At 63.2% G+C, this 113,168-nt stretch carries 102 protein-coding genes, 3 tRNA genes, 1 rRNA gene, 1 pseudogene and 1 riboswitch (1 of these 108 running past the window's edge); of the genes and pseudogenes, 39 read left to right on the forward strand and 68 right to left on the reverse strand.

All coding sequences use genetic code 11. The features are described from left to right. Positions 1-2: 2 nt before the first annotated feature. A 5S ribosomal RNA gene (gene rrf / locus GM676_RS16895) occupies positions 3-115 on the forward strand. Positions 116-162: 47 nt separating this feature from the next. Here rrf and GM676_RS16900 read toward each other — a convergent pair. Beyond that, entirely contained in the window at positions 163-1,425 is a 1,263-nt protein-coding gene (locus GM676_RS16900; RefSeq protein ID WP_155464899.1) for a GMC family oxidoreductase N-terminal domain-containing protein, read from the reverse strand. Between the two features lie 116 nt (positions 1,426-1,541). Between GM676_RS16900 and GM676_RS16905 the strand changes: the two genes are divergently transcribed. Continuing rightward, positions 1,542-2,477, forward strand: a complete 936-nt coding sequence (locus GM676_RS16905) for an exopolyphosphatase (RefSeq protein ID WP_155464900.1) — start codon at positions 1,542-1,544, stop codon at positions 2,475-2,477. 57 nt (positions 2,478-2,534) lie between these two features. On the opposite strand, the gene GM676_RS16910 is transcribed toward GM676_RS16905, so the two are convergent. Together GM676_RS16910 and GM676_RS16915 are read right to left on the reverse strand one after the other, a co-directional pair. Then, entirely contained in the window at positions 2,535-3,791 is a 1,257-nt protein-coding gene (locus GM676_RS16910; protein WP_155464901.1) for a nitronate monooxygenase, read from the reverse strand. Positions 3,792-3,930: 139 nt separating this feature from the next. Continuing rightward, entirely contained in the window at positions 3,931-4,416 is a 486-nt protein-coding gene (locus GM676_RS16915; protein WP_155464902.1) for a YajQ family cyclic di-GMP-binding protein, read from the reverse strand. A 142-nt stretch (positions 4,417-4,558) separates the two neighbouring features. On the opposite strand from GM676_RS16915, the gene murB reads away from it, so the two are divergent. Continuing rightward, on the forward strand, positions 4,559-5,569 hold the full coding sequence (gene murB / locus GM676_RS16920; protein ID WP_155464903.1) for a UDP-N-acetylmuramate dehydrogenase: 1,011 nt from the start codon (positions 4,559-4,561) through the stop codon (positions 5,567-5,569). Here the strand turns inward: murB and GM676_RS16925 are convergent. From GM676_RS16925 to argF, 12 genes are all read right to left on the reverse strand, one after another. Then, the gene (locus tag GM676_RS16925; protein WP_155464904.1) at positions 5,562-6,500 is read right to left on the reverse strand and encodes a sensor domain-containing diguanylate cyclase; all 939 of its coding nucleotides are present in this window, start codon (positions 6,498-6,500) and stop codon (positions 5,562-5,564) included. The two genes, murB and GM676_RS16925, sit on opposite strands and share 8 nt — an antisense overlap. 37 nt (positions 6,501-6,537) lie before the next feature. After that, positions 6,538-6,852 carry a pyrimidine/purine nucleoside phosphorylase gene (gene ppnP / locus GM676_RS16930; RefSeq protein WP_155464905.1) on the reverse strand — a complete coding sequence of 105 codons (315 nt, stop codon included), beginning with the start codon at positions 6,850-6,852 and terminating at the stop codon, positions 6,538-6,540. Positions 6,853-6,865: 13 nt separating this feature from the next. Continuing rightward, entirely contained in the window at positions 6,866-7,912 is a 1,047-nt protein-coding gene (locus GM676_RS16935) for a diguanylate cyclase (RefSeq protein WP_155464906.1), read from the reverse strand. A gap of 17 nt (positions 7,913-7,929) precedes the next feature. Beyond that, complete coding sequence (gene cheB / locus GM676_RS16940; protein ID WP_155464907.1) at positions 7,930-8,970, reverse strand: chemotaxis-specific protein-glutamate methyltransferase CheB; 1,041 nt, start codon at positions 8,968-8,970, stop codon at positions 7,930-7,932. After that, positions 8,967-11,240, reverse strand: a complete 2,274-nt coding sequence (locus GM676_RS16945) for a hybrid sensor histidine kinase/response regulator (RefSeq protein ID WP_155464908.1) — start codon at positions 11,238-11,240, stop codon at positions 8,967-8,969. Before GM676_RS16945 ends, cheB begins: the two co-directional genes overlap by 4 nt. Then, the gene (locus tag GM676_RS16950; protein WP_155464909.1) at positions 11,237-11,902 is read right to left on the reverse strand and encodes a chemotaxis protein CheW; all 666 of its coding nucleotides are present in this window, start codon (positions 11,900-11,902) and stop codon (positions 11,237-11,239) included. The genes GM676_RS16945 and GM676_RS16950 overlap by 4 nt, the downstream gene beginning before the upstream one ends. Beyond that, positions 11,899-13,167, reverse strand: a complete 1,269-nt coding sequence (locus tag GM676_RS16955) for a CheR family methyltransferase (RefSeq protein WP_155464910.1) — start codon at positions 13,165-13,167, stop codon at positions 11,899-11,901. Before GM676_RS16955 ends, GM676_RS16950 begins: the two co-directional genes overlap by 4 nt. Beyond that, positions 13,164-13,622, reverse strand: coding sequence for a chemotaxis protein CheW (locus GM676_RS16960; protein WP_155464911.1), 459 nt, complete (start codon positions 13,620-13,622; stop codon positions 13,164-13,166). The genes GM676_RS16955 and GM676_RS16960 overlap by 4 nt, the downstream gene beginning before the upstream one ends. Positions 13,623-13,634: 12 nt before the next feature. Next, positions 13,635-15,452 (reverse strand): methyl-accepting chemotaxis protein, encoded by a 1,818-nt coding sequence (locus tag GM676_RS16965; RefSeq protein WP_155464912.1) that lies wholly within the window; start codon positions 15,450-15,452, stop codon positions 13,635-13,637. 69 nt (positions 15,453-15,521) lie between these two features. Then, a complete protein-coding gene (locus GM676_RS16970) occupies positions 15,522-17,333 on the reverse strand; it encodes a methyl-accepting chemotaxis protein (protein ID WP_155464913.1) in 1,812 nt (603 codons plus the stop codon). A gap of 91 nt (positions 17,334-17,424) precedes the next feature. Further along, on the reverse strand, positions 17,425-18,657 hold the full coding sequence (locus tag GM676_RS16975) for an argininosuccinate synthase (RefSeq protein WP_155464915.1): 1,233 nt from the start codon (positions 18,655-18,657) through the stop codon (positions 17,425-17,427). A 42-nt stretch (positions 18,658-18,699) separates the two neighbouring features. Further along, positions 18,700-19,617 (reverse strand): ornithine carbamoyltransferase, encoded by a 918-nt coding sequence (gene argF / locus GM676_RS16980; RefSeq protein WP_155464917.1) that lies wholly within the window; start codon positions 19,615-19,617, stop codon positions 18,700-18,702. Between the two features lie 132 nt (positions 19,618-19,749). Between argF and GM676_RS32615 the strand changes: the two genes are divergently transcribed. From GM676_RS32615 to GM676_RS16995, 3 genes are read left to right on the forward strand one after another with little or no spacing between them, the layout of a single operon-like run. Continuing rightward, the gene (locus GM676_RS32615; RefSeq protein WP_170304311.1) at positions 19,750-20,415 is read left to right on the forward strand and encodes a GntR family transcriptional regulator; all 666 of its coding nucleotides are present in this window, start codon (positions 19,750-19,752) and stop codon (positions 20,413-20,415) included. Between the two features lie 4 nt (positions 20,416-20,419). Beyond that, positions 20,420-20,947 carry an isochorismatase family protein gene (locus GM676_RS16990; RefSeq protein WP_170304312.1) on the forward strand — a complete coding sequence of 176 codons (528 nt, stop codon included), beginning with the start codon at positions 20,420-20,422 and terminating at the stop codon, positions 20,945-20,947. A 4-nt stretch (positions 20,948-20,951) separates the two neighbouring features. After that, on the forward strand, positions 20,952-22,094 hold the full coding sequence (locus GM676_RS16995) for a trans-sulfuration enzyme family protein (RefSeq protein ID WP_155464923.1): 1,143 nt from the start codon (positions 20,952-20,954) through the stop codon (positions 22,092-22,094). Here GM676_RS16995 and GM676_RS17000 read toward each other — a convergent pair whose 3' ends face one another. Genes GM676_RS17000 through GM676_RS17010 form a run of 3 tightly spaced genes read right to left on the reverse strand, consistent with a single transcriptional unit; the run spans position 22,095 to position 27,149 of the window. Next, positions 22,095-24,926: a sensor histidine kinase gene (locus GM676_RS17000; RefSeq protein WP_155464925.1), complete on the reverse strand. Its 2,832-nt coding sequence runs from the start codon at positions 24,924-24,926 to the stop codon at positions 22,095-22,097. It abuts the gene before it with no gap. Positions 24,927-24,978: 52 nt separating this feature from the next. Next, on the reverse strand, positions 24,979-25,881 hold the full coding sequence (gene rsgA / locus GM676_RS17005) for a ribosome small subunit-dependent GTPase A (RefSeq protein ID WP_155464927.1): 903 nt from the start codon (positions 25,879-25,881) through the stop codon (positions 24,979-24,981). Next, positions 25,878-27,149: a M48 family metallopeptidase gene (locus tag GM676_RS17010; protein WP_155464929.1), complete on the reverse strand. Its 1,272-nt coding sequence runs from the start codon at positions 27,147-27,149 to the stop codon at positions 25,878-25,880. Before GM676_RS17010 ends, rsgA begins: the two co-directional genes overlap by 4 nt. Before the next feature lie 53 nt (positions 27,150-27,202). Here GM676_RS17010 and orn point away from each other — a divergent pair, with 53 nt between their 5' ends. Together orn and GM676_RS17020 are read left to right on the forward strand one after the other, a co-directional pair. Then, positions 27,203-27,799: an oligoribonuclease gene (gene orn, locus GM676_RS17015; protein WP_211923246.1), complete on the forward strand. Its 597-nt coding sequence runs from the start codon at positions 27,203-27,205 to the stop codon at positions 27,797-27,799. Continuing rightward, positions 27,799-28,788: a DUF1176 domain-containing protein gene (locus GM676_RS17020; protein WP_155464931.1), complete on the forward strand. Its 990-nt coding sequence runs from the start codon at positions 27,799-27,801 to the stop codon at positions 28,786-28,788. Before orn ends, GM676_RS17020 begins: the two co-directional genes overlap by 1 nt. Before the next feature lie 45 nt (positions 28,789-28,833). On the opposite strand, the gene GM676_RS17025 is transcribed toward GM676_RS17020, so the two are convergent. Next, a complete protein-coding gene (locus GM676_RS17025; protein ID WP_155464933.1) occupies positions 28,834-29,724 on the reverse strand; it encodes a cupin-like domain-containing protein in 891 nt (296 codons plus the stop codon). Between the two features lie 81 nt (positions 29,725-29,805). Between GM676_RS17025 and GM676_RS17030 the strand changes: the two genes are divergently transcribed. Further along, the gene (locus tag GM676_RS17030; protein WP_155464935.1) at positions 29,806-31,617 is read left to right on the forward strand and encodes a DUF885 domain-containing protein; all 1,812 of its coding nucleotides are present in this window, start codon (positions 29,806-29,808) and stop codon (positions 31,615-31,617) included. 6 nt (positions 31,618-31,623) lie between these two features. On the opposite strand, the gene GM676_RS17035 is transcribed toward GM676_RS17030, so the two are convergent. Together GM676_RS17035 and GM676_RS17040 are read right to left on the reverse strand one after the other, a co-directional pair. Then, the gene (locus tag GM676_RS17035; protein WP_155464937.1) at positions 31,624-32,952 is read right to left on the reverse strand and encodes an Nramp family divalent metal transporter; all 1,329 of its coding nucleotides are present in this window, start codon (positions 32,950-32,952) and stop codon (positions 31,624-31,626) included. A 57-nt stretch (positions 32,953-33,009) separates the two neighbouring features. After that, positions 33,010-33,705: a UPF0149 family protein gene (locus GM676_RS17040; protein ID WP_155464939.1), complete on the reverse strand. Its 696-nt coding sequence runs from the start codon at positions 33,703-33,705 to the stop codon at positions 33,010-33,012. 55 nt (positions 33,706-33,760) lie between these two features. On the opposite strand from GM676_RS17040, the gene GM676_RS17045 reads away from it, so the two are divergent. Continuing rightward, positions 33,761-34,750: a serine/threonine protein kinase gene (locus tag GM676_RS17045; protein WP_155464941.1), complete on the forward strand. Its 990-nt coding sequence runs from the start codon at positions 33,761-33,763 to the stop codon at positions 34,748-34,750. Positions 34,751-34,773: 23 nt separating this feature from the next. Here the strand turns inward: GM676_RS17045 and GM676_RS17050 are convergent, their stop codons facing one another. Beyond that, positions 34,774-35,385, reverse strand: a complete 612-nt coding sequence (locus GM676_RS17050; protein WP_155464943.1) for a TetR/AcrR family transcriptional regulator — start codon at positions 35,383-35,385, stop codon at positions 34,774-34,776. A gap of 176 nt (positions 35,386-35,561) precedes the next feature. Here GM676_RS17050 and GM676_RS17055 point away from each other — a divergent pair, with 176 nt between their 5' ends. After that, positions 35,562-37,832, forward strand: coding sequence for a coiled-coil domain-containing protein (locus tag GM676_RS17055; RefSeq protein ID WP_229262735.1), 2,271 nt, complete (start codon positions 35,562-35,564; stop codon positions 37,830-37,832). 22 nt (positions 37,833-37,854) lie between these two features. Here the strand turns inward: GM676_RS17055 and GM676_RS17060 are convergent, their stop codons facing one another. The 3 genes from GM676_RS17060 to GM676_RS17070 are packed head-to-tail and all read right to left on the reverse strand — an operon-like array spanning position 37,855 to position 40,332. Beyond that, the gene (locus tag GM676_RS17060; RefSeq protein WP_229262736.1) at positions 37,855-38,808 is read right to left on the reverse strand and encodes a hypothetical protein; all 954 of its coding nucleotides are present in this window, start codon (positions 38,806-38,808) and stop codon (positions 37,855-37,857) included. A 57-nt stretch (positions 38,809-38,865) separates the two neighbouring features. Next, positions 38,866-39,237, reverse strand: a complete 372-nt coding sequence (locus GM676_RS17065; protein WP_155464945.1) for a DUF8785 domain-containing protein — start codon at positions 39,235-39,237, stop codon at positions 38,866-38,868. A 36-nt stretch (positions 39,238-39,273) separates the two neighbouring features. Further along, entirely contained in the window at positions 39,274-40,332 is a 1,059-nt protein-coding gene (locus GM676_RS17070) for a DUF475 domain-containing protein (RefSeq protein WP_155464947.1), read from the reverse strand. A gap of 109 nt (positions 40,333-40,441) precedes the next feature. On the opposite strand from GM676_RS17070, the gene GM676_RS17075 reads away from it, so the two are divergent. From GM676_RS17075 to GM676_RS17100, 6 genes are all read left to right on the forward strand, one after another. After that, positions 40,442-40,864, forward strand: a complete 423-nt coding sequence (locus GM676_RS17075; RefSeq protein ID WP_155464949.1) for a divergent PAP2 family protein — start codon at positions 40,442-40,444, stop codon at positions 40,862-40,864. Positions 40,865-41,061: 197 nt separating this feature from the next. Next, positions 41,062-42,231: an efflux RND transporter periplasmic adaptor subunit gene (locus GM676_RS17080; RefSeq protein WP_155464951.1), complete on the forward strand. Its 1,170-nt coding sequence runs from the start codon at positions 41,062-41,064 to the stop codon at positions 42,229-42,231. 14 nt (positions 42,232-42,245) lie between these two features. Next, positions 42,246-45,476, forward strand: a complete 3,231-nt coding sequence (locus GM676_RS17085; RefSeq protein ID WP_155464953.1) for an efflux RND transporter permease subunit — start codon at positions 42,246-42,248, stop codon at positions 45,474-45,476. Between the two features lie 163 nt (positions 45,477-45,639). Then, complete coding sequence (locus tag GM676_RS17090; protein ID WP_155464955.1) at positions 45,640-47,061, forward strand: OmpP1/FadL family transporter; 1,422 nt, start codon at positions 45,640-45,642, stop codon at positions 47,059-47,061. A 90-nt stretch (positions 47,062-47,151) separates the two neighbouring features. Further along, entirely contained in the window at positions 47,152-47,757 is a 606-nt protein-coding gene (locus GM676_RS17095) for a TetR/AcrR family transcriptional regulator (RefSeq protein ID WP_155465022.1), read from the forward strand. A gap of 115 nt (positions 47,758-47,872) precedes the next feature. Continuing rightward, positions 47,873-48,877 carry an NADP-dependent oxidoreductase gene (locus GM676_RS17100; RefSeq protein WP_155464957.1) on the forward strand — a complete coding sequence of 335 codons (1,005 nt, stop codon included), beginning with the start codon at positions 47,873-47,875 and terminating at the stop codon, positions 48,875-48,877. Here the strand turns inward: GM676_RS17100 and GM676_RS17105 are convergent. Next, positions 48,874-50,274, reverse strand: a complete 1,401-nt coding sequence (locus GM676_RS17105; RefSeq protein WP_155464959.1) for an L-cystine transporter — start codon at positions 50,272-50,274, stop codon at positions 48,874-48,876. The two genes, GM676_RS17100 and GM676_RS17105, sit on opposite strands and share 4 nt — an antisense overlap. Before the next feature lie 193 nt (positions 50,275-50,467). Between GM676_RS17105 and GM676_RS17110 the strand changes: the two genes are divergently transcribed. Together GM676_RS17110 and GM676_RS17115 are read left to right on the forward strand one after the other, a co-directional pair. Next, complete coding sequence (locus GM676_RS17110) at positions 50,468-52,171, forward strand: methyl-accepting chemotaxis protein (RefSeq protein WP_443093168.1); 1,704 nt, start codon at positions 50,468-50,470, stop codon at positions 52,169-52,171. Between the two features lie 46 nt (positions 52,172-52,217). After that, positions 52,218-52,724: a hypothetical protein gene (locus GM676_RS17115; RefSeq protein ID WP_155464961.1), complete on the forward strand. Its 507-nt coding sequence runs from the start codon at positions 52,218-52,220 to the stop codon at positions 52,722-52,724. Here the strand turns inward: GM676_RS17115 and GM676_RS17120 are convergent, their stop codons facing one another. The 7 genes from GM676_RS17120 to GM676_RS17150 form a co-directional block, all read right to left on the reverse strand. Next, positions 52,725-54,038: a sensor histidine kinase gene (locus tag GM676_RS17120; protein WP_155464963.1), complete on the reverse strand. Its 1,314-nt coding sequence runs from the start codon at positions 54,036-54,038 to the stop codon at positions 52,725-52,727. Next, positions 54,035-55,582: a sigma-54-dependent transcriptional regulator gene (locus GM676_RS17125; RefSeq protein ID WP_155464964.1), complete on the reverse strand. Its 1,548-nt coding sequence runs from the start codon at positions 55,580-55,582 to the stop codon at positions 54,035-54,037. The genes GM676_RS17120 and GM676_RS17125 overlap by 4 nt, the downstream gene beginning before the upstream one ends. A 3-nt stretch (positions 55,583-55,585) precedes the next feature. Beyond that, positions 55,586-56,782 carry an ABC transporter permease gene (locus tag GM676_RS17130; RefSeq protein ID WP_155464965.1) on the reverse strand — a complete coding sequence of 399 codons (1,197 nt, stop codon included), beginning with the start codon at positions 56,780-56,782 and terminating at the stop codon, positions 55,586-55,588. Beyond that, on the reverse strand, positions 56,782-58,020 hold the full coding sequence (locus tag GM676_RS17135) for an ABC transporter permease (RefSeq protein ID WP_155464966.1): 1,239 nt from the start codon (positions 58,018-58,020) through the stop codon (positions 56,782-56,784). Before GM676_RS17135 ends, GM676_RS17130 begins: the two co-directional genes overlap by 1 nt. Before the next feature lie 9 nt (positions 58,021-58,029). Further along, complete coding sequence (locus GM676_RS17140; protein WP_155464967.1) at positions 58,030-58,692, reverse strand: ABC transporter ATP-binding protein; 663 nt, start codon at positions 58,690-58,692, stop codon at positions 58,030-58,032. A 13-nt stretch (positions 58,693-58,705) separates the two neighbouring features. After that, positions 58,706-59,953 carry an efflux RND transporter periplasmic adaptor subunit gene (locus tag GM676_RS17145; protein ID WP_155464968.1) on the reverse strand — a complete coding sequence of 416 codons (1,248 nt, stop codon included), beginning with the start codon at positions 59,951-59,953 and terminating at the stop codon, positions 58,706-58,708. Between the two features lie 192 nt (positions 59,954-60,145). Beyond that, on the reverse strand, positions 60,146-60,382 hold the full coding sequence (locus tag GM676_RS17150) for a hypothetical protein (protein WP_211923247.1): 237 nt from the start codon (positions 60,380-60,382) through the stop codon (positions 60,146-60,148). Positions 60,383-60,441: 59 nt separating this feature from the next. Here GM676_RS17150 and GM676_RS17155 point away from each other — a divergent pair, with 59 nt between their 5' ends. Next, positions 60,442-61,230 carry a transporter gene (locus GM676_RS17155; RefSeq protein WP_155464969.1) on the forward strand — a complete coding sequence of 263 codons (789 nt, stop codon included), beginning with the start codon at positions 60,442-60,444 and terminating at the stop codon, positions 61,228-61,230. Positions 61,231-61,242: 12 nt separating this feature from the next. Next, complete coding sequence (locus tag GM676_RS32790; RefSeq protein ID WP_155464970.1) at positions 61,243-62,781, forward strand: methyl-accepting chemotaxis protein; 1,539 nt, start codon at positions 61,243-61,245, stop codon at positions 62,779-62,781. Between the two features lie 2 nt (positions 62,782-62,783). Here GM676_RS32790 and GM676_RS33065 read toward each other — a convergent pair. Continuing rightward, positions 62,784-64,337, reverse strand: a pseudogene (locus GM676_RS33065) (methyl-accepting chemotaxis protein); the annotation flags it as partial. A gap of 173 nt (positions 64,338-64,510) precedes the next feature. Between GM676_RS33065 and GM676_RS17170 the strand changes: the two are divergent. Beyond that, positions 64,511-65,686, forward strand: coding sequence for a DUF418 domain-containing protein (locus GM676_RS17170; protein WP_155464971.1), 1,176 nt, complete (start codon positions 64,511-64,513; stop codon positions 65,684-65,686). Positions 65,687-65,703: 17 nt separating this feature from the next. On the opposite strand, the gene GM676_RS17175 is transcribed toward GM676_RS17170, so the two are convergent. Next, positions 65,704-66,309 carry an IMPACT family protein gene (locus GM676_RS17175; RefSeq protein ID WP_155464972.1) on the reverse strand — a complete coding sequence of 202 codons (606 nt, stop codon included), beginning with the start codon at positions 66,307-66,309 and terminating at the stop codon, positions 65,704-65,706. Between the two features lie 43 nt (positions 66,310-66,352). Here GM676_RS17175 and GM676_RS17180 point away from each other — a divergent pair, with 43 nt between their 5' ends. Both GM676_RS17180 and GM676_RS17185 read left to right on the forward strand, forming a co-directional pair. Beyond that, the gene (locus GM676_RS17180; protein ID WP_155464973.1) at positions 66,353-68,338 is read left to right on the forward strand and encodes a helicase-related protein; all 1,986 of its coding nucleotides are present in this window, start codon (positions 66,353-66,355) and stop codon (positions 68,336-68,338) included. A 5-nt stretch (positions 68,339-68,343) separates the two neighbouring features. Beyond that, entirely contained in the window at positions 68,344-68,619 is a 276-nt protein-coding gene (locus GM676_RS17185; RefSeq protein WP_155464974.1) for a hypothetical protein, read from the forward strand. Between the two features lie 38 nt (positions 68,620-68,657). Here GM676_RS17185 and GM676_RS17190 read toward each other — a convergent pair. After that, positions 68,658-68,733: transfer RNA gene (locus GM676_RS17190), tRNA-Lys, on the reverse strand. Positions 68,734-68,848: 115 nt separating this feature from the next. Here GM676_RS17190 and GM676_RS17195 point away from each other — a divergent pair. Continuing rightward, positions 68,849-69,994: an acyltransferase family protein gene (locus GM676_RS17195; protein WP_229262738.1), complete on the forward strand. Its 1,146-nt coding sequence runs from the start codon at positions 68,849-68,851 to the stop codon at positions 69,992-69,994. A gap of 191 nt (positions 69,995-70,185) precedes the next feature. Further along, positions 70,186-72,951 (forward strand): TonB-dependent receptor, encoded by a 2,766-nt coding sequence (locus GM676_RS17200; RefSeq protein WP_229262739.1) that lies wholly within the window; start codon positions 70,186-70,188, stop codon positions 72,949-72,951. Here the strand turns inward: GM676_RS17200 and GM676_RS32625 are convergent. Then, a complete protein-coding gene (locus GM676_RS32625) occupies positions 72,948-75,050 on the reverse strand; it encodes a TonB-dependent receptor plug domain-containing protein (RefSeq protein WP_155464976.1) in 2,103 nt (700 codons plus the stop codon). The genes GM676_RS17200 and GM676_RS32625 overlap by 4 nt on opposite strands. A gap of 137 nt (positions 75,051-75,187) precedes the next feature. On the opposite strand from GM676_RS32625, the gene chrA reads away from it, so the two are divergent. After that, the gene (chrA, locus tag GM676_RS17210) at positions 75,188-76,525 is read left to right on the forward strand and encodes a chromate efflux transporter (RefSeq protein WP_155464977.1); all 1,338 of its coding nucleotides are present in this window, start codon (positions 75,188-75,190) and stop codon (positions 76,523-76,525) included. Here the strand turns inward: chrA and GM676_RS17215 are convergent. From GM676_RS17215 to GM676_RS17285, 15 genes are all read right to left on the reverse strand, one after another. Then, entirely contained in the window at positions 76,522-76,779 is a 258-nt protein-coding gene (locus GM676_RS17215) for a hypothetical protein (protein WP_155464978.1), read from the reverse strand. The genes chrA and GM676_RS17215 overlap by 4 nt on opposite strands. Positions 76,780-76,857: 78 nt before the next feature. Next, a complete protein-coding gene (locus GM676_RS17220) occupies positions 76,858-77,028 on the reverse strand; it encodes a hypothetical protein (protein ID WP_155464979.1) in 171 nt (56 codons plus the stop codon). Continuing rightward, entirely contained in the window at positions 77,025-77,519 is a 495-nt protein-coding gene (locus GM676_RS17225) for a hypothetical protein (RefSeq protein ID WP_155464980.1), read from the reverse strand. The genes GM676_RS17220 and GM676_RS17225 overlap by 4 nt, the downstream gene beginning before the upstream one ends. A 130-nt stretch (positions 77,520-77,649) precedes the next feature. After that, positions 77,650-78,690, reverse strand: coding sequence for a DUF6492 family protein (locus GM676_RS17230; RefSeq protein ID WP_155464981.1), 1,041 nt, complete (start codon positions 78,688-78,690; stop codon positions 77,650-77,652). Continuing rightward, on the reverse strand, positions 78,687-79,124 hold the full coding sequence (locus GM676_RS17235) for a hypothetical protein (protein ID WP_155464982.1): 438 nt from the start codon (positions 79,122-79,124) through the stop codon (positions 78,687-78,689). The genes GM676_RS17230 and GM676_RS17235 overlap by 4 nt, the downstream gene beginning before the upstream one ends. Before the next feature lie 27 nt (positions 79,125-79,151). Further along, on the reverse strand, positions 79,152-80,264 hold the full coding sequence (locus GM676_RS17240) for a glycosyltransferase family 2 protein (protein ID WP_155464983.1): 1,113 nt from the start codon (positions 80,262-80,264) through the stop codon (positions 79,152-79,154). Further along, a complete protein-coding gene (locus GM676_RS17245) occupies positions 80,261-82,195 on the reverse strand; it encodes a glycosyltransferase family 2 protein (protein WP_155464984.1) in 1,935 nt (644 codons plus the stop codon). Before GM676_RS17245 ends, GM676_RS17240 begins: the two co-directional genes overlap by 4 nt. Continuing rightward, complete coding sequence (locus GM676_RS17250; RefSeq protein ID WP_155464985.1) at positions 82,189-83,349, reverse strand: glycosyltransferase family 4 protein; 1,161 nt, start codon at positions 83,347-83,349, stop codon at positions 82,189-82,191. Before GM676_RS17250 ends, GM676_RS17245 begins: the two co-directional genes overlap by 7 nt. A gap of 3 nt (positions 83,350-83,352) precedes the next feature. Then, positions 83,353-85,149 carry a hypothetical protein gene (locus GM676_RS17255; RefSeq protein ID WP_155464986.1) on the reverse strand — a complete coding sequence of 599 codons (1,797 nt, stop codon included), beginning with the start codon at positions 85,147-85,149 and terminating at the stop codon, positions 83,353-83,355. Between the two features lie 25 nt (positions 85,150-85,174). Continuing rightward, entirely contained in the window at positions 85,175-87,322 is a 2,148-nt protein-coding gene (locus tag GM676_RS17260; RefSeq protein WP_155464987.1) for a peptidase domain-containing ABC transporter, read from the reverse strand. Positions 87,323-87,336: 14 nt separating this feature from the next. Continuing rightward, entirely contained in the window at positions 87,337-88,605 is a 1,269-nt protein-coding gene (locus GM676_RS17265; RefSeq protein ID WP_155464988.1) for an HlyD family secretion protein, read from the reverse strand. A gap of 51 nt (positions 88,606-88,656) precedes the next feature. Next, positions 88,657-89,004, reverse strand: coding sequence for a DUF6404 family protein (locus tag GM676_RS17270; protein WP_155464989.1), 348 nt, complete (start codon positions 89,002-89,004; stop codon positions 88,657-88,659). 77 nt (positions 89,005-89,081) lie between these two features. Continuing rightward, on the reverse strand, positions 89,082-89,279 hold the full coding sequence (locus GM676_RS17275) for a hypothetical protein (RefSeq protein ID WP_155464990.1): 198 nt from the start codon (positions 89,277-89,279) through the stop codon (positions 89,082-89,084). A gap of 97 nt (positions 89,280-89,376) precedes the next feature. Next, positions 89,377-90,231, reverse strand: a complete 855-nt coding sequence (locus tag GM676_RS17280; RefSeq protein ID WP_155464991.1) for a hypothetical protein — start codon at positions 90,229-90,231, stop codon at positions 89,377-89,379. Positions 90,232-90,247: 16 nt separating this feature from the next. Further along, the gene (locus tag GM676_RS17285; RefSeq protein ID WP_155464992.1) at positions 90,248-91,219 is read right to left on the reverse strand and encodes a UDP-glucuronic acid decarboxylase family protein; all 972 of its coding nucleotides are present in this window, start codon (positions 91,217-91,219) and stop codon (positions 90,248-90,250) included. A gap of 793 nt (positions 91,220-92,012) precedes the next feature. Between GM676_RS17285 and GM676_RS17290 the strand changes: the two genes are divergently transcribed. After that, complete coding sequence (locus tag GM676_RS17290) at positions 92,013-92,600, forward strand: serine O-acetyltransferase (RefSeq protein WP_211923248.1); 588 nt, start codon at positions 92,013-92,015, stop codon at positions 92,598-92,600. 43 nt (positions 92,601-92,643) lie between these two features. Here GM676_RS17290 and GM676_RS17295 read toward each other — a convergent pair whose 3' ends face one another. The 6 genes from GM676_RS17295 to GM676_RS17320 form a co-directional block, all read right to left on the reverse strand. Then, the gene (locus GM676_RS17295) at positions 92,644-93,177 is read right to left on the reverse strand and encodes a PEP-CTERM sorting domain-containing protein (RefSeq protein WP_229262740.1); all 534 of its coding nucleotides are present in this window, start codon (positions 93,175-93,177) and stop codon (positions 92,644-92,646) included. A 139-nt stretch (positions 93,178-93,316) separates the two neighbouring features. Then, positions 93,317-93,847, reverse strand: coding sequence for a hypothetical protein (locus GM676_RS17300; protein ID WP_211923249.1), 531 nt, complete (start codon positions 93,845-93,847; stop codon positions 93,317-93,319). A gap of 7 nt (positions 93,848-93,854) precedes the next feature. Then, the gene (locus tag GM676_RS17305) at positions 93,855-94,562 is read right to left on the reverse strand and encodes a hypothetical protein (RefSeq protein ID WP_155464994.1); all 708 of its coding nucleotides are present in this window, start codon (positions 94,560-94,562) and stop codon (positions 93,855-93,857) included. A gap of 194 nt (positions 94,563-94,756) precedes the next feature. Beyond that, positions 94,757-95,335 carry a hypothetical protein gene (locus GM676_RS17310; RefSeq protein WP_155464995.1) on the reverse strand — a complete coding sequence of 193 codons (579 nt, stop codon included), beginning with the start codon at positions 95,333-95,335 and terminating at the stop codon, positions 94,757-94,759. Between the two features lie 7 nt (positions 95,336-95,342). Beyond that, positions 95,343-96,233 (reverse strand): glycine zipper family protein, encoded by an 891-nt coding sequence (locus tag GM676_RS17315; protein WP_170304313.1) that lies wholly within the window; start codon positions 96,231-96,233, stop codon positions 95,343-95,345. After that, a complete protein-coding gene (locus GM676_RS17320; protein ID WP_155464997.1) occupies positions 96,230-96,820 on the reverse strand; it encodes a PAAR domain-containing protein in 591 nt (196 codons plus the stop codon). Before GM676_RS17320 ends, GM676_RS17315 begins: the two co-directional genes overlap by 4 nt. A gap of 302 nt (positions 96,821-97,122) precedes the next feature. Between GM676_RS17320 and GM676_RS17325 the strand changes: the two genes are divergently transcribed. Next, on the forward strand, positions 97,123-98,202 hold the full coding sequence (locus GM676_RS17325) for a hypothetical protein (RefSeq protein WP_155464998.1): 1,080 nt from the start codon (positions 97,123-97,125) through the stop codon (positions 98,200-98,202). Positions 98,203-98,399: 197 nt separating this feature from the next. On the opposite strand, the gene GM676_RS17330 is transcribed toward GM676_RS17325, so the two are convergent. The 10 genes from GM676_RS17330 to GM676_RS17375 all read right to left on the reverse strand — a co-directional run bounded on the left by GM676_RS17330 (position 98,400) and on the right by GM676_RS17375 (position 104,714). After that, a tRNA-Lys gene (locus GM676_RS17330) sits at positions 98,400-98,475 on the reverse strand. A 29-nt stretch (positions 98,476-98,504) separates the two neighbouring features. Continuing rightward, positions 98,505-98,580 (reverse strand) — tRNA-Lys (locus GM676_RS17335). 57 nt (positions 98,581-98,637) lie between these two features. Then, on the reverse strand, positions 98,638-99,393 hold the full coding sequence (ybgF, locus tag GM676_RS17340; RefSeq protein WP_155464999.1) for a tol-pal system protein YbgF: 756 nt from the start codon (positions 99,391-99,393) through the stop codon (positions 98,638-98,640). Positions 99,394-99,500: 107 nt separating this feature from the next. Next, positions 99,501-100,031, reverse strand: a complete 531-nt coding sequence (pal, locus tag GM676_RS17345) for a peptidoglycan-associated lipoprotein Pal (protein ID WP_155465000.1) — start codon at positions 100,029-100,031, stop codon at positions 99,501-99,503. A gap of 27 nt (positions 100,032-100,058) precedes the next feature. Further along, positions 100,059-101,333, reverse strand: a complete 1,275-nt coding sequence (tolB, locus tag GM676_RS17350; protein ID WP_155465001.1) for a Tol-Pal system beta propeller repeat protein TolB — start codon at positions 101,331-101,333, stop codon at positions 100,059-100,061. A 1-nt stretch (position 101,334) separates the two neighbouring features. After that, positions 101,335-102,246 carry a cell envelope integrity protein TolA gene (gene tolA, locus GM676_RS17355; RefSeq protein WP_155465002.1) on the reverse strand — a complete coding sequence of 304 codons (912 nt, stop codon included), beginning with the start codon at positions 102,244-102,246 and terminating at the stop codon, positions 101,335-101,337. A 9-nt stretch (positions 102,247-102,255) separates the two neighbouring features. Further along, the gene (locus GM676_RS17360; protein WP_155465003.1) at positions 102,256-102,693 is read right to left on the reverse strand and encodes an ExbD/TolR family protein; all 438 of its coding nucleotides are present in this window, start codon (positions 102,691-102,693) and stop codon (positions 102,256-102,258) included. 5 nt (positions 102,694-102,698) lie between these two features. Further along, positions 102,699-103,391, reverse strand: coding sequence for a protein TolQ (tolQ, locus tag GM676_RS17365; protein WP_155465004.1), 693 nt, complete (start codon positions 103,389-103,391; stop codon positions 102,699-102,701). Between the two features lie 6 nt (positions 103,392-103,397). Next, entirely contained in the window at positions 103,398-103,811 is a 414-nt protein-coding gene (ybgC, locus tag GM676_RS17370) for a tol-pal system-associated acyl-CoA thioesterase (RefSeq protein WP_155465005.1), read from the reverse strand. Positions 103,812-103,967: 156 nt separating this feature from the next. Next, the gene (locus tag GM676_RS17375; RefSeq protein ID WP_155465006.1) at positions 103,968-104,714 is read right to left on the reverse strand and encodes an SDR family NAD(P)-dependent oxidoreductase; all 747 of its coding nucleotides are present in this window, start codon (positions 104,712-104,714) and stop codon (positions 103,968-103,970) included. Positions 104,715-104,843: 129 nt separating this feature from the next. Continuing rightward, positions 104,844-104,955, forward strand: a riboswitch (ZMP/ZTP riboswitch). 94 nt (positions 104,956-105,049) lie between these two features. Between GM676_RS17375 and glyA the strand changes: the two genes are divergently transcribed. The 10 genes from glyA to GM676_RS17425 all read left to right on the forward strand — a co-directional run. Next, positions 105,050-106,297, forward strand: a complete 1,248-nt coding sequence (glyA, locus tag GM676_RS17380; RefSeq protein WP_155465007.1) for a serine hydroxymethyltransferase — start codon at positions 105,050-105,052, stop codon at positions 106,295-106,297. A 53-nt stretch (positions 106,298-106,350) separates the two neighbouring features. Continuing rightward, positions 106,351-106,824 (forward strand): transcriptional regulator NrdR, encoded by a 474-nt coding sequence (nrdR, locus tag GM676_RS17385; protein ID WP_155465008.1) that lies wholly within the window; start codon positions 106,351-106,353, stop codon positions 106,822-106,824. Between the two features lie 82 nt (positions 106,825-106,906). Further along, positions 106,907-107,443, forward strand: coding sequence for a type IV pilus modification protein PilV (gene pilV, locus GM676_RS17390; protein ID WP_155465009.1), 537 nt, complete (start codon positions 106,907-106,909; stop codon positions 107,441-107,443). Continuing rightward, positions 107,440-108,303 carry a PilW family protein gene (locus GM676_RS17395; protein WP_155465010.1) on the forward strand — a complete coding sequence of 288 codons (864 nt, stop codon included), beginning with the start codon at positions 107,440-107,442 and terminating at the stop codon, positions 108,301-108,303. The genes pilV and GM676_RS17395 overlap by 4 nt, the downstream gene beginning before the upstream one ends. Positions 108,304-108,324: 21 nt before the next feature. Next, entirely contained in the window at positions 108,325-108,837 is a 513-nt protein-coding gene (locus tag GM676_RS17400; protein ID WP_155465011.1) for a pilus assembly PilX family protein, read from the forward strand. A 170-nt stretch (positions 108,838-109,007) separates the two neighbouring features. Next, positions 109,008-110,993: a pilus assembly protein gene (locus GM676_RS17405; RefSeq protein ID WP_155465012.1), complete on the forward strand. Its 1,986-nt coding sequence runs from the start codon at positions 109,008-109,010 to the stop codon at positions 110,991-110,993. Beyond that, the gene (locus tag GM676_RS17410; RefSeq protein ID WP_155465013.1) at positions 110,990-111,436 is read left to right on the forward strand and encodes a type IV pilin protein; all 447 of its coding nucleotides are present in this window, start codon (positions 110,990-110,992) and stop codon (positions 111,434-111,436) included. Before GM676_RS17405 ends, GM676_RS17410 begins: the two co-directional genes overlap by 4 nt. Beyond that, complete coding sequence (locus GM676_RS17415) at positions 111,433-111,981, forward strand: GspH/FimT family protein (protein WP_155465014.1); 549 nt, start codon at positions 111,433-111,435, stop codon at positions 111,979-111,981. Before GM676_RS17410 ends, GM676_RS17415 begins: the two co-directional genes overlap by 4 nt. Positions 111,982-112,052: 71 nt before the next feature. Continuing rightward, the gene (ribD, locus tag GM676_RS17420) at positions 112,053-113,120 is read left to right on the forward strand and encodes a bifunctional diaminohydroxyphosphoribosylaminopyrimidine deaminase/5-amino-6-(5-phosphoribosylamino)uracil reductase RibD (RefSeq protein ID WP_155465026.1); all 1,068 of its coding nucleotides are present in this window, start codon (positions 112,053-112,055) and stop codon (positions 113,118-113,120) included. 8 nt (positions 113,121-113,128) lie between these two features. Then, a protein-coding gene (locus GM676_RS17425) for a riboflavin synthase (protein ID WP_155465015.1) crosses the window boundary here: on the forward strand, positions 113,129-113,168 show its beginning. 596 nt of this gene lie beyond the right edge of the window; only the first 40 of its 636 coding nucleotides appear in the window; it begins with the start codon at positions 113,129-113,131; the stop codon falls past the right edge of the window.

Consider the following 113,168-nt stretch of genomic DNA (forward strand, 5'->3'; position numbering starts at 1 on the left):
AGCTTGATGACCATAGTAAGTCGGTCCCACCCCTTCCCATCCCGAACAGGACCGTGAAACGACTCTACGCCGATGATAGTGCTGCAACCAGTGTGAAAGTAGGTTATCGTCAAGCTAGTTATAAGCCAGGAAGGCCCGCTCTGTGAGCGGGCCTTTTTGCGTTTACAGCCAGGCTCCGAGGCGCTTGCCCAGACACAGCAAGGTCAAAGTCGGCGGCAATCCCCATGGTTGCGGGATCACCGAGGCATCGCAGACGTAGAGGTTGGCGGTGGCTGTCTGAAGATTGCTGTCCACGCCTTCGCCGATGCGCACGCTGCCGCCAGGATGGGCGGCGAAATGCCAGCTCTTGAAGATCTTGCGTGCGCCGGCCGCGCGCAATATGCCGCGCGCCATATCCACACCAGTGGCCAGTTTGTTGCGGTCCGAAGCCGTCAATGTCTTGTCCACCCAAAGCGGGCCGATGCCGCCGCCGATTTCATCGCGCACTTTGACCATGATGCTCAGCGTGCCCGCATGCGCGGCCAGCCGGTCCAGCCGCCCGACCTGCGCGGCAAACGCCTGATACATCGGTTTGGGCAAGGTCATGTCCGCCAGCGCGATACCTTCCTGATGCAGATACAGCCCGGCCGCCATCGGCACTTCGGCGCCGCCCTCGATGTCATCCACATGGCCCATGACGGCGATGACGGGATCGCTGAAAAAGCTGCTGCTGGCCGGATGCAAGCCGGACGCATGCAGCAGGCGCGGGCTTGCTATGCCGCCTGCCGCCAGGATGACGTTGTGCGCCATGGCCTGCTGCCGCCGTCCCCCGTGCTGATAGCGCACGCCGGTGGCGCGGCCGTTTTCCACCATGACGCTATCCACCCGGGCCTGGTCGATCAGGGTTGAGCCCAGCTGGATTGCTTCGTCGACGAAGTCGCGCGCCGTCCACTTGGCCCCAAATGGGCAGCCATAGACACACCGCCAGCAGCCGCTGCGGCAGATCGATGGCCGTATCAGTTTGTCCAGTTTGCGCCAATCGAGTTGCTGGGCGAGGGCGCCCTGGCGGATACGGGCCGCCAGCGGGCCGATCAACTCATCAGGTAGCTGGCTGATCGGCAGCTCGGCGCGCAACGCTGTCAGCGCAGGGCCGAGATCGATGCCGTGGGCGCTGAACATTGCCGGCGGCGCGGCGGCGGTGGCGAAATTGATGGCGGAGGTGCCGCCCACCGTCATGCCGCTGACCAGCAGCGAAGCGTCACGGTGCAGGAAGCTGCTTTTTCCCGGTATGGCGGCGATGCCGGCCATTTGCCGGAGCGTGCCTTGCAGCGGCGCCGCGCTGCCGCGTTCCAGCAGCAAAACGCGCAAGCGCCGCCGCGCCAGTTCGCGGGCCACACTGGCGCCGCCCGGCCCGCTACCGACAATGATGGCGTCATAAATCGTCATGCTTCGATTTTACGGCGTAACTATGTGACGTAATGCAACGACAGGTCACTATTTGTGGGCAGCCATGCCATTGAGTTGTATTATTTGCTGATGTTCAACCCAACTGAGGTAGATCCATGGCAGAGGCAAAAAAATATCGCTTGGTAACCCGTAGCGATTTTGATGGTTTGGTTTGCGCAGTACTGTTAAAACACCTGGATTTGATCGACGAAATCCTGTTTGTGCATCCCAAGGATATGCAGGATGGGAAGATCACGATTACCGATCGCGACATCACGACCAATCTGCCGTACGTGGCCGGCGCGCATCTGGCTTTCGACCACCATCTGTCTGAAACCATCCGCAATACCGGCGAGCGCAGCAACCACGTCATCCATCCCGAGGCGCCATCGGCCGCGCGCGTGGTGTACGACTATTACGGCGGCCTGAAAGCCTTCCCGGCTTCGTGGAACGACATGATGGCGGCGGTCGACAAGGGCGACGCCGCGCGCTTCAATGAGCAGGAAGTGCTGAATCCGGAAGGCTGGGATTTGCTGAACTTCCTGATGGATGCGCGTACCGGCCTGGGCCGCTTCCGCGAGTTCCGCATCTCGAATTACAACCTGATGATGGACCTGATCGACTACTGCAAGAACCACACGATCGCCGAGATCATGGAGCTGCCGGACGTGAAAGAGCGTAAGGAGCTGTACTTCGAGCACGCCGAGAAGTGCAAGGACCAGATCCGCCGCTGTGCCACCATACACAAAAATCTGGTGGTGCTGGACTTGCGCAATGAAGAGATCATCTACGCCGGCAACCGCTTCATCATCTATGCGATCTTCCCGCAGACGAATATCTCGATCCACGTGCTGTGGGGACTGAAGAATCAGAACACGGTGTTCGCCACTGGCAAGTCGATTCTGAACCGCACCTCGAAAACCAATATCGGCGCGCTGATGCTGGAATACGGTGGCGGCGGTCACGAGAACGCCGGCACCTGTCAGGTCGAAAATGAAATGGCGGAGGATGTGCTGGGAGCGTTGATCCACCGGATCAACAAGGACGGCTGATAAAAAGCGCGTGTGCCGCGGCGCTCAAGATCGCCGCACGGCCACGCGCTTTTTTAATTAGAACTCTTTTTCAGGAAGAGCTATGGTGTTATCGGTGCTGAACTGGTAGTCCTTGAACACATGCTCCGCCGTCAGCAGCTGGTACTCGCCGTCCGGCTTCTTGAACGAGGTGTCCTTGAGCTTGTAGGTGTAGTGACCGCAGGTCCAGCAGTTGAAGTTGCGCATGTGGGTGCACAGGCAGGTCTTGTCCATCACCACCACGGCTTTGGCTTCCGGATTGGCCATCACTTCGCGGTTGTACGAATTGATGTAGGCGCAGTTGCCGCTGGCATCCAGCAGGTAGCCATACGATTCGCAGCCCGGACGGATGCCGGAACCGATCGCCGGCGTGTTCTTCAGCATGCGCATCGGATAGCCGGTCGGCGACACGCCATTGACGATGATGTCCTCCTCCGAGGCCTTGAAGTATTCCTGCTTGACCTTGTCCGGCAGGCCGCATTCCTTGGTGACGGTGAAGCGGGTGGCCACTTGCACGCCTGCGGCGCCGGCTTCCAGGAAGCTCACCGCGTCCGAGCCGGTGAAGATGCCGCCGGCCGCGATCAGCGGAATGTCCAGGTTCTCTTCCTTGAAGTAGGCCAGCAGCTCCTTGGTGATGGTCATCAGGTCGTAGTCTTTCCAGTCCTCCAGGCCGAAGCCGAGGTGGCCGCCGGCCAGCGGGCCTTCGACGATGACGTAATCCGGCAGGCGGTTCAGCTTGGCGTTCTTGCGCAGGAAGATTTGCAGCGCGCGTACCGATGACACAATGATGCCCAGCTTGGCTTCGCGGAAGCGCGGGTGATCGGCCATCAGCGCGAACGAGCCGAAGTGCAGGCCGGCCGACAGGGTGATGCCGTCGATGCCGGCGTCCAGCGCCGCGTTCAGGCGGGTGCGCAGGGTTTCGCGCGGGCCGTTCATGGTCAGCTTTTCCATGCAGTTGACGAAGATCAGGCCGGGGCCTTGTTTTGCCTTCATGGTGGCGCCGATGTGCAGGCGCTGCGCCTCCGCCAGGCGCTCCAGGTCGAACTGGACAATCGACTTGTCCATGTTGTTGATGTTGTGCTTGTAGAGCTTGGTCTTGTCCTTGACGAAGCTGGTATCGAACTTGCGGTCCGACACGTCTTCCACCATGGCGTCGGAAATATGGCCGATGCCACCGAGGCGGGCTGCTTCCAGCGCCAGTTCCGAGGTCGAGATATCGACCCCCATTCCGCCGATCATGATGGGCACGTATTCGTTATTGCCAAATCGCAGACGGAAATCATCAACACGTTTCATTGCTATCCTTAGACTACCGAAGTTAATTGCGGTCGCGCGGTAGTACGCATGATCGGGGTTCCCGATTCATTCTACTCCATGTGTACTACAGCTTTGTGACGGCGCGCCGGCGTCCGGCCGGCACGCGAACGGACGAGGTTCAGTCGCGGAAGTTATTGAATTCCAGCGGCAGGTCGGTGGCTTCCTTGCGCAGCAGGGCCATGGCGGCCTGCAAGTCGTCGCGCTTGGCGCCGGTCACGCGCACCGATTCGCCCTGGATCGCGGCTTGCACCTTCATCTTGCTGTCCTTGATGATGCGGACGATCTTCTTGGCGTCGTCGGACTCGATGCCGTTCTTGACCTTGATGACCTGGCGTACCTTGTCACCGCCGATCTTCTTGATGTCGCCATCCTCCAGGAAACGCACGTCGACCTTGCGCTTGCCCAGCTTGCCGATCAGGACGTCGCGCACCTGTTGCAGCTGGAAGTCGGAGTCGGCGGTCACGGTCAGTTCGCGCTCTTTTTGTTCGACGGCGGCGCCGGTGCCCTTGAAGTCAAAGCGCGTGCCAATCTCCTTCTGGGATTGCTCAACGGCATTCTTTACTTCGATCATATCGGCTTCCAAAACTACATCAAACGAGGGCATAACTATTTCCTTTATTTTGCTACATGATTGCTACATCAAAGACTGCCATTTTAACGGACAACCCGCCTTTCGACGCCATATCGGCGCTGGTTTTTTGCTTGTTTCGCTCTATAATCGACTAAATTTATTGGTTATTTCCCTCATGTCCGCACCGTCTTCCGTTCAATATCAGTTTCCGCTGCAATCCCTGAATACTTTTGGCATCGCCGCCAGCGCGCGCGCCTATTTGCGCGTCACCAAAAAAGAGCAGCTGCTCGGCGTTTATGCTGATGGCGCCTGGGCTGCTTTGCCGAAGCTGGTGTTGGGCGGCGGCAGCAATGTGCTGTTGACCGGCGATTTCGACGGCCTGGTTTTGCACATCGCGCTGGAGGGGAAAGCGGTGGTCGGCGGCGATGAACGGCACCATTTTGTCACCGCGTCGGCCGGCGAAAACTGGCACGCGTTTGTGCAGTGGACCGTCGACCAGGGCCTCGGCGGCCTGGAAAACCTGTCGCTGATTCCGGGCACGGTGGGGGCGGCGCCTATCCAGAATATCGGCGCCTATGGCCTCGAAATCAAAGACGTATTCCACAGCGTGACGGTGTTCGATCCGGCCAGCGGCGAAACGCGCGTGATGGATGGCGCGGCGTGCCGTTTCGGCTATCGCGACAGCGTGTTCAAACACGAAGGCAAGCATCTCATCATTCTCGATGTGACCTTCGCGCTGCCCAGGCAATGGACGCCCAACCTGCGCTACGCCGAACTGGCGGCGGAACCGGACCTAACCTCGCCGCGCAAGATCGCCGACGCGGTGATCGCCATCCGCCGCCGCAAGCTGCCCGATCCCGCTGTGATCGGCAACGCCGGCAGCTTCTTCAAGAACCCCGTGGTGCCGGGCGCGCAATGCATGGCGCTGCTGGCGCGCTTCCCGGATATGGTGCACCACGCGCAGCCCGACGGCAGCGAGAAGCTGGCCGCCGGCTGGCTGATCGATCAATGCGGATGGAAGGGCAGGAGCCTCGGTGCGGCCGGCGTCTATCCGAAACAGGCGCTGGTGCTGGTGAATAACGGCGGCGCCACCGGTGCCGACGTGGTGGCGCTGGCCAAGGCCATACAGGCCGACGTGCGGGCGCGCTACGGCGTGCTGCTGGAGCCGGAGCCGGTGTTCATCTAGGGCGCGCCGCCTGCACCAGCTCAATCGCACTGCGGGCGTCTTCCGGATACAGCGAACTGCCGGTACGGCAGGCGGCGCGCAGCGCGGCGTCGCTGATGCCGGGCAGCGCCTCGCCCGTCACCGATAAGCTGATGCGGTGCAGCTGGCTGGTGACGATGGACCGGCGCGAGGCCATGTTAAGGATCACGCCAAATTCATCGTGGCCGATGCGTGCCACCAGATCGCCGGGGCGGCATTCGCGTTCGATGCGGCGCGAGATATCGGTCAGCGCTTCCGGCAGCTTGTCGATGCCTTCGACCCGCACCACCGCCACGCCAAGATTGCCATGGCCGGCCTGCGACGCCGCCGCCAGCTTGGCTTGCAGCTGTTCATAGAAGAAGGAGCGGTTGGCGGTGCCGCTGGCTTCATCCAGCGTCATGCGCTGCTTGAGCACATTCGGGCCTTCCTGCGTGGCGCGCTGCATCAGCATGGCCGTCATATCGGCCAGCAGCTGCGCGATCTCGGCTTCGTACTGGTTGAACTGGCGCGGCTCTTTCCACACCAGCTTCATGACGGCGATGGCTTGGTCGGCCGCGAGCAGCGGCACGATCACCATCGCGCGCAGGCCGACCTTGCGGCAGGCCTCGCGGTTGACGCGGTCGTCGGTTTCGCTGTCGGTGCACAGCGCGGCGGTGCGGCTGGTCAGCACACGGCCCGACAGGCTGTTCGCCACCTTCATGCGCAAGCCCAGTTGCGCTTCCGCCAGCCCGCTGGCCGAGCGGTAGACGATGGCGTCGTCCTCCAGCAGCTCGACCACGGCGCCGTCGGCGCCGGTCAGCTCGACCGCCTTGGCGGATGCGGTGTCCATCACCGCGCTCAGGTCATTCCCGAGACCGACCAGTTGGACTTGCGCCTCAATGATGGCCAGCAGTTTGTGTGCAGGTATATTCATCGTCGTAAAAAAAGCAGACCTTGGTCTGCTTTTCAGTTTAGCCGAAGTGGCAAACGTATTCGAGGGTTTCCACCGTTTCGATATCGAATTTGCTGTTGCCGGCCACTTTGAACTCGGTGCCGGCGCCGTAGGTCTGCCATTCGCTGGCGCCGTCCAGGCGCACCTTGCACACGCCGCCGACGATTTCCATGATTTCCGGCGCGCCGGTGTTGAAGGTCAGGCTGGAAGGGAAGATGACGCCCACGCTTTTCTTGCTGCCGTCGGCCAGGACGACGGTGTGCGAGACGCATTTGCCGTCGAAGTAGATATTGGCTTTCTTGACGACGCTGACTTGATCGATTTGTGCACTCATGCTGCTGTTTTCCTTAGTTCGAGGGGGTAAGACCGGGCAACTGGTCCGCGCTGATGACGCGGTTGCGGCCACCGTGCTTGGCGGCGTACAGGGCCCGGTCGGCTTGCCGGATCAGCTCATCGACGCTGCTCGCCGGCGACGGCACCACACTGGCCACGCCGATCGACATGGTCACGCATGAGAATTCCGTGGTCGCCTGCGGATTTTCAATCGCGAGCTGCTCCAGGTGGCGGCGGCATGACTCGGCCACGATCAGCGCCCCAGTCAATTCAGTCTCCGGCAGGATAATCGCGAATTCCTCGCCGCCGTAGCGCGCGGCCAGGTCGGCCGGGCGCTTCAGGTGTTCGGTTAACACCGCGGCCACTTTTTTCAGGCATAGATCGCCCGCCAGGTGGCCGAAGCTGTCGTTATACAGTTTGAAGAAGTCGACGTCGCACATCATCAGCGTCAGCGGCTTCTTGTCGCGCTGGCCGCGCTGCCATTCGATGCGCATGGTGTCGTCGAAGCGGCGGCGGTTGGCAATGCCGGTCAGGCCGTCCAGCGCCGCCAGCTTTTGCAGTTCGATGTTGGCATCGGCCAGCTGCTTCTGGCTCTCGCGCAGGAAGCGGAAGGCCTGGTCGCGTTGCAGGCGGCTGATGTGGGCGCCCGAGTGGTAGCGCACGCGCGCGAGCAGTTCCAGCTTGTCCGGCAGCTTGACCATGTAGTCGTTGGCGCCCATGGCAAAGCTGTGCGCCTTGAGCTTGGGATCTTCCTTGGCCGACAGCACGATCACCGGCACGTGGCGCAGGCCTTCCTCGCCGCGGTATTGGGTGATCTGGCCGAAGCCGTCGATGGTTGGCATCACCAGGTCTTGCAGGATCACGGTGGGCTGCAATTGCAGCGCCGTCTCCAGCGACTTGGTGGCGTCGGTCACGTAGTGGAATTCGATGTCCGGCTGGTCGCTCAGCATGCGCCGCACGGCTTCAACGATGATCAACTGGTCGTCTACCAGCAGTACGCGTACTTTGAAGGTGGTCAGGACCGGCTCTTGATCTGCTGCGATTACTTGTGCTTCCGACATCAGGATTCTCTTTAGTTTTATTTGCCACCCAGGGTGCTGCGCAAGACCGGCCCGATCTTCGCCAGCGGTAAAATCATCTGCGCCGCGTCCAGTTCGGCCGCCGCGCGCGGCATGCCGTACACCGCGCTGCTGGCCTGGTCCTGGGCGATGGTGGTCTGGCCGGCGCGGCGCATGGCCAGCAAGCCCTCGGCGCCGTCGCGGCCCATGCCGGTCAATAGTACACCAACCGCCTCGCCCTTCCAGTGTTGGGCCACGCAGTGAAAGAATACGTCGACCGAGGGGCGGTAGGCGTAGTCCTTGGGATTGGCATCGTAACGCAAGCGATGGTTTTGATCCAGCGTCAGGTGGTCGTTGCTCTTGGCGATCAGGACCACGCCGGCCGCCAGCTCGTCGCCTTCCTCGGCCGAGCGCACCGGCATGTCCAGCTGCTCGCCCAGCCAACGGGCGAAGTTGTCGGCGAAGTGCTGGTCGATGTGCTGCACCACCACGATGGCGCAGCCGCGCGGCGGCTTCCAGCCGGCCAGCATCTTGGACACCGCCACCGGGCCGCCGGTGGAGGCGCCGATCGCCAGCAGGGAAGTGACCTTTTCGGTATCGTGCGCATCGGCGCCGCCGTTGCCATTGCCGTTGGCGGCGCTCTTGGGCAGCATGGCCTGGTTGCCACCGCTGTGGCGTATCAGCTTGTCCATGGTGCGGATCTTGGCCAGCAGCTCGGCGTCGCCGCCCGGCTGGCCTTGCAGCACCGGCGTCGCCGTCACGTCCAGGGCGCCGGCGCCCAGCGCGCGGAACACCTGGTTGACGTTGTCCTGCGGGCGCCCGGTCACGATCAGGATGGCGCACGGGCTTTGCTCCATGATCTGGCGCGTGGCTTCCACGCCGTCCAGCTCCGGCATGTTAAGGTCCATCAGCACCAGGTCGGGGCGGTGTTCCACGCACATGCGCACCGCCTCGGCGCCGGTGCGGGCGATCCACAGCACCTGATGCTCGGCGGTGCTGGCGACCACGCGCCGCAGCGCTTCGGCCGCCATGGCGACATCGTTGGCGATGGCGATCTTCATCTGCGGGCGTCCCCAATCAAATCGCTGACGGCGTCGAGCAGCGTCTCGTCGTGGAAGCTGCCCTTGGTCAGATAGTAGTCGGCGCCTGCCGAAAGGCCGCGTGCGCGGTCTTCGGGGCGGTCTTTGTAAGAGACTATCATGACTGGCAGCTTGTGCAGATGTATATCTTTTTTAATCAATGTGACCAATTCGATACCATCCATGCGCGGCATGTCGACGTCGGTGATCACCAGGTCGTAGTCGCCGCTGCGCACCACGTTCCAGCCGTCGATGCCGTCGATGGCGATATCGACCAGGAAGCCGCGGCTGAGCAGCAGCTTGCGCTCCATCTCGCGCACGGTGAGCGAATCGTCGACCACCAGAATACGCTTGGTCTTGCGGCGCTCGGCGGCGTCCGACTTGGCCAGTTGATGCAGGCCGCCTTCGTGCAGCAGTTTGTCGATCGACAGCAGCAGATCCGGCACGTCGAGAATCAGCACCGGCTCGCCGTCGTCCAGCAGGGCGGCGGCCGAGATGTCGCGCATCTTGCCGAAGATCGGATCGATGGCTTGCACCGCCAGGCTTTGCTCGCCGCGGATGGCTTCCACCACCAGCGCGTAGCGGCGCGCGCCGGCGCCGATCACCACCACCGGCAGTTCGGCGCTGCCGGCGTCGGTGTCGCCCAGCTCCAGCGCTTGCGAGGCCGAGACCAGGCCGAGATGTTCGCCGCCCAGATCGAAGAACTGCTTGTTCTCCAGCGTGTGGATGGCGTTTTGCGCCACTTTGAGCACGCGTTCCACCTGCACGATGGGCACGGCGTAGGCCTCGCCCTTCACGTCCACCACCAGCGCCCGCACGATGGATTGCGTCAGCGGCAGGGTGATGCAGGTGCGGAAGCCGACGCCGTATTCGGACTCGATGCGCACGGTGCCGTTTTGCGAGCGTATGGTTTCGTGCACGATGTCCAGGCCGACGCCGCGGCCGGAAATTTCGGTGATGTTGTCCTTCAGGCTGAAGGCCGGCAGGAACAGGAATTCCATCAGCTCCGCCTGCGACATGGAAGCCGCCATCTGGGCCGGCGCCATTTTGCGGTCGATCACGCGGGTGCGGATTTTTTCGATGTCGACGCCTTTGCCGTCGTCGCTGATTTCGATGCTCAGCATGCCGGCGCGGTGCTTGGCCTCCAGCACGATGGTGCCGGTGCCCGGCTTGCCGGCGGCGATGCGTTCGGCCGCGCTGTCCATGCCGTGGTCGATGGCGTTGCGCAGCATGTGATTGAGCGGGCTTTCGATCCTGGCCAGGATGTCGCGGTCGACCAGCGTGTCTTCGCCGATGATGTGCAGCCTTACATCCTTGCCAAGGTTGCGCGCGAGGTCGCGCACCATGCGCGGGAAGTGCTGCACGCCGTCGCGGAAGGGCCGCATGCGCATGGTCAGCACTTCGTCCACCATCGATTGCGAAACGCCCAGCAGGCGGCGCTCGTAGGCTTCGATGTCGGCGATGTGCTCCAGCACGAACTGCTTGAGCGGATGGGTCTTTTGCAGCGCCAGCAGGGATTTTTCCTTCAGGCTGGCGTCGCTGCTGTTGGAGATGGCTTCGTGCAGTTGCTCGATCACGGAGAACAGGCTGCTCTGGTTGCGCTTGAAGCGCTGCATGTTCTGGATGAACGGGTGCATCTGGTGCGCGTTGATGCGCGATTCGCTGGCCAGCGACAGCAGCTTGTCGAAGTTTTGCGCGTGCTTCATGGGCGCCGGAGCGCGGCGCTCGTGCGCGTCCTCCACGGCCGGGGCGGGCGCAGCCGGTGCGGCTGGCGGCGCGGCCGTGGTCAGCGGGGCTGGCGCGGGCGGGGGCGGTGGCAGACCCACCGGTTCTGGCAGGAAGGCGATGGTGGTGATGGCGTTCAGCGTTTTTTTGATTGGTTCGCTGTTTTCGGCCAGCCAAGCGTCGACGCCGTTGTCCTGCAAGCGCGACGCCTGCAAGATCAGGTCGACGCCGGCCAGCAGCACGTCGACGCGGTTCGGCGTCAATGCCAGCTTGCCGTTTTGCGCGGCGATGAAGGCATCCTCCATGCCGTGCGCCAGTTGCACCACCACTTCCAGCCCGACGATGGCGGCCGCGCCCTTGATCGAGTGGGCCGCGCGCATCATCGACTCGACCGCGCTGGCGTCGTCCTTCAGGCGCTCCATGGCCAGCAGGCCGTCGGTCAGGATTTGCGTCTGGCTGTCTGCCTCCATGCGGAACAGGTCCAGCATGGAGAACTGGCTCAGGTCTCCGTTGTTATCGACGCTCATCGTAGGGTTCTCGCGAGTTGATAGCCGATCAGCGCTTCATCCAGCACGCCGATACGCATGTCCTGATGCGTGATCACGCCGCTGAGGAAGCGGGACAAGCCCTTGTTGATGGTGGCGGCCGGCGCCTGCACGCTGGCGCCGGCATAGCGCAGGATGCCATGCAGGTCCGCCACCGGCAGCGCGTAGGCCTGGTCTTCCCATTGCGTCAGCAGCAGGCGCGCGAAGGTGTGGCTGTGGGTGGCGGCTTCGCCTTCGCTTTCGTCGATGCCCAGCAGGTCGGCCAGCGACATGCATGGATACAGCGTGCCGCTCACATTGACGATGCCGCTCAGGCCACGCCCGCTGCGGTGCGGCAGGCGGTGCGGCCTGGCACTGGGGGCGACGGAGACAAACATGCGGGTCGGCAGCGACAGCCATTCGCGGCCGATGCGGAACACCAGGCAGGAGAGGTCCTGCTGCTGGCCTTCGCCGGCGTCGCGGCGGAAGTGGGCGGCCCATTCCTTCTTGTAGTCGTCGCTGACCGGACGTTGCAGGTTTTGCTGGGCGGCGGCGGCGTAGACTTCGCAGTTGCGGCAGTGGACGTGCTGTTGCAGCTTGTCGCAGCTTTGGTCGCCGTTCACGCCGATGCGGTTCCAGCAGGCTTCGATGATGGTTGTGCTCATGGCTTGGCGTCCAAGGATGCCTGCTGGCGTTTGTAGATGCGGGCGGCGCGCGCCTTGAGCGCGGCGGCGCCGGCGGCGTCGTTATTGGCCTCGGCCAGCAGCGCCAGATGGCACAGCGCTTCGTAGTGGTCGGGCTGGAGGTAGATGCAGCGCTTCCAGTAGTCCGCGGCCATCTGCGGCTTGTTGGTCAATTCGTTCAGCAGGCCGAGGATGAAGTAGGCTTCGGCCGATTCAGGATGCTGGGCGAGGTGGTCGCGGCACGCGCGCTCGGCGGCTTTGACATCTCCAAGATCGGCAAGACGGCGCGCCTCGGCCAGCAGATCAACGACCGGCGCGGCAGCGGGCGGCGTGGCGGCGGCAGGGCGGCTACGGCTGGACGGGACGGCCGGCGGCAGCGAGGGCGGCGAGGCGATGGTGCGGGCGGCGCGCGGCGGCGCCGGCTTGGCCTTGTCCGCGCCGCGCGGTGTGTGCAGCGGCTTGCGCGCCGGTGTTGCCACCTCCTTCCGCAAGCCGAACGCCTGGTTGTACGGCAGCGGAGAAAAGCCGTGCTGGCAGAACGACGGCACTTCCGCATAGCCGGCAAACAGCTGGCCGTCATCCATCAGCAGCGCCGCCAGCTTGGCGATGGCGGCCTTGGTGGTCGGCTTGTCGAAGTAGATCAGCAGATTGCGGCAGAACACCACATCGTAATAGGCGCTGCGCGTGCTCAGATCGAACTCCAGCAGGTTGCCCTGCTTGAAGCGCACCTGCTTGCGTATGGCGTCGTTGATGCGGTAGTCGCCGTCGCCGTCGCTGGTGAAATGCTGGTCGCGGAACGACAGATCCTGCGCGCGGAAGGCATTGCGGCCATAGATGCCGCTCTTGGCGCGCTCTACGCAGGCCGGGCTGATGTCATAGGCGTCGATCATGAAATTCCGCGGCGGGATGCCGGCATCGGCCAGCACCATGGCGATGGTGTAAGGCTCCTCGCCGCCGGCACAGGGAATCGACAGGATGCGCACCAGCCGGTCGCGGTCGGCCTTCAGCCGCGCGCGCACAAATTCGGTCATGGCGGCGAAGGCCTGCGCATCGCGGTAGAACCACGATTCCGGCACCACCACCAGCTCCACCAGCGCGGTCAACTCTTCCGGCGTCATGTGCTCAAGGTAGGCGTCATGATCGGTGACGGCGGTTTGCTCCATGCGGTTCTTGATCGCGCGCTCCACCACCGACTTGGACAGACTCAAGCCGGTCGCCGCGCGCAGCATGGATTGGGCCGGCGTCATGCTGCGCTATTCGCCGGTTGAAACAGCAGGGCACGCAGTTCGGCCGGCAGCAATTGCGTCAGTTCCACCAGTTGCAGCATGCCATGGCCGTCGCTGACCACCTGGCCGAGGAAGGGCGCGGCCTGCACCCCGCTGTCGAGCAGCAGCTCCTCGCGCACTTCCTGCACGCCCTGCACGCGCTCCGCGCGCAGGCCCAGTTGATGATGCGTGCCTTCCGGCGCCACGTAATCGGCCACGATGATGCGCGTGTCGAAATGGTCCTCGCCGCTGGGCAGGCCGGCGGCCCGGCACAAGTCGATCACCGGCACCGAGGCGCCGTGCAGGTCCAGCAGACCGGCCACCATGTCCGGCGCCAGCGGCAACTGCTTGAGCTCCACCAGCGGCAGCACGCGCACCACATCGCGCAGGCGCAAGCCGTAACGATCGGCGCCGATGTGGAAGACGAGAAGCTTCATCGCGCGTTCCGCCTACACCGTCACGGCGAAGTTGGCGACGCTGGTCTGCAAGTCGCCGGCCGCGTATTGCAGCTGGTGCACCGCCTCGCTGGTGGCCTTGAGCGATTCCACCGTCTGCTGGGTGGCGTCGTTCAGCTGCATCATGGTGGCGGTGATCTGCTCCGCGCCGACGGCCTGCGACTGCATCCCTTGCAGCACCACGTCGAACTGCGGCGCCAGTTTCTGCACCTGGTCCATCACGCCGGACAGCTGGTCGGTCACGGCGCGTACCTCGCCCACGCTGCGGCGGATCTCCTCCGAGAATTTGTCCATGCCCATTACGCTGGCGGAAACGGCCGACTGCATCTCTTTCAGCATCTGTTCGATATCCCAGGTGGAGACCGAGGTCTGGTCGGCCAGGCGGCGGATTTCGGTGGCGACCACCGAGAAGCCGCGTCCCGCCTCGCCGGCCTTCTCGGCCTCGATGGCGGCATTCAGCGACAGGATGTTGGTCTGGTCGGCCACCTTGGTGATGGTGGTCAGCACACTGTTGATGTTGGAGGCTTTTTCCGACAGCGCCGCCAGTTTGGCGTTGATCGAATCGGTGGCGGACACCATGTTCTGCATGGTGCTGTCCATGCGCTTCAGATTGTTCTGCGCGGTGGCGGTGGCGCTGGTGGTGTAATCCGCCACGGCGGTGGCTTCTTCCATGGTCTTCAGCAGCTGCGAGGTATTGGAGGAGATTTCCTTGGTGGTGCTGAGGATCTCGACGCTGGTCTGGGCCTGCTCGATGCCGGTGGCTTCCTGCTGCTTGGCCGAGGCGGCGATCTCGGTGGCCGAGGTGGTGACCTGGATGCCGGCCTTCTGCACATTGTTCAGCAGCGCGCGCAGGTTTTCAAACATGCGGTCCAGGCCCTTGGCCAGCTTGCCGATGGCGTCTTCGCCCTGCACTTCGATCTTGCCGGTCAGGTCGCCGTCGGCGGCCTTGGACACCACGCCCAGCAGGGAGTCGACCTTGGACCTGAGCAGATTGGAGGCAGCCAGCTGATTGGCCTGATTGTCCTGGATGGCTTGCGCCATGCGGTTGAATTCTGTGCTGACCTGGCCCAGCTCATCGGCCGACAGCACGTGCGCGCGCGCCGCCTGGTCGCCGCCGGCGATACGGCCGACCGCCTGGGTCAGGTTGTTCAGGGGCGCCAGCAGCGAACGCGCCAGCAGCCATGCGACACCCATCGAAAGCACCACGCAGGCCAGGCCGCCGCCGGTCAGCACCATGCGCATGGTTTCCTGCGACTGTTCGGAAGCGGCGGAGCGCAGGGCCAGCAGGCGCTTTTCCTCGTCCGCCGCCTCGTTCATGAATTTGTAGATCTCGCCGATGTTGGAGGTGGCGGCGCCCGACAACTGTGGCGTGCGGCCCATGGCGTCGGCGGCGCCGGCCTTGTCGCCCATGTCCTGGCGTAGCTTGAGCTGGGAGTCGATCACCTCCTTGATCCACACATGGATCATCTGCTCCAGCTTCTTGAAGCGCGCCACTTGTGCCGGATTGTCGGCGGTGAGCTTTTGCAGCGCGCCGATGGAGGCCGGCAGGTCCGTCATTTCCTTGCGGGCGCGCTCAAGGCGCTGCGCGGTGCCGGTCAGGTAGTAGCCGCGCGCTTCCACCTGGACTTGCAGCAGGTCGTTGCGCAGCACGTCGATGGCCTGGATCACATCCATCGTGTGCCGGTCCCACGCGTTGGCTTCCGACAGGATGTTGAAGCGGTTGTAAGCGATCGACAGCAGCACCAGGATGATGGCGAGGATGGCGCTGAAACCCAGATACAGCTTCTTCTTGATACTCAGGTCTTTAAACATTTTTTCTCCAGGACTGGCGGGGACCGGCTTGCAAGCGGCATTGTCCCATACCGGCCATCTTTATGGTATTCAGGCCGCAACCGAAAAGGTGGCGACACTGCTTTGCAGTCCGCCGGCCGCGTACTGCAACTGGTGGACCGCCTCGCTGGTCGACTTCAGCGACTCCACGGTTTGCTGGGTGGCGTCGTTCAACTGCATCATGGTTTCGTTGATCTGGGCGGCGCCCACGGCCTGCGACTGCATCCCTTGCAGGACCTGATCGAATTGCGGCGCCAGTTTCTGCACCTGATCCATCACGCCGGACAGTTGATTGGTCACGGCGCGCACTTCGCCGACGCTGCGGCGGATCTCTTCCGAGAACTTGTCCATGCCCATCACGCTGGCGGAGACGGCGGACTGCATCTCCTTGAGCATCTGCTCGATGTCCCAGGTGGAGACCGAGGTCTGGTCGGCCAGGCGGCGGATTTCGGTGGCGACCACCGAGAAGCCGCGTCCCGCCTCGCCGGCCTTCTCGGCCTCGATGGCAGCGTTCAGCGACAGGATGTTGGTCTGGTCGGCCACCTTGGTGATGGTGATCAGGACGCTGTTGATGTTGGAGGCTTTTTCCGACAGCGCCGCCAGCTTGGCGTTGATCGAGTCGGTGGCGCTGACCATGGTCTGCATGGTGCCGTCCATGCGTTTCAGGTTGCCCTGGGCGTCGGCGGTGGCGTGGGTGGTGTAGTCGGCCACCGAGGTGGCTTCCTCCATGGTCTTGACCAGATGCGAGATATTGGCCGAGATTTCCTTGGTGGTGGCCAGGATCTCGACGCTGGTCTGGGCCTGCTCGACGCCGGTGGCCTCCTGCTGCTTGGCCGAGGCGGCGATCTCGGTGGCCGAGGTGGTGACCTGGATGCCGGCCTTCTGCACGTCGTTGAGCAGGGTGCGCAGATTGTCGAACATGCGGTCCAGCCCATCGGCCAGGCGGCCGATGGCGTCCTCGCCGCGCACCTCGATCTTGCCGGTCAAATCGCCGGCGGCGGCCTTGGACACCACGCCAAGCAGGGAGTCGACCTTGGACTTGAGCAGATTGGTGGCTGCCTGCTCCTTTTCCTGGCTGTCCTGTATCGCCTGCGCCATCTGGTTGAAGGCGCCGGACACCTGGCCCAGTTCATCGCGCGAGCTGACTTCCACGCGCGCGTCCTGTTCGCCGCGCGCGATGCGGTCCACCACGGCGCTCAGGCGCACCAGCGGCGCGGCCAGCGCGGTGGACAGCAAGCCGCCAATGGTCAGCGCCAGCACCACGCAAATGGCGCCGCCAAGCGCCAGTACCACCTGCATGGACTGCGTCAACGCGGAGGAGGTCTGGATCCGGGCCGCCAGCAGGCGGTCCTCCTCGGCCATCGCGTCCTCAATCAGCTTGCGTATCTCGCCCATCATGCTGCTGCCGGCCTGCACCTCGCTGAGGGCTGCCGACGAGATAGCGGCGCCGCTGCGCGTCTGCGCGCGCCGCTGTTCCATCTGCTGATGGACCACGGTGTTGAGCCATTGGTTGATCATGGGCGCCAGCCTTTTGAGGCGAGCCTGCTGCGACGGGTTGTCGGCGGTGAGGCGGGTGATTTCTTCCAGATGATGCAGGGCGGCGGTTTCACCTTCGGCGATCGGCCGGGCGATGCCCTCGTCGCCGGTCAGCAGGTAGCCGCGAATGCTGCTCTGGATTTGCAGCAGGGCGATCTCGATCTGGTTCGCCTCCAGCAGCACGCGCAGGGTATGCTGGTCCCACTTGCTGGCGGTGGAAAGGCTGCTGAAGTTGCTGTAGGCGGAGGCCAGCAGGACGACGATGATGGCCACAATGGCGCCGAATCCGCCGGCGAGTTTTTTCTTGATACTGAGATCTTTCAGCATGGTTGCTCCACTCTCGATCAGACGTAGGGCCAATGTATCAAAAAAATGGCCGCTCAGCGAGCGGCCATTTTTGCCTGTGGGGCGCGAAAGCTTACTGGCCGCGCTTCAGGCGCGCGTTGGCGGCGATGCGCATGCGCAGGGCGTTCAGTTTGATGAAGCCGCCGGCGTCGGCCTGGTTGTAGGCGCCGCCGTCCTCGTCGAAGGTGGCGATGTTCATATCAAACAGGGAGTCGGTCTTGGAATCGCGCGACACCACGATCACATTGCCCTTGTACAGCTTGACGCGCACCCAGCCGTTCACGGTTTGCTGGGTGTGGTCGATCAGGGTTTGCAGCGCGACGCGTTCCGGCGCCCACCAGTAGCCGTTGTAGATCAGCGAGGCGTAGCGCGGCATCAGGTCATCCTTCAGGTGCGCCACTTCGCGGTCCAGGGTGATCGACTCGATGGCGCGGTGGCCCTTCAGCATGATGGTGCCGCCCGGGGTTTCGTAGCAGCCGCGCGACTTCATGCCGACGTAGCGGTTTTCCACCAGGTCCAGACGGCCGATGCCATGCTTGCCGCCCAGGCGATTCAGTTCGGTCAGCACGGTGGCTGGCGACATGCGCACGCCGTTGATGGCGACGATGTCGCCTTTCTCGTATTCCAGATCGACGTATTCGGCCTGGTCCGGCGCCTTTTCCGGGCTGACGGTCCAGCGCCACATCGATTCCTCGGCTTCGGCGCTTGGGTTTTCCAGGTGGCGGCCTTCGAACGAGATGTGCAGCAGGTTGGCGTCCATCGAGTAGGGCGCGCCGCCGTTCTTGTGTTTCATGTCGATGGCGATGCCGGCGTCTTCGGCGTATTTCAGCAGCTTCTCGCGCGACAGCAGATCCCATTCACGCCATGGGGCGATCACTTTCACGCCCGGTTTCAGCGCGTAGGCGCCCAGTTCGAAGCGCACCTGGTCGTTGCCCTTGCCGGTGGCGCCGTGCGAGATGGCGTCGGCGCCGGTTTGGTTGGCGATCTCGATCAGGCGCTTGGCGATCAGCGGACGCGCGATCGAGGTGCCCAGCAGGTATTCGCCTTCGTACACGGTGTTGGCGCGGAACATCGGGAATACGAAGTCGCGCACGAATTCCTCGCGCACGTCGTCGATGTAGATGTTCTCAGGCTTGATGCCGAATTTCAGCGCCTTGGCGCGTGCCGGTTCCAGCTCTTCGCCCTGGCCCAGGTCGGCGGTGAAGGTGACGATTTCGCACTGGTAGTTATCTTGCAGCCATTTCAGGATGACGGAGGTATCGAGGCCGCCCGAGTAGGCGAGGACTACTTTTTTAATATCGCTCATGATGATTCTCTTTAGGTGATTACTTGGTTTCGATGCGCGGGTTCAGATTCGACCCAGCAGCAGGTACTCGATCAGTGCTTTTTGAATGTGCAGGCGGTTTTCCGCCTCGTCCCACACCACCGATTGCGGGCCGTCGATGACGTCGGCCGAGACTTCCTCGCCCCGGTGGGCCGGCAGGCAGTGCATGAACAGCGCGTCCGGCGCGGCGCGCGCCATCTTGGCGCTGTCGACGATCCAGCCGTCGAAGGCTTTCAGGCGGGCGGCGTTTTCCTCTTCGTAGCCCATGCTGGTCCAGACGTCGGTGTTGACCAGGTGCGCGCCCTCGCAGGCGTCGGCCGGGTTGGCGAACAAGGTGAAACGGTCGGTGGAGACCAGCGACATGTCCATCTCGTAGCCGTGCGGCGTCGAGACGTTGACGTGGAAGCCGAATACCTCCGCCGCTTGCAGCCAGGAGTACAGCATGTTGTTGGCGTCGCCCACCCAGGCCACGGTCTTGCCGGTGATCGAGCCGCGGTGCTCGATGTAGGTGAAGATGTCGGCGAATACCTGGCAGGGGTGATGTTCGTTGGTCAGGCCGTTAATCACCGGCACGCGCGAATTGGCGGCGAAACGCTCGATGATGTCCTGGCCGAAGGTGCGCACCATGATGATGTCGCACATGCGCGACATGACCTGGCCGGCGTCTTCCACCGGCTCGCCGCGGCCCAGTTGGGAATCGCGGGTGTTGAGGTAAATGGCGGCGCCGCCCAGCTGGTGCATGCCGGCCTCGAACGAGAGGCGGGTGCGGGTCGAGTTCTTGTCGAACACCATGACCAGCGTGCGGTCGATCATCGGGTGGTAGATCTCGTAATTCTTGAACTTGCGCTTGATGATGCGCGCGCGTTCGATCACGTACTCATACTCGTCCAGCGTGAGGTCGGAAAATTGCAGGTAATGCTTGATCGGTTTTTGGATAGGCATAATGACAACTGACAGATGGCTGTAGCTCAGCCGAACAATTATAAAGGTAATTCGGCGGGCGGGGCTAATTACCACAGATTATGCTCGTCGGGGCGGCGCTCGTGCGCGATATGTAGTATATTACACATTACCATGCCGATTCCCGCCCATACTCCCGCCATCGCCCGTCCTCTGGCCCGCACCGAGGTCTACCGCACCCTGAAACAATGGATCGTCGATCTGACCCTGCAACCGGAGGAAACCATCCGCGACCTCGATCTGGCCGAGCGCCTTGGCGTGTCGCGCACGCCGGTGCGCGAAGCCCTGCGCCAGCTGGAGGACGAGGGGCTGGTGGTGACCAGCTTCCACAAGTGGACCAAGGTGGCGCCGGCCGAGCCGGCCGAGGCCATGCAGCTGTATCCGGTGGTGGCGGCGCTGGAGGGCATGGCGGTCCGGCTGGCCCTGGCGCATCTCACCGCCGGGGATCTGGCCGCGCTCGATCACAGCAACCGCGCGCTGGAACAGGCCATCCAGCAGGGCGACAGCGCCGCCGCCACCCGGCTGGACATGCAATTCCACGGCTTGCTGGTCGAGCGCAGCGGCAATGCCGAGATCGCCCGCCTGCTGGCCACGCTGCGGCCGCGCATCCAGCGCATCGAGCTGGCGTATTTTGGCGACCAGCCGATGGCGCTGGAATCGGTGCGCGATCACCAGGCCGTGCTGGCGGCGCTGCGCGACGGCGACGCCGATGCCGCCTGCGCCGCCGTTCAACGCAACTGGGAGTGGCAGCATACGCCGCTGCCGTCCATCAAGGAGTAGCACCATGAGCACCGCACTGATCGTCATCGATTTCCAGAACGCCGTTTTCATCGCGCCGGCGGCGCATCGGGCCGGGCTGGTGCTGGAGCGCATACGCGGGCTGATCGCGGCGGCGCGCGCCGCCAAGGTGCCGGTGGTCTACGTGCAGCACGCGGAACCGGATTGCGAATGGGAGGAGGGCAGCGACAGCTGGCGCTTCCCGCCAGCGATCGCGCCGCAGCCGGGCGACTTCGTCAGCGCCAAGCGCCAGTGCGACGCCTTCTTCGGCACCGGGCTGCGGGCCTGGCTGAATCAGCGGGCGATCACCCATGTGGTGATCTGCGGCTATGCCACCGAGTTCTGCATCGACACCAATGTGCGCCACGCCGCCAGCAGCGGCCTGGCCGTGACGGTGGCGGCCGATGCGCACACCACGCGCGACCGCCCGCACCTGGAGGCGGTGCGCATCATCGAGCACCATCAGGCCATCTGGCGCGGTTTCGGCGGCATCCAGCTGATCGACAGCGACGCCGTGCGCTTCGTGGAGGCGTGAGGCCATGGCCAAGCTCGTCACCGAACTGCTGCAACCGCCTGAGCACATCCCGCCCGGCTTCGCGTCGCTGAGCCAGGGCGTGTTTCACGCCTCCACCATCCTGTTTCCCGACGTCGCCTCGTTCCTGCGACGTCAGGAGCAGGCCGGGGTCGGCTACAGTTACGGCCAGAACGGCACGCCGACCCAGTACGCGCTGGCGGAAAAGCTGGCGCAGCTCGAAGGCGGCGGCCATACCATGCTGGTGCCCAGCGGGCTGGCGGCGATCACGCTGGTCAGCAGCCACGTGCTGTCGGCCGGCGACCATGTGCTGCTGCCGGCCGCCGTCTACGGGCCGACGCTGAGTGTGACGCGCGAACTGTTCGGCAAATGGGGCGTGCGTTGCAGCGTGTACCAGCACAGCGGCGCCGATATCGGTCAGTTGTTCGAACCGCGCACGCGGCTGGTGTGGGTGGAGAGCCCGGCCTCCAATTTGCTGGAAATGCAGGATGTGCCGGCGATTGTGGCGGCGGCGCATGCGCATGGCGCGCTGGTGGCGATGGACAACACCTGGGCCACGCCGCTGGGCTTCCGGCCGCTGGCGCATGGCGTCGACTTCTCGATACAGGCCCTGACCAAGTACGTGGGCGGCCATTCGGATCTGCTGATGGGCGCCGTGACGGTGGCCGATCCGCGGCGCTATCAGGAACTGCGCCAGACCGGCGAATTGCTGGGCTATTACGTGCCGCCCGACGAGTGCTTCCTTGCGCTGCGCGGCTTGCAGACCCTGGGCCTGCGGCTGGAGCGCCACTTCGCCTCGGCGCTGGCGATGGCGCGGATGCTGGAGCGGCAGGCGGCGGTGGCCACTGTGCACTATCCGCCGCTGCCGTCCGATCCGGGCCATGCGCTGTGGCGGCGCGATTTCAAACTGGGCAGCGGGCTGCTGTCGTTCACGCTGCGCCAGCCGGGATTGCCGGCGGTGGAGGCCTTTGTGGCAGCCCTGCGCTTTTTCAGGCTGGGCAACAGCTGGGGCGCGGTCCACAGCCTGGTGGCGGTGGCGCCGCTACAGAAGCCACGTGAAGGCTGGCTGATCCGCCTGCACATCGGCCTGGAAGATGTCGATGACTTGCTGGAGGATGTGCGGCAGGCGCTGGCCGCCGTGTCGCCGTGATCAGTGGTAGATCTGGCTGGCGGCCGGCTGCTGGTGCTCCGGCGCGGTCAGCGGCAGGTCCAGCGTGAAGGTGGTGCCCTCGCGCGAGCTGTGCACGGAAATCAGCCCGCCCATCAGCGACGTGACGATGTTGTAGCTGATCGACAGGCCCAGCCCGCTGCCGCCCTGTCCCAGCTTGGTGGTGAAGAAGGGATCGAAGATGCGCGACATGTGCTCGGGCGCGATGCCGCTGCCGTTGTCGCGGAAGGTCACCAGCACCCGGCCCTCGACCGGCGTGTGCGCGCGCAGCCACATGCCGCCGCTGCCGGCGCGGGTGAAGGCGTGCAGCAGGGCGTTGTTGATGAAGTTGGCGATCACCTGGCCGTAGGGGCCGGGATAGCTGTCCAGCACGATGGTGTCCGGGACGTCGGTGTCGATGCGGTGGCTGGAGGCGCGGATGCGGTTCATCATGGTGGCGATCACTTCCTGCGACACCTGCGCCAGGTTGAACTGGCGGCGCTGCTCGGTGGTGCGGTCGACCGCTACCTGCTTGAAACTGTTGACCAGGTTGGCGGCGCTGGTCAGGCCGCGCATCACCAGCTCGTGCGCCTTGCGCGCGTCCTCCAGATAGGTGGCCAGCGATGAGCGTTTCAGGCCGCTGCCGTTCATCTGCGCTTCCAGTTCCTCGGTCTTTTGCGCCAGCGTGCTGGCGATCAGCAGGCTGTTGCCGATCGGCGTATTCAGCTCGTGCGCCACGCCGGCCATCAGCGCGCCCAGCGCGGCCAGCTTTTCCTGCGACACCAGCTGGGTCTGCGCATCTTTCAATTGCCGGTACGCCTCGGCGTTGTCGAGCGCGATGGCGCCGTAGGCGCACAAGGTGCGGAAGATCAGGCGCTCGCGCGCGCCGTAGGCGTTGGCCTGCTTGCTTTGCACCGTCATCACGCCCAGCGCGCGCTCGCCCACCAGCAGCGGCACGTACAGCGCGCTGGTCATCAGCTCGGTGCCGGGGGCGAGGAAGATGTCGTCCGGGCCGGCGTCGGCCACGTAGATTTCGGTGCGCTCGCGCAGGCTGCGGGCGGCGTTGGCGCGCGGGTTGTCGATCTCGATGGTGTTGCCGGCCAGCGGCTGGCCATTCTCGATGCCGAACACGCGGCGGATGGTGTCGTGGCCCGGGTCGCACAGATAAATCGCCAGCGAATGGGCCGGCAGCAGCGCCTGCACGTGGCGGTGCAGCGCCTTGAACACGGCGCCGGCGTCGAGGTGGGTGGTGATCTCCTGGCCGATGACCGACAGGCGTTCCAGCGTGGCGGTGGTCTGTTGCAGCAACTGCACGCGGCGCACCTCGGCGGCCGCTAGCTCGCGGTGATGCAAACCTTCGGCACGCGCATGCTCGGTCTGGTGCTGCACCTGCATGGCGATGGCGCGATTGGTGGCGTCCTGGCTATGGGTCTTTTCGCGCGCGGCGGCGGCCAGCTGGGCCGACAGGTAAGCCTTGCGGTAATCGCCGATCTGCGCGTATTCGCGCGCCAGCGCGTCGTGCAGGTCGCCGGGCAGGGTGTAGCCGTTGATGTGGCCGGCCACCGCCAGCGCCTGGTGCAGGAAGTGCAGGGTGGCGTTGGGCTCGGTCATGCCGGCCGGCGCCGGCAGCCGGTGGCGCAGATGGATCACCGACATCACGCGCAGCGCCGCCACGTGGTTGTACAGATTGGCCTGTTCCTGCGCCAGCGCGGCGGCCTGTTCCGCCATCGCCAGCGCTTCCTGCGGACGGTCGAGGAAGCACAGCGCGTGCGCCTGCCCGCGCCGGGCGATGCTCAGGAAGTCGGCGTGCCGCAGGGCCGTGCCGCGCGCCTGCAATTTGCGGAAGGCGTCCAGCGCGGCGGTGTAGTCGGCCTTGTCCAGCCACAGGTCGCCCAGGTAGTGCAGGGCGGTGGCGTAGCTGCGCGCGCCGGACAGCGGTGCCAGGATGTGCAGCGCTTCTTGCAGCAGCTCCTCGGTGGCGTCCAGCCGGCCCAGCCGGCGCATGGTGTCGGCGGTGTGCATCAGGCAGACGCCGATGCTGCGCGGCCAGCCGGCGCGGCGCGCCAGCCCGAGCGCGCTTTCCATCCATTCCAGCGCCGCGTGGTGGTCGTTGAGGATGGTGAAGTCGAGGCCGATGTTGACGGCGGCGGTGATCGCCATGCGCAACTGGCCGGTTTCCAGCGCCGCCTCGTAGCAGCGCAGGTAGTGGCCGGCGGCGGCGCCGAAATCGCTGGCCTGGCTGGCGGCCAGGCCGTAGTAGTCGTAGATCCAGCTGGCCACGGCCGGCAGCGCCTCCTCCTGCGGCGTGAAGCGCTGGCTCCAGCGCCGCTGTGCGCTGGGCAGGTCGTGCAGCACGCTCCAGCGGGCGTTGACGGCGTCGGCGATGGCGCAGCGCTGGGCGTCGCCGGCTTCGCGCGCGGCGCCGGCCATGTGTTCGAGTTCGGCTTCGGCGCGCGGGTGGTCGCCGCTGTCGATGGCGATCCAGGCGCGCAGCCAGTGGGCGTCGGCGCGGCCGAGCGGCTGGCCGATGGCGGCGAAGCGGGCGCAGGCCTCGGCCGCCTGTTCCTCCGCGTCCTCCAGCCGGCCGGACAGCCAGGTGGCCTCGGCGCGCACCAGCAGGAAGCGGGTGGCGATGGCCTGGGCGTCCGCCGCGGGCAGGCCGGCGGCCGGCAGCAGGGTCAGGCCTTCGGCGGCCAGTTCCAGGGCGCGCGGCGTGTCGCGCTGGCGCAGGTGCCAGCACAGCGGCAGCAGCACCGGGAGGCGCGCGGGACCGTGCAGGGGCGGCAGGGCGGCCTCCCAGTCGGCTATCGCGTCTTCCAGCGCAAACATGTCCATGACACCCCCAAGGCTAATTGCCTCAAAGCATTATAGACACAAAACCTTGTTTTTAATACAGGGTCTGTGAGGATTCATGCAAGAGCTGGCCGTACAGGGTATGCCGCATCCTGGCGATCTTGCCCTCTTCGACGGCGGCCAGCACCGCGCACTGGGGTTCGATCAGGTGGCGGCAATTGTAGAACTTGCAGTGCCCGAGGTATGGCGCAAATTCTACGAAAGCGCGCTCCAGCATGCCCTCGCTCAGATGGTAGAGGCCGAACTCCTGGAAGCCGGGCGAATCGATGATGGCCGAATCCGGCCCCAGCTCGGGCAGGGTGTACAGGCGGGTGAAGGTGGTGGTGTGCTTGCCGGTGTCCAGCGCGGCCGAGATTTCGCGGGTGGCGATGTCGGCTTCCGGGATCAAGAGGTTGATCAGCGAGGACTTGCCCATGCCGGACTGGCCGATCAGGATCGACGACTGGCCGGCCAGCAGCGGTTTCAGCAGGGCCAGGGTTTGCTCCGGCCGGCCCTTGGCCGACACCTCGTGCACCGGGTAGCCCAGCGCGGCGTAGGGCGCCACGCGGGCGCGGGTGCGTTCCAGCGCCTCCACCACGTCGGTCTTGTTGAGGATCAGGTGGGCCTTGATGCCGGCCGCCTCGGCCGCCACCAGCGCGCGCGAGACCAGGTCGTCGGTGAAGCCGGGCTCGGTGGCCACCACGATGAACAGCTGGGTCAGATTGGCGGCCAGCAGCTTCGACTTGTACTGGTCCGAGCGGTACAGCAGGGTCTTGCGCTCTTCGATCTGGTCGATCACGCCCTGGTCGGGCGAGGTCAGGGTGATGTGGACGATGTCGCCCACGGCCACATTGGTCTTCTTGCCGCGCGTGACGCATTGCAGCTTGAGGCCGTCCGACTCCGCCAGGTAGTGGCGGCCGTGGGCGGCGATGATGGTGGCGGTGCGCTGATCACTCATGCTTGCGCCGCCAGTTTCAGTTGACGGATGCGCACGCTGGCCGGCGGGTGCGAGTCGTAGAAGGCCGAGTGCAGCGGATCGGGCGTCAGGGTCGAGGCATTGTCCTCGTACATTTTCACCAGCGCCGAGACCAGGTCGCGGGCGTCGGTGTGCCGGGCGGCGAAGGCGTCCGCCTCGAACTCGTGCTTGCGCGAACCGATCGAGGTCAGCGGGTTGAACAGGAAGGTGAACACCGGCAGCACCAGCATGAACAGCAGCAGCACCATGGCGTCGTTGCTTTGCCCCGGCAGGGCCAGCGGGTTGACGCCCAGGCCGTCGTAGAACCACGGCTGGTTTTTCAGGTAGCCAAGCAGGGCCAGGAAGCCCAGCGACAGCGCGAAGATCGCGGCCAGGCGCTTGACGATGTGCTTGAGCTTGAAGTGGCCCAGCTCGTGCGCCAGCACCGCCTCGATCTCCTGCGGCTGCAAGCGCGCCAGCAGGGTGTCGAAGAAGACGATGCGCTTGCTGGCGCCGAAGCCGGAGAAGTAGGCGTTGCCGTGGGCGCTGCGCTTGGAGCCGTCCATCACGAACAGGCCGCGCGAGGCAAAGCCGACGCGGGCGATCAGCGCTTCGATGCGCGCCTTGAGCGATGCGTCCGCCAGCGGCGTGAACTTGTTGAACAGCGGCAGGATCAGGTTGGGCGCCAGCACCATCATCAGCAGTTGGAAGCCGGTCCACACCACCCAGGTGTACAGCCACCACAGGTCGCCGGCCTTGGCCATCAGGGTCAGCACCACCCACAGCAGCGGCAGGCCGAGCGCGATGCCGACGCCGGTCCACATGATCAGATCCTTGAAGAACAGGCCCTTGCCCATCTTGTTGAAGCCGAAGCGCTGCTCCAGCCCGAACTGGCGGTAGTAGTCGAACGGCAGGCTGACGGCGCCGGCGATCACGCTGTAGGCGCCGACCAGGGCGATCTGGTACCACATGCCGGGGCCGGTGACGGCGAACACTTGCAGCGACAGCCATTGCAGGCCGCCCAGCAGGGTAAAGCCGACCAGCACCAGGGTGTCGACCATCAGCGTCAGCAGGCCATACCTGGTGCGGGCGATGGTGTAGTCGGCCGCCTTCTGGTGGGCGGCCAGGGGGATTTTCTCAGCGAATTCGGCCGGCACGGCGCTGCGGTGCGCCAGCACGTGACGGATGTGGCGCGAGGCCAGCCAGAAGCGGACCAGCAGGGTCAAAATGATGAAAGATACGAACAAAATCGAAAACGCAAGTGAATACATTCTGTGCCTGTGAGAAAATGGCGGATTCGGATTAATTTAGCCAAGAGAGAATTATGTCACAAGCTACTGATTTGCCAGAAGATTCCGCTGCCGCGCCAGTGACGCCGCGTCAGAACGAGTTCAACCTGGTGTGGGTCGATATGGAAATGACCGGCCTGGAACCGGACACCGACCGCATTATCGAAGTTGCCATGGTGATCACGGACATGCACCTGAACGTGCTGGCCGAAGGCCCGGTGATGGCCATCCACCAGTCGGACGAAACGCTGGACAAGATGGACGCCTGGAACAAGGGCACCCACGGCCGCTCGGGCCTGACCGAGCGCGTGAAGGCGTCGACCATTTCGGAAGCCGAGGCGGAAGAGGAGCTGATCAAGTTCATGAAGCTGTGGGTACCGAAGGGCAAGGCGCCGATGTGCGGCAACACCATCGGCCAGGACCGCCGCTTCATGGTGCGCTACATGCCGAAGCTGGAAGCCTACTTCCACTACCGGAATATCGACGTCTCCACGCTGAAAGAGCTGGGCAAGCGCTGGAAGCCGGAAATGGTGAGCGGCTTCAAGAAAGCGCAAAAGCACACCGCGCTGGCCGACATCGTCGAATCGATCGAAGAACTGAAGTACTACCGCGAGCATTTCATCAAACTGTGATGAAGGCGCTGCTGCTGGCGCTGGGCGCCTTGACTTCGTTCAGCGCCACGGCGCAGCAGTTTTCCTTTAAAGACTGGGTGGTCGCCTGCGACAATACCCGCCATTGCGAGGCGGTCGGCTATCAAGCGGAGGGCTTCGAGCAGCCGGTCACCTTGTGGCTGGCGCGCGATGCCGGCGGCAACGCCGCCGTCAGCGCGCGCATGGACGCACAATTCGAACAGGACGACACCGGCCCGTACACCATCCGCGCCGGCGCTACCGTGGTGAGTGGCATCCCGGTGGGCGGCGTGCTCAGCGCCGCGCACATCGCACGCCTGCTGCCAGCCCTGAAAGAAGCGGATGTCGCCCTTGTCGCGGATGGGCGGCATGAATGGGAGCTCTCGCTGGCTGGCCTGAAGGCCGCGCTGCTGAAGATGGATGACCTGCAAGGCCGCGTCGGTACGGTGACCGCCTTGTCGCGCCCGGGCGCCAAGCCTGCCAGCGCGGTGCCGGCCGCGTTGTCCGCGCCTGTGCTGCGCGCCCAGGCCGTTCCTTCGCCGCGCGAGAGCGACGCCAAACTGCTGCCCGCCATCCTCAAAACCTTGCGCGACGCCGATTGCGATGCCGATGCGCCGCGTGCGGAGTATGGCCGTAACAGCGAAATCGCCCGCCTGTCCGCCACCGAAGTGCTGGTATTCCTGGAGTGCACACGCGGCGCCTATCAGGCAGCCTATGGCATCTGGCGTGTCAACGACAAGCCGCCACACAAGGCGGTGCGCATTCTGCTGCCGAATGTGGAAGGCAAGACCGACGACATGCTGATCGAACCCTATTTCGACAAGGGCGTGCTGGGCTCATTTGCCAAGGGACGCGGGCTGGCCGACTGCGGCAGCGCCGACCAGTGGCTGTGGACCGCGGAAGGTTTCCGGCTGAAAGAATCCTCCATCGGCCCGATGTGCCGGGGCATGCCCGGCGGCGGCTTGATGCTGCGCCTGTGGACCACCCGGTGAATGGCGCTTTGGCGCACAGCCGCGCAGGCTGACGCCGACGCTTGATCAAGTGGCGGATTTCGTGGCGGACGCCAGCGTCAGCGGCACGCCGCGCGCCCAGCGGTTGGAGGACAGCGAGAACGTCAGCGCGCGCACTTGGTGATACCAGCCGGCCGGCACGTACAGCATGTCGCCGGGATGGACGATTATCTCGGTCAGGCTGGCCCGGCGCGCCAGCGGGTAGGCCTCGTAGTCCGGCGCTTCCGGATCGAAGGGCGAGCCAAACAGCATGGCGCTGGCTTCCTTCACATACAGGAACTCATCGTGATGTGGCGGCGCCAGGAAAATGCGTTTGGTGCCCCAGATCTGGGCGAAGATATTGTCGTCGTAATCGCAATGCAGCGGCGTGACTGTGCCGGCCGGGCCGATCCAGAAACGCGCCGGTCCCATTTTTTCGAACCAGGCTGGCCAGTGGCACATGCTGTTCAACTCGCGCAGCTCGAGGTTCCCCAGGTAGGGCGGCAATCCCTCGGTGCTGTCGGCCAGGTCCAGATACTCCCGCATGGTCATATCCTGCATGACGCGGTCGGCCGCGAAGGCGGTGCCGATGTAGTCGCCCACGCGGGCGCGCACGTGCAGTTGCGCGTAGCGTTCGCGCAGGATGTCCGGCGTGTGCTGGGTCAACGGCCAGCGGCCCACGACGCCATCGACCAGAAACGGCACGCCCTGCATGGCGCGGGCGCGGAAGCTGGCGGCGTCGCGCAGCTTCACGCGCGGCACGTCGGTGATGGCGGACAGCGGCCGCGACGCCTGCTTGATCGCCTCGCGCATTTCGTGGATGGAGCTGACGCCGCGTATCTGAGCGTCGCGCTGTTCCAGTGCCTGCTTTTTGGCGGCCATTTCCTCCGGCGAGAGGATGATGCGCGGCGGCAGCCGCTTGGAGACTTCGTTCGACATAAACAATTCCTTGAAGGGCGCTTATTTTACGCGATCGCCGAAATCGGCTATGTTACGTATTTTTCAATAGCGGAGCGGCGCATGATGCGTGTGGCGAAATGGCTGGGGATAGCGGTGTTGACGGTGGTTCCGCTGATTGCCGCGTTGGTGCTGCATACAATCTACTTCAAGCCGTTGACGCTGGACTGGTTTTACACGCGGGTGTTTGCCACCTTCGCGCTGGATAACCCGGAGCTGCTGACCAGCATGCGCATGGTGCCGCCGTGGCTGGATTTCTTCGGCGGCAAGCTGGCCGACGCCTCGCCGGAACATGAGCGCCGCCTGGCCCGGACGGTGCGTGAAGACCTCGCGATTCTGGACCGCTACGACCGCGCTGCGTTGAATGCGGAAGAGAAGCGCTCCTACGACACCATGCACTTCTTCCTGCAAAGCCTGGCCGATGGCGAGCCGTATCTGCAGCACGATTTTCCGGTGAATCAGCACGCCGGCATTCAGAGCGCGCTGCCGGAATTCATGCAGCAGATGCACGCGGTGGAGAACCTCAAGGATGCGGAGAATTACATCAAGCGCCTGCAGCGTTTTCCGGTGAAGTTCGATCAGGTGATCGCGTCGCTGCGCCAGCGCGAGGCCAAGGGCGTGATTCCGCCGCGCTTCACGGTGGAGAAGGTGCTGACGCAGATGCAGGCCTACATCGCCAGGCCGGCCGCGCAGCATGAGCTGGTGACGTCGTTCAAGGAAAAGCTGGATCGGATTCCGGCCGCCGGGATGGATGCCAACACGCGTGCGCGATTGCTGGCCGCGGCCACCGGCGCGGTGCAGGACAGCGTATATCCTGCCTATCGCAATCTGATCGCCTATTTCATCGCGCTGCAGCCGAAGGCGGTAGCCAACCACGGCGCCTGGAGCCTGCCGAACGGGGCGGCTTACTACGCCTGGTGCGTGCGCAAGCACACCACCACCGATATGACACCGCGGCAGGTGCATGATCTTGGCCTGTCCGAAGTGGCGCGCGTGGAAAAGGATATGGACGGCATCCTGCGCCAGCAAGGTTTGTCGGAAGGCACGGTGGGTGCGCGCCTGCTGCAACTGGCGCACCGGCCGGAGCAGATGTTTGCGGATACGCCGGAGGGCAGGCAAGCCATTCTGGCGCGCTATCAGGCGATACTGGATGAAGTGAACCACGGCCTGGGCGGCAGTTTTGATCTGCGTCCCCGGTCGGGCGTGAAAGTGGAGCCGGTGCCGGCATCGTCGGAAGCCACGGCGCCCGGCGCGTACTACAAGATCGGTTCGTTCGACGGCAGCCGTCCGGGCGTGTTCTACGCCAACCTGCGCAATCCGGCGGAAGTGACGCGCTTTATGATGCGCACCACGGCGTATCACGAAGGCATACCGGGGCATCATTTCCAGATGTCGATCGCGCAGCACCTGAGCGGCGTGCCGTTCTTCCGCCGCATCCTGCCGTTCACCGCCTACAACGAAGGCTGGGCGCTGTATGCGGAGCGGCTGGCGTATGAACTGGGCTTTGAAAAAGACCCGCTCGATAATCTGGGGCGCCTGAGCGGCGAGATGATGCGCGCAGCGCGGCTGGTGGTGGACACCGGCATCCACGCTCAACGCTGGACGCGCGAGCAAGCCATCGGCTATATGATCGACCACGCAGGCATGACGGAAGAAGAGGCTACCGCCGAAGTGGAGCGCTATTTCGTCAATCCTGGCCAGGCCCTGGCTTACCAGATCGGCATGCTGAAAATCCTGGCGCTGCGCGAGCGCGCCAGGCAGCAGGCAGGCACGAAGTTCGAGCTTAAACAATTCCACAACCAGATCCTCTCCCATGGCGCGTTGCCGCTGCCGGTGCTGGAGTGGACCATCAACGACTGGGTCGCGGGCAAATAGAACGGTTCAGGCAAACGCTTGCAGCACCAGCCACGCATTGGCGCTGGAGATCACCACGAACAGGAGCCACGACAGCAGCGTGGTCCACCAGGCGTTGACGAAACCGCCCATGATGCGGCGTCGCGAGGTCAGGCTGATCAGCGGATACATGGCAAACGGCAGCTGCATGCTCAGCACCACCTGGCTCAGCACCAGCAGCTTGCCGACCGCGTGTTCGCCCAAGGTCAGCACGCCGATCATGGCCGGCACCAGCGCCAGTCCGCGCGTGATGGCGCGCCGCTGCCAGCACGGGATCTTCATTTTCAGGAAGCCTTCCATGATCACCTGGCCGGCGATGGTGCCGGTGAAGGTGGAGCTTTGGCCCGAGGCCAGCAGGGCCAGTCCGAACAGGATGGCGGCCAGCGCGGTGCCGGCCACCGGTTCCAGCAGGCGGTAAGCTTCGTCGATGTCCAGCACGCGTTGGTTGCCGGGCTGGTGAAACGCGGCGGCGGCCAGCACCAGAATCGAACCGTTGATCAGCAGGGCCAGCAGCAGGGAGACCACGGTGTCGATGCGCGACAGGCTGATGGCCTGGCCCTTGGCGTGCTCATTGTTCGCCACCACGCGCGTCTGCACCACCGAGGAGTGCAGGTAGAGGTTGTGCGGCATCACGGTGGCGCCAAGGATGCCGATCGCCAGGTACAGCGGCTCGCGCGAGGACAGGGCGCTGATCGACGGCACCAGTCCGGCCGCCACCGCCTGCCAGTCCGGTTTCACGAAGATCAGTTCGGTGAACAGGCAGATCGCCACCGTCAGGATCAGGCCCAGCACGATGGCTTCCACCTGGCGGAAGCCTTTGCCTTTCAGGCCCAGCACGATCATGGTGTCGAGCGCGGTCAGCGCCACCCCCACCGGCAGCGACACGCCCAGCAGCAGCTTGAAGGCCAGCGCGCAGCCCAGCACCTCGGCCAGGTCGCAGGCGATGATGGAAATCTCGGCGAAGCCCCACAGCGTCTTGCCGACAGCGGGCGGATACTGCTCGCGGCAATGCACGGCCAGGTCCTTGCCGGTGACTATGCCCAGCCGCATGCTCAGGCATTGCAGCACGATGGCCGCCAGACTGGACAGCACCACCACGAACAGCAGCTGATAGCCGAACTGCGAGCCGCCCTGAATCGCCGTGGCCCAGTTGCCCGGGTCCATGTAGCCGACCGAGACCAGCAGGCCGGGGCCGGCAAAACGCAGGATTTTTTTCCAGAACGGATCGCCCTCCGGCACGGTGACGGTGCCGGCGACTTCGGAGGGACAGAACGGCGCGGTGGCCGTGGTGGGCAGCTTGAAGGGGAGGGCGAACATAGGCATCCTGCAAAAAGATGCCTGAATTCTACTGTAGAAGAAAGACGGCGACCTCTGTCATTCCGCCGATTCGGCGCCGTGGCACTTCTTGTACTTCTTGCCGCTGCCGCAAGGGCAGTCGTCGTTGCGGCCGACTTTCGGCTCGTCGCGCTTCACGGTTTCGACGCCGGCCTTGCGGCGCGGCAGCCAGAACTTGTAGATGTTCGGCAGGTTGGCTTCCAGTTCCAGCGCCAGCTTGTGGGCCTTGACCGGGTCTTCCACCAGCGGCAGTTCTTCCTCCTCGATCTCGTCGGCGCCCAGCAGGTAGATCGGGCGCATCAGGTCGGATTGCTCGGAATCCCAGATCGGGTCCCACGAGCCCGGACGCAGCTCCATGCCTTCCCAGAAGCCCCAGCACCAGGCTTCGGCGTTGATCAGGGTCTGGCCTTCGTGCTCGTGCTCGACGAACAGCGGCTCGAACTCCTTCGGCGCCACTTCAAACGTCACCAGCACTTCGTTCATGAAGCGCATGATCAGGTGGACGATGCGCTGTTCTTCCTTCTCATGCTTGAACTGGGGGATGTCGGTGTCTTCCTTGCCCCAGACTTTCTTCAGCCATTCGGCCGGCATGATGGTTTCCGGGCCGATGGCGATGGCGGTCAGGTAGCCATGGAGCATGTCCATGGTCATGGCATCTTCGGGTGTGCGGTCGGACAGCAGGAAATTGTCCAGTTCGTCGAATTCTTTGTCGCTCAGTGGCTGGTCGAGTTGCATAACTTGCTCTTTTTCTTTGGTTGAAGGCGACAGTATACACGCCGCGCCCCTTACAATGGCGGCTATGACCGCACCTCACCCTTATTCCGCCCTGAGCCCGGACTGCGTGCTCGACGCCCTCGACAGCATCGGCTTGCGCGGCGATGGCCGCCTGCTGGCGCTGAACAGCTATGAAAACCGTGTCTACCAGGTCGGCATCGAAGACGACCAGCCGCTGGTGGTGAAATTTTATCGTCCCGGCCGCTGGAGCGACGCCGCCATCCTGGAAGAACACGCTTTCACGCAGGAACTGGCTGCGGCTGAAATCCCGGTGGTGCCGGCGCTGGCGCCGCATGGCGCCACGTTGCATCATTACCAAGGCTTCCGCTTTGCCGTGTTCACCCGCCACAGCGGGCGCGCGCCGGAGCTGGGCGATCCCTTGGTGCTGGAGTGGACCGGACGCTACATCGGCCGCATCCACGCGGTGGGGGCGGCGCGGGCGTTCGAGCACCGTCCGGCACTCGATATCGACACCTTCGGCACCGAGCCATGCGCATTCTTGCAGGCCAATGGCTTCATCCCGCCGGACTTGCAGGCCTCGTATGCCGCCATCGTCCAGCAGGCGCTGGACGGCGTGCGCCGCTGCTACGACCGCGCCGGCGCACTGCCGCAGCTGCGCCTGCACGGCGACTGCCACGGCGGCAACGTGCTGTGGACCGATGCAGGTCCGCACTTTGTCGACTTCGACGATGCGCGCATGGGGCCGGCGATCCAGGATTTGTGGATGATGTTGTCCGGCGAGCGGGCCGAGCAGGTGCGCCAGATGAGCGATATCCTGGCCGGCTACGAAGACTTCTGCGAATTCAATCCGCGCCAGATGCATCTGGTGGAAGCGCTGCGCACCCTGCGCCTGATCCACTACTCGGCCTGGCTGGCGCGCCGCTGGGACGACCCGGCGTTCCCGGCCGCCTTCCCCTGGTTCAACACCCAACGCTACTGGCAAGACCGCGTGCTGGAACTGCGCGAACAGGTGGCGCTGATGGACGAGCCGCCGCTGCCGGTGTAGGCGTCAGGCGGCGTGAAGATAGTTTAGGGCGACAAGCTGCGCAGCACCAGGCTGGACAATTGCGTCGGGCCGTCTTCCGTGTAGTCCAGGCTGTATTGCAGCAACAGGGGATTCAGGTAGGGGCGCATCGCCAGGTAAATCGCCGTGGCGGTTTCGTCCAGCGGCGTCTTGCGCTCGAAGTCGCCGCTCTGGCGGCCTGCCTGCAAGACTTCCCGCAGCAGTTTGCCTATCCTTTCCTCATAGGCCAGCACCGACGGCCAGTGTTCGGTGGCGGCCGAGGCGGCAATCTCGTACAGCTTGCGGTCATGGAACAGCAGGCGCAGGGTGGCCTCGGTGTAGGCCTTGAACATGCGCCGCAGCTTCTCCGGCGGCAAATCGGTCTCCGCCACGGCGGCGCTGACCTCGGTTTCGATCTGGCGCAGGCAGGTGGCGCAGATCGCCTCGCCAATGGCCTGCTTGGATTCAAAGAATTTATAGATGTAAGCCTTGGAAAAACCGATCGACTTGGCCAGGTCGGAGACCGTGGTCTTGGCGTAGCCGTAGTGCCTGAAGTGCTCGGTTGCCGCGGCAAGGATCTGGTCGCGGACCTCGTGGTCCGCCGGCCCGCGCGCCGAAGTGGGGTAGGTGCTATTCATAGGCGACAGCATACGCGAAAACGCGTGACCTGGCAGGCTGTGACTATTTTGTAATTTGGTCATCAACTCCGCCGTTTGTGAGAATTGGCGGGTTTTTCCGCCTCTTCTTGCGGTTCGGCTTGCCTGACCGCCACCGGATAATGAGAGCTCGGAAATCCTCTTTAGCGAGAACTCTCATGAACGACAACGATCTGCTCCCCATCCCCATGGTCTCGCTGCACGAGGCGGAGGAGCCTGCCGTCATGCCGCGCGCCGCGATGGAAATGAAAGCCATCCAGGAAGCCATCGCGCGGGTGGAAGCCGAAGCCAAGGCCGCCTGCGCCGCCGAAAGCCGCGCCCATGCCGAAGCCCGCGCCCGCGCGCTGGCCGAGGACCGCGCCGCCATGGACGCCGCCGCCGCCGCCGTGGCGCTGCAAAACGCCCAGGCGTCGGAAGAGGCGATCAAGGCCAATAAGGAGCGCCTGGAGTCGCTGCGCGCCGCCGCCCAGGCCAGCGTGGCCCGATTGGACGCGGTCAAGCAGGAAACCGCCGAACTGCGCGCCCGCGCCGAGGCCGACAACCAGATCCGCAAGGCCGCCGAGGAGCGCGCCAGGGCCGAAGAGGAAAACCGCAAGCGCGCCCACGAACACATTGCCACCGAGGCGGAACTGGCCGAGCAAGCCTCGCGCGCCGCCGCCGAACTGCAAGCGCAAACCGAACAAGCCCGCCTGCAAGCCGCCGAGCGCGTGGCCGCCGTGCAGGCCGCCAAGGAGGAGGTGGTTGGCATCGCCTCGGCCGACGCCCGCGTCGCCACCCTGGCCCGTGAGCGGGAACGCCACGCCGCCGCCGCCCGCCTGACCGCGCAGCAGCTGGCCGAAGCGGAGGCGGAGGCGCTGGAACTGACCAAGCAGCGCGAACGCGCCGACCAGATCGCGCTGGAATCGGCCTTCAACCGCTCCGCCGCCGAAGTGCGCGCGCTGGAGGAGGCGCGTGCGCTGGCCCATCTGGAGCAGGAGCGCGAGCAGATCGCCCAGGCCAAGGCCGAATCCGAGCGCAGCGCCGCGCAATCGCTGCGCCTGCGCCTGCAAACCGAGAAAGAAATCCGCGACGCCGCGATCCACCGCGAGCGCATGGAAGCGGTGGCCGCCGCCAGCGCGCAAGCGCGCCGCGAAGCGGACGCCCGCATCATCGCCGCCACCGAGGCGCGCATCGAAGTCGACAATCAGCTGCGCGCCGTGGCGCTGGCCCGGGTGCAGGCGGAAGAGGAAGCCGAGATGGCGACCCTGGCCAAGGTGGAGGCGGAAGCCGAAGCCATGGAACAGGCCAGGCTGCGCCAGGCCGCCGATGAAGCCGCCGCCGAGGCGGCCCGCGCCGACAGCCTGGAACAGCAGCGCGCCGCCGAACTGGCCAAGGAGCGCGAGGCGATGTCGCGCGCCGCCGCCGAACTGGCCGCCAGCCAGAACGCCGCCGAACAGGCGGAAATCGCCACCCTGGCCCAGCACGTGGAAGCGCAGAGCGCCGCCCATGCCGTGGCCGCACAGCGCGCCGGGCAGGCCGCCGCGTTGCTGGCGGCCGAGCAGGAGCGAGCCGCCGCCGAGCAGCAGGCCATCGTCGCGTTGAAAGACAAGCTGGATGCCGAACAGCGCGCCACCGAAGCGGCGCAGCAGCGCGTCGCCGCCGAGCGCGCGCAGACCGAAGCCCTGCGCCAGCAGCGCGAAGCCGATCAGCGCCTGGCCGACGCGGCCAATCAGGAAGCCGAAGCGGCGCGCGTGATGGCGGCCCAGGTATCGGCCGAGGCCGAGCAGAAAGCGATTGCCGCGCAAGCGCTGGCGGCGCAAGCCAGCCTGGCGGTGGAACTGGGCGTGGTGCATGCCGAGCGCGCCCGCGTGGAACAGGAGAAGGCCGCCAAGGCGGAAGAATTGCTGCAAGCCGAGCGCGAATTCGTCGAGGCCGAGCGCAAGTCGCTGGCGCTGATCGACCAGAAGCTGACCCAGCAGCGCATCGCCACCGCATCGGAAGTGCGGGCATCGCAGGCGATCGCCGGCCGTCTGGAAGCGGAGAAGGCGGTGGCGGCCAGCGCCCGCCAGCGCGCCGACGAGGCGCAGGCTGAAACCGAAGCCATGCATCAGCGCGAGCTGGCCGAACAGGCGGCCGCACAGGCGGTGGCCGACAAGGCCGCGGCGCAGAAAGCCTTGCTGGAAGCCGCGCAGGCGCACGCCGCCATGCAGCGCAAGGTGGCCGACACCACGGCCGCGATGACCGCGACCAAGCAGAAACTGCTGGAGCTGGAAACCCGTCGCCTGGCGGCGGCGCAGAAAGTGCTGGCGTCGGTGCAGGCCAAGGTGGCGGCGGAAGAAGCGCTGGCGGCGGAGGGCGGCACCGTGGTCGCCACGCTGGACGACGCCCGCGCCCGCAAGGAAGCGGCCCGCCAGGCCGCGCCAGCCCAAGCCGTCTGGCGCGCCCGTTAAAAGTCCGGGCCCGGCGCCGGATTCAGAAGCTGTAGCCGAGGCCGATCAGCAGCAGGTCGGCGTCGCGGTGGTAGTCGGTGACGACGCGGTTCCAGGCCGCTTCGGCCACCACCCGGCGGTCCAGGTGGTAGCGCGCGCCGACCGTGACCAGCCCCGCGCGGTGCGAGCGCTGCCCGCGGCCATCCGGCACCTGGGCGTTGAAGTACGGCCCGGCCCCCATGCCCAATTCCACTTTCTGGTTCAGGGAGCGAATCAGCCACAGCTGCGTGGCCACGCCGTTGCGCTTGCTCTGCGCGGTGTTGCCTTCGTACAGCGCCGTCACGGTCCAGTCGACATAGCGCCCCACCGCGCGCCGGTATTCCAGCGCGCCGATGGCGGTGCTTTCCGAGCGCAGGCTGTTGGTGATGCCTTGCCCGGCCATCACGGTCAGCGCCTCGTCGGCCGCCGGCCCCTCCACGTGCAGCTTGTCGCCCTTGACGCCGTTGAACTGGTAGCCCACGCCCAGCATCAGCGAGGTGGTCGCGTCCTTGCCCGACGGGCTGATGCGGTTGACCATGACCTGGTTGTACCAGCGGCTGTCCGGGTAATGGTAGGTGGCCTGCACGCTGTAGATATTCGCCCAGCCGTGATCGTTGCTGTAGCGGGTGCCGCTGCGGCTGTGCAGGTCGACGGTGTCGAAATAGTAATATTGCCCGACGCCGGCGCCAAAGCTCCAGCCCGGCACGTTCCTGCCGCTGCGCACCCACACCTGGCTGGCGACGCCGTCACGGTGGTGGCTCAGGGGATGGCCTTCGTTCAGATAGCTCAGGCTCAGGGCGAAATGCTCGCCCAGCGGATGGGAGTAGGAGGCGCCGGCGCTGAAGGTGGCTTCGTCAGCCTCCTTGACGCGCAACACGCCGCCATAGGCTGTCACTTCCTGCGCCGATGCCATGCCGGCCGCGGCCAGCGCCGCCGCCGCAAAGAGGGTACGTTGCATAGTTGAAGTTCCGGTAAAAGGCCGAGTCTACCGGAAATCAACCGGACACGCTTCACCTCAAGGCTGGACCGCCACCTTGGTGATGTAGTACTCGGTTTCGCCGAAGCACTGGGTCGGCACGCCCTTGTGCTGGGCGTAGGTCAGCACCACGCGCTTGCCGGTGGCGGCGGTCAGGTCTTTGGCGACCTGCTCGTCGCGCACGCTGAATTCGAATTTTTCCGGAATCGCGCCCGGCATCGAGGTCAGCAGGATTTCGCCTTCCCAGGTCTTGCAGATCCAGCCGCGGCTGGAGAATTTTTGCAGGTAGCCGGCGCGCTCGCCGTCCGAATACGAGATGTGCAGCATGGCCCAGGTGTAGGCGGACAGCAGCAGCAGGGCGGCGGCCAGCAGGCCGATAAAGTACACGAAGACGCGTTTGGAAGTGGTCATGATGGTGTTCTGGTTCAGGCAATGTTGGGCATCTTATCACGCCGCCTGGCGGCGTTTGTGGCGCACCGATGACCACAGCGACACGGCGATGAAAGCCACCCCCGACAGGCCGGTGAACCATTCCGGAATATGGTATTTCACGCTGGCCAGCATGATGAGGGCCAGGATGCCGATGGCGTAATGCGCGCCATGCTCCAGATAGACGTACTCCTCCAGCGTGCCCTTGTGCACCAGGAACACCGTCAGCGAGCGCACGAACATGGCGCCGATGGCCAGCCCCAGCATGATGATGACCACGTCCGAGGTGATCGCGAACGCGCCGATCACGCCGTCAAAGCTGAACGAGGCGTCCAGCACTTCCAGGTACAGGAAGCCGCCGAAGCTGCCCTTGGCCACCGTGGCCACCACCGGGCCGACCCCGGCTTCGGTGATGTCCTCGTCGTCCTCCGGTTCCTCTTCCTCCAGCAGGCTGCTGATCCAGCCCACCGCCAGGTAGACGATCACGCCGACCACGCCGGCGGTCAGCACCTTGTATTGTTCCTCGGCCTGGACCAGCGACACGCAGCCGAACACCGCCGCCAGCGCCAGCAGCACGGACAGGCTCTCGGTGCCGTGCTGGCCCAGTTTTTTCTCCATCCAGCCCAGCCAGTGCAGTTCCTTCTGGTCGTCGAACAGGAAGTTGAGGAACACCAGCAGCAGGAAGGCGCCGCCGAAGGCCGCCACCTCGGCGTGGGCGCCGGTCAGGTGGCGCGAGTATTCTTCCGGCGTGGTGGTGGCCATGTGCCAGACGTCGACCAGGCCCAGGCCGGTGGCCATGGAGACGATCAGCAGCGGGAAGATCAGGCGCATGCCAAACACCGCCACCAGGATGCCGACCGTCAGGAACAGCTTGCGCCAGAATGCGTTCCAGTGGCGCAGCACCGAGGCGTTGACCACCGCGTTGTCGAACGACAGCGAGACTTCCATCACGCCCAGCACCGCCGTGATCCACAGCGCCTGCGCCAGTCCGCTGGCGCCGCCATGGTTGTAGCCCCACCAGCCGGCCAGGGCCATGAGGATGAAGGTGACGGCAAAGGAAACGCGGAAGTGCTGCATGGTTGTCTTTTTGGAAATGATTGAAGTAAGTTGAATTTTATATTACTTGCTTCCGCCGCTGGGGGCCGTCTGCCATAATGTCGCCACAAAAATGCATAGGACTGCCACGATGGACATCGCTTATCTCGTCACCCCGCTGATCACCTGGATCACGGTGGGGCCGATCAAATTCCTGATTAACAGCGCCAAGGCGCGCAAATGGGCCTTCAATCTGGTCGGCAACGGCGGTTTCCCGAGCAATCACAGCGCGGTGGTGTCCAGCATGGCGACCCTGATCGCCCTGCGCGAGGGCATCGGTCATCCGGCCTTCGGGGTGGCGGTGACGCTGTGCTTTATCGTGATCATCGACGCCAACAGCCTGCGCCAGCACGTCGGCAAGCAGGCGGCCGCGATCAACCGCATCGCCAAGGAGGATGGCGGCCACAAATGGCTGCGCGAGCGCATGGGGCACACGCTGGTGGAGATCGCCGGCGGCCTGACCACCGGCATCATCATCGGCCACCTCGTCCACGCCATCTTCGGCCGCGGCTAAACCGTCCGCCGGCGGCCGGACACTGTCCGGCCGCGCTCGCCCGCTTTACCGTTCATCCCCGTATTTGGCGTTTCAGCCACAAATTCTACCGTCCGTCGCACTGTGATTGACCTGACAACGCTGGTCAAGGATACTCTGCGCCCTGTAGTCTGGCTCATTCTAAAAGCACTCAACGTGCCACTTTCTCGGAGAACTTTATGTTGCGCAAAACCCTTCTAGCTCTCGCCATTGCCTCTGCCCTGGTCGCGTGCGGCAAATCCGCCAAGGAGCCTGAAAAAGCCGCCGCCAGCGCCTCGGCCTCCGCTTCCGCAAGTAAAGACGCTCCGAAAGTGACTTTACAGATGTCGCCGGAGGACACCCTGACCATTCAATCCGACGCCCTGGCCTCCGGCCCGGTGATCACCGGCTCGATCCAGCCGGAGCGCCGCGCCGACCTGCGCGCCGAGGTGAGCGCGGTTGTAGTTCAGGTACTTAAAGAGAACGGCGAGTCGGTTAAAAAAGGCGACATCCTGTTGCGCCTGGATGAAACCGCCATCCGCGACAGCCTGACTTCGGCCGACGAAGCCACCCGCGCCGCCGAGCAGACCCTGGCCCAGACCCAGCGCATGTACGAGCGCCAGAAGACCCTGCTGGCCTCCGGCATGGTGTCGACCACCGCCATGGAAGACGCGGAAGTGCGCCGCAACAATGCCCAGAGCGACCTGGCGGCGGCCCGTTCGCGCTCGGTGGCGGCGCGCCAGCAGCTGACCCGCACCGTGGTGCGCGCGCCGTTCGACGGCATCGTCAGCGACCGCAAGGTGTCCAACGGCGATACCGCGCAAGTCGGCAAGGAACTGATCAAGGTGATCGACCCGGCCAGCATGCGCTTTGAGGGCATGGTGTCGGCCGACAAGGTGGGCGTGGTCAAGGTCGGCCAGCCGGTGCTGTTCCGCGTGAACGGCTACCAGGGCCAGAATTTCAACGGCAAGATCAAGCGCGTGGACCCGTCTGCAAACGCTGTCACCCGTCAGGTGGAGGTGCTGGTGGACTTTGCCGACGCCACCCGTCCGGGCGTGGCCGGCCTGTATGCCGAAGGCCGCGTCGAGGCGCAAACCACGTCCTCGCTGATGGTGCCGCCGTCGGCGCTGGTGCAGGCCGGCGACAGCAATTATGTGTGGCGCGTGAAGGGCGGCCAGCTGGCCAAGGTGCCGCTGACCCTGGGCGCCCGCGACGAGCGCAGCGGCCGCCTGCAAGTGCTGAGCGGCCTGCAGGCCGGCGACATGGTGGTGCGCGTGCCGACGTCCGGCTTCAAGGATGGCCAGAAAGTGGAATTGACGGCGCCTAAGGCGGTGGCTTCGGCCTCGGCGGGCAAGGTCGCGGAAAAATAAAAGGATAAACAGCCATGTTCCTGTCAGATTTTAGTATTAAGCGGCCCATCGCCACGATCGTGCTGATCGTCGCGATGATGTGCCTGGGCTTGATGGCGCTGAACAAGCTGCGCGTCAACCAGAACCCGGACGTCGAAGTCCCGTTCATCGTGGTCAACATCCCGTATCCGGGCGCCTCGCCGGAGACGGTGGAGCGCGAGATCGTCAACCGCCTGGAAAAATCGCTGAACTCGATCACCGGCGTGACCGAGACCAACAGCACGGCCTCGGAGGGCTCGGCCAGCATCTTCATCAAGTTCACCTTCAGCAAGAACCTGATCGAGGCCTCGGACGAGATCCGCAACGCCATCGCGGCGGTGCGCTACAAGCTGCCGACCGAGATGCGCGAACCCATCCTGGTGCGCATCGACCCGTCGGCGCAGCCGGTGATGCAGATGGCGCTGTCGTCCAGCACCCAGAGCCACGCCGAGATTTCGCGCCTGGCCGAGGACAAGCTGGCCGACCGCTTCCGCGGCATCGACGGCGTGGCCTCGGTCAACATCGACGGTTCGCTGCGGCGCGAGCTGAGCGTGCTGCTGAAGGCCGAGAAACTGCGCGAATACAATGTCTCGGTGGGCGACGTGGTCAACGCGCTGCGCAACCAGAACACCAACGCGCCGGTCGGCAAGGTGCGCGGCGAGCTCGATGAGAAGAGCATCCGCCTGGTCGGCCGCATCGAGCGTCCGGACGAGTTCCAGCAGGTGGTGGTCAAGCGCAACGGCAATGAGCTGGTGCGCCTGTCGCAGGTGGCCATGATTCAGGACGGCTTTGCCGAGGTGAACAGCCTGAGCGTGCGCTCCGGCAAACCCAACGTCGGTATTTCCGTGACCCGCTCGCGCGACGCCTCCACCGTCACCGTGGCCAAGAAAATCCGCGAGATGGCCGAGGAAATGCAGAAGGAAATGCAGCCCGGCACCAAGCTGGAAGTCACCCAGGATGACGGCAAGAACGCCGAGAGCAGCCTGAACAACGTGATCGAGGCGCTGGTGTTCGGCGCCGGCCTGACCATCTTCGTGGTGTACGCCTTCCTCAACTCGTGGCGCTCGACCCTGATCACCGCGCTGTCGCTGCCGACCTCGGTGCTGGCGGCCTTCATCGGCGTCTGGCTGTGCGGCTTCACGCTGAACTTCATGACCCTGCTGGGGCTGTCGCTGGCGATCGGCGTGCTGATCGACGACGCCATCGTGGTGCGCGAAAACATCGTGCGCCACATGCAGCTGGGCGCCGACCGCCGCACCGCCGCGCTGAAAGGTACGGCCGAGATCGGCATGGCGGTGGCCGCCACCACCTTCTCCATCATGGCGGTGTTCATTCCGGTGGCCTTCATGCCGGGCATCACCGGTGAATGGTTCCGTCCGTTCGCGCTGACCGTGACCTGCTCGGTGGCGGTGTCGCTGCTGATCTCGTTCACGCTGGACCCGATGCTGTCGGCCTTCTGGGGCGACCCGCCGGGCCACCACGACGCGCCGCGCAAGGGCCTGGAAAAGTATTTCGCCAAGTTCAACCACTGGTTCGACCACCAGGCCGACCGCTACGGCAACGTCATCGAATGGGCGCTGCATCACCGCCGCTCGATGGCGGTGATCGCGATCGCCACCTTTGTCGGCGCGCTGTTCCTGCAAGGCAAATACGGCGGCGCCAGCTTCGTGCCGTCCTCGGACTGGGGCACGATCGCGATCGAGGTGCGGACTCCGTCGTCGAGCTCGCTGGAATACTCGCGCCTGAAGCTGGAGAAAGCGGCCGTGATCGCCCGCTCGATCAAGGAAACCAAGGAAACCAATAGCTACGTCAACCTGAGCGGCGGCCGCATTTATGTGGACATCGGCAAGAAGACCGAGCGCGAGCGCGGCGCCATCGAGGTGGCCAAGGAATTGCGCGAGAAGCTGGCCGGCCTGGTCGGCGCCGAATACACCGTGCTGGACGACCTGAGCAATGGCGCCCGCAAGCCGGTGCAGATTGAATTCACCGGCACCGATTCGCGCAAGCTGATGGAGATCACCAACGCCTTCATGGACCGCCTGCGCAAGGTGCCGGGCGCGGTGGACGTCGGCCTGTCGGAAATGGACCCGAAGGACGAGCTGCAAATCGAACTGAACCGTGGTCTGGCCAACTCCATGGGCATCGCCGCCGGCGACGCGGCGCAGGCGTTGCGCGTGGCGTTCGCCGGCATCGAGGTGGGCGACTGGGTCGACCCGACCGGCGAGTCGCGCGACGTGGCGGTGCGCCTGGCGCCGGAAGACCGCACCAGCGCCGAGAACATCGAGCGCCTGCCGATCGCGGTGTCGGGCACCAGCCAGATGGTGCCGCTGGACCAGATCGCCCGCGTCACCATGGGCAAGGGCCCGTCCACCATCAAGCACAAGGATGGCAAGCGCGTGATCTCGGTCAGCGCCAACGTCGAAGGCCGTTCGCCGGGCGAGGTGACCAGCGACGCCATGAAACTGGTCAAGGACATCGACTTCCCGCCGGGCTACGGCCTGGCGCTGGGCGGCGCCGGCAAGGACATGCAGGAAGTGTTTGGCGCCATGGGCATCGCGCTGGTGGCTGGCGTCGGCCTGATGTACCTGATCCTGGTGATGCAGTTCGGCTCGTTCACGGCGCCGATCGCGGTGATGCTGTCGCTGCCGCTGTCGCTGATCGGCGTGGTGCTGGGCCTGCTGGCCACCAACAGCACCATTAACCTGATGAGCCTGATCGGCGTGATCATGCTGATGGGCCTGGTGGCGAAGAACGCCATCCTGCTGCTGGACGCGGCTCGCAAGCGCGAGGAAGAGGGCTTCGGCCGCGAGGACGCGCTGATGTACGCCGGCCGCATGCGCCTGCGTCCCATCCTGATGACCACCTTCGCGCTGATCGCCGGCATGCTGCCGGTGGCCATCGGCCTGGGCGAGGGCGGCGAGTTCTACCGTCCGATGGCGATCGCCATCATTGGCGGCACCATCACCTCGACCCTGCTGACCCTGCTCATGGTGCCGACCTTCTACGACAGCATCGAGATCAAGAAGGACAGCGCCATCGCCAAGCTGCACCGCCGCGCCGAACGCTTCGGCATGGTGGTGGCGGTGGCTTCCATCGTGGTGGAGGCGATCCTGTTCCTGGTGCTGGCGCGCTTCGTCTACCGCCTGATCATGGCCGGCGTGCGCAAGCTGACCGGCCGCAAGCAGCCGCCGGCCGCGCCGCGGGAGCCGGAACGTAAAATTGCTTAAAAGTATTTCCAAGCAAGCATAGGAAAGGGCCTTCGGGCCCTTTTTTATTAATGAAATGCAGAGCGAATGCTCGGTTTACGGCTTTTTTGGTGTATGCTGCTGGCCTTCCCGTACCGTTTTGGCTACCGGAACCAACAAAAACCATTCATAAAGCGAGACTTGCATGCAGCACAAATATCTCCCCCTCATCGTTGCCGCCGCGCTGAGCGCCATGTCGGTCAGCGCCCAGGCATCGGGCTACCGTTTCGGTTCGCAGAGCGTGGCCGGCCAGGGCACGGCGGACGCCAACGGCGCCGAAGCCAACGACGCCTCGACCATCTTCTACAACCCGGCCGGCCTGTCGCGCCTGGAAGGCACGCAGATCAGCGCCGGCGCCACCGTGGTGGTGCCGCACTCGACCTACAACGACACCGGCTCCACCCACTTCACCGGCGCGCCGACCGGCGGCACCGCCGCCAAGGACTACGCACCGGATGCGGTGACCGCGCCGTCGCTGTACATCAGCAAGAAACTGGACGACAAGTGGGCCGTGGGCCTGGGCCTGTTCGTGCCTTACGGCGCCAAGCTGGACTACGGCAATACCTGGAACGGCCGCTACGCGCTGTCCAACATCAAGCTGGAAGCCATCACCCTGAACCCGTCGGTGTCGTGGAAGCTGAATCAGCACCACGCCTTCGGCTTCGGCATCGACGCCGAGTTCATGAAGGCCGAACTGGGCCAGGCGGTGGACGTGCCGGGCTCGATCGCCGCACTGTCGAGCGGCGCCGGCGCCGCCCAAGGCGCGGTGCTGATCAAGCAGATCGCCGCGCTGGGCGGCAATCCCGCGCTGCTGCGCACCGCCGGCGATGCGCATGGCTCGAACGACGGCAAGGACTGGGGCTGGGGCTTCAACCTGGGCTACCTGTTCACGCTGGATGACAACACCCGCTTCGGCCTGGCCTACCGTTCGTCGGTATCGCACCAGCTGAAGGGCAGCACCGTGTGGGACTTCTCGCAAGTGACCACCGATCCTATCGTCAACAAAGTGCTGCAAGCCGCGTCGCACAAGGCCAACTCGGCCGCGTTGGTCAGCCTGCGCACGCCGGAAACCCTGTCGGCCAACGTGTTCCACCAGTTCGATTCGAAGTGGGCCGGCATGGCGGACGTGACCTTCTCGCGCCACAACCGCATGGGCGATCTGGACATCCAGTTCCCGGGCACCGGCGAAGGCAACGAAGTGATTCGCCAGCAGTGGAAAAACACCGTGCGCGTTTCGCTGGGCGGCAACTACGCCTACAGCGAAAACCTGACCCTGCGCGCCGGCGTGGCGTATGACGAGTCGCCGGTCAAGAGCGCCGAGCTGACCCACCCGGCGCTGCCGGACAGCGACCGCATGCAGTATTCCTTCGGCGCCAACTGGAAACTGAGCCCGCGTTCGTCGATCGACCTGGGCTACAGCTTCCTGGACTTCAAGGATGCGAAGCTCAACTACACCAACAACTGCAACCCGTTGCAGACCACCTGCACCGGTAACGGTGAAACCACGCGTGGCGTCTACCAGACCCACCTGTCGCTGATCGGCATCGCTTACAACTACAAGTTCTAAGTTCGGCACCGCGCGGCAACCAAAGGGCCTTCGGGCCCTTTTTTCATGGGCGCGCGCTGTCGTACGCCAACATCCCCGAATCGTGATATGATGGTCGTCATAATGAGAAAATTAGCCAAGCCAGCCGGTTTAAGCCGTAAGGAACTCACCCACGAGCGCATCGTGGAGGTGGCCGCGCGCGCCATCCGGCGCAGCGGTTACGACGGCACCGGGGTGGCGGACATCATGAAGGAAGCGGGGCTGACCCATGGCGGCTTCTATGCGCACTTCGCCTCGCGTGACGCGTTGCTGGCGGAAGCGGCCGACCGTGCCGGCGCCGACGCGGTAGCGCTGGCGGCGCGCATCGCCGCCGCCGCGCCACCGGGGCAGGCCTTGCACAACATCATGCAGGCCTATTTTTCGGACGAGCACATCGCGGCGATCGAGAAGGGTTGCCCGGTGTCGGCGCTGGGCTCGGAGATGCCGCGCCAGGCGCCCGAGGTGCGGCGCGTGGCGACCACCCACATCAAGGAAATGATCGACCTGGTGGCGCGTCAAATGGCCGACTGGGGGCAGCCGGAGGCACACGAGCGGGCGATGGCGCTGGTATGCGGCCTGATCGGTACTACCATCATGGCCCGTGCGGTGGATGATTCCAGGTTGTCGCAAGCGCTGCGTGCCGCCACGCTGAAGCAGTTTTTACCGGCTGACGGTTGATGCCGGCGTTTTTTTTGCATGAAAATATGATGATCGTCATATTTTGGGGGCGGAAATTGCATTGGTCACCGGTGCCAGGGATTTGCGCCTGGCTTAACTATTTAGAAAGCACAACATGAAAGCACTCACCTTACAACGCTACGGCAGCATCGACCACCTGTCGTTGGCAGAGATCGCGCGGCCGGCCATCAAGCCGGATGAGATCCTGGTCAAAGTGCACGCGGCCGGCATCAATCCGATCGATTACATGATCCCCAAGGGCATGTTCAAGCCCATCATGAAACTCACCCTGCCGGCGACCATGGGCAGTGATTTCGCGGGCGTGGTGGTGGAGATCGGCAACCGGGTGCGCCGCTTCAAGGTGGGGGACGCGGTGTACGGTAGCGTGTTTGATCTGGATGGCGGCAGCTTTGCGGAGTTTGTTGCCGCGCCCGAGCGGGCGGTGGCGCTGAAGCCGTTAAACCTGAGTTTCGTCCAGGCCGCTGCGGTCCCCATGGTCGGTCTGACCGCGTGGCAGGCGTTCAAGGAAATCATTCAGCTCAAGGCTGGCCAGAAAGTGTTCATCCCGGCCGGCGCGGGCGGCATCGGGACGTTTGCGATCCAGCTGGCCAAGCAGCTTGGCGCCAGCGTCGGCACCACCACCAGCACCGGCAATGTCGCGCTGGTGCGGGGCCTGGGGGCGGATGAGGTGGTCGATTACAAGACGCAGGAGTTCGATCAGGTGCTAAAAGATTACGACGCCGTGCTGGCCACCATGCGTGGTGACGGTCTGAGCAAAGCTCTGCGGATTGTTCGCCCGGGCGGCAAGGCGGTGTCCTTGGTCGGCCCTCCCGACAGCAAGTTCGCCGAGAGGCGAGGAATGAATGTCGTGATGCGGCTGGTGTTCACCTTGTTGAGCAGCAAAATCCGCCGCCTTGCCAAGCGGCGTGCAGCCACGTATGACTTCATGTTCGTGCGCGCGGACGGCGCGCAACTGGGGCAGATAGGCGAATTGCTGGAGGCCGGGCGCATCCGGCCGGTGATTGACCGGGTGTACCCGTTGGCGCAGGCGCACGAGGCATTGCGCTATCTGGAGCAAGGCCGCGCCAAGGGCAAGGTCGTGCTGCAGATGGTCGCTTAAGCGGCTTTGCGCTCGCTGTCGATCGGCGGTTCGGCGTCGCTGTTGAAGACGGCCTGGTCGGTCTCGCCCAGCACACGGCTGGCGACCGCGCCGGCCGTGACCGAGCCGCTGACGTTGAGCGCGGTGCGGCCCATGTCGATCAGCGGCTCGATCGAAATCAGCAGGCCGGCCAGCGCCACCGGCAAATTCATCGACGACAGCACGATCAGCGCGGCAAAGGTGGCGCCGCCGCCGACGCCGGCCACGCCCACCGAACCGATGGTGATGATGGCCAGCAGCGGCGCGATGAAGCCGATGGTGAACGGATCGACGCCCACGGTGGGCGCGATCATCACCGCCAGCATGGCCGGATAGATGCCGGCGCAGCCGTTCTGGCCGATGGTGGCGCCAAACGAGGCGGCAAAGTTGGCGATGCCTTCCGGGGTGCCCAGGCGCGTGGTCTGGGTCTGCACGCTCATCGGAATGGCGCCGGCGCTGCTGCGCGAGGTGAAGGCAAAGGTCAGCAGCGGCAGGATCTTTTTGGTCCAGCGCAGCGGATTCAGGCCCAGGCCGGACACGATCAGCAAATGCACGCCAAACATCAGCAGCAGCGCGCTGTACGAGGCCAGCACGAAGCCGATCAGGTGCAGGATGTCGGTGTAGCTGGAGCTCGACACCACCTGCGCCATCAGCGCGAACACGCCGTACGGCGTCAGGCGCAGCACCAGCGTGACGATGCGCATCACGATGGCGTGCGCCACCTGCACGAAGCGCTCGAAGGAGGCGAAGATGTCCGGTTTCTTGTCGTGGATGCCGGTGGCGGCGATGCCGATGAAGACCGAGAAAATCACCACCGCGATGGTGGAGGTCTTGCGGCCGCCGGTCATGTCGAGGAAGGGATTGGCCGGGATAAAGCTCAGCAGCATGCTGGGCAGCGAGATGGCCTGCGCCGCTTCCACCTTGCCTTGCAGGTAGACGCCGCGCGCGATGTCGGCGGCCGAGGCGGTCAGGCCGACCGCGCTCAGGCCGAAGGCCTTGGCCATCAGGATGCCGATGCTGGCGGCGATCAGGGTGGTGACCATCAGCGTTCCGATAGTTAGCGCACTGATCTTGCCCAGCGAATTGATACCCTTCAGCTTGAGGATGGCGGAAATGATGGAGACCATAATCAGCGGCATCACAATCATTTGCAGCAGCTTGACGTAGCCGCTGCCGACGATGTCGAGATAGTCGCCGGTGGTCTTGACCTCGGCCGCGCCGGCGCCGTAAATCGCTTGCAGGGCCGCGCCCAGCACCACGCCGAGCCCCATGCCGGTGAACACGCGCACCGAAAACGACGCATGCTTGCGTTGTTGCGCGTACAGCACGCCCAGCAGAGCCAGCGCCGCCAGCAGATTGAGGATGACATTGATCGTCATAGCTTATCCTTTACTACAAATGTGTGGCCAATCGCGCATTTTATATGCCCGCATCGTCGGTTAATGGAACATTTGGCTATATGTCTATACAGAATTCGCATATGCAAGTGTTGTAAATTGTTTTCACGTGGAAATTGGTGAAACTACACCAATCTTTAACCGGTAGAATGAATACATCTACCTTGCAAGGAGCATGTTGATGGCAACCATGAAAGTAGGCACCCGGCTGAGTCTGGGCTTTGGACTGGTACTGGTGCTGTTGCTGCTGGTTGCCATGCTGGGTGTGTTCAACATGAGCACGATCCATGCCAAGCTCGACCGCATCGTCAACGAGAATGCCGTCAAGACGCAGCTGGTGAACGATATGTCGGAGTCGGTGCATATCGTGGCGCGCGTGACGCGCAGCGTGGTGCTGCTCAATGATCACGCCGCCATCCGTCGGGAAATGGACAAAGTCATCAAGGCGCGCGAGGTCTACAACAAGGCGGTGGAGGCGCTGGCCAGCATGCCGGCCACCGCCAGAGGCGTGGCAATTCGTGACCGCATCGCCGGCCTGGCAAGGCAAACGCGTCCGCTCAATGACAAGGTGATCGAACTGGCGCTGGCCAACAACGATGCCGAGGCGACCGAGGTGCTGATGAAGCAAGCCGGCCCCAGCACGCAAACGTGGCAAGACACCATGGATGAATACGCCGCGCTGCAAAAAGAGACCAACCAGGCCGACGCGGCCGCGGCGGCCGCCGCCTACCAGCGCGCGCGCCTGTTGATGCTGGTGCTGAGCGCCGCGGCGATTGCCGTCGGGGTGATCGCGGCGGTGCGCATTGCGCGCGGCCTGCTGCGCCAGCTGGGCGGCGAACCCGATTACGCGGCGGCGATTGCCGGCCGCATCGCTTCGGGCGACCTGACGGTGGTGGTCGACACCCGTGGCAACGACCAACAGAGCATGCTGCACGCCATGAAAATGATGCGCGATGCGCTGGCCCGCATCGTGGCCGAGGTGCGCACCGGTACCGAGACCATCGCCTCGGCCTCGACCCAGATCGCCAGCGGCAATCAGGACTTGTCGTCGCGCACCGAGCAGCAGGCCAGCTCGCTGGAGGAGACGGCGTCCTCGATGGAGGAGCTGACCAGCGCGGTGCGCGCCAATAACGACAACGCGCGCCAGGCCAATCAGCTGGCGCAGTCGGCTTCGGCGGTGGCGCAGCAGGGCGGGGCGGTGGTGTCGCAGGTGGTGGATACCATGGGCGCCATCAACGAATCGTCGCGCAAGATCGTCGACATTATTTCGGTGATCGACGGCATCGCCTTCCAGACCAATATCCTGGCGCTGAATGCGGCGGTGGAAGCGGCCCGTGCCGGTGAGCAGGGACGCGGCTTTGCGGTGGTGGCCTCGGAAGTGCGCACGCTGGCGCAGCGTTCGGCCTCGGCGGCCAAGGAGATCAAGGAACTGATCGGCACCTCGGTGGAGAAAGTGGAGATTGGCAGCAAGCTGGTGGAGCAGGCCGGTCACACCATGGACCAGGTGGTGGCCAGCGTGCAGCGCGTGACCGACATCATGGCCGAGATTTCCACCGCCGGCGATGAGCAAAGCGCCGGCATCGAGCAGATCAACCAGGCCGTCAGCGAGATGGATACGGTGACGCAGCAAAACGCCGCGCTGGTGGAGGAGGCCGCCGCGGCGGCCGAAGCCATGCAGAATCAGGCGGCCAATCTGGAGCGCGTGGTCAGCGTGTTCCGGGTCGATGGCGCGCAGCGCAGCGTCGCTCCGGTGACGGTGGCCAGGCCGGCGCCGCGCCTGGCCGCGGTCAAGCCGGGCGCGCCGCGTGCCACCGCGCCGGCGCCGCGCGCGCCCCGCGTCACCGCCGGCGGCAATGAAGGAGATTGGGAAGAATTCTGAATCTGACTATAATCGCGGCAGTATCAATCTTAATGGATGAGTCGCGATGAAAGCTCTGTTTGCCCTGATGTTGGTTTCGACGGCCGCGCTGGCCGATGACGCGGCGCTGCTGAAATGCCGCCAGCTGGAAGACGGCCCGGTGCGCCTGGCCTGCTACAACGCCATTGTGGTGAACCCGGCGGCGCCCGCGGTTGCACCAGCTGCCGCCGCAAACGCCGCCGCTCCCGCCGCGCGCGCCGCCGTGCCGGCCTACACCACGGTGGCCGCGCCCACCGAAGCGGAGATGGCGGCCATGTTCGGCCGCGAACCGGAGATCCTGAAATCGGCCCGTCTGCAATCGATCGAGACCAGCATCGCCGGTCCGTTCGACGGCTGGGTGCGCGGCCAGCGCATCCGTCTGGCCAACGGCCAGGTCTGGAAAGTGGTGGACGACACGGAAGACGTGGTGGAGCTGAACAATCCCAAGGTGACCGTCAAGCGCGGCCTGCTGGGCGCCATCTTCCTCGACATCGAAGGCGCGCACCGCAATCCGAAGGTGCAGCGCGTGCAGTAACTAAAACCAGATATCGAAGCTGGTCGCGCCGGTGCCGGTGGCGGCCAGCCGGTAGTGGAAGCCGTGCCGGTTCAGCACTTCGCGCACGAACAGCAAACCTATGCCCTGACCGCCTTTCTTGGTGGTGAAGAAGGGTGTGAACAATTGCCGCGCCGGCACCTCGCCCAGCAGGTTGCCGCTGTCGGTCACCGACAGGCGCACGCGGCCTTCTTCCCGCGCCAGTACGAAGGCGATCCGCTTGTCCTCGCCGTGGCCGGCTTCGGCCGCTTCCATCGCATTTTTCACCACGTTGAGCAGCGCCTGCTCCATCAGGTGACGGTCCATGGCGATGGCCGGCACCTCGTCGCAGCGCTCCCAGGCGATGCGGATGCCACGGCTGCGGCACTGCTCGCGGTACAGGTAAAGGATGTCGTCCATGATGTCGCGCACGGCGTTGGGACGCGGTTCCGGCGCCGGCATTTTCACCACGCGCGTGAAGCGTTCGATGAATTCACCCAGGCTGGCGTTGCGGCGCTGGACGGCGTGGATGGCGGTGCTGAAGTCCTCGCTGTCGCGCTCGGCCAGCTGGCTGCGGTAGTAGAGCAGGGAGTCCAGCACCGAGCCGGTGGCGGCGACCGTGTTGTTGACTTCGTGCGCGAGCACGCGGATCAATTTTTCATAGGTGGCTTTTTCCGAGCTTTCCAGCTCCTCGGTCAGTTCCTCGACCAGCAGGAAATGGCGGGCGAAGCCGCGATCGTAGAACTGGCCGCGCTGGCCGCGATAGCGCCGGCCGTCGGCATCGGCCAGTAGCTGCGAGTCGCCCAGCGGCAGGGCGTCCAGCTGGGTAAGCAGCTCGGTTGGCGGACAGTCGGCCAGTTTCTTGCCTTTGGCGTCTTGCAGTCCGGGCAGGGCTTGGGCGCTGGCGTTCAGCAGGCTGATGCGGCCGTCGAAATCGAACACGATCACCGCGCTGGGCGTGGCTTCCAACAGGCGGTCGAGGAAGCCTTGTTGTTCGCCGATCTGCAAGCGTTCCTGATACAGCGCGCCCAGCATGGTGTTGAATAGCTGGACCAGCTCGTTGAGTTCGGCGTCGCCGCTGGTTTGCAGGCGGGCGGCGTAGTGCTGGTCTTGCAGCAGATCGTGGAAGTGGCGCGTGTAGCCCAGCGGCTCCAGCGCGCGGCGGATCAGGCCGATGCCGAGCGCGAGGCTGAGCAGCACGGCGGCCTCCAGTCCCAGCATCAATGCAGGCTGGCTGCGGAACAGCAGCACGGTGATCGCCAGGAACAGCAGGTGCGCGACGATCAGGTAAGCGTACAGCCGCCGCCGCAAGCTCATCGCCAGCCGCCGCCCATGCGGCCCGCGCCGGCAGGCGCAACCCCGGCGCGGCGGGAGACGTCGGCGTGGCGGACCGGAGGCGCCGTGAGGCCGTGATCGGCGCCGCCCATGCGTGCGCCGGCTGCGGCGTGGGCGAGGTTGCCGGCATCGGTGGCGACGGGTGCGCTGCCGAGGCCGTGGCGTTCGAGGCGGCGGTACAAGGCGGTGCGGCTCAGGCCCAGCGCCTTGGCCACGCGCGAGATGTTGCCTTGATGTTGTTCCAGCGCGTGCACGATCATGTGGCGCTCGACCTGTTCCAGCGTCATGCCATCCACGCCCAGCCGCGCGCCTGCCGCGCCCGGCCCGCCGCCATGCTCATGCTGCTCGACCGCGACAAAATCCGCCTGCCGCAATTCGCTGCGCCCAACCAGCAGCAAGGTCCGCTCCAGGGTCTGCTTCAACTGCCGGATATTGCCCGGCCACGGCTGCGCGCTCAGCCACTCCAGCGCCTGCGGCGTAATCGTCGCCGCCGGCAAGCCGTAGCTGGCCGACACTTCGCCGATGATGTGCCGCGCCAGCAGCGGAATATCGCTGCGCCGCTCGCGCAAGGGCGGCAAGCGGATGGTGATCAGGTTCAGCCGGTAAAACAAGTCCTCGCGGAACTCGCCGCCGGCCACCAGTTCCGCCAGCTCGCGATTGGTGGCCGACACCACCCGCACATCGGCCTTCTCGCTGCGGCTGGCGCCCACCGGTTGATAGGTCTGGTCCTGCAACACCCTCAACAGCTTGACCTGGTCCGAGCGATTGAGCTCGCCTATCTCGTCCAGAAACAGCGTGCCCTCATGCGCTGTGGCGACGTGGCCCTTGCGGTCGGTCTTGGCATCCGTGAACGCGCCGCGCACGTGGCCGAACATCTCGCTCTCAAACAAGGACGGCGTGATGGCGCCCATATTGATCTTGACGATGGCCTTGCCCGCGCGCGTGCTGTTGCGATGAATCGCATCGGCAATCAACTCCTTGCCGCAGCCGCTCTCGCCCAGTATCAGCACCGGCGCGCGCGTGTTGGCGACCTGGCCGATGGTGGTCAGCACCTTCAGCAAGCGTGGATGCTCGCCGACGATCGCGCTGAAGTCGAACTGCGCATCGAGCGCCTGGCGCGACGAACGCGCCGCCGGCGCAGCGGCTTCCAGCGTGGTGCGGACCAGCTCCGCCAGCTGCGTGTTATCCCACGGCTTGGTGAAGAAATTGGCCGCGCCGGCCTGCATGCCGCGCACCGCCAGCGCGATCGATCCCCACGCCGTCATCAGCAGCACCGGCAGGGCCGGGTGGGCGGCGCGGATCGACGCCAGCAGCTGCAAGCCTTCCTCGCCGCTGGTTTGCAGCGAAAAATTCATGTCCTGCAAAACCAGATCGACCGGCTGCGACGCCAGCATGGTCAGCGCCTGCTTCGGATCGTCCGCGCACAGCGCGTCGTAGCCCGACTGCTTGAGCAGCAGGGCCAGCGACACCTGCACCGCGCTGTCGTCGTCGATAATTAAAATGCGTTGCTTGCGAGTGGAGTCCATTATTTATTCATAGTGCAGCGCTTGGGTCGGACTCAGGCGCGCGGCGCGCCAGCCGGGGTAGAGCGAACAAAGCAAGGATAGCAGATAGATCACACCTGCCGATAGCAGCGCCGCGCCGAAAAACACCGTCCAGTTCAGGACTTCGCCAAACACGCCGGTCAGCGGCAACTGCACCAGCAGCACCAGCGCGATCAGCATGGCGCCGCTGCTGAGCAGGAATTGCTCGGAGATGATCTGCCGGTAAATGGCGCCGGCATCCGCGCCCAGCGCGCGGCGCAGGCCGATCTCCGGGATGCGCTGGGTGGTGTTCTGCCACAGCACACCGAACAGGCCGAACGCCACCATCACCAGCAGGAAGGACGCGATCACCGCCAGGATCACCAGCGGGATGGTCTGCGTCTTGAGCATGGAGGCGCGCGCATCGGCCTGCGGGGTGATGACAAAGTTCCAGTCATTGCGGATTTGTTTGAGCCGGGCGTTCAGCCTGGTCTCAAAGCTGCGCGGCGTGCCGGGCTTCACCTTGAGCATGATGTTGTTGGCCGCGTCCCTGCCCACGCCCGGTAGCCAGCGCGGCAGCATGAAGTAGACCGGGTCCATCAGCTCGCCATGCGAGCGGAACTCCTCCACCACGCCGACCACGCGATAGCGCTGGCCTTGCGTCTTGTCGCGTTTTTGCACCGCGAAGATCTGGCCGATCGGGTTTTTGCCGGCGAACCATTTGTCGGCCAGACGGCGGTTGATGACGGTGGGCGCGGCGTCGGCGTTGTCGTCCATGCTGGAGAAGAAGCGCCCTTGTGCGATGCGCATGTCCATGGTGGCGAAGTACTCGTCGCTGACGCCCATGCCTTCCACCGTCAGTTGCTGGCTGCCGTCGGGCAGGACGTAATCCTCGGACCAGCGCGCCATCTCGTAGGTGCCGAACGAGCTGAAGGCCACCGATTCCACTTCCGGCAAATCGCGCAGGCTGCGCTTGATGTTCTCGAAGAGAATGGGATCGTTGGGCAAGTCCTGGGCGGCGCGAATGCTGACCGACCACTGGTTCTTCCAGCCGTGGCCGGTCGGTAGCTGGAACAGCTGCCAGTAGCGCAGGCCGAAGGCGGCAATCGCAAACACCACCAGGAAGGCCAGCAGGATTTCCAGGCTCAGCATCATGTTGCGGGACTTGCGTTTCCAGATCAGTTTCAATAAATGGCGCAGCATTATGTGTTTCCTTTCAGCGCGTGGACCGGTGCCAGGCGCGACATTTTCCAGGCCGGGATCACCCCCGACAGCACGCCGAACACCAGCGTGATCAACAGGCCGTAGCCGAACACGGCGAGGTTGAGGTGGACTTGCAGATAGGGGATGAGCCCGGAGCCTTCCAGCCACCACAGCACGCCGGCCGCCAATACCAGCCCGATGGCGCCGCCGATCAGGCACAGCAGCACGTTTTCCATCACCAACTGGCCGACCAGCTGGCGGCTGGTGGCGCCGAAGGCTTTGCGCACGCCGATCTCGCTGCTGCGCTCCAGGATGCGGCCGATGTTCAGGTTGACCAGGTTCAGCGCCGGCAGGGCCATGAACAGCAGCATCAGCACAATGATCCAGGTCAGCAGGGTGGCGGCGCCGCCATCTTCGGTCTGGTCGTTGAGCAGGGTGCGCGCGAACAGCGCCAGCTTGGAGTCGCCCCACATGTGGGTGACGTTGAAGATGTTGGGATCGTCATACTGCACGGTCTTGGCCACTTCCATGATTTCCTTGCGCAGCGCCGGCAGTTCTGCCGGCGAGCGCGCCATCATGATGGCGACAAAGCCGCCGAACAGCTTGCTCCTGTAGTCGCTGGACGGCTGCGACGTCACTGGCGCCCAGATGTCGGAAAAGGCGTTGACGTGCATCTCGTCCCTGACCACGCCGATCACGGTGAAAATCTGGCCGCCGGCGCTGAACTTCTGGCCGAGCCAGCTCTGGCCCGGGAACAGCAGGCGCGCGGTGGATTCGTTCAGCACGGCCACCATGCGGCCCTGCGCCACGTCTTCGGCATCGTACAGGCGGCCTTGCAGCAGGGTGAAGTCGAGGATCTTCCAGTATTCGGCATCGGTATGGCGCATCAGCAGGCTGCTGACCTGGTCTTGCTGGTAGACCGAGACCGGCATCGGGAAGGTGGTGGCCGACACCAGCTCGGCATGCTTGAGCGGCTTGAGATACTGGTCAATCAGCTTGTAACCGAGCGTGCCGCGCCGCTGGCCGCCCTTGCCGGTGTGGCTGGACTCGACCATGAGCATTTGCAGATAGCGCTCGCTCTTGCCTTCCACACCGGTGGGGTAGAAGGTGTTTTGCAGCAGGGCCGTCACCACCATCAGCACCACCAGCGTCAGCACGATGCACAGCAGATTGATGGCGGTGAACAGCTTGCGGCGCATGAAGACTTTCCATGCCGTCAGCAGATAGTTGCGGAACATGCGGGCTCCTTAAGCGACCAGCTGGCCGTCGAACACGCGCACCACGCGGGTGGCCTGCCTGGCTTCCTGCTCGTTGTGGGTGACCATGACGATGGTGGTGCCTTCGCTGTGCAGCTTGAGCAGGATGTCCATCACTTCCTGGCCCATCTTGCTGTCCAGGTTGCCGGTGGGTTCGTCGGCCAGCAGCACTTGCGGCTGGCCGACGATGGCGCGGGCGATCGCCACGCGCTGCTGCTGGCCGCCGGACAACTGGTTCGGATAGTGGTCCATGCGCGCGCCGAGACCGACCTTTTCCAGCGCCTCGCGCGCCAGCCGCTGGCGCTTCTTGGTGGAGACGTTGCGGTACAACAGCGGCAGCTCGACATTGTCGATCACGCGCAGGTCGTTAATCAGGTGGAAGCTCTGGAAGATGAAGCCAAAGGTGTTGTTGCGCAGCTTAGCCACGTACTTGTCCTTGTACGAAGCGACCGGCGTGCCGGCCACGTGGATGCTGCCGCTGCCCGGCTCATCGAGCAGGCCGATCAGGTTCAGCAGGGTGCTTTTGCCGCAGCCGCTGGGGCCCATGATGCTGACGAATTCGGATTTTTCGACGTGCAGGTCGATGTCCTTCAGGGCCAGGGTTTCGACCTTGTCGGTCTGGTAGGTTTTGCTGACTTTGTTCAGGCGGATCATGAAGTGCTCCTTGTTATTGGGCCACGCGGACGCTGTCGCGGTCCTTGTAGCGGCTGGTGTCGGAAATGATGACTTGATCGCCGGCGCGCGCGCCGGACAGGATTTCGACGGCCTTGCCATCGCTGGCGCCGATGTTGAGCGTGGTCTTGCGGGCGACGCCGCCGTGCACCACGAAAATATCCTGCGGGCCGCGGCCGTTGAAGGCGGGGCCGCTGTCGGCCAGCAGGGTGTTTTGTTTTTGCTCGGTGATGATGTTGACCTCCACCCGCAGCTTGTTGCGCAGGATGCTGTGATGCGGCTCGGCCAGCGTCACCAGCAGCTTGACGGTGCCGTTCTGGATTTCCGGCAGCACCGTCTGGACCTCGCCTTGCAGCCTGGTGTTGCCTTGCTCGACCAGCACTTTCTGGCCGGCGCCGAGGGCGCGCGCGTGGAAGTCGGACAGCGAGGCTTCCACTTTGTAGTTGTTCAGCTCCGAGACCTTGGCCACCAGTTGGCCGGTGCCGACGCTGGCGCCTTCGTCGGCCAGCAGCCAGGTCAGCATGCCGGCGAACGGCGCGCGCACCTGGGTTTGGGCCAGCAATTGTTGCTGTTCGCCGAGCTGCTTTTGGAGGATGCTTTTTTGCAGGCGCGCGCCTTCGATATTGCTGTTGGTGACGCGCTTGCCGTCCTCGATCTGCTCGCGGTGCTGGCGCAGCTGAATCTCGGTGCGCTGGACGTTGAGTTCGGCGGTCAGCAAATCCTCGGCCGAGACGCCGCCGGCCTTGCGCAGCGTCTGATAGCGGCCGAGCTTGACGCGGGTGGCTTGCAGGTCCAGCTCCAGCAACTCGATGGCGCTGCTGAGCTGCTTGCGTTTCTGCTCCATCTCCAGCGTCAGCGCGAGGATGCGGTTTTCCTGCTGCGCCAGCTGCTCCTTGAGCGAATCGATGGCCAGCTGGATGGTGCGGTTGTCCAGTTCCAGCAGCAGCTCATTGGCCTGCACCTGTTGGCCGAGCTTGGCGTGGACCTTGGCCACGCGCGTCTGGATCGGGCTGGACACCAGTTCCTCGTGTACTGGAATCACGATGCCGGAAGCGTTGATGGTGTTGGCGATGCTGCCGGTGCGGATGGTGGCGATGCTGACGTTGCTGGCATCCACGCTGGGGCTGACGGCGCGGTTGATGGCCCAGGCGGTGAGGCTCAGCGTGGCGAGCAGGGCGGCCACCGCCAGCGCGGTCTTGCGCTTGCGGCGGGCGATGATGGCGGGGGCGATTTGGGTATCCATGCCCATCGTAGTGCAAACCGCGTGCCACACCTTTGATAAAAGGATAAAACCATATAAATCAAAGGCCTAAGCTGGAACTTCCGGCCGCTCGCCACCTACCCGATTGCCCGTCCCCGCCCACCACCGTCCGGAAACGGACACTCCTCCCGAAGCGAACGATGTGGTCTTCGCTCACTATTTCATTGAGCTTACTTAATCATTGCTGCCGTCATCCGTCCGCGTCACCCACACCCGCCGCCAGCCCGGCTTGCCCGCTTCGGTCTGCATCCCGTTCCTGAATGCTTCGGCCTTCTCGGGCGGCAAGCGCGAGGCGTCGCGCGGCAGGGGCTGGAAGTAGGCGGTGCCGTCGCGGCCGTTGTCCGACAGGTGGTCGTTCAGGTAGGCCAGGAAGGCCGCAAAGCCGGCCGGGGCGAGTTTTTCTATCGTCATCTTTCAATGTGGGAAATGTGTTAGGGTAGTGTCCATTGTGCATCATTAACGGAGAAAGTATGCCGCGTTTGTGGGCCGCCGCCTTGCTGCTGGGTCCTTTGCTGGCCTGCGCCGCCGAGGAAAAAGACCAGATCGTCACTGACCGCCCCGATTTCGTGGAATCCAGTAATGTCGTCGGAGCCGGCCGCTTTCAGATCGAAACCAGCTTCGCGCTGGACCGCAACAAGGCCAATGGCGTCAAAGAGCGGACTTATTCGACCCCGACCCTGCTGCGCTTCGGCATTAGCGACACGCTCGAAGCCCGGATCGAAACCGACGGCCGCATGCGCCTGGTCACGGACGATCTCGCGATCGGCACGCGCACCACGGAAAACGGCTATGCCGACGTCTCGCTCGGCGTGAAATGGCATGTGGCCGATGAGCGGGGCGCGCGGCCCTCGCTCGGCGTGCTGGCCCATGTCGACCTCGATAGCGGCAGCGGCAGCTTCCGCGCCGCCGGCAAGGGCGGCTCGCTGCGGCTGGCGGCCGAGTGGGAATTGCCCAACGATTTCGGACTCGGCGTCATGCCCGGCGTCGCCTGGCAGCACAACGACAATGGCGAGCGCTACACCAGCGGGATTTTCGGTATCGTACTGGGCAAGGAGTGGAGCGAACGTTTCCGTACCTTCGTTGAATACTCGGCGCCGCAGATCGCGCGCGGCCGCAACGGCGGCTCGGTCACCACCTTCGATATCGGCGGCGCCTATCTGCTGACCGACACCGTGCAGGTCGACACCGCGCTGTCACGCGGCCTGAATAAAAACACGCCGGACTGGAGCTGGACCGTAGGCCTGTCCATCAAATTCTAAGCAGGAGACGCCATGCGACTCACGATCAAGCAGCGCTTGTTGTTGATTAACCTGGCGACGCTGCTGTTCGTCGGTCTGGTCGGCTTGGTCGGCTACTACGCGGTGCACGTGCTGGACGTGTCCATGGATGCGATCAGCACCAATAGCGCGGCCATGAAGGATCAGTTGCAAGCCGACCAGGCCCACGACGCCCTGCGCGCCGACGTGCTGGCCGCGCGCCTGGCGGCCGAGAAGAACGATCCGGCCGAGGTCAAGGAGGTACGCCAGGACACGGCCGAGCATATCGCGCTGTTCCGCAAGCTGATCAAGGAAATGGACGCCGCCAGCACCGATGCCGAAGTGCGCCAGGCCATGGAAAAGGTGCGGCCGGACGTCGACCGCTATCTGAAAAGCGCGGAAGAAATGGTGGCGCTGTCGCTCAGCGATCCGCCGGCGGCGCAGGCCAAATTCGCGGCCTTCATGGACAGCTTCCGCGTGCTGGAAAAAAGCATGGCCGCGCTGAGCGACCTGATCGAGAAAAACTCGGACGCCACCAAGCAGGTGGGCGACGAGGCGGTGGTCCGGTCGCGCATCCACATTATCGGTTTCGGGCTGCTGGCGGTGGTGGTGTCGCTGGTGGTGGGGCAGATGATTTCGCGCTCCATCCTGCAACCGCTGGACGCGGCGGTGGGCTTTGCCTCGCGCGTGGCGCGGGGCGATTTGTCGGTGCCGCTGGTGGTGGAAGAGGGCGACACCACCGAAACCGGCCAGCTCAAGCGCGCCCTGCGCGACATGAACGGCAGCCTGCACGGCATCGTCAGCCAGGTGCGCGGCGGGACCGATGCGATCGCGCTGGCCTCGGGTGAGATTGCGTCCGGCAATCTGGATCTGTCGTCGCGCACCGAAGCGCAGGCCAGCTCGCTGCAAGAGACGGCGTCGTCGATGGAGGAGATGACCTCGGCGGTGCGGCAGAATTCCAGCAACGCCGGCGAGGCCAATCAGCTGGCGTCGTCGGCGGCGCAGGTGGCCACGCGCGGCGGCGCCGTGATGGCGCAGGTGGTGGACACCATGGGCGGCATCAATGCCTCGTCGCAGAAAATCGTCGACATCATCGCGGTGATTGAGGGGATTGCGTTCCAGACCAATATCCTGGCGCTGAACGCGGCGGTGGAGGCGGCGCGCGCGGGCGAGCAGGGGCGCGGCTTTGCGGTGGTGGCGTCCGAGGTGCGCAGCCTGGCGCAGCGCGCCGACGCGGCGGCCAAGGAGGTGCGGCAGCTGATTGAAGCCTCGGCGGCGCAGGTGCAGGAGGGCAGCGCGCTGGTGGGACAGGCCGGCGGCACGATGGAGGAGATCGTGTCGAGCATCCAGCGGGTGACGTCCATCGTCGGCGAGATTGCCGCCGCCAGCCGCGAGCAGGAAATGGGCATCGACCAGGTGAATCAGGCCATCGCCACCATCGACACCGCGACCCAGCAGAATGCGGCGCTGGTCGAGCAAGCCGCCGCGGCGGCGGCGGCCATGCAGGAACAGGCCGCTCAACTGGCGGAAGCCGTGGAGGTCTTCCGCCTGTAAGTTCAGGCTGCGGCGAGGTGGTGCTGGCTGCGACGCGGCACCAGCGCCAGTTGCGGCCTGCGGCGCTGGCCATGCTGGGCGGCCGGCGCGGTTGCCGGTTGTGCCTGGTCGGACGACAGCTTGAACACGCCCACCAGTTGCACCAGATGATGCGCCTGGTCCTGTTGCGCTTCCGCCGCCGCCGCTTGTTCCACCAGCGCGGCGTTTTGCTGCGTCACCGTATCCATCTCGGCGATCGCGTGGTTGATCTGTTCGATGCCGGCTTCCTGCTCGTTGTTGGCGGTGCTGATCTCGCCCATGATGGCGGTCACCGACTGCACGGCGGCGACGATTTTTTCCATGGTCGCACCGGCTTCGCCCACCAGCTCGGTCCCGGCGCCGACTTTGCCGACCGAGTCGTCGATCAGCTTTTTGATTTCCTTGGCCGCCTCGGCCGAGCGCTGCGCCAGCACCCGCACTTCCGACGCCACCACCGCGAAGCCACGGCCCTGTTCGCCGGCACGGGCCGCTTCCACCGCCGCGTTCAGCGCCAGGATGTTGGTCTGGAAGGCGATGCCATCGATGACGCTGATGATGTCGACAATTTTCCTGGCCGATTCGTTGATCGCATCCATGGTCTGCACCACGTTGGCCACCACGGTGCCGCCCTGCACGGCGATGTCCGAGGCGTTCTGCGCCAGGGTGTTGGCCTGGCGCGCGTTTTCGGTGTTTTGCTTGACGATGGCAGTCAGTTCTTCCATCGATGAGGCGGTCTCTTCCAGCGAGCCGGCTTGCTGCTCGGTGCGGGTGGACAGGTCCATATTGCCGGTGGCGATTTAGGTGGCGGCGGTGACGATGGAATCGGCGCCGCTGCGCACCTGGCCCACGATGTCGGCCAGGCTGTCGCGCATGCCCTGGATGGCAAACAGCAGGCTGCGCTGGTCGCCCTGGCGCAGCGTGATCGGTACCGCCAGGTCGCCGCCGGCGATCTGGCCGGCGATGGCGGCCACCTCGTTCGGTTCGCCGCCCAGCTGGCGCAGCAGCTGGCGCGAAATCAGCCAGGCCAGGCCCGCGCCCAGCGCCAGCGACGCCAGGCCCAGCGCGATGGCCAGGTTGCGCGACTGGCGGTAGGTGGCTTCGGCGCTGGCGCGCGCGCTTTCCATATTGGCGCTCTGGTGGGCGATCAGGGCGTCGATGGCATCCATGTAGGCCAATTGCAGGCCGCGCATGTTGCCCAGCATTTCATCGACCGCCGCCTCGACCTTGCCTTCGCGGCGCAGGCGCATCACCTCGTCCAGCGAGACGTTGTAGGGCGCGCGGGCAGCTTGTATCGCCAGGAACAATTCACGGCCCTTGCCGGATTTGACCATGTCGTCCAGCTTTTTCATGGCTTCGCTGTTTTCATTGCGCTTCTGTATCACCGTCGCCATTTCCTTGGCGGCCTTGGCTTCATCATGGATCAGCAGGGCGTTGCGGATCGAGCGCGCGATCTTGTTGTTGTGATTCATGATCTGCTGCGCTTGCAGCACTTTCGGATAGGTCTCGGTGACGATGTCAGTGGTGTTTTCTGACAGCTCAGCCTGGCTGTAGACAGGGAATTAGGCGATCAGGACTGCGGTGAATTGTCACCAATATATACGCATCATTCCCGTGCGGCAATAAAAAATCATCAATTTGGCAGCACTGCTTGGGAGCGATTCCATTACACTTGGCATTCTGTTTACTTTTAGCCCAGGAATGGTGGAGACCCATGACAACAAACAATGCTTCCCGGCTGGACGTGATCGACGCGCTGCGTGGCTTCGCCATCGTGTCGATCATGCTGTTGCACAACATCGAACACTTTGATTTTTATTTCACACCGGCCGGCCTGCCGGATTGGCTGAAGGCGGTCGACAAGGTCATCTGGGACAGCTTGTTTTTCTTGTTTGGCGGCAAGTCCTACGCCATCTTTGCCTTGCTGTTTGGCATGACTTTCTACATCCAGTACCACAACCGCGCAGTGCGCGGCGAGGACTTCCGTCCGCGCTTTGCCTGGCGCCTGGTCTTGCTGCTGGGCTTTGGCATGTTGAATTCCATGTTTTATCACGGCGATATCCTGAGTATTTACGCGGTACTGGGTTTTGCTCTGATTCCGGTGGCGCGATTAAGTAATCGCTGGGTATTGGCGATTGCGGTTGTTTTGCTGTTGCAGCCTTACGCCTGGATCGAAGTTATTCAAGCCTTGCCGAATCCGGACCAGAAACTCGCCGATCCGGCATCGTGGGCTTATTTCGGCGCCGCCAATGAATATTTCGCCAAAGGCACGGCAGCGCAAGTCTGGTGGGGCAATCTCACCAACGGCAAAGTCGGCGTGATTCGCTGGAGTTGGGAAAACGGGCGGATATTCCAGATTCCCGCCTTGTTTATGCTGGGTATGCTGGCTGGCCGTAAAGGTGTATTTAAGGAAGGGAATAACGCCTTCTGGCGTAAAACCCTGGTGGTCGCGGTGCTGGCATTTATTCCGTTTTATACGCTGAAAACCTGGCCGGAGTTATTGGGTGTAGGCCAGGCGGTAGGGCGCCCGTTGCAGACGATTATTACCTCGTGGTCGAACGTGGCCTTCATGGCGATATTGGTTTCCACATTTTCGTTGCTGTTTTATTCCCAGCTCTGGCTGGAGGTTTTCTCGCCGCTGGGCCGCATGAGTTTAACCAGCTATGTGGTGCAATCCATTGTCGGTACGTCGATTTATTATGGTTTCGGGCTGGGAATGTATCAATACACGGGAGCCAGTTTCGCGCTGCTGATCGGTATCATGCTGGCGGTGGTGCAGCGCCAGTTCAGCGTGTGGTGGCTGGCCCGCCATGCCCAGGGACCGCTTGAAACCCTGTGGCACAGAATGACGTGGGTGGGTGGCACCTCCCTGGTTCGTGCCAGAAATTAGCACGAATACACCAGGAATCAGCTTGCTTCGTCCGCCTCCGGCTTTATCCATGAGATACGGCCGTGACCGGCTTCATTCAGGCGGATAATCAGCGCCTCCGCAGCGCTATCGGGCAGGCTGAATTCGAATTTAACCTCGTCGGCATGCTGCACATTATTCAGTGCGGCGCCGGTGATTTCAATTTCCCGTCGCACCAGACCTTCCATGGCATAAGGCGCGCTGCACATCAGAACACGCTGCTTGAGAATGGCAATTTTTTCGGCTTTTAATAATGCCTGCGCCACGCTGTCGGTATAAGCGCGCACCAGGCCGCCAGCGCCCAATTTAACGCCACCAAAATATCGGACCACGGTGGCCAATACTCCCTCCAGGTCCTGATGGCGTAAAACATCGAGCATGGGCCGGCCGGCCGTGCCGCTGGGTTCGCCATCATCCACCGCGGCCGATTGGCCGCCCGCTAATAATGCCCAACAAACGTGGGCGGCACCGGGATGCTGCTCCCATAATTCCGCCACGACTTTTTGCGCGCTGGCGCGATCGGTCATCGGCTGGACGCAGGCGATGAAACGGCTTTTTTTAATCAGCAATTCATGGTGAACGGCGGTCTCGATAGTTTGCGGCATGGTGGGCGGGACGTGGGGAGGTGCGTCATTATATAATCAAGCCATGAAAGTCTATTCCACCTCCGCCCCAGTTCTCGATGCCGACAGCGATACCTCCGGCGAAGACGATCAATTAGTCCACCAGCTTGGCCTGGCGGAGAAGGGCGTCTCGCTGTCCCGCCTCGAAGGCCGGGTATTTTTGCGCATCACCGGGGTGGTCGAATATGGCGGCCGCCATGTGTCTTACGATCTGGTGCCGACGCAGGGTGTGCTGGCCAAGCCGTCCAAGTGGCGCAAGATGGATGCGGACACCCGCGCCGTCCTGTTGCGCGAGCGCGCCAGCGATGAGGTGATCGCCGAGCTGCACGAGCACGTCAGCGCCTTCGTGCGGGAGCTGGCCGACGCCTGCGACGATTGCGACATGGACGCCGAGCCTTTCCTCAACGCGCTCAGCGACATGCAGATTTCCGAGCCGGCCGGGCTGGTGTTCGACCGCATCCGCCAGCGCCTGGAGCACGCGGTCGAGCGCGAGATGGAGGAGCAGCACGCCGAACGCACGCGCCAGAGCATCAATCTGGCCGAATATCCGGCCTCGTTCGAGGTAGCGCGGCGCATGAAGCGCAAGTTCATCGCGGTGCTGGGGCCGACCAATTCCGGCAAGACCCACATGGCGATGGAAGCCCTGGGCAAGGCGCCGAGCGGCGTCTACCTGGCGCCGTTGCGCCTGCTGGCGCTGGAAAACTACGAACGCTTGCAGGAAATGCAACAGCACGGCAAGCCGCTCAAGGTCAGCCTGGTGACGGGCGAGGAGCGCCGGCTGGTGCCGGGCGCCACCCACGTCGCCAGCACGGTGGAGATGCTGGACACGCAAACGCCGGTCGACGTGGCGGTGATCGATGAAATCCAGATGCTGGCCGACCGCGACCGCGGCGCCGCCTGGACCGCCGCCGTGTGCGGCGCCCCGGCCAAGGTGGTGTATCTGGTCGGCGCCCCGGAAGCGCGCCGCGCCATCGAGGTGCTGGCGGCGCGGCTGGAATGCGAGCTGGAAGTGCATCTGCTCAAGCGCAAGGGGCCGCTGTCGATGGAGCCGGCTGCCGTGCGCAAGCTGACCAATCTGCGCCGGGGCGACGCGGTGATCTGTTTCTCGCGCCGCGAAGTGCTGATGTGGCGCGACATGGTGACCGAGGCCGGGCTGTCGGTGGCCACCGTCTACGGCAACCTGTCGCCGGAGGTGCGGCGGGCGCAGGCCCAGCGTTTCCGTGAGGGCGCGGCCGACGTGGTGGTGGGCACCGACGCCATCGCCATGGGCCTGAACATGCCGGTCGCGCGGGTGGTGATGACCACCAGCGTCAAGTACAACGGCTACGAAGAGGAGGAAATCCCGGCCGCGCTGGCGCGCCAGATCGCTGGCCGGGCAGGGCGCTTCGGCGTGCACGAGGAAGGCCTGGTGGCCGGCTACGACAACGAGACCCACGCCGTGATGCGCTCGCTGCTGCGCGAAAAGCCAGTGCCGCTGAAGACCACCGGCTTCGCGGTGGCGCCGACGCTGGAACATCTGCACCGCATCTCCTCGGTCACGCACGAGCATGCGCTGGCCAAGCTGCTCAAGCGCTTCGTGCACAACATCGATGTGCCGGACGGTTTCTTCTACCCGCGCATCACCGAGGACCAGTTCGAGCGCGCGGCCTGGCTGGATACGCTGGAGCTGACCGTGGCGGAGAAGTTCGCCCTGTCGCTGGTGCCGATTTCGGCCAAGGTGCCGGCGCTGCAAAACGCCTGGGAGAACTGGGCCAAGTCGCTGGCGCACAAAAAGATCACCCACTTGCGGCCCGGCGACACGCCGCTGCATTATATGAACTTGCAGGAAGTGGAAGACGCCTGCCGCCTGTATTCGGCGTATGCCTGGCTGGCCTACCGCCAGCCCGAGTACTTCCCGGACACCGAACTGGCGCTGCGCCTGTCGCGCGAGGCTTCCGAGCGTGTGGACGCCATCCTGCAAGACCAGAATTCGGCGGCGCGCAAACGCCAGCCGCGCAAATTCCGGCGCTGAACGCGATGGACGAGGAACGTTGCCCGCTGTGTGGCCGCGCGCTGGGAACGGTCAACATCGACCGCCATCACCTGGTGCCGAAGACCTTCAAAGGCAGGGAACAGTTCCCGATCCACAAAATCTGCCATCGCAAGATCCACTCGGTGTTCACCGAGCGCGAGCTGCTGCGCACCTACCACACGTGGGAGGCACTGCGCGCGCATCCCGACATCCAGACCTTCATCCGCTGGGTCGCGAACAAGCCGCCCGGCTTTTACGTGCGGACCGCCAGGCAAAAATAAAAAAGCCAACCCGAAGGTTGGCTTTTTTACTGAATCTTTGGTAGGCCGTGCGGGATTCGAACCTGCGACCAACGGATTAAAAGTCCGCTGCTCTACCAGCTGAGCTAACGACCCAAGGGCCGGAATTTTAATGCCTGGCGGCAGAAAATTCAAGCGCCAAGTTCTCGCGCGCGCCACGAAGGGCTCAACCTCGGCTATCATGTCGCCCTTCGTTGTAATAAGGACGAGAATGAAAGTAGTTGCAATTGCGACACATGGCATGGGTAGGCCGGCCCCGTCGCAGTTTGGTCTGATTAATCTGTTGAAAGCGGGCGCGGCCCAGCTGATCGTGTTGCACCATCTGGCGTTTTATGGCCCGATGTCCGATCACGCACGCGCCTTGCTACCGTCGCTGGTCGACTGGTTCAGCAACAGTGCCCGCATTGCCGTGCAAGTGTTTCTTGTGATCGGCGGCTTTCTTGCGGCCAAATCGCTGGCGCCGTCCGGCCACGCCGGTTACGCCGATCCGCTGCGCGCCATCTGGCGCCGCTATGCCAAGCTGGCGCCGCCGTTCCTGGCCGCCACCGTGATCGCGGCCGTCGCCTCGGCCTGGGCCAGCCGCTGGATGATTCACGATTCCATTTCCGCCCCCGCCACGCTGGCGCAATTGGGCGCGCACGCGCTGTTGCTGCACGGCGTGCTGGGTTTTCCGTCGGTCTCGGCCGGCGCCTGGTATGTGGCCATCGATTTCCAGCTGTACGCGCTGATGGTGCTGGCGCTGGCGGTCGGCGGGGTGGTCGAGGGCAAGCGACCGCTGGCGTGGCTGATGCCGGTGTCGGTGGCGTTTGGCGCCACGCTGTCACTGTTGTATTTCAACCTCGATGCGGAATGGGATAACTGGGCGCCATACTTCTTCGGCAGCTACGGCCTGGGCCTGATGGCCTGGTGGGCCAGCGACCCGCGCCGCAAGCCCGGCTATGGCGTGCTGATGATGCTGATGGTGCTGCTGCCGGCGGTGGTGGGACTGGCGTTGCAATTCCGCAGCCGCATCGCGCTGGCGGCGGTGGTGGCTTGCGTGCTGTTCCTGTTTGGCCGCGTCAAGACCGCCGCCGAGGGCCGCGCCTGGACGCTGATCCACGGCCTTGGCAAGATTTCGTATTCGGTCTTCCTGATCCACTTCCCGGTATGCCTGCTGGTGAACGCCGCCTTTATCCATTTTGTGCCGCCGGAACCGGAGTTGCAGGCCTTCGGCATGCTGGTCGCCTGGGGCTTCAGCCTGGGCGCCGGCGCGCTGTTCCACCGCTGGGTGGAGGAGCCGCTGGGCCGCCTGATGCAGGCCCTGACACCGCCGCTGGCGACCGCGCCGCCACGCCTGTCCGGGGTGTCATTCCGCTAACAAAACGCCAGCTTGCGCTGGCGTTTTTTTTCGCTGTTTCCGCCCAGTTATATGATTTTTGCATCCCTTTGTGTAAAGAAATAATAGATTGGCATTATTGTGCGAGGCGTAAGATTGTCTCAAGTAGTTGAAGCACCGCAGTAGTCGAAATTGAAGTCAAACCAAAAAATATATACACACTGGACGGAGACATGATGAAAACGACTCGCACTACCCTTCGCAGGACTGTTCTGGCAGCGCTGATTGCCGATCTGGTCCTTGCTGCCGGCGCCCATGCCCAAACCACCCCGGACGTCGACCCGTCGGCCACCGTGGTGGTCAGCGGCATCCGCGCCTCGCTCAGCTCCTCGCTCAACACCAAGCGCTTGCAGGATGGCGTGGTGGACGCCGTCTCGGCCGAGGACGCCGGCAAATTCCCGGACACCAATATCGCCGAATCGCTGCAACGCGTGACCGGCGTGCAGATCCAGCGCAACAACGGCGAGGGCCGCTACATCTCGGTGCGCGGCCTGGGACCGGAATTCAACAACGTGCTGGTCAACGGCCGCACCATGACCAGCGATACCGGCGGCCGCGAATTTTCCTTCGACCTGCTGTCGTCGGACCTGATTTCGAAAGCGCTGGTGTACAAGACCTCGCAAGCCTTCCTGCCGGAGGGCGGCATCGGCTCCACGGTGGACATCCAGACCGCGCGTCCGCTGTCCGGCAAGACCGGCCACACCACGGTGATCAACGCCTCCGGCGCCTACGATTCCAACTCGGAAAAGAAAACTCCCAACATCAGCGGCATGTATTCCTTCGCCAACGAGGCGCGCGACTTCGGCGTGACGGCGTCGCTGTCCTACACCGACCGCGCCTCCAAGCAGAACAAGGCCATCACTGATGCCTGGAATTTGCGCGATGTCTCGATCATCAATGGCGACCTGAACTCCAAGGGCCTGACCATGGCCGACGTCACCACCAAAAAGCTGTACATCCCGCAAAGCTTCGGCTACCAGCAGGAGAACGAGCGCCGCAAGCGCCTGGTCGGCAATGTGACGGTGCAGTACAATCCGACCCCAACCTGGAAGCTGACCGCCGACGCCCTGTATTCCCACCTCGACCAGCGCAACGACGTGATCGCCTTCAGCGACTGGAACAACCCGGTGCAGCTGGGCGTGAAGTACAACGGCAACAACCAGATCACCAGCTTCCTGCGTCCCGGCTCCATCTTCTACGCCAACAATCCGGCCATCGCCGGCCCCGGCACGCTGCTGGGCGAGGCCAATTCCAACGACATGATCGTCAAGGGCGGCGACCGCCTGTCGACCACCCGCGCCTTCGGCCTGAATTCGAAATGGGCGCTGTCGCCGGACTGGAAGCTGGAAGGCGACGTCTCGACCTCGCGCACCACCTCCGGCTCGCCGGACATGTGGGTGGTGGCCGGCATGGTGCCGAAGAATGGCGACGTGCTGACCTTTAACGGCACGCCGGGCCTGACCTTTGGCGACGGCATCGCCGATCCGACCGCGGTGCGCGCGCACGCCGTGTCCAACGGCGACGTCCGCAATCACGACAAGCTGAACGAAGGTCGCCTGAACCTGGCGTGGTCGCAGGACATCGGCTACTTCAAGGGCCTCGATACCGGCGTGGCGTACTCGCAACGCAGCGTCGACCGCACCGAGTGGAAGAACGATGCCTGGAATGCCTTCAGCGGCTACCACCTGGCGCTGCCGTCGTCGCTGTTCACGGTGACGCCGATCGAGAATTTCATGGGCAATGGCGCGCAGATGCCGAACGCTTACCTGAGCTTCAATCCGTACGCCTACATGAACTACCTGAACCAGCCGTCGATCCTGGCGCAGTCCAACGATCCGGCGCTGTACCTCAACACCACCAAGTATCCGAACGGCCCGATGGCGATCGACTACACGCTGCCATCGATGTGGGGCGTGAAGGAGAAGGTCGCCAGCATCTTCCTCGACAGTAAATGGGAAGGCGAGGGCTGGTCGGCCAACGCCGGCGTGCGCGCGGTGCATGTGAAGTCGAGCTCGATCGGCATCAGCCGCGTGCTGCTGTCGGCCACCAAGAGCCCGAACGACACCACCTATATTCTGAACTACGGCCCGAGCTCGGTGACCACGGTGGACAACAGCTACAACAGCGTGCTGCCGTCGGCCAACGTCAAGTTCGACCTGACGCGCGACATGCTGCTGCGCCTGGCCGCATCGAAAACCGAAACCCGTCCGACGCTGAATCAGATGGGCGTGGACAACTGGTACGGCGGCCGCTACGGCGACGTGCAGACCGGCGGCGGCAACCCTTACCTCAAGCCGATGAAGTCCAACAACTACGACCTGTCGTGGGAATGGTATCTGTCGAAGACCAACTACGTCAGCGCGGCGGTGTTCCAGAAAAACGTGCGCGACTTCCTGGAAACCCGCCTGGTGGACATGAAGATTCCGCAGTACACGGAAGTGGTGCATGACAGCCGCGTGCGCAACGGCCAGAAGGGCAAGATCAAGGGCGTGGAAATCGCCGGCCAGTATGCCTTCGACACCTCGGTTGCCTGGCTGCGCGGCTTTGGCGTGACCGCCAACTACACCTACGTCGACGCCAGCGCCACCCGCGAGGACAACAGCACCCCGGCCTGCGGCTATCCGGGCTTGTCGCCGCAGTCGTACAACGGTTCGGTGTTTTACGAGAACAGCAAGTTCCAGGCGCGCGTGAGCTACAACTGGCGCAATCACTTCTCCATCGATTGCGGCGGCGGCAGCACCCAGCCGCGCAACCGTGCCGCCTACGGCCAGACCGACGCCAGCCTGCGCTACAACCTGACGCCGACGCTGGCCATCTACGCCGACGCCATCAACCTGACCAACTCGCGCACGCATGAATATGCGCTGAACGAGAGCCAGTTCCTGACCCTGGAAGATGTGGGCCGCCGCGTCAGCGTCGGCTTGCGGGCGGCGTTCTAAAGCCTGACGCTCAGCTGCAACGCCAGGGCGCGCGGCGATACCGGAATGTCAAACGGTAGCGCCAGCCCTGGCGCCTGGCTGGGCTCGCGCGCGTCGGCGTTGAACAGGTTGCGCACGGTGGCGGACACGCTCCAGCCATGCGGCAGCTGGTGGCTGAGGACGGCGTCCACGGTGCGGTAGTCGGCAATCGGCGCGCGCGCGTCGCCGGGCGCGCGGCGGCGGCCGGCCACCCAGTTCAGTTGCGGGCCGAGGCGCCAGCTGGATGCAAAGCTCCAGTCCAGCCGGGTGTAGGCGTGATGGCGCGGCGCATAGCCGGGGTCCTTGCCGGTGGCCGGATCGTGCGCGTGCTGGCGCGCATAGTTGGCCAGCCAGCGCAGGTCCTGGTTGACGTCCCAGGTCAGTTCGATTTCACCGCCCTTGCCGTCGACGCTGCCGCTGTTCTGGTAGGTGGCGCCCGGCGCCGGCGCCGTGTTGGCCATCGAGCGGATCAGGTCTTTCATGGCGTAGCGGTACAGGCTGAGGTTGACCGCCAGGTCGGGCCGCGCCTGCCATGCCAGCGCCGCTTCGGTGGTGGCGATGGTTTCCGGCCGTATCCGCGGATTGCCCATGTTGACCGGGTTGATGCCGGTCTGCTCGTTGAAGCTGGGCGAGCGGAAGGCGCGGCCATGCAGCAGTTTGACCGTGACGTTGAGGTCGGCATCCCACACCAGCGCCAGGCGCGGATTGGTGGTGCCGCCGAAGTCGGAATAGTCGTCATGGCGCACCCCGGCCGTCAGCGCCCAGTCCGGCGCGAACTGCCATTCATCCTGCACATAGAGGTAGTCGATCTTGCGCCGCTGCGGCCGGATGTGCGGCTGGATGGCGCCGTAATCGATCACCGGGCCGGTGGGGACCGGCACGCCGGCCGGCGTCAGCAGGAAATTCTTCAGGGTGCTGACCTGGTACAGATACAGGTCGTCATGGCCGGCGCCCATCCGGATCGCATGGCCGCGCCAGCCGCTGTAGCTGGCAAACACGGCGCCGCGCAGATTGCGCTCCCAGCGGTTGGGGCCGCCGATCATCCCGTTCGGGAACAGGTTGGGGCCGATGCGCGCGCCGGCCGGGAACAGGCCGAGGCCGTCGGGCGTCTGCTCGGTGAAGAACATGTAGCTGAGCGAGGCACCCACGCTCCACACGTCCGACAGGTCGGGCGCGTTCCACGACAATTCGCTCAGGGCCGAGCCGCTGCGCGCCTTGTGGTCCGGATCGAGCGCCGAATTGACGCCGACCCCGGTGCCGACGTCGCTGCGCCATTTCAGGTTGGTGCGCCAGCGCCAGCGCTGCCAGGCCAGGTCCAGCCCGCCGTCGAAGGCGTTGTAGCCGGCGTTGATCTCGCCGGGCGCCTTGCTCACATGGGTGCCGAAGCGGCTGTCGTTGAGGGTTTGCGCGTCGGACTGGACCGTGCGGTCGGAACCGTCGGTGCGGCCCACTTGCAGGTAGGCGGCGATGGCCAGCTGGTCCTGCTTGTGACCGTACTCCAGCCACGCCTCGCGCGCGTCGAACGAACCGGCGCGCGCGCCCACGCGCAGGCCCGGCATCTGTTCGGCGGTCTTGGTGATGATGTTGATGACGCCGGCAAAGGCGTCGGCGCCATACAGCGCCGAGCCGGGGCCGCGGATGATCTCGATGCGCGCCACATTGGTCAGCGGCATGCTGACCCACATATTACCCTTGTCGCCGTTGTAGTCGGTGTTCAGGCGCAGGCCGTTGAGCAGCACCAGCACTTGCGGATTGGTGGGGCCGCCGCCGCCGATGCCGCGGATGATGTAGTTGGGCGCATGCATGGGCGCCGCGCGCGTGACATGCACACCGGCCACCGATTCCAGTACATGGTCGAGGTCGGTCGCGCCCATGGCGGCGATGTCTTCCGCCGTGATCACCGAGGCCACCGCCGGCGCCCGGCGCAGCGTTTGCGTGCTGCCGGTCGCCAGGCTGATGGCAAAGCGGTCCATGCCATACAGGGAGAGATCCTCGTCCTCAGGGGAGGCGGTGGCCGACAACGGGTAGCAGGTCATCACCGCCAGGGCGATCAGGCAGCGCCGGGAAAATAGCAGAGTCATCTTGAAAATTAAACTACATCAATAACTCAACAATACACGGGTGGTGACGGCTTCACAAACTGCTGTTGTCAAAGTGCATCAGACCAGGGTGGCGATATGGTAATGTAGACACATTTGCCAGCAGAAACATCAGTCCCATGCGCGAGAACCAGCCGAATGCAGCGCCACCGCCGGTCAGTTTTGGCCAAGCCTTGCGGTTCTGGTTCAAGCTGGGCCTGATCAGCTTTGGCGGGCCGGCCGGACAGATCGCCATCATGCACCAGGAGCTGGTGGAGAACCGGCGCTGGATTTCCGAGCGGCGCTTCCTGCACGCGCTCAACTACTGCATGCTGCTGCCGGGCCCGGAGGCGCAGCAACTGGCGACCTACATCGGCTGGATGCTGCACCGGACCCGTGGCGGCGTGGCGGCCGGCGCGCTGTTCGTGCTGCCATCGCTGCTGTTGCTGATTGCCTTGTCCTGGGTGTACATCGCGTTTGGCGAGATGCCGCTGGTGGCCGGGCTGTTCTACGGCATCAAGCCGGCGGTGACGGCCATCGTGGTGCAGGCCGCGCATCGCATCGGTTCGCGCGCCTTGAAGAACAACTGGCTGTGGGGAATTGCGGCGGCGGCCTTTGTCGCCATTTTCGCGCTCAACATTCCGTTCCCGGCGATTGTGGCGGTGGCGGCCGCCATCGGCTACGTGGGGGGCCGCGTGGCGCCGGATCAATTCAAGGCCGGCGGCGGCCACGGCAAGGCCGACACATCCTACGGCCCGGCGCTGATCGACGACGACACGCCGACGCCCGAACATGCGCGTTTCCGCTGGTCGCGGCTGGCGCTGGTGGTCGCGGTGGGCGCCGTGTTGTGGGCCGCGCCGATGGGCGTACTGACCTTGCTGTTCGGCTGGCACCACACGCTGACGCAAATGAGCTGGTTCTTCACCAAGGCCGCGCTGCTGACCTTTGGCGGCGCGTACGCGGTGCTGCCGTACGTGTATCAGGGTGCGGTGGCGCACTACGGCTGGCTGAGTGCGACGCAGATGATGGATGGCCTGGCGCTGGGCGAAACCACACCGGGGCCGCTGATCATGGTGGTGGCGTTTGTCGGCTTTGTCGGCGGCTATCTCAAGGCCGTGTTCGGCCCGGATGCCTTGTTCCTGGCGGGGGCGGTGGCGGCAACGCTGGTGACGTGGTTCACCTTCCTGCCATCGTTCCTGTTTATTCTGGCGGGCGGGCCGGTGGTGGAATCGACCCATGGCGACATCCACTTCACCGCGCCGCTGACGGCGATCACGGCGGCGGTGGTGGGCGTGATCCTCAACCTGGCGCTGTTCTTCGGCTACCACGTGCTGTGGCCGCAGGGTTTCGATGGGCGGTTCGACTGGGTGTCGGCGCTGATCACCATCGGCGCCGGCGTGGCGCTGCTGCGCTACAAGCGCAACGTCATCCACGTCATTGCTGTCTGCGCGCTGATCGGGCTGGTCCTGCGCTATTAGCGCGGCTTTTTCTTTTGCGTCTGGCGCTGTTGCTGCTTGCGCTGGGTTTCGTTCTTGTTCTGCTTGGCCTGGTACAGCGCGGCCGCTTCCACCTTGGCTTGGGCGAACGAGCGCAATTCTTCCTGGTCGTCGTGAGTGACGAAGTAATCATTGGCCTGCGCATCCACCACCAGCTTGATCGCCGCCTCGTCAGAGAGGTCATACATTTCGGTCAGCAGGGTTGCGATCTCGTCGAGGAATTCTTCGTAGGTCATGATGGTTCAGGATAGGACAGTGCGGGGCGGGATTTTACCATGCCTGCGTGGCCAGCTCTTTTTCGAGCTTTCACGCGATCATCCGCCACTGACCCGATGGACTATCGCCGCTGCAATCCCGGCAAATAAACCGACAAACAAGGCGTGCCCCCAATTGACAAGATAAGGAGGGGTCAGATAGCCGGTATAAATAATGGTGCCAACAAATGTGCCGCTACCGAATAGAAAGGAAACAGACAATTTTTTCATGTATATAAAGAGGCGGCGGTGGTTGCCAGCACGACCGTGGTGTTAATCAGCATATGAGGAATCAAAGCGGCGGTGCACGCTTTTAAGAAAGACTCCTCACGCCAGATGAGATATCCAGATGATAATACAAAAAACGTCCATACTGTTCCGAAGAACCATAGCGGTCCGATGGTTCCGTGGATGCCTGCAACCAGCAGCGCGCTGACGGCAGCAACTACATTTTTTCGCTTGGTAAAAATTAGTATGAGGCGAATTATCAAGGCCAATATCAACGTTTCTAACGCCGGCCCGACTAATATTGTGAATGCAACAGCAGTACTCGTCAGCGATTGTTCCGGAGCCTTTATAGTTTCCAGATCGGTACCTGTCCAGCGCAGAATGCTTGAGGCCAAAATATAAAAGATAGTGGATGGAATCAAGGCGAGAGGAAATGACAGGCAACAGAAATTCAATAGCGACTTCTTTTGAGTGGCTAACGATTCCAACCGCATCAGTTTGTCTATGCAATAGTGAAGCATGCTAATAATAATTCATGATGGCGCGCTATTGGGTTCAAGCGTGGCCTGAACCCAAATGCTCTAGGCCAGTAAGACTTGCCGTGTGTATTTTTTTAGTGCCTCCTTATGCTATGGATTGTTTGCGAATGGTTTTTGCTTTAATGGACGTCAGCCATTTTTCCATGTCGGCGTAAAACTCCAGCTTGGAGTCATAGCGTGGCGGCAGCCATTGCGTGCTGGGAATCCACGACTGAATGGCAACGAAGTACCCCTGGTCATCGCCAAAGAAATGGGCGTGGTCGTAGTGGCGAGCCGCACGGTAGGCGCCGGTCTCCTGCCATACCGATTTCCGCAGGCTCAGCACGGTGTCGCAGTCGGCCGGCCGGTACACCGTGCTGGTCAGGCCCATCGCGTCGAGATAGCCGAAATACAGGCCATACTCGGTCCAGCCCTGGTTTTCGGCCAGCACGCTGGCCCAGTCCTTGCCGTGGACATTTTCCAGCGCGCCCAGCATCGCCGCAACATGGGGCGCAGACAGGATGACCGGGGTCTCGCCGTAGAACACTGTACAGTCGATGCCGGCATCATCCTGACCCAGGATCGCCAGCGAAGCCCTGCGGCGCCCGGTCTTGATGCGGACTTCTTTACCGACAAACACCGGTGAATAGAGCGCGCCGTAGTCGGCGGCGGTTTCGATATTCAGCAACGCGCGGCCGTCGGCGACGAAACTGGCGTGGCTGCACGGACGAATGCATACCAGGTCACTGTCGATGACGAAATACAGGCGCGTCTTGACGATGCGATGCGCGGCCAGCTTGATGATCTGCTGCGCATACCAACCGCCCAAACCGTCGACATTGGCCTTTAGCACGCCATCCATGGCGCTTGCCACGCTGGACTCGGCAAGCACGAGGTAGCGCTGGTCGCACGTGACCGCCGCGACAATGTCGCGCACCGCGGCGCACTGGCCATCGGGGCAGACAATGATGAATTCGCACAAGTCGTCCTGGCGAAACAGCAGCGTGAACGAACGCAGGAACAAGCGCACGCGCGCCTCGGCATCCTTGTTGACTTCATCTCTCCAGCTGGACGCGTCCGTGAACTGTTCGCGCAAGGACAGCGGCATGACGAATGAGAGCTGGTTCCCGGGGACAGGATGGTTCACGTGGCTGCGCCCGCGTGGTTCAATTGCAAGTACCTAAAGCCGGCCGAGGTCCGGACCACCAGGCGCTTTCTGTTCTTCCGGGCGTAGTAAACGGCCCGCCGGGAGGCCAGGAATTGCCGGAAGGCCGCCTGCGCCTCTTCCCGGAACGGGTAGACGAAAAACACCGCCAGCAACAGCGCGATATTGCCCTCCTTGTATTCCCAGAAATGGGTCGGGAAGAGGTTGAATTGATCGGCCATCCTGACACTGTCCTTGTTGCCGCCCGCCCAGATAACCAGCCCGACAGGCTGTGCCTTGGCGCTGTGCAGGATGGTCAGGGTGCCGGCGTGGGCCGCGTTCACGAGACTGCTCATTAGGGGCGGATCGACGGGCACGGCCAGACGGGCGAGCAGTTCGATTGCGGCGGCGAGTTCTGGCGGGGATGGAATGTTCATGGCTTGGTCTCCGTGTCGTGGCGCGGCTCAGGCCGGTACGGCGCTGCGGCTGCGCATGGTGTTGATGTATTGCGTCATGGCGGCGATATCGACCTTCCTGCGCATCGGGAAATAGTGGATCGGGCAGGAAGGCGAATGCGCCTTCTGCACATGCACGTCCAGGCCGGAAGCGCTGGCGTAATCGAACAGGAAAATCCGGGGGTGCCGGCCTTCGCCCTGGCGCAGCAGCGCGGCCACCAGCGCCTGCGGGCAATCTTCCTCGTAGTTGCTGATGCAGAGATCCTGCTCCCCGGGCGCGGGCTCCTGATAGACATGTCCCTGGACCAGCACGCCGACGGGGTCGGGATAGTGGGCCAGCGCCGCTGGATGGCGGCGCAGGAAGTAGCGAATGTTGTCGAGATAGCCGGACAGGCGGGCGCTGCCGATGGCAATATCGTCCCGGTGTCCCGGCGCCTGGTGGATGGTCTCCAGATAGGGATTGATCTCGACGTGGATGCCGAGCCTGGATAGCCTATAGGCCAGCTCGATGTCCTCCAGTCCCCAGTCGATAATGTTCTCGTCAAAACCGCCGCTGGCCGCCAGCCAGTGCCTGGGTAGCGCCAGGTTGCAGGAGTACGCGTGCAGCCAGGCGTCGGGGATGGCGCGGCCGTTGAAGGACTGGGCCGAAAAGACCAGGTAGCGGTAGTCCAGCGATGAGAAATTATCTGCCGAGAACCGCAGCGACCGGAACAGCGAGCCGTCCGCGACGCTGTGCGCCTGTACCTTGTCGCTGGCGTGGAAACGGGTTCCTATCACCAGGCAGTCACCGCCGCAATAGCGGTCCAGTTGCAGCAGGTAATCCGGCTTGACGATGATGTCGGAATCGATGAAAACCACCACCTGTCCGCGCGCGGCCCGCCATCCGTGGTTGCGGGCGCGGGAGCGGCAGGAACGGGCATCGCGCTCGATCCGCACCGTCTTCAGTCCGAAGTGCGCGCGAAACTCGTGCAGCGCGGCGAGCAAACCGTCGGAGGAGCCATCGTCCACCACGATCACTTCGTAGGCGGCGGCCGGGTAGTCGAGGCGCGCCAGCGCTGCCAGCGAGACGAGCAGGTTGTGTTTATTGTTGTAGGTGGGGATGACGAAACTGTATTTCATCATGGCGTGCTCCCTGATTGGTCCGCCACGGCCGACGACCTCGCGGCCCGCGCAAGGTGTTGGCGATAGGCGGCCGAGGCATGCAGGAAGCCGCGGTCGAGCAAGTAGTCGACGCCGGTGTAGACGGTGGAGCCGCGGCCCTGCGTGTAGTCGGCGCCCGCGCCCAGCAGGGACAGGTAGGCGGCGACCTGGTCCTTGAGAATGAAGGGGAACGTTCCGGCCTTGATGCCATCCTCGATGCGCGTCTTGAGCGAGGCGGTCAGCTTGTAGTGCTTGAGCAGGCAAGTCACATCGGCGATCCGGGCGTTGTTGCAGAAGTGGGGCATGGTGACCGCTTCCAGATGGTGGTCGATGAACAGCAGGGCGTGTTTGGTCAGGAGGAATCTGGACTCGCCGGACTTGACGTGGCTTTGCCGTACGCCACCGTAGTAATTGCCGATTTCGGCGCAGGGCAAGACGTTGTTGCTGCAAAACGCCTCAAAGCCGGAAAAGTAGTCTTCCCGCGTCACGTCGTCCAGCGAGAAGTTGGTGTAGGTATCCTCCAGGTACACGCTGTCGTCCTGCCCGCGCACGGCAAACATGTCCAGCATGTAGGCCACCACCGCCGTGTAACGGTTGGCGTTCAGGTAGCCGAGGAAGTCGGCGGCCGTCACGCTGCCGTGGCCGGGAAACTCGAACAGCTCGTCGATGTCGACCGACAGGCACCAGCGTGACTGGCAATGCCGTTCGATAATGACGCGGCGCATTTCGCTTTCGAATTTCTTGAACACGAGGGCGGTACGGTAGACCGTCACGTCGGGCTGTTGCGACAGCAGCGTGCCGGTGCGGTCGGTCGACCCGTTGTCGATGAAATAGAAATGCCGGGCGCCGATACGGCGGTAGTGCCGCAGGAAGGAGGGCAGGTATTCCGCGCCATTCTTGACCAGGCAGACCACCACGAATTCATTGATGTCGTAGGCCACGCTCGCGGGACCGCTGGCATGCGCGATGGCATCGAGGTAGACCACCCGGCCGGCGGCGCTGGACGCCGGCGCCAGGGCGTCCCTGCCGGTCGCTCCCAGCAAGCGGCACAGGCGCTGGCTGCTGTTGCCATGGTTGTAGTATTCCAGCTTGTCCGCCGCGTATTCCAGCATGTAGGCCTTGGCGTCCGGATCGTGCAGCAGCCAGTCCAGCGTTTTCAGCGTGTCCTGGAACGCGAGGTGGGCGCTGAGCGCGAAGCAGCGCCTGGTGACCTCGGCCCGGCCACCGCCGATCAGCGCGCAGCCGAGCGAGGCCAGATGGATCAGGGCGGCATCTTGCCCTTCCAGCTCGGCGTCAAGGCAGATGAAGGCAAACTGGCTCAGGCGTTGAAGCAGGCCGGCATCGCTGCCAAGCTGGTCGCTGATGAGTTCCACGGCGCGTCCCCGGAAGCGCGCCCGTCCGCCCGGCGCGGGCAATTGTGGGAATGCACGGCGGGCCTCGGCGTAGCGTTCCGGGCTCATCACGAAGGCGATTTTTTCATCCGCCCGCAGTGGCACGGCCGACCTGCCCAGGTCGGCCGGGTGGGCCAGCACGTGCACGGGCTGGCCGATGAGGTCTTCGTAGTGCCGGGCGGTCGCGTAGTCGGGGCCGAATAACAGGTCGGCCCGTGCGCAGGCCTCGACCAGGGCGTGGTGCTGGTCCGTTGGCGGGCGTCCGGCATGGATGGCCGGGAATGACAGCACCAGCCTGGCCGCGCGGCGTGGGCCGAGCAGGCGATGCACTTGGGCGATCAGCGGGAGAGTGGCGGCGGAATACACCATGTGGATGATGTCATAGCGCGCGCACGCGGCCGCCGTTCCCAGGGCGTCCGGCTCGACCAGTTCACCGCCACACGCGGCTGGCCATTGCTCGACACCGGCAGGCAGATGCGGGGAGGCGGTGAAGCCGCTGTTGACCAGGCAGTACCTTAACATTGCCGGCCTTCGATCCCGGTGCCGAGCACGCGCCGGTAACAATCGCGGTACAGGTCGCTGATCCTGTCCCAGGTAAAGGCGGTCGAGACGCGCTGGTAGGCGCTCCTGGCAAACTGCTCGCCCAGGGCGGGACTGCCCAGCAGGGTAACGATGTGACGCGCCAGTTGGAGCACGTCGCCCGGCTCGTACATCAGGCAGTCCTGTCCTTCGCGGAGAATCTCCAGGCTGCCCGGGATGCGGCTGGAAATAATGGGGATGCCCTCGGCCGCCGGTTCCAGTATCGCGTAGGGGAAGTACTCCATCTCGCTGGGCATGACCACCAGCGCGGCGTTGGCGCAGAGCTGGTCTTTCTGCGCATCGTCCAGCCAACCGAACACCGTGACGTGCGCCGCCAACTGCCGGATCTTGGCGTCGATCTTGCGGACATAGGTGGCGACATCGTTTTCCCAACTGCTTTCCTTGCGGCCTGCCAGCACGAAGTGCGCGTCCGGCACCGCTTTCAGCACGTGGGGTATGGCATCCAGCACGTACTCCAGGCCCTTGCCATGGCTCCAGCGCGAGATGGACAGCACCGTCCGGGTGGGCGGCCGTGGCCACGCTGGCCGGCGCGCGGGCGGGCAGGCGATGGCATTGGGAATCACGTGGAAGTCGTGCGCCGGACGGTAGTCGGGGTAGGCCGCCCGTACCCACGGCCGCGCGGTCTCGGTCAGCAGGTGCACGTGATCGCTGTTCTTGAGCAGATATTCCTCGTGGAACAGGTCCTGCTCCGAGGCTTTCCTGAGCGCCCGGTCGTACTTCATGATGGAGTGCAGGCTGAACACGATTTCAACCTTGACCGCCGCCGCCCGGAGGCACCGGACGATCTCATAGGTATGCTCGCCCGCGTGCATGATGTGGACCACGTTGTAGCGATGTTGGTCGATCAGCGCGCGCACGGTGTCGGTGTACAGGGTGAAATAGCTGTGCGGATCGACGCCCCCCCGGTACAGGTCGCCGGAGAAATTGTCGATCTCCACGCGCCATTGCAGCAGGAAGATATCGAAGTCGACCTTGCCGGTCAGCGCGGTGCACAAGCCGTTGATGACGCGCGCCACGCCGCCCGACACCACGGGGCCGAACTCATAGCTGACGAACAGGATTTTCGGTGGCGTCATCGCTCACGCCTCCAGCGGGGTGGCCGCCGCAGGGAGCGCGGTCATTTGCTCCAGCGCCGTGACGGGCTCGGCGATTCCGTCCAGGTAGAACGCCGGGTCGAAGTCCCCTGCCAGGCGCAGGCGTGGATAGCGGTCGCGCAGAAAGGCCAGGCAATCGCGGTAGCGGTCGAATGCGGCGGTGCTGGCACCGCTGACGCGGTAACGCCCCTGGGCCTGGTCGAAAACGACGCGCACGGTGGCGTTGTCGAGGATCACGACCTCGCCGGCGCAGGCCCGATCGAAGATCCAGCGCGACTGATCGATGCATTGCTGGATGAACGCGCCGAGCTCGTCGGGCCGATCGGTCGTCAGGTAATACAGGTGGGAGGTGATCCTGTCACGGTAGAAATACGCCGACAGGCAGGCCCAGCGTAAGGCCTTGATGGCGCAGGCGATGCCGCCGAAGCGGAAAGCGTCGAGGCCGCCAGCGGTACCGGGGGCATCGGCCGCTCGGGCCAGCGACAGGTGGAATAGCTTGTGGAACGCGGTCAATGCCGCCTGCGCCTGCGCAGGCTGGCAGCGCAGGAGGACGCCCGCCGGCGCCACACAGGCCGACGGCGCCGCCAGCGACAGGTAGGACAGGCGCATGAAGGCGATCACCGGGTCGGCAGGGTCGGGCTGGGCCGGCAGTTCCACGCGCGGCTGTTTGCCGCGCAGTACCACACTGGCGTAGGCTTGCGTGTAGGCCTTGCCATCCTCGCTCTCGGCAAGCGCTTCCAGCCCGGCGTCGGGCAAGCCCATCACGACCAGGGCGTAGTAGGCAAAGCAGCCGCTGTACGCGCTCTGGAAATAGCGCAGCAGCGGGGCGGGATTGAACTGGGTCTGATTCGATTTGCCGAAGACATGGACCAGTTGCGTAACGACTTCGGCGATCACCTGCGGCTCGTCGTAGAAAGAGGGCGTGCCGCGAAAATTCTGGCCGCCACTCAGGAAGCGCGCCTCGGTCAGGTCGATCCAGCGGCCGTCCAGGCAGAGGTTGGATGGCGTGACGCCGCCGTGCGCGATGCGGGCCGCGCGGGCGAAGGCAAACTGCTTGCAGCATGACAGAATGAACTTGCCGATGAACTGGACAAAGTGGTTAGGGCTGGCGAACTTGCTCTTGAGTTGCCGGTGTACCGCGCGCACGCGCTGGGGTTCCTGCTTGAGCGTGGTTGGCCTGGCCAGTGCGAAGCGCTCGGCGTGCATGAAGTGGGCCGGCCGCAGCGTCTGCTCGCGGACCAGGAAGGCGCCGGCGGTCGGCGACAGCGTGGCCGCGCCCGCGCCCGCCTGCGCCGCGTGGTAGGCGCCGGTGGCCGAGGTCCGGATCAGACCGTGCACCTTGGCACAGCCCAGCGGTAGCAGCGGGGCCAGCACCGAGGAATAAATGGCCTCGTACGCCGCGTCGACCAGGTTCAGCGAGCCGTACGAATGCCATACCGCGCCACTGCCGGTCACCGGGTTGGGGCCGACGCCCTTGACCTGGAATCGGCCCAGATTGCCTACCCGGCCCCCGCCGCCATTGACCCCGACGCCGCCACCGCCGTAGCGCTCGGCCTGATAGACGCGGCGCTCGTCATGATCCAGCTCGGCCTCGGTGAAGCAGCGGTTGGCGCTGGGGGCGAAGGAAAAGTGGCGCGTGAAGTTGGCGGCCGGCGATCCCGGGCCGGGCAGTTCCGCCAGCGCATCGTGAGAGGTGTCGTTGAGCCAAATGGTCTGGGTGTCGCGCACGCGCACGCACTCATAGCCGATCAGGTTGTCCTTGAATTCGTTTATGTCCAGCATGGTGTCCCCTTGAAATCGTTTTTCTTCACGCGGCCTGCGTGGCCTGCCGGTACAGGTCCGCCACGGCCGCGTCCTGTACCACTTTCCCCGCCTCGAGCACGATTACGCGGTCGGCCGAGGCGATCGTCTCAGGCCGATGGGCGATGATGATGCGCGTGATGTTCAGTCCCCTGACGGCGGCGTTGACCTCGTATTCCCGGGTGATGTCCAGATGACTGGTGGCCTCGTCGAGGAACAGGATCTGCGGCCGCTTGTACAGGGCCCTGGCCAGCAGCACGCGCTGTTTCTGGCCGCCCGACAGCACCGTCCCCATGTCGCCGACCAAGGTGTTGAAGCCCATCGGCATGGCGCCGATCTCGGCCGCCACTGCGGCCAGCCGCGCGCATTCGGCCACCCATGCCGGGTCGGCCTGCGGATCGAAGAAACTGATGTTTTCCGCGATCGATCCGGCGAACAGCACGTCGTCCTGCAAGACCGTCCCCACCACGCGGCGCAGGTTGTCGATGCCGATCTGCTCAAGCGCGACACCGCCGAGGGTGACGCGTCCCTCGCTGGCCGGCAGCACGCCCAGCAACACATTCAGCAGGGTGGTCTTGCCACAGCCCGAGGCGCCTACGATGGCCACCGACTCGCCGGCCGCGATCTTGAAGCTGACGCCGTCAAGCACATAGGGCTCGTGTTCGGCGTAGCGCAAGCGCAGGTTGCTAACCTCGATGGCCGCGTCGGCCGCCACGGCGGCGCTGGCCGCGCCGCTGCCGTGCAGTTCCTCGGGCGCGGTCAGCACGATGTCGGCCAGCCGTTCGCCTTGCAGTTGCAACATCCTGACTTCGGTGAACTTATCGATCAGCGAGCCGACGCGGGTGCCGAACTGTCCCTTGTAGGCATAAAATGCCATCAGCGTGCCAACGCTGAAGTCGCCGCTCAGCACCAGCCTGGCCCCGAGCCAGACGATCAGGATATTCTCGATGCCGAACAGCAGGCCGTTGAGGGTCTGCGCCAGCAATTGCAGTTTTTGCTTGCGCACGTCGGCATTGACCTGGTCCACGAGCAGCGTCAGCCAGCTGGCGCGCCGCTCGTCCTGGCGCTGGAACAGCTTGATGGCCTTGACGCCGCGGATGGTTTCCAGAAAGTGGCTCTGCTGCTTGGCCGCGTGGATGATCTGCTCCTCGGTGGCCTTGAGCAGCGGCTGGTACCAGATCCAGCGCGTCAGCGCGTACAGGGCCATGGCGCCGACCGCGATCCAGCCCAGCAGCTGGCTGTAGACGAACATCAGCACCAGTGTCACAGTCGCCATGACGCCATCGAGGATTGCTTCCAGAAACGAGGTCGTCAGCGTGTGCTGGATCTGGTCCACCGAACCGAAGCGCGAGACCGTGTCGCCCAGGTGGCGTTTCTCGAAGTACTCCACCGGCAGCCGGATCAGGTGCGTGAACACGTTGGCGCGCCACTGCACGTTGAGGGTGGTCGCCATGTACATGATGACCCAGGAGCGGATGGCGCTGACGGCGTTCTGCATCAGCATCAGCAGGCCAAAGCCCAGCGCCAGCGTGGCCAGCAGGTCGCGGTCGCCGGACACGATGACGTTGTCGATGACCCATTGCAGGAAGAACGGGCTGACCAGCGCGAACACCTCCAGCGCCGCCGCCAGCAGCAGGATCTGCGCGAATGACCGGCCCAGGCCGCTCGTGCGCCCCATCAGGCTGCGCAGTTTGATCGCCTGGCGCCGCTCCTGCGGCTTGAATAGGGGACTGGGCCACAGTTCCAGCGCGACGCCGGTGAACGACTCGGATACTGTATCCAGGGCGATTTCGCGCACGCCGGCGGCCGGGTCGTGCACCGTGATGCTCTTGGCCCCGACCGCCTTCAGCACCACGAAATGGTTGAAATTCCAGTGCAGGATGCAGGGCAGCTTGAGTTGTCTGAGGTCGTCCAAGCCAAGCTTGAGCGGACGCGACTCCAGGTGCATCTGGCGCGCGATCTTGATCAGGTGCGTCAAGGTCGCGCCCTTGAGCGAGATCGCGAACTGTTGGCGCAGGCTGGCCAGGTCGCTGTGGAAACCGTGGTAGCCGGCGATCATGCCCAGGCAGGCGAGACCGCACTCGGTCCCCTGCGTTTGCAGTATGGAGGGTAGCTGGCGGCCGAAGCCGAAGTGGATGTCGCCAAGGAAACGCATGCGGAGGACCTGGATTAAAGTTTTCCGGTAAGGCTGTACAAGGGTTCGAGCACCCACTCATAGATGCGACGCTTTTCCTGCATGACGTCCGCTTCCAGCAGCATGCCCGCCTGTAGTTGCTGCGGCTGGCCGTAGGCCTGGACCGTCTGCGCCGCCAGCTTGACGGTGATCCGGTAGCGCGGCTCGGCGGCGGTGGCGGCGTCGTTCATGCCGCTGATGCTGGCCAGCTCATTGCCCGCCAGCGCGGTCCTGGCAACCGACTTCAACGTGCCCTCGGCCTGGCCGAATTTCTGGTAGGGGTAGGACTGGTAGCGGATCAACACCTTGTCGCCCGGCTTGATAAAACCGATGGCGCGGCTGGGCGCATACAAATGGGCCTGTAGCTGGGCACCCGACGGCACCAGACTCAGCAGCGGCTTGGCGCCGTCCGCCATCTGGCCGACCTCCGCCGTCACGGCGGTGGCGATGCCGGCCTCGGGGGCGGTGATCTCCAGCCGGCGCTTGGCTTCGCTTTCGGTCAACTCCTGTCCCAGGCTGGCGATGTCGCGGTCGATCTGCGCCAGCTGGTTTTGCTGGCGCAGCGGAATGCTGTCGAGCGTGCTCTTTTGGCTGGCCAGGTCGCGCGCCAAGCTGATGCGATCACGCTCCAGCGCTTGCACCCGGGCGCGCTGATCCAGCAGGTCGGCCTGCCGCTGCTGCAACTGTTCCTTGGAGATGAAGTTGAGCGAGGACAGTTCGCGCATCCGCGCCAGCGCATCCTCGGCCAGCTTTGCCCGGCTTGCCTGGCCTTCAATCTGGCTGTCGATCTTGGCCATTTCGAACTTCAATCCGTCGATGCGGGTGACCAGCGCGGCGCGCTCTTCCTCGTTGAGCTTGCGGGTCTTTTCCAAGGCGGCACGCAGTGAATCCTGGCGGGTCCGGAGCTGATTGCTGATGGTTGCCTGCACGCTGCCCTGGGTGTCGCTGTAGCGCTCGCTGGAGAGCACATACAGCACCTCGCCTTGCTTGACATGCTGGCCCTCGACGACATTTTTTCTCACCACGATGCCCGGCTGCGGAACATACACCTTGACCAGGCCAAGGTCGGGCACCAGTTGTCCGGTGACTGTGGCGCGCTTGGTGTAGCTGCCGAAGAACAGGAAGGCCAGCACCAGCGCCGCGCAGCAGGTGGCGAAGCAGCAAAGCAAGGTAAATGAAACGGGGCGCACCAGGACGATATCGCCGAGCCATTTAATTTGCCTTGCTTTCACTGCCTCGGAGCGGAATAACGGCTGAACATCCATGAAACGCCTATCGTCAGGACAAAATGATTAATCTGCGGGAAAGCGTGGCGGCTAGAGATCTTTCCAGGCCGGCAGCCGGTGCAGGCGGGCGCTGGTGCGATAGTAAAAGCTGATCCCGCCGCCAAAGAAGGCGGTGACGAGCAGCACGAGGGCAGTGGCGGCGCCGATATTGAAATCCTTGTCCCCCAAGTCCATCATGTAAAGCCCCAGGCCGCAAAAGCCGAACGGCAGTCCCATGATGAGCACCAGCGGAAAGAAACCGATGAAATGCGGTGGCGGCACCTGGACGCCCAGGCGCCAAAGGAATGGAAACGTGGGCGGCGCATAATTGCGCTGCGTAATGCTGGTCCGGCGTAGCAAGGCTAGCGCAGCTTCTTTTTTTCGCTGAAAATCAGTCATCTGTCCCCCATCCATAAGTTGTACAGCCGTGGTAAAGAGTGGTGGTTGTCTAGAATTCCCCCACTCTTCATGACGCGTTAAGCCGAGTAGACCGCCATGGCGTTAGCACCGACGGCGGCAATGGCGAGCACGCCGCCGATGGCGCCCCATACCGGGGCAGTCGCCACAGCGATGGTGCCTGCGCCTACCGCCAGCACGGCGCCGGCGAAGCCCCAGCCGCTCAGTTCGCCCGCACCGCTAACTTCTTCAATTTCTTTGATCGACAGCTCTTGCATTATTAACTCCTGAAATCATGGGTGGGAAAGATCAATCAAAAGAGCACCCAGGAACCCTTTTGACTGCTGATTGCCAATTGGCAAGCATCTTTAAAGCTCAAGCGTTCAGATAGCGATAGTGACGCCAGAGATTTTTATAGGGCAGATCGCTCAGCGATCCATTGTCCGATTGCCATATCCCAGCCCAGTGCAGCAGGAAAATTGGCGGATAATTCGGTACGTAAAATCTGCCGCCATCCACGGTCGCGCCTGGGTTGCCGGCCCACATCTCCAGCTTGACGTTGGGATTTATGCCATTCACTAAAAACATCAACAGGCTGCCGTACCTGAGGCCGGACGTGACAATCACGTAATTCAGGAAAGGTTGCTCCATGCACGCCAATTCCATATCGTCCTTAAGCGCCAGGGCGGCGGGCACGCGGTCCAGCACATGGTTCAGTGTGATCAGCGCTTTTTTGCTGGTGAAGCAGCCGGTATTCGCCGCAAAGGCGATCTGTGGCTCGCTTAAAGCATTTTTCCCGAAAATGGAGTCCTTCCAGACCCATTTCCTGATGCTTTCAATATTCGAATGAGAGGTGAATATGTCGCAGTGTTCCAGGTTGGAAAACGCAAAATCAACCGAATCCAGCACCACCGTGTCGATATCGATATACATAAACTCGTCGAACGGCCCTTCCCAAGTCACGAACTTACGGTATGCGCCCAACGTCCTGCCGTGGAATTTTTCGCTGATCGTGTCGCAACTGGCCAGTAGCTCTGGCTGCTCGAATACCGTGAAGGAATAGCTCGCGCTCAGGGCTGCGATCTTACTGAAATCGTTGTCATAAGGGATCAGGCAAAGTGCCATGTCTTTGTTATGAAACCGGAAGCTATTCAGGAACGCGACCGCCAGCTCATAGACTTTGTCGTTCGCCAGAAAATACACGCCGCGGTTAGCTGAATTTTTATTCATGATCTATCGAAAAAGATTACAAATGGCCGGCTGTTAGCAGCGCGGAAAAATAAGAGATAGTTCTGTCCAGACCCTGTTCCAGCGAGATTTTCGGTGTCCAATTCAGCTGCGATTTCGCCAATTCGATGCAGGGCTTGCGCCGCAAGGGATCGTCCTGGGGGAGGGGTTTGAATACCAGTTCGCTGCTGGAACCGGTCATGCGCAATATTAAATTCGCCAGATTCACCATGGTAAATTCAACCGGATTGCCGAGGTTGATTGGTCCGGTGCAGCGGTCGTCCGTAGCCATCAGCTTTATCAGGCCGCCGATCAGGTCGTCGACGTAACAAAAACTCCGGGTTTGATTGCCGCTGCCATAAATTTCAATTGGCGCCCCTTGCAAGGCCCGTACGATGAAGTTACTCACCACCCGGCCATCGCCGGGTTGCATCTTGGGACCGTAGGTATTGAATATTCGGGCCACCTTGATCGGTAAATCATGCTGGCGCCGATAATCAAAAAATAAGGTTTCTGCGCAGCGTTTTCCCTCGTCGTAACAGGCCCGTTCGCCCACCGGATTCACCGAACCAAAATAACTCTCCACCTGCGGGTGGACCTCGGGATCGCCGTACACTTCCGAAGTGGAGGCTTGGAGGATTTTTGCCCCCGTCCGTTTCGCTAATCCAAGCATATTGATAGCGCCGATGACTGAAGTTTTCGTGGTCTGGACCGGATCATATTGGTAGTGAACAGGCGAAGCCGGGCAAGCCAGGTTATAGATCTCATCCACTTCGAGAGAAATCGCCGAAGTAACGTCGTGCCGAATCAGCTCGAAGTAGGGCCGGCCCAGCATATGCGCGATATTCGATTTTTTGCCCGTGAAAAAATTATCCAGGCACAGCACCTCCACGTCGTTTTCAAGCAGCTTTTCGCAGAGATGACTGCCGAGGAATCCTGCTCCGCCGGTAACTAGAATTTTTTTCACGTGAGAACCCAGGTTATTTTTCATGCGCTTCTTGAAGCAGGCCTGACGACCGTTGATGCTTAATTTAAGGTAACGTCAATTAATTCTGTTTCGCAATTAAATTTCATGAAAACTTCGAAGTTTAGCCATTCGAACTAAACACTTTATTTTAATAAAGCTGAGTTGATCCGCAGCGCCTGGTATTCCATACGCTGTACATTAACTCACGAGGTTTTCAGATTTACGCTACGACTTTTCTAACTAAATCGTGGCGGAATATTGCGTGGAAAGATGAGCTTCGCACGAGTGGCGACAGGTGGCACGGGCCGGCGGTGTTTAGAATATTCAACTTGATGTCTCCAGAATAAGGGCAAATATATTTTCGCCTTGGGTAAAGCTGCTCAATGGCATTGAGCTTAAACATTCTTGCAATATTGCTTCTTGGCTATAAATTCTAGCCATATACGTATGCAAGAAATCTATCCAAAAGTCTCATTATTAAAAAAAATTGATTTTTCATGCTTTTTATGCAATCGAGCGGCTAATGATGTTCGAATTTGCATCAATTTTGCTGATATTTGGCAATTTCGTTATTGGTTTCCGAACAAACAAGCTGTGAGCGATACCTGTAACGATATCGCTGTAATTTGCAAGGAGCCACCTGTCAATTGGTGCGCGCTGGTTATTGGTTGTGACGGAACCGTGGCGTAAAAGTTATCGAATGGAAAGATGGATGCTCACAGAAAATCTTTGTAGAAAATTAAATTTTCTGTAACATGTGAAGGGCCTGTGGCAAGATCGCTGCGGCTTCAGCGAAATCTAATCTACGAAGAAATTCATGCGTTATTTTATTTTAATGGCAAGTTCTATAAGATTGATCCCGCATCTCCTATTCCTCTCGCTCTGGATGAATAAGGAAAAAATTGCCTGCGACGTAAAGAGATGGGCGAAAATTATCCGTAATGATCCTCAGGGGGATTTGTATCCTAACTTCCTGTTTTTTATGACTTTTTATCCAGAATTCAGGAATCTTTGCTATTACAGGATGGGGAAGTTTGGCGGTTTTTTTAATGTCTTCTGCCGACAGATGGATACCTTGTTTCTGGCCACGCCAGAGATAGGGCCTGGGCTATTTATTCAGCATGGCTTTTCGACCATTGTTGCGGCAAAAAGCATAGGCGCGAATTGCTGGATAAATCAGCAAGTCACAATAGGATATTCGAACGAAACCGACTGTCCGACACTCGAAGACAATGTCACTGTCTGTGCGGGAGCAAAAGTCATTGGCAAGGCGACTGTCGGGGAGAACTCAAAGATCGGCGCCAACGCGGTCGTGGTCAAAGACGTGCCGCCGAATGTCACAGTGGTGGGAATACCGGCGCGCATCGTGCGTCGCGACGGTATTCGCCGCGACGAGCCCTTGTGATCTTGCAGAGAAAGGGCGGGACAGGCATTTTTTTTGCTGTCCGTTACATATCGTTGTGTTTGCGACGCCGGCGTGCCACCAGTGCCAAGGAGGCCAGGCCCGCACCCAGCATGGCGTAGCTGGATGGTTCCGGGACCGCGCTGATTTGCGTGATGGTGGTTTGCGTGTCGGCCGTCCAGTGCCACGTCAGGTCATAGCGGAAGCCGAAGTTGGATTGCACGAATTCCCGGTACTCCACGCCCGGGTTCACGATCGTCAATTCGTTGTAGAAGCCGTCGAAGCTATGATAGGCCGCGCTGTAATCCGGCAAGCTGCCGCGGACCCAGTTGAAGTATTCCAGGCAATGCTCGACGGTGCAGCTGCCCTTGTAGTCGATATGGCTGGCCTTCAGCGCCTTCACTTCGTTTTCCGAATAATCGCCGTTGCCGTCCAAGTCGTCGACGGTGAGGGTCACCTTCAAGGTTTTATCAGGCTGGAAAACATGATCATCGACTGAATACAGACCTTGATACACGATATCGAAAGTCTTTTCCTCGGCGTGTGCGCTTGCAGCGGCCGCAATGATTACTGCCATCATCGACATTTTCAGCATAGCATCCTCTGTGTGGTTAGATAAACTATTATTAAAGTTATTTAAAAAATAACTGTGCGATAGCGTACCATGCTGTGGGCGGTGCACGATTCAAGTGTTGCGTGGCGAGTTCAAGAAAACGCACTTACGGCTGAGGATCACTCGGCGCAAAAATTTTCTCGTCGGCGTTTTCCGATATCTTCGACCGGGACTTTCCGGACGTTGGGTGGCTGTGCAGGTGGAACCTGCGGAAAAACTTGAATGGCCTATGCACGCCAGTGGGATCGGAAAAGAAAGGCACTGCAAACGCTTGCTCGTTGAGCAGCCTGAGCGTCCAGACCAGCCCCTCGAAGAAACGGAAGCGGACGGTATCCGGTTCAGACAGATCGAGGTCGGAAAAGACCCCTGTCGAGTACATGTGGTACATGCGCGCCAGGTCGACGATATTCAGATCCTTGTCCAATAGGTAGATGTTCAGCGTCTCTTCAAAAATAACGTCGTCGGTCAGGAACAGCAGCAGGTAATCGTTCCAGCGCAAGGCGGCTTGAAACACCGCCCCGGCGACGAATTTCTGGGTGTTGGTGCCGGCAACGATGATTTCACTCGTCGGCTGCACATCGGGCATCGAAGGCTCGACCAGGCGCGTGCAATATTCTGGAGCGTGGATCAATCCCATGGGAGTCCTACCAAACATAAGATGTGCCAAATGCAGCCAGTGCGCCCCCAACAAACGCGCCTACTGTAACGCAAATCGGGGCTGCCGGACCGCAAGCCAAACCAGCAACTGCCCCGCCTGCGATCCCTCCAGCGACACTTGCCCCATTGACGGCAAGCTCTTTCTTAAACGCCGCCATCTTATTTGATGACGCTGCGATCGTATATAAAGACAAAGCGATCGCGACGAAAAGTACACCTCGCCCTGCATATGTAAGACTGCCCATGACGCGATTGACGATGGTGTTGGAGTTGCCTGCCGACGTTACTATGCGCGCATAGATCGCGTTCTGTTTGACACTTGAAAGACGCGAGAAGTTCGCCTTCTCGCCGTACAGTTCGACCGTTTTCAGCGCAATGAGTTGATTAAGCGAGAGGCCTTTCAATTTCACCTTTTCAGCAAACGCGCGCCCTACAGGTGTGCTCCGTGAGCGCATGATTCCCATGATCAGATTTCGCGTTTCCTGCGCTTGACGAGCCGCCGCCGCCCACGTGATCCTTCGCGCTGCCACGTCAGCGCGAAGGGTATCTGACATGCGTTTAATTTCTTGAGCGTAGATCAGACGTGCTTTTGTGTCGATTGCCAGATGCGCGCCGACATTAGTGGCCTGCGCTTCCAGCGATTTCATCGTACTTTCGAACGGCGCTTGGTCATCGTCGGTTTTGTTCGGTTCCATTTTTCCGGCCTTTGAGGGAGTAGTAGAAAGGCCGAGGGTATTTCATAGCGAGTCGCAGCAGCTTGTGCGACCGCAATGCAATGTTGAGTAGGCGCTTGGTGTTCGACTCCGTGGAGCTGGAGGCAGCGGAGGATTGGCGGACCGCGCCTACGTAAGAGAGTGAGGCGACGACGTGCGTGCGTCAGCATCGGTTTTTAACGCGGCGTATGCAACATCAAATAGTCCCGCCATTCTTGGTCGGTGGGGTAGATGGTCAGGTAGCGTGCACGTGTAGCGGCGTCAGCGGATGCCCAGAACGGCTGGAAGAACCAGTCCCACCAATATTCCATCGAGCCTTGCAAGCTACCTAAGGCAGATGGGTCCGCGTCCGGGAAAACTATCCATGGCGGTGGCGGTTGAAGCTTGAGGGCATCGATTTTTTCCAGCAGTTGAACCGAGTTGGTCACGATGGCAACGCGTGCGCCGCCAAACTCCGGCCGGAGTGAAAAGTGAATCGACCGCGCTCCGTTCACCAGATGCCCTTCCTGGAAAACAGCCTGGCTCTCCAGTTGGAACTCGGAGTTGATCGCATCCAGCACCAGACTTCCATGCGCCTCGGCGACCATGAATTCCATGCGATAGGCAAATATGCCTTGATCTCCAAGATGCGTCTTCTCTGGATAGCTGGAGAATGCCGGCGCTGGAGGCAGGCTGCCTTGCGGGTAATCTCGTGCAAGCTCGTGTTCCTGCTTTACGCCTCCCAGCGCGGCGCCGATTCGTTTAAAAATGTTCATCAGGTTTTCAGTTTTTATCGATGTGGTCGGCAACCCAATCGGCACCGAAGTAGCCCGCTGTACCGAAGATGAGGCCCCCGACCAGTCCTGTCAGCACCGCGCCAGGCCCGGTCTCGATGCCGAGTGCCGCACCTGCGACACCGCCGATTTTAAAGCCGGCTACGGCGCCGCCCCAGCCACCGGCTTGCCGGATGACCTCGGCGGAAATTGGTTTTACGCTTTTGGCCTTGAACGATTTTTCCGACGCCTGCTTCAAATCATACGCGGTCAGAACGATCCCCAGCACTTGTACCACGCGCCCAGCGCCTGTCGCTATCTTGGCGACCTTCAAGGAGTTCGGATTGAAGATCGCTTTGGCCGGAATCTTTTCGCCGTGAACCAAGACCTCCTTGTCGAAATCTGCCACATACTTGGCGATCTTGTCGATACGCTTTGCCAGATGTGGATTCTGGACCTTATACGCCTGCAAGGACGCCAAAATTTCCTGTGTCGAAACCAAGCGCGCCCCGGAGGCCTTTGCTTTCGCGATATCGATGAACACTGAGCGGCCGTCGAAGCGAGGCGAGCCCTGCGGGAAGATGGAACTGGACGACACGTAGGACGAGGCATGGTTGCCCATCACATGCTCTGCGACGGTAGGTGGCGCGCCCCACTGCTTGGGCATGAGACCGTATTTTTCTGGTTGAACCTGGCTTAGCTGAGCCAACGGCGAGAGGTTCATGCTGGACAAGTAGGGGCTGGCTGGGGAGGCGTATACCTTCCTGACCAGGAATCCATCTTTGCCCACCTCTTCGACAATGATAAAAAAGAAGGCCCGAGCTGGCATCTGATGACTGATCACATCCTGTCGGGAACCGGGCTTGTTGTTGGTCGGCGTCTTAAACTCGAAGGCGCTCATTGCCATTTCTCCATTGCGAGCACACCGGTCAAAATTTTCAGGGACTGAACGCTTTCGGTGTACACACGCTCGCAGCAGCCATCACGGTCGGTTACGCCTTTATAGGCATTTCCCGTCTCGTCAGTGATGTGATAAGGCATACCTGCAATAGGCTGCCCATCCTGATCGACAACTCGCACCTGCTCGTCGTAGTTATCAGTTGATTCATTGCCCTGCGCGGCGGTTGATGCTGGCGAGCCTGATTTCTCCTGCAAAGCAGAAGGAGGGACCAAAGACGCAGGCGCGGGGCGAGAGGTCGGATCACCAGCATTGCCGGTGCCATATTCGACTGTGTCCGTAATTTGTGAGGCTATGAGGGTAGCGCCGCATGAGGTCTTCATGCCTTCGACAGCCACATTGATGCCCATCATAGAGAAATTCATCGCGCCTTCAACGATCGTAATCGTCCCTGAACATTTGGGGCAGTGGACTTTGTGGCCGACACCTGCGGCGGGCTTTCCATGAATGATCAGAACTTGATGGCCTTCGATGACTGTGCCCCCGTGCGAGGTTCGGTCGCCGAGTCGAATGATGGCTTTCTCGCCCATGGTTACATGCTCTTTGCTTCAAAAGCCAAATGTTATCATTTCGAGAACATGCTTCGCGCACGGCTTAATCGTGACGGAGCCACGGAGTTCGAATCCGTGGATCTGGTGCCGGTAGCAACGCCACAAGCTAATAAGATGAGGTGTTGCGTGGATTATTCGTTTTGCAACAGCTATCATTGCTGTTTGGAAAGGCCTGCTGATCCATTTCTGGTCGGGTTGGACTTCCTGTAGGTTGGAGGAGGGGCTAGATGGTGCGACGAGGGGTGTTGAGGTGTTTTGCGGCTGTTTGTGAGGAGTTTACGATGATGTTGCAGGCCAGAGTGCTGCGATTCTTTCTTCGAGCAGTTCCGAAGAAGAGCAATCCGAAATACTATGAATGGGAAACAGCCTCGATTTGCATTTTCGTAACAGGGAGCGATCGAGACGCTGCTGAGGCGAAGGTGCGCCGTGAGCTAGAAAAGCGCCATTGGACCCTTATTCGTATCGAGAATTTGGATGTGCTAATAGATGCCCGTGTTCGCGAAGAGGGAGGCGAAGTTCTTCGAGCGTACGAAGAGGCATTACGCGGCAGGATTTTCTTTAAGGCTTGGCTTGATGGTTTAGGTGGAGATGGGAAGTCGCGCCAGTTGCTTCTTCCTGCCCGAATCAATGAGGATTTTATGGACAAGGTCATTGTCCGTGCTGGTGGGGAGCGCGTAGATACATCGCAGCTTGGCAGCGGCATTCGGAATGCAGATTATCTTTTAGGACGATATATCTTTGAGCTTAAAGATCTGCAAGAGGATGGTATGGAGAAAGGACCACACCAAGCGAAACTGGCCAAGATTTTTGAGCGATACGCACGAGGGGAAAGTTCTGTTTCCTTAAATCCGGCAGTTTTGACAAAATCCGATTTTTTGGAATATCTGAATATTTTAGGTCGCCCCATACAAGGTCATGTGCGCTCCGCTTCTAAACAGATTAAGGAAACTAAGAAATTTCTTGGTCGGGAAGACCTCTTTGGGGGGCTGATTCTGATAAATACTGGATTTGGAAGTTATCCTCATGAGATGTTTGCGGAGCAGGTAGAGCGGTATGCAAAGAAAGATACCAAGGAGTTTAGTTCGGTTGTTACCGTGAGTATGTGGTCTCAAACAAATGGTTTTGACACCGTCGCAAACTTTAAAATCTCGCCTGAGGTGACGACTGAGCCAGAGGTGCTGGCTTTGCAGGAGGCTTTTGATGCGTGCTACATGAGCATGATGACTGACATGGTGAGGGGCGGTCTTTCGACTGAGACTACTAATGCACCTCCCGTGGGCGCAATTGGATTTAACGTGGGCGGAATAGATTTCAGTTGGGAACCTCCTGCAATTCCTCTTCCTTGGAAGAGGGAAGATTAAGGACTTGCACAAGTATCGAAATTGCGAGAAGGGGGCAAAGCTTACGAACTTGCCTCTGTGCAAAGTGTGGCGTACTGGCGTAAGGCCCTAGTGGAAGAGGGCAACACAAGAAGGGGGGGGCTGCTCAGCGCGACCAGAGAGCGACCAGAAACAAAAAAGCCCACGAATCGAAATTCGTGGGCTTCCTTGATAATTCTTGGTAGGCCGTGCGGGATTCGAACCTGCGACCAACGGATTAAAAGTCCGCTGCTCTACCAGCTGAGCTAACGACCCTCAGGTGTGTAACCTGGGCACTTTCGGAATGGTAGGCCGTGCGGGATTCGAACCTGCGACCAACGGATTAAAAGTCCGCTGCTCTACCAGCTGAGCTAACGACCCCCGAAAGAAGCGAGATTATAGGGGAGGCCGGCCCAGCTGTCAAATACCCTGCGGTAATTATTTGCCGGCCAGGCGTTCCTTGGCGGTGGCCGCCGCCGGCGAATCCGGATACTGCTTGATCAGGTCTTGCAGGGTCTTTTTGGCCGCCTTGTCCTTCAGCTCGGTCTGGCAGCTGGCGATGTTCAGCATGGCGTCCGGCGCTTTCGGGCTGTCGGCGTAGTTCTTCAGCACCACCAGCTGGGCCGCGATGGCGGCCTTGCAGTCGCGCTGCGCGTAGTAGGCGTTGCCCAGCCAGTATTGGGCGTTGGACGCGTAGCTCGAACCCGGGTAGCGCTGCACGAATTCCTGCAAGGCGCTGCCGGCGGCCTTGTAGTCGCCGGCCTTGAACAGTTGCATGGCCGCGTCGTAGCCGCGCTGTTCGCCCGGATCGACTTGCGAGGTCTTGCCGTCGATGGTCACTTCGCGCGGTTCCAGCTTGCGCAGGCGCGCGTCGAGGTCGGTGTAGAAGTCTTTCTGGCGCTTCTGGGTGTTGGCGATGTCGTTGGCCAGCACTTCGATCTGGCCGCGCAGCTTGGCGATCTCTTGCAGCAGGTTTTCGTTCTGGGTCACCAGGTCCAGGGTGCTGGATTTGTCGGACTTGGTGTCGATGCGCGCTTGCAGGTCGGTGCGCATGGCTTCGACCTTGGCGCGCAGGTCGAGCAGGGCTTTGCGGGCTTCGTCGTCGTCGAACAGGCCGGCATGGGCTTGCAGCGGCAGCCAGACGGTCGCGGCCAGCAGGGCGGCGCTCAGGCCGGATTTGGAGAATTTCATCATGTCGGGCGCTTTCTACACAAATCAAAAAAAGAATCGGGGCGGGACGCGGATAACCGCGCGCCGCCCCGTATTATGCCTGTGACCCGGCAAAAAGGTAGTGCTTTTGATTACTTGTAGACGATGTCGGCACGGCGGTTTTGTGCCCATGCCTCTTCGTTCGAGCCGGTGGCTTTTGGTTTTTCCTTGCCCAGCGAAACGGCTTCGATTTGCGACTCAGGCACGCCCAGGGTGGTCATGGCCTTGCGCACGGCTTCGGCACGCTTCTGGCCCAGGGCCAGGTTGTACTCGGCGCCGCCGCGTTCGTCGGTGTTGCCTTGCACCAGGATCGAACGGTTTTTGTTCTTCACCAGGTAGGCCGAGTGGTTTTCCACCACCGGCTTGCCGTCGGCGCGCACCACGTAGCTGTCGAAGTCGAAGTAGACGCTGCGGTTAGCCAGCACGCCTTTCGGATCGTCCAGCGGGTCCAGCGATTTGGTTTCCACCGGGGCCACGGTGCGGGTGTCGGCTTGCGGGGTGACGGCTTTGTCTACAGGACGCTCCACCACGGGTGCTGGCTCCGACACTTTGACCGGAGTCGAGCAAGCGGACAGGATGGCGGCGGTGGTGATGGCAAATGCCAGACTGCTGAGTTTACGCATAATGATTCTCCTAGTAGTGAAACGTAATTACTGCATGAACGGACCCCAGGTGGGCTCCTTGATGTTGCCCGCCTGAGTAGTCAGGCGTTGTTTAACACGTCCGTCGACCGAGACCACGGCCAGCGACTTGCGGCTGCCCGCCTGGGTGGCGTACATGATGTATTTGCCGTTGGGGGCGAAGCTTGGCGATTCGTCGCTGGTGGTGTCGGACAGGCGCTGCTCCTGGCCGCTGGCCAGGTCCAGCACGTACAGCTGGAAGTTGCCGTCGCGGCGCGAGATGTAGGCCAGGGTCTTGCCGTCGGCCGAGATGCGCGGGCTGATGTTGTAGCTGCCGCCGAAGGTGACGCGCTTGGCGTCGCCGCCGTCCGGGTTCATGCGGTAGATTTGCGGACCGCCGCTGCGGTCGCTGGTGAAGTAGATGCTTTCGCCATCGGCCGACCATTGCGGTTCGGTGTCGATGCCGGCGCTGTTGGAGGCGCGGCGCAGGTTGCTGCCGTCGGCGTTGACGGTGTAGACCTGGGTGTGGCCGTCTTTCGACAAGGCCACCGCCAGCTTGTTGCCGCTCGGCGCCCAGGCCGGGGCCGAGTTGCTGCCTTTTTCATTGGCCACCACGGTGCGCGCGCGGGTGATCAGGTTCTGCACGTAGACCACCGGTTTTTTCTGTTCAAACGAGACGTAGGCCACCTTGGTGCCGTCCGGCGACCACGAGGGCGAGATGATCGGCTCGTTCGAGCGCAGCGCCAGTTGTTCGTTTTCGCCGTCGGCGTCGGCCACCATCAACTGGTAGTTGCGGCCTTCCTGCTTGACGTAGGCGATGCGGGTGGAGAAGGCGCCGCGGATGCCGGTCAGCTTGAAGAACACGTCGTCGGCGATCAGGTGGGCCGACAGGCGGGTGAACTGGGCGGTCACGGCCTTGTCCAGGTTGGAGATTCTGGATTGCTTGACGGTGTCCAGCAGCTTGTAGCGCACGTCGTAGCGGCCGTCGGCCAAGGCGTCGACGGTGCCGACCACCAGCGCGTCGGCGCCCTTGGCTTTCCAGCCGCTGTAGTCGATGTTGTTGACGTCGGTGATCACGCCGGCGTCGATGATTTTGAAGGCGCCGCTGCGCTCCAGGTCGGCCTTGATGATCTCGGAGATTTTTTGCGGCGACACGCCTTCGTTGGCGAAGCCGGCCACGGCCACCGGGATCTGGTTGCTGCCGACGCCGGAAATCTCGATCCGCATCTGGGCGTACGCAGGTGCCACGCCGGCCATGGTGGCGGCGATGACCAGGCCGGTGTAGAGCATATTCAGTTTTTTCATATCAGTGCATGTCCTTCAGCTTGAAGTCGAGGTTAAGTTCGCGTTCTACCGTACCATCTTTTTTCTTGGGGAGTGGTGACGATTTGGCAATCGCGTTTTCAATCGCATTGTCGTAAGCGGCCGAGCCGCTGCCTTTCACCTTGCGCACGCCGATGATTTCACCGGTCGGCAGCTGGGTGATGACGTAGGTGGCGCTCAGGCTGTCGTCCTCGGAGCCATAGACCAGATTGCTCTTGATCTTGGTGCGGATGGCGGCGGCATAGCCGCCGTCCACGCGGCCGCCGGTCGACTGGGCGGCGGTGCCGGTGCTGCCTTTGGCGGCGGCGCCGGTGATGCGGCTCATCTCGGCGGCGAAGGCTTTGTCCTTGGCGGCTTTCTCGGCTTTTTCCTTGGCCAGTTTCTCGGCCGCGGCTTTTTTCTTCTCTTTTTCGGCTAACGCTTTTTCTTTGGCTTCCTGTTCGGCCTTTTCTTCCTTGGCTTTTTGCTCGGCCTTTTGCTTGGCTTCCAGCTTGGCCAGTTTTTCGTCGGCTTCTTTTTTCAGGCGCGCCTGTTCCAGCTTCTCGGCTTTCTCTTCTTCCAGCTTTTTCTTCTTGATGCGCTGGAGGGCGATTTCCGGATCTTCCTTGGGCTCGGGCGGGGCTTCCACCTTGGGCGCCGGCGGCGGCGTCTTGACCACTTCCGGTTCCGGCTCGGGTTGCGGCGCGGGTTCCGGCGTTGGCGTCGGCGCGGCGTCCTGGACCTTCATGTCCCAGATTTCGGCCTGCACTTCGGTCGGTTCATTGTTTTGCCAGCTCACGCCCACCCACAGGAACAGCAACAACACGGCGTGCATCGCCACAGCCAGCGTGACGGAACGCCAGTTGTCGTGTTGTCGCGGAACCTTGTACGGACCGCCTGCGGTTGCGGGTTTCATCGTTTGCATTTACTTGGTCGACAGGCCTACGCGGGTGATGCCCAGTTTCTTCGCTTCCGAAATCAGTTGAATGACGTCGTCGTACTTGCTGTCCTTGTCGCCGGCGATCAGCACCGGATAGTCCGGATGCGCGGCGTGGATGGTGCGCAGCTTGCGCACCAGGGCGTCGCGGTTGGGCGCGGTTTCCGGCGCGTCCTCGTCCTTGCCCTTGACGCCGATCGACAGCGCGCCGTTCGGCTTGAGCACGATCTGCACGTAGTCGCTCGGCGGCTTGGTGGATTTTTCCGCGCGCGGCAGGTCGACCACGCTCGGGTCGTTGGCTGACGGCATCACCATGAAGATAATCAGCAACACCAGCATCACGTCGATGTAAGGGACGACGTTGATCTCGGACTTGAGCTTGCGGCCACGGCCGCCACGCATGCTGCTGGAGAAAGAAGAAGCCATAGTGATTAGCGCGATTGACGTTGCAGGATGTTGGAGAACTCTTCCACAAAGCTCTCAAAACGGATCGCCAGGCGGTCCACGTCGTACGAGAAACGGTTGTAGGCCACGAAGGCCGGAATCGCCGCGAACAGGCCGATGGCGGTGGCGATCAGCGCTTCGGCGATGCCGGGGGCGACGGCGGCCAGCGTGGCTTGCTGCACGTTGGCCAGGCCACGGAAGGCATTCATGATGCCCCACACCGTGCCCAGCAGGCCGATGTACGGCGACACCGAGCCGACCGAGGCCAGGAAGGCCAGGTGCGATTCCAGCGCATCCATCTCGCGCTGGAAGGCGGCGCGCATGGCGCGGCGGGCGCTGTCCAGCACGGCGCCGGTGTCCATGTTCTCGCGGCTGGCGGTGTAGGCGGCTTTCGACTTGATGAACTCGCCCATGCCGGCTTCGAAGATGCGCGCCAGCGGGCCGCTGTTGGCGCGGTCCTTGCCGGCGTTCTGGTACAGGGCGTGCAGGTTGCCGCCGGCCCAGAAGGTCTTTTCAAATTCCACCGTCAGGCGGCGCGCCGATTTGATGGCGAACAGCTTGCTGAAGATGTAGGTCCAGCTGGTCAGCGAGATGACGAACAGCAGCGCCATGATCAGCTGCACGATCAGGTGCGCGTTGGTGATGAGGGACAGGAAAGAAAGGTCTTGGGTGACGTTCATTGTTTATCAGTCTGTTTTGGTGGTGTGACGCATTTTGTCGGCGACGATCGCGGGAACGGCGCGCGGACGCAGGGCAGAATCGACGCAACCTACCTTGACCCGCGCCGTGTTCAGCAACGTTTCGCCGCGCCACGCTTCCTGGTGGAAAACGATGGAGGCGCGGCCGATTTTTTCGATACTAACCGTTAATTTTAGTTCATCATCGAGCTTTGCGGGCGCATGATAATCGGCGCTTACGCTTTTGACCACGAACAGGGTGTCGTGCTCGGCCAGCAGGTCGTGCTGGTTGACTTGCAAGGCGCGCAACCACTCGGTGCGCGCGCGCTCGAAGAACTTCAGATAGTTTGCGTAATAGACGATACCGCCGGCGTCGGTGTCTTCGTAGTAGACCCGGACGTTCCAGATGAAATCTGCTGGCATGTTGTTTTGACTACTAATGTGATTGAGCAACATTCTACGCGATATTGTTGTTTTGGTTGAATATTATCAACTGGCGCGCAAAGCTGCCCCTGGCAAGAGTAAAGCGATTTCCTGAACGCTTGCCAAGGATTGTAACAATGGCTTACAGATTGGTGCTCAGCCGTTGCGCTTGACGTTGAGCGCGCCGTAGCCCTGGCAGGTCGGCATCATGTCGATCCGGTTGATGTTGACATGCGGGGGCAGGGTGGCGACCCAGTAGGCGGTGTTGGCGATGTCCTCGGCCGTCAGCGGGGTGGTGCCTTCGTAAACCTTGGCCGCCGCCGCGTCATCCTTGAGGCGCACGTTGGAGAACTCGGTGCCGCCGCACAGGCCCGGCGCCAGGTTGGTGCAGCGCACGCCGGTGCCGGCCAGATCGGCGCGCAGGTTCTGGGTGAACTGGTTGACGAAGGCCTTGGTGGCGCCGTACACATTGCCGCCCGGGTAAGGGGTGGAGCCGGCGATCGAGCCGATGTTGATCACGGTGCCGGTATTGCGCTCGACCATCCCTGGCAAAATCGCGCGGGTCATGGCCACCAGGCCGCTGACGTTGGTGGCGATCATGGTGTCCCAGTCGTCCAGCGAGGAGGTGTGGGCCGGCGTCACGCCCAGCGCCAGGCCGGCGTTGTTGATCAGGACGTCGATATCGCGCCATCCGGCCGGCAGGCTGTCCAGCGCCGCCTTGATCGAATCGCGGTCGGTCACGTCCAGCACGATGGAGCGCACGGCGTCGCCCAGCTCGGCGGCCAGCGTATGCAGGCGGTCTTCGCGGCGGCCGCTGATCACGACTTGATGGCCGTTTTGGGCGAAGATGCGCGCCATCGCGGCGCCGAAGCCGGCGGTGGCGCCGGTGATGAAGACGATCATGGTCAGTCCTTGTCAGTGGGATGAGGTGTCCAAAATTGTATCCGTAAATTCCCTTATAGGCGGAATTGTTAATAATGCAATGGCTTTTCTTGCCCAAATCTGGCGCATCACATACAATCTGGCTTCCATTACGTCTCACGTAACTGGCGAAAAGCCGGGGCGATACGCAAATCACCCGGCGAAAGGTGGGCATCCACCGGGAAACGTGAGATTTCAACAGCCGTTCGCCTGGGCAGCCCTCGATGGAAAGCACGAAGAGGCTGCCGGTCCGCTATGGCTTCTCTCTTTCGATCCAACTGCCAGTAAAAGATTACTCATTCGATTGGAGTTTTTTCATGTTCGCAAAAGATCATACCCTCGCCAGCGTTGACCCGGAGCTGTTCGGCGCCATCCAGAACGAAAACACCCGCCAGCACGACCACATCGAGCTGATCGCCTCGGAAAACTACACCTCGCCAGCCGTGATGGAAGCGCAAGGTTCGCAGCTGACCAACAAATACGCCGAAGGCTACCCGGGCAAGCGCTACTACGGCGGCTGCGAGTACGTCGACGTGGTGGAGCAACTGGCCATCGACCGCGTTAAGCAACTGTTCGGCGCCGAAGCGGCCAACGTGCAGCCTAACTCCGGCTCGCAAGCCAACCAGGGCGTGTTCTTCGCAGTGCTGAAACCGGGCGACACCATCATGGGCATGTCGCTGGCGGAAGGCGGCCACCTGACCCACGGCATGCCGCTGAACATGTCCGGCAAGTGGTTCAACGTGGTGTCCTACGGCCTGACCGCCGAAGAAGACATCGACTACGCCGCCATGGAAGCGCTGGCCAAGGAGCACAAGCCTAAGCTGATCATCGCCGGCGCCTCGGCCTTCTCGAAAAAAATCGACTTCGAGCGTTTCGCCGCCGTCGCCAAATCGGTGGGCGCGTACTTCATGGTCGACATGGCCCACTACGCCGGCCTGATCGCCGCCGGCCTGTATCCTAACCCGGTGCCGCACGCCGACTTCGTCACCTCGACCACCCACAAATCGCTGCGCGGCCCGCGCGGCGGCATCATCCTGATGAAGGCCGAGCACGAGAAAGCCATCAACTCGGCGATCTTCCCAGGTATCCAGGGCGGCCCGCTGATGCACGTGATCGCCGGCAAGGCCGTGGCCTTCCAGGAAGCGCTGCAACCTGCGTTCAAAGAGTACCAGCAGCAAGTGGTGAAGAACGCCGACGTGCTGGCCAAGACCCTGATCAAGCGCGGCCTGCGCATTGTATCGGGCGGTACCGAGTCGCACGTGATGCTGGTGGACCTGCGTCCGAAGAACCTGACCGGCAAGGAAGCGGAAGCGATCCTGGGTTCGGCCCACATGACCTGCAACAAGAACGGCATCCCGAACGATCCGCAGAAGCCATTCGTGACTTCGGGCATTCGTCTGGGTTCGCCGGCGTTCACCACCCGCGGCTTCAAGGAAGCGGAAGCGGAACAAGTCGGTAACCTGATCGCGGACGTGCTGGACAACCCGCACGACGCGGCCACCATCGAGCGCGTGAAAGCGGCGGTGAAGGTCCTGGCTGACAAGTTCCCTGTCTACGCCAAGTAATTGCATTACCGTGACGCCGGCGTGTTGCCGGCGTCATTTACCAAAGCGCCTCTATGAAATGTCCGTTCTGCCAGCATGAAGATACCCAAGTCCTCGATACGCGCGTATCGGAGGAGGGGGATGCTATCCGCCGGCGCCGGCGCTGCGGAAAATGTGATAAACGATTTACCACGTATGAGCGCATCGAGCTGGTGATGCCGTATGTGGTCAAGAAGAATGGCAGCCGCACCGAGTACACCTCGGCCAAGCTGCGCGGCAGCCTGGAGCTGGCCTTGCGCAAGCGTCCCGTGGCTGCGCCGGCGGTGGACGCCGCCATTGCGACGATCGAAGAAAAGCTGCTGACCAGCGGCAAGCGCGAAGTGGAAACCGGCTACATCGGCGAGCTGGTGATGCAGGAACTGAAGCGCCTCGATAACGTGGCCTACATCCGCTTTGCCTCGGTCTACAAAAACTTCGAGGATCTGGCCGAGTTCCAGAACGCCATTGCCGAGGTCGGCCAGGAGCGCAAGGCGCCGCGCAAGAGCTGACGCTCGATTGATCTATCTCATACTCTCTGCTGTAGCCGCTGTTAATTTCTAACGCAGTCTCCCCGACTTGCGGAGGTGTGCCATGCGCGCACGCGGCTATACCTTGCTGGAAACCCTGATTGCGGCACTGGTGCTTGCCTTGGGCATCATCGGCGGCGTGGCCTTGCAGATGGCGTCGTTGCGGGCGCGGCATCAGGCGCTGCTGCTGTCGCAGGCGACGCAGATGGCCACCTCGCTGGTCGAACGCATGCGCGCCAATCCGGCGCAGACCGACCTCTATCTCACCCTCGATTACGACGCTTACGCGGAACCGCTGCCGGCGGCGCCCGCGGCCCTGTGCCATGGCGATGCCTGCGCCTCGGCGCAACTGGCGCTGGCCGACATGTACGAAGCCAAGCTGCAAGTGCGGCAAGGCATGCCGGCCGGCCGCGTGGTGATTTGCCGCGACGCCGGCTTGTGGAGCGGCGGCAAGCTGCGCTGGGCTTGCGCGGGCGGAGCGGCCGCGCCGCTGGTGGTCAAGGTCGGTTGGCGCGGCAAGCATCCGGATGGCACGCCGTTGCAAGACCTGGCCGGCGAGTACGCGCCCGGCGTGGCGCTGGCGGTGGGAGTCGCGCCATGAACGCCGCGCGTTGCCGTGGCTGGGGCATGGTCGAATTTCTGATCGCGATCGTGCTCGGCTTGCTGTTGACGCTGCTGGCCAGCGGCCTGCTGATCGCCTCCGGCAGCAACTACCGCAACCAGAGCGATAACGTCTGGCTGGGTGACGGCGGGCGCTATGCCTTGCAGGTGATGGCGCAGGCGATACGGCAGGGGGCGTATGTCGACTGGGATGGCGATCTGGCGCCGCCGGAGTTGCCTGCTTCGGTGGATGGGCTGGATGCTGCCAGCATCAGCCGTGGCAGCGACGGCATCAGCGCGCCCTTGCCGGCGGTAGCGCATGGCAGCGATGTGCTGGCTTTGCGCTTTGCCGGTTCCGGCGTTGGCGCCAATGGCGACGGCTCCGCCGTGAACTGCGCCGGCTTCGGCGTGGCGGGCGCCACGCGTGGCTGGAGCATTTTCTACGTCGCCGCCGATGCCGGCGGCGAACCGGAGTTGCGCTGCAAGTATCGCAGCGCGGCGGGCTGGGGTGCGGATGCGGTGGTGCGTGGCGTCGATTCGTTTCAGGTGCTGTACGGCGTCGATACCGATACGCCGGCCGATGGCGTGCCCAACACATATCTGAACGCGACGGCGGTGCGCGCGCTGGATGGCTGGAAGCGCGTGTGCAGTATCAAGCTGGCCTTGTTGCTGCACGGCGAGCGCAACACGCGTGCCGATACGGTCGAGGCGCGTTATGACTTGTTTGGGGCGGCGTATTCCGATGCGCATGCGGAAGATGTCGGCGTGCGGGTGGTCGAGGGGAGTTTGCCGCCGTCGCAGCGGCAGCGCGCGCGGCGGCTGTTCGGCATGACGGTGGCGTTGCGGAATCGGGATGGCTGAATCATGTTGCGGCAACGGGGGATGGCGTTGTTGGTCAGTCTGGTGCTACTGATCATGGTGATGCTGCTGGGCGTGTCGGCGGCGTTGTTGAGTCTGCAAAGCGAGAAGGCCGCGCGCGGCGAGCGCGACCGGGACGTGGCGTTTCTGGTGGCGGAGGATGCCTTGAAAGATGCGGAGCGGGATATACAGGCCAGCGGCGGGCCGTTTGCGGCGGATTGCGGCGCCGGCTGGTACGAGCGGGCGCCGCGCGGGGCGAAGCCGGTCTGGCAGCAGGTCGATTTGTCCGGCGAGGCGTGCACGGTGAAATACGGCGCGCGCACCTCGGCGGTGATGGAGACCGGGACCGGCTTTCAGCCGTTCCGGAAGCCGCAGTACATCATCGAGCGGATGGTGTGCCATCAGGCGGGCGACGATGCCTCGGCCGGCGCGGCGCCGCGCTACTGCTACCGCGTCACCGCGATAGGCTTCGGCGCCAAGCCGGAGACGGAGGTCGTGCTGCAAAGCGTGTTCAGCAAGCCGGAGGAGGCGCCATGAAAAAGATATGGCAGGTCGTGCCGGCCGCGACGGATGTCGTCGCCGCAGCGGTTGCGAGGCCCGTGACGGCAGCGGCGGCCGTGAGGGATGCGGTTGCCGTCGCATCGGCGTGGGCCGCGAGGATAGTCGCAGCGGCAGCGGCAGCGGAGGCGTGGGGTGCTGAGGCTGCCATGATTGCGGCAGGAGGGGTGTCAGCGGCAAGGCTGGTCGCCGCGGGGCTGGTGGCGCTGTCGATCTGCGCGGCGGCCGCTTTGCGCGCTGAGCCGCCGGGGCTGGCGATCGATAGCTGGCCTGTTGCCGCCGTGTGTCGGCCGGGCGCGCCGGGTAGCGCCGCGCGAGCGGGCGAGGCGAGCGGGTTGGCCTTGCTGCGGCCGGCCGCGTCGCCGGCGTCGGGCAGCGGCGGCGATCTGTATCAGGCCACGATGGATATGGCGGACTGGGGCGGGCACTTTTCGCGTTATCGGCTGCCTGCTGCTGTCGGAGGCGCCTCCGCCGTGGCTTGGGACGCCGGTGCGCTCCTGACGGGGACTGCCACCAGCCCGCCCATCCCTGCGCCGGAGCGGCGGCAGATATATACCGCCATCGTCCAGCCCGACGGCGCTTTAACGACAATCCCGTTCCAGTGGCCCGCGCTGTCGGTAGCCCAGCAAACGTTGCTCGACCTTGAAGACCACGCCGGCGAGCAGCGCCTGGCTTACCTGCGCGGCGACCGCTCGCTGGAAGGCATCCAGTTCCGCCGCCGCGGCAGCATCCTTGGCGACGCGGTGCACAGCACACCGGTCCATGTCGCCCCGCCTGACCGCGCAGCAACCGTTTATCTCGGCGCCAATGACGGCATGCTGCACGCCTTCGACGCCAGCAGCGGCATCGAACTCTTCGCCTACGTGCCGGACGCTGTGATGGCCGGGCTGCCACGCCTGACCGATCCCGTCTACGTGCACCGCGCCTACGTTGACGGCCCTGCCAGCGCCGGCCAGGCCAGCATCGATGGCGGCACCAGGACCATTCTGCTCTCCGCCATGGGCGGCGGCGCACCCGGCGTGTTCGCGCTGGACGTCACCGATCCCGCCCATTTCGCCGACGGCCTCGGTGCACTGTGGGAATTCACCAGTCGCGACGATCCCTTGATGGGCAACGTCACCACGCTTCCGCAGATCGCCAGGGTGCACACGCGGCGCGATGTGTACCGCCATTTCGCCATCGTCGCCAGCGGCATCAATCGCGGCGGGCCGGGCGCCTTATTCCTGCTGGCCCTCGACAAACCGCGCGATCAGGGCTGGCGGCTGAATGGCAACTACTTCCGCATCCGGACACCGGCCTCCGACGCGCTCAGCGCCCCGGTACTGCTCAACGATAGCGACGGCGCGCTGCGATACGCCTACGCCGGCGACCTGCAAGGCAATCTGTGGCGATTCGATTTCAGCGGCAGTGCGCCTTGGACCAAGACGCTCCTATTCGTTGCGCGCGATGCGGAGGGCCATCGTCAGCCGATCACGCAAACACCCTTGCTGGCCTACGCCAACCTGCGCGGCTACATGGTCATGTTCGGCACCGGCCGCCTGATCGAACGCGCGGACCGTGCGGCTACGGCCAGGCAGTCCTACTACGCCATCATCGACAGCCTGCAATCGCCGCCGGACATCATCACCGGCCGTCATCAATTGACGCAGCGCTTTCTTGACGGTTCGGATGGCCGCATGGCGCCCGGCAGCAAAGGCTGGTACATCGACTTCACGCAACCGGGCGAGCGTAGCGTCAACACCGGCGTGTTGGCCGATGGCGCGGTGCTGTTCAACACCGTGTTGCCGGGCGCGGATGTGTGCAGCGCCACACGCAGCCGAAGCTATGTGCTGAATGTGATCACCGGCTTGCCGGACGAGGGCAGCGTGACGACCGCTTCCACGCATGATGCGCCGATCACGGGATTGATGCTGCCGGACTACGTACCCACGCCGATGTTGCTGCCGCAGTCGGTCACCCGCAGCGGGCCGGATGCCATCGGCCGCGTCCGTCAGGAGAAGACCTATGCCGTGGTGCAGGCGGGCAGCGGCGGCGCCTTGACTGTCAGCGGCAGCATGACAGCCACGCGCCGCACCGGACGGCTCAGCTGGCGTGAAATCGTCAACTGGCGCGAGCTGCATGAGGCCGCAAAATGAAGCGCGCCGGATTCAGCCTGATCGAGCTGCTGGTGGTGCTGGTAATCGCAGGCGTGCTGATGGCGCTTGTGGTGCCGGCGTATCAGCAGCATGTGGTCCGCACGCGTCGCGGCGAGGCGCGATCGGCCTTGCTGACGCTGATGATGCAGCAGGAGCGCTTTCACACGCAGCACAATAGCTACGTGGCGTTTTCGGCAGGGATGGCGGATGGCGAGGCGCGCCACTTCCACTGGTGGAGCGGCGCCAGCGCGCCAACCAGCGCCTACGAAATCGAAGGCAAGGCCTGCGATGGCGAGCTGATCTCGCAATGCGTGCAACTGATCGCCCGTCCGGGCACCGCCATGGTCGACAGCCGCTTCCGCGACGACGACTGCCGCGTCCTGACGCTGACCAGCGCCGGCCTTCGCCTCGCCAGCGGCCCCGCTGCGGGATGCTGGCCATGAAGCGCCAAGCCGGCCTGACGCTGATCGAGCTGCTGGTCGTGCTCGTGCTGGCCGCCATCCTGCTTGGGGTGGCGGCGCCGGCGTTCCAGCAGTCCATGCAGCGCCTGCGGCTGCAAGCGGCCACCAACGACCTGCTGGCCGCCATTGATCTGACCCGCGCGCAAGCGATGGCACGCGGCGCCAAAGTGCTGATGGCGCCTCTGGACCCGGCCGGCGTCAACTGGCAAAGCGGCTGGGCCATCTTCCAGGACCGCAACGGCAACCGCCGCCCGGACGCTGGCGAAGCCATCATTTACCGCCACGACCCGCTACGCGCCGACATCGGCATCGCCTCCCGTTTCACCTCCGGCGGCATGCCCGCCTACATCGCCTACAACGCCGCCGGCCGCACCTGCCGCGCCGACAGCAGCCTGACCGCCCGCTGGGGCACGCTCACCCTCACGCAAGGCGACGACAGCCGCAACATCATCATCAACATGCTGGGCCGTGCCCGGGCCTGCGATCCCAGGAGGGAACCCTCCAATTGCAGCGGCGCAGCCGACTGAACAAGCCTTTATAATGTCGCGACAACTAGTCAGGCAGGAATAAAGTGAATATCCGTAACGATCTGGAAGGCATGACGCTGGCGCTGGAGTGGGCCGCCAAAGGCCTGTACACCACCGCGCCCAACCCGCACATCGGCTGCGTGATCGTGCGCGACGGCGTGGTGATCGGCGCCGGCGTCACGCAGAAGGCCGGCAGCGACCACGCCGAAATCCAGGCGCTGAAAGACGCCCAGGCGCGCGGCCACGATGTGCGCGGCGCCACCGCCTACGTCACGCTGGAACCGTGCAATCACCACGGCCGCACGCCGCCATGCTCGGACGCGCTGGTGCGCGCCGGCCTGGGCCGCGTGGTGGCGGCGATGGAAGACCCCAATCCGCTGGTGGCCGGGCAGGGCATGGCCAAGCTGGCCGCCAACGGCATCGCCACCCATGTCGGCCTGCTGGCCGGGCAAGCCTACGAATTGAACATCGGCTTCTTCTCGCGCATGACGCGCGGCCTGCCGTGGGTACGCATGAAGACCGCCGCCAGCCTGGATGGCATGACCGCCCTGCGCAACGGTGTGAGCCAATGGATCACCGGTCCGGAAGCGCGCGCCGACGGCCATCACTGGCGTGCTCGCGCCTGCGCCATCCTGACCGGCATCGGCACCGTCAAGGCCGACAATCCGCAGCTGAATGTGCGTGCCGTCGAGACGCCACGCCAGCCGCGCCGCATCGTGGTCGACAGCAAGCTTGAAATCGACCTGTCCGCCAAGATATTGGAAGGCGGCGGAACGTGGATCGCCGCCGCCGCCGGCAATCCGGAAAAGGAGGCGGCGCTGGCCGCCGCCGGCAACGAAGTCATCCTGCTGCCCAACGCCACCGGCAAGGTCGACCTGCCCGAGCTGATGCGTGAACTGGGCCGGCGCCAGATCAACGAACTGCACGTGGAAGCGGGCGGCAAGCTGAACGGCTCGCTGATCCGCGAAGGCTGCGTGGACGAACTGCTGGTCTACCTCGCGCCCACCCTGATCGGCGACGCGCAAGGCATGTTTGCCCTGCCGGCGTTGACCGACCTGGCGCACAAAAAGAATTTGAAATTTCACGAGGTTCAGCAGATCGGCCAAGATTTGCGTATCCTTGCCCGATTCACTCATTAGGAAAAGCTATGTTCACTGGTATCGTCGCCGCTGTCGGCAAAATTGAAT

Origin of the sequence: Duganella radicis (genome assembly GCF_009720825.1) — a bacterium.
GTDB lineage: Bacteria > Pseudomonadota > Gammaproteobacteria > Burkholderiales > Burkholderiaceae_D > Rugamonas > Rugamonas radicis.

Excerpts from the sequence above, each read along its gene's own strand:
- GM676_RS16900 (WP_155464899.1), bottom strand. The coding sequence starts at position 1,425 with ATGACGATTTATGACGCCATCATTGTCGGTAGCGGGCCGGGCGGCGCC.
- GM676_RS16905 (WP_155464900.1), top strand. The coding sequence starts at position 1,542 with ATGGCAGAGGCAAAAAAATATCGCTTGGTAACCCGTAGCGATTTTGAT.
- GM676_RS16910 (WP_155464901.1), bottom strand. The coding sequence starts at position 3,791 with ATGAAACGTGTTGATGATTTCCGTCTGCGATTTGGCAATAACGAATAC.
- GM676_RS16915 (WP_155464902.1), bottom strand. The coding sequence starts at position 4,416 with ATGCCCTCGTTTGATGTAGTTTTGGAAGCCGATATGATCGAAGTAAAG.
- murB (WP_155464903.1), top strand. The coding sequence starts at position 4,559 with ATGTCCGCACCGTCTTCCGTTCAATATCAGTTTCCGCTGCAATCCCTG.
- GM676_RS16925 (WP_155464904.1), bottom strand. The coding sequence starts at position 6,500 with ATGAATATACCTGCACACAAACTGCTGGCCATCATTGAGGCGCAAGTC.
- ppnP (WP_155464905.1), bottom strand. The coding sequence starts at position 6,852 with ATGAGTGCACAAATCGATCAAGTCAGCGTCGTCAAGAAAGCCAATATC.
- GM676_RS16935 (WP_155464906.1), bottom strand. The coding sequence starts at position 7,912 with ATGTCGGAAGCACAAGTAATCGCAGCAGATCAAGAGCCGGTCCTGACC.
- cheB (WP_155464907.1), bottom strand. The coding sequence starts at position 8,970 with ATGAAGATCGCCATCGCCAACGATGTCGCCATGGCGGCCGAAGCGCTG.
- GM676_RS16945 (WP_155464908.1), bottom strand. The coding sequence starts at position 11,240 with ATGAGCGTCGATAACAACGGAGACCTGAGCCAGTTCTCCATGCTGGAC.
- GM676_RS16950 (WP_155464909.1), bottom strand. The coding sequence starts at position 11,902 with ATGAGCACAACCATCATCGAAGCCTGCTGGAACCGCATCGGCGTGAAC.
- GM676_RS16955 (WP_155464910.1), bottom strand. The coding sequence starts at position 13,167 with ATGACGCCGGCCCAATCCATGCTGCGCGCGGCGACCGGCTTGAGTCTG.
- GM676_RS16960 (WP_155464911.1), bottom strand. The coding sequence starts at position 13,622 with ATGAAGCTTCTCGTCTTCCACATCGGCGCCGATCGTTACGGCTTGCGC.
- GM676_RS16965 (WP_155464912.1), bottom strand. The coding sequence starts at position 15,452 with ATGTTTAAAGACCTGAGTATCAAGAAGAAGCTGTATCTGGGTTTCAGC.
- GM676_RS16970 (WP_155464913.1), bottom strand. The coding sequence starts at position 17,333 with ATGCTGAAAGATCTCAGTATCAAGAAAAAACTCGCCGGCGGATTCGGC.
- GM676_RS16975 (WP_155464915.1), bottom strand. The coding sequence starts at position 18,657 with ATGAGCGATATTAAAAAAGTAGTCCTCGCCTACTCGGGCGGCCTCGAT.
- argF (WP_155464917.1), bottom strand. The coding sequence starts at position 19,617 with ATGCCTATCCAAAAACCGATCAAGCATTACCTGCAATTTTCCGACCTC.
- GM676_RS32615 (WP_170304311.1), top strand. The coding sequence starts at position 19,750 with ATGCCGATTCCCGCCCATACTCCCGCCATCGCCCGTCCTCTGGCCCGC.
- GM676_RS16990 (WP_170304312.1), top strand. The coding sequence starts at position 20,420 with ATGAGCACCGCACTGATCGTCATCGATTTCCAGAACGCCGTTTTCATC.
- GM676_RS16995 (WP_155464923.1), top strand. The coding sequence starts at position 20,952 with ATGGCCAAGCTCGTCACCGAACTGCTGCAACCGCCTGAGCACATCCCG.
- GM676_RS17000 (WP_155464925.1), bottom strand. The coding sequence starts at position 24,926 with ATGGACATGTTTGCGCTGGAAGACGCGATAGCCGACTGGGAGGCCGCC.
- rsgA (WP_155464927.1), bottom strand. The coding sequence starts at position 25,881 with ATGAGTGATCAGCGCACCGCCACCATCATCGCCGCCCACGGCCGCCAC.
- GM676_RS17010 (WP_155464929.1), bottom strand. The coding sequence starts at position 27,149 with ATGTATTCACTTGCGTTTTCGATTTTGTTCGTATCTTTCATCATTTTG.
- orn (WP_211923246.1), top strand. The coding sequence starts at position 27,203 with ATGTCACAAGCTACTGATTTGCCAGAAGATTCCGCTGCCGCGCCAGTG.
- GM676_RS17020 (WP_155464931.1), top strand. The coding sequence starts at position 27,799 with ATGAAGGCGCTGCTGCTGGCGCTGGGCGCCTTGACTTCGTTCAGCGCC.
- GM676_RS17025 (WP_155464933.1), bottom strand. The coding sequence starts at position 29,724 with ATGTCGAACGAAGTCTCCAAGCGGCTGCCGCCGCGCATCATCCTCTCG.
- GM676_RS17030 (WP_155464935.1), top strand. The coding sequence starts at position 29,806 with ATGATGCGTGTGGCGAAATGGCTGGGGATAGCGGTGTTGACGGTGGTT.
- GM676_RS17035 (WP_155464937.1), bottom strand. The coding sequence starts at position 32,952 with ATGTTCGCCCTCCCCTTCAAGCTGCCCACCACGGCCACCGCGCCGTTC.
- GM676_RS17040 (WP_155464939.1), bottom strand. The coding sequence starts at position 33,705 with ATGCAACTCGACCAGCCACTGAGCGACAAAGAATTCGACGAACTGGAC.
- GM676_RS17045 (WP_155464941.1), top strand. The coding sequence starts at position 33,761 with ATGGCGGCTATGACCGCACCTCACCCTTATTCCGCCCTGAGCCCGGAC.
- GM676_RS17050 (WP_155464943.1), bottom strand. The coding sequence starts at position 35,385 with ATGAATAGCACCTACCCCACTTCGGCGCGCGGGCCGGCGGACCACGAG.
- GM676_RS17055 (WP_229262735.1), top strand. The coding sequence starts at position 35,562 with ATGAACGACAACGATCTGCTCCCCATCCCCATGGTCTCGCTGCACGAG.
- GM676_RS17060 (WP_229262736.1), bottom strand. The coding sequence starts at position 38,808 with ATGCAACGTACCCTCTTTGCGGCGGCGGCGCTGGCCGCGGCCGGCATG.
- GM676_RS17065 (WP_155464945.1), bottom strand. The coding sequence starts at position 39,237 with ATGACCACTTCCAAACGCGTCTTCGTGTACTTTATCGGCCTGCTGGCC.
- GM676_RS17070 (WP_155464947.1), bottom strand. The coding sequence starts at position 40,332 with ATGCAGCACTTCCGCGTTTCCTTTGCCGTCACCTTCATCCTCATGGCC.
- GM676_RS17075 (WP_155464949.1), top strand. The coding sequence starts at position 40,442 with ATGGACATCGCTTATCTCGTCACCCCGCTGATCACCTGGATCACGGTG.
- GM676_RS17080 (WP_155464951.1), top strand. The coding sequence starts at position 41,062 with ATGTTGCGCAAAACCCTTCTAGCTCTCGCCATTGCCTCTGCCCTGGTC.
- GM676_RS17085 (WP_155464953.1), top strand. The coding sequence starts at position 42,246 with ATGTTCCTGTCAGATTTTAGTATTAAGCGGCCCATCGCCACGATCGTG.
- GM676_RS17090 (WP_155464955.1), top strand. The coding sequence starts at position 45,640 with ATGCAGCACAAATATCTCCCCCTCATCGTTGCCGCCGCGCTGAGCGCC.
- GM676_RS17095 (WP_155465022.1), top strand. The coding sequence starts at position 47,152 with ATGGTCGTCATAATGAGAAAATTAGCCAAGCCAGCCGGTTTAAGCCGT.
- GM676_RS17100 (WP_155464957.1), top strand. The coding sequence starts at position 47,873 with ATGAAAGCACTCACCTTACAACGCTACGGCAGCATCGACCACCTGTCG.
- GM676_RS17105 (WP_155464959.1), bottom strand. The coding sequence starts at position 50,274 with ATGACGATCAATGTCATCCTCAATCTGCTGGCGGCGCTGGCTCTGCTG.
- GM676_RS17110 (WP_443093168.1), top strand. The coding sequence starts at position 50,468 with ATGTTGATGGCAACCATGAAAGTAGGCACCCGGCTGAGTCTGGGCTTT.
- GM676_RS17115 (WP_155464961.1), top strand. The coding sequence starts at position 52,218 with ATGAAAGCTCTGTTTGCCCTGATGTTGGTTTCGACGGCCGCGCTGGCC.
- GM676_RS17120 (WP_155464963.1), bottom strand. The coding sequence starts at position 54,038 with ATGAGCTTGCGGCGGCGGCTGTACGCTTACCTGATCGTCGCGCACCTG.
- GM676_RS17125 (WP_155464964.1), bottom strand. The coding sequence starts at position 55,582 with ATGGACTCCACTCGCAAGCAACGCATTTTAATTATCGACGACGACAGC.
- GM676_RS17130 (WP_155464965.1), bottom strand. The coding sequence starts at position 56,782 with ATGCTGCGCCATTTATTGAAACTGATCTGGAAACGCAAGTCCCGCAAC.
- GM676_RS17135 (WP_155464966.1), bottom strand. The coding sequence starts at position 58,020 with ATGTTCCGCAACTATCTGCTGACGGCATGGAAAGTCTTCATGCGCCGC.
- GM676_RS17140 (WP_155464967.1), bottom strand. The coding sequence starts at position 58,692 with ATGATCCGCCTGAACAAAGTCAGCAAAACCTACCAGACCGACAAGGTC.
- GM676_RS17145 (WP_155464968.1), bottom strand. The coding sequence starts at position 59,953 with ATGGATACCCAAATCGCCCCCGCCATCATCGCCCGCCGCAAGCGCAAG.
- GM676_RS17150 (WP_211923247.1), bottom strand. The coding sequence starts at position 60,382 with ATGACGATAGAAAAACTCGCCCCGGCCGGCTTTGCGGCCTTCCTGGCC.
- GM676_RS17155 (WP_155464969.1), top strand. The coding sequence starts at position 60,442 with ATGCCGCGTTTGTGGGCCGCCGCCTTGCTGCTGGGTCCTTTGCTGGCC.
- GM676_RS32790 (WP_155464970.1), top strand. The coding sequence starts at position 61,243 with ATGCGACTCACGATCAAGCAGCGCTTGTTGTTGATTAACCTGGCGACG.
- GM676_RS17170 (WP_155464971.1), top strand. The coding sequence starts at position 64,511 with ATGACAACAAACAATGCTTCCCGGCTGGACGTGATCGACGCGCTGCGT.
- GM676_RS17175 (WP_155464972.1), bottom strand. The coding sequence starts at position 66,309 with ATGCCGCAAACTATCGAGACCGCCGTTCACCATGAATTGCTGATTAAA.
- GM676_RS17180 (WP_155464973.1), top strand. The coding sequence starts at position 66,353 with ATGAAAGTCTATTCCACCTCCGCCCCAGTTCTCGATGCCGACAGCGAT.
- GM676_RS17185 (WP_155464974.1), top strand. The coding sequence starts at position 68,344 with ATGGACGAGGAACGTTGCCCGCTGTGTGGCCGCGCGCTGGGAACGGTC.
- GM676_RS17195 (WP_229262738.1), top strand. The coding sequence starts at position 68,849 with ATGAAAGTAGTTGCAATTGCGACACATGGCATGGGTAGGCCGGCCCCG.
- GM676_RS17200 (WP_229262739.1), top strand. The coding sequence starts at position 70,186 with ATGATGAAAACGACTCGCACTACCCTTCGCAGGACTGTTCTGGCAGCG.
- GM676_RS32625 (WP_155464976.1), bottom strand. The coding sequence starts at position 75,050 with ATGACTCTGCTATTTTCCCGGCGCTGCCTGATCGCCCTGGCGGTGATG.
- chrA (WP_155464977.1), top strand. The coding sequence starts at position 75,188 with ATGCGCGAGAACCAGCCGAATGCAGCGCCACCGCCGGTCAGTTTTGGC.
- GM676_RS17215 (WP_155464978.1), bottom strand. The coding sequence starts at position 76,779 with ATGACCTACGAAGAATTCCTCGACGAGATCGCAACCCTGCTGACCGAA.
- GM676_RS17220 (WP_155464979.1), bottom strand. The coding sequence starts at position 77,028 with ATGAAAAAATTGTCTGTTTCCTTTCTATTCGGTAGCGGCACATTTGTT.
- GM676_RS17225 (WP_155464980.1), bottom strand. The coding sequence starts at position 77,519 with ATGCGGTTGGAATCGTTAGCCACTCAAAAGAAGTCGCTATTGAATTTC.
- GM676_RS17235 (WP_155464982.1), bottom strand. The coding sequence starts at position 79,124 with ATGAACATTCCATCCCCGCCAGAACTCGCCGCCGCAATCGAACTGCTC.
- GM676_RS17240 (WP_155464983.1), bottom strand. The coding sequence starts at position 80,264 with ATGATGAAATACAGTTTCGTCATCCCCACCTACAACAATAAACACAAC.
- GM676_RS17245 (WP_155464984.1), bottom strand. The coding sequence starts at position 82,195 with ATGTTAAGGTACTGCCTGGTCAACAGCGGCTTCACCGCCTCCCCGCAT.
- GM676_RS17250 (WP_155464985.1), bottom strand. The coding sequence starts at position 83,349 with ATGACGCCACCGAAAATCCTGTTCGTCAGCTATGAGTTCGGCCCCGTG.
- GM676_RS17255 (WP_155464986.1), bottom strand. The coding sequence starts at position 85,149 with ATGCTGGACATAAACGAATTCAAGGACAACCTGATCGGCTATGAGTGC.
- GM676_RS17260 (WP_155464987.1), bottom strand. The coding sequence starts at position 87,322 with ATGCGTTTCCTTGGCGACATCCACTTCGGCTTCGGCCGCCAGCTACCC.
- GM676_RS17265 (WP_155464988.1), bottom strand. The coding sequence starts at position 88,605 with ATGGATGTTCAGCCGTTATTCCGCTCCGAGGCAGTGAAAGCAAGGCAA.
- GM676_RS17270 (WP_155464989.1), bottom strand. The coding sequence starts at position 89,004 with ATGACTGATTTTCAGCGAAAAAAAGAAGCTGCGCTAGCCTTGCTACGC.
- GM676_RS17275 (WP_155464990.1), bottom strand. The coding sequence starts at position 89,279 with ATGCAAGAGCTGTCGATCAAAGAAATTGAAGAAGTTAGCGGTGCGGGC.
- GM676_RS17280 (WP_155464991.1), bottom strand. The coding sequence starts at position 90,231 with ATGAATAAAAATTCAGCTAACCGCGGCGTGTATTTTCTGGCGAACGAC.
- GM676_RS17285 (WP_155464992.1), bottom strand. The coding sequence starts at position 91,219 with ATGAAAAATAACCTGGGTTCTCACGTGAAAAAAATTCTAGTTACCGGC.
- GM676_RS17290 (WP_211923248.1), top strand. The coding sequence starts at position 92,013 with ATGCGTTATTTTATTTTAATGGCAAGTTCTATAAGATTGATCCCGCAT.
- GM676_RS17295 (WP_229262740.1), bottom strand. The coding sequence starts at position 93,177 with ATGATGGCAGTAATCATTGCGGCCGCTGCAAGCGCACACGCCGAGGAA.
- GM676_RS17300 (WP_211923249.1), bottom strand. The coding sequence starts at position 93,847 with ATGGGATTGATCCACGCTCCAGAATATTGCACGCGCCTGGTCGAGCCT.
- GM676_RS17305 (WP_155464994.1), bottom strand. The coding sequence starts at position 94,562 with ATGGAACCGAACAAAACCGACGATGACCAAGCGCCGTTCGAAAGTACG.
- GM676_RS17310 (WP_155464995.1), bottom strand. The coding sequence starts at position 95,335 with ATGAACATTTTTAAACGAATCGGCGCCGCGCTGGGAGGCGTAAAGCAG.
- GM676_RS17315 (WP_170304313.1), bottom strand. The coding sequence starts at position 96,233 with ATGAGCGCCTTCGAGTTTAAGACGCCGACCAACAACAAGCCCGGTTCC.
- GM676_RS17320 (WP_155464997.1), bottom strand. The coding sequence starts at position 96,820 with ATGGGCGAGAAAGCCATCATTCGACTCGGCGACCGAACCTCGCACGGG.
- GM676_RS17325 (WP_155464998.1), top strand. The coding sequence starts at position 97,123 with ATGATGTTGCAGGCCAGAGTGCTGCGATTCTTTCTTCGAGCAGTTCCG.
- ybgF (WP_155464999.1), bottom strand. The coding sequence starts at position 99,393 with ATGATGAAATTCTCCAAATCCGGCCTGAGCGCCGCCCTGCTGGCCGCG.
- pal (WP_155465000.1), bottom strand. The coding sequence starts at position 100,031 with ATGCGTAAACTCAGCAGTCTGGCATTTGCCATCACCACCGCCGCCATC.
- tolB (WP_155465001.1), bottom strand. The coding sequence starts at position 101,333 with ATGAAAAAACTGAATATGCTCTACACCGGCCTGGTCATCGCCGCCACC.
- tolA (WP_155465002.1), bottom strand. The coding sequence starts at position 102,246 with ATGAAACCCGCAACCGCAGGCGGTCCGTACAAGGTTCCGCGACAACAC.
- GM676_RS17360 (WP_155465003.1), bottom strand. The coding sequence starts at position 102,693 with ATGGCTTCTTCTTTCTCCAGCAGCATGCGTGGCGGCCGTGGCCGCAAG.
- tolQ (WP_155465004.1), bottom strand. The coding sequence starts at position 103,391 with ATGAACGTCACCCAAGACCTTTCTTTCCTGTCCCTCATCACCAACGCG.
- ybgC (WP_155465005.1), bottom strand. The coding sequence starts at position 103,811 with ATGCCAGCAGATTTCATCTGGAACGTCCGGGTCTACTACGAAGACACC.
- GM676_RS17375 (WP_155465006.1), bottom strand. The coding sequence starts at position 104,714 with ATGATCGTCTTCATCACCGGCGCCACCGCCGGCTTCGGCGCCGCGATG.
- glyA (WP_155465007.1), top strand. The coding sequence starts at position 105,050 with ATGTTCGCAAAAGATCATACCCTCGCCAGCGTTGACCCGGAGCTGTTC.
- nrdR (WP_155465008.1), top strand. The coding sequence starts at position 106,351 with ATGAAATGTCCGTTCTGCCAGCATGAAGATACCCAAGTCCTCGATACG.
- pilV (WP_155465009.1), top strand. The coding sequence starts at position 106,907 with ATGCGCGCACGCGGCTATACCTTGCTGGAAACCCTGATTGCGGCACTG.
- GM676_RS17395 (WP_155465010.1), top strand. The coding sequence starts at position 107,440 with ATGAACGCCGCGCGTTGCCGTGGCTGGGGCATGGTCGAATTTCTGATC.
- GM676_RS17400 (WP_155465011.1), top strand. The coding sequence starts at position 108,325 with ATGGCGTTGTTGGTCAGTCTGGTGCTACTGATCATGGTGATGCTGCTG.
- GM676_RS17405 (WP_155465012.1), top strand. The coding sequence starts at position 109,008 with ATGATTGCGGCAGGAGGGGTGTCAGCGGCAAGGCTGGTCGCCGCGGGG.
- GM676_RS17410 (WP_155465013.1), top strand. The coding sequence starts at position 110,990 with ATGAAGCGCGCCGGATTCAGCCTGATCGAGCTGCTGGTGGTGCTGGTA.
- GM676_RS17415 (WP_155465014.1), top strand. The coding sequence starts at position 111,433 with ATGAAGCGCCAAGCCGGCCTGACGCTGATCGAGCTGCTGGTCGTGCTC.
- ribD (WP_155465026.1), top strand. The coding sequence starts at position 112,053 with ATGACGCTGGCGCTGGAGTGGGCCGCCAAAGGCCTGTACACCACCGCG.